At 33.7% G+C, this 96,541-nt stretch carries 79 protein-coding genes, 1 tRNA gene and 1 rRNA gene (1 of these 81 only partly in view); 59 read left to right on the top strand and 22 right to left on the bottom strand.

Annotation, left to right across the window (positions count from 1 at the left end; all coding sequences use genetic code 11):
• The first annotated feature begins 52 nt into the window (after positions 1-52).
• The 4 genes from rrf to PBV87_RS17850 all read left to right on the top strand — a co-directional run bounded on the left by rrf (position 53) and on the right by PBV87_RS17850 (position 3,857).
• Positions 53-170, top strand: a 5S ribosomal RNA gene (rrf, locus tag PBV87_RS17865).
• A gap of 6 nt (positions 171-176) precedes the next feature.
• Positions 177-249 (top strand) — tRNA-Val (locus PBV87_RS17860).
• Positions 250-434: 185 nt separating this feature from the next.
• Complete coding sequence (locus tag PBV87_RS17855) at positions 435-1,619, top strand: MFS transporter (protein ID WP_271013200.1); 1,185 nt, start codon at positions 435-437, stop codon at positions 1,617-1,619.
• 213 nt (positions 1,620-1,832) lie between these two features.
• Complete coding sequence (locus PBV87_RS17850) at positions 1,833-3,857, top strand: YgiQ family radical SAM protein (RefSeq protein ID WP_271013199.1); 2,025 nt, start codon at positions 1,833-1,835, stop codon at positions 3,855-3,857.
• A gap of 49 nt (positions 3,858-3,906) precedes the next feature.
• Here PBV87_RS17850 and PBV87_RS17845 read toward each other — a convergent pair whose 3' ends face one another.
• A complete protein-coding gene (locus tag PBV87_RS17845) occupies positions 3,907-5,121 on the bottom strand; it encodes a L,D-transpeptidase (RefSeq protein ID WP_053982841.1) in 1,215 nt (404 codons plus the stop codon).
• Positions 5,122-5,286: 165 nt separating this feature from the next.
• Between PBV87_RS17845 and PBV87_RS17840 the strand changes: the two genes are divergently transcribed.
• Positions 5,287-5,688 (top strand): DUF2871 domain-containing protein, encoded by a 402-nt coding sequence (locus PBV87_RS17840; RefSeq protein ID WP_053982842.1) that lies wholly within the window; start codon positions 5,287-5,289, stop codon positions 5,686-5,688.
• Between the two features lie 49 nt (positions 5,689-5,737).
• Here the strand turns inward: PBV87_RS17840 and PBV87_RS17835 are convergent, their stop codons facing one another.
• Entirely contained in the window at positions 5,738-6,403 is a 666-nt protein-coding gene (locus tag PBV87_RS17835; protein WP_271013198.1) for a hypothetical protein, read from the bottom strand.
• Between the two features lie 70 nt (positions 6,404-6,473).
• Positions 6,474-7,040 carry a TetR/AcrR family transcriptional regulator gene (locus PBV87_RS17830; RefSeq protein ID WP_053982844.1) on the bottom strand — a complete coding sequence of 189 codons (567 nt, stop codon included), beginning with the start codon at positions 7,038-7,040 and terminating at the stop codon, positions 6,474-6,476.
• A 389-nt stretch (positions 7,041-7,429) separates the two neighbouring features.
• Between PBV87_RS17830 and PBV87_RS17825 the strand changes: the two genes are divergently transcribed.
• The gene (locus PBV87_RS17825; protein ID WP_053982845.1) at positions 7,430-8,485 is read left to right on the top strand and encodes a peptidyl-prolyl cis-trans isomerase; all 1,056 of its coding nucleotides are present in this window, start codon (positions 7,430-7,432) and stop codon (positions 8,483-8,485) included.
• A 191-nt stretch (positions 8,486-8,676) separates the two neighbouring features.
• Positions 8,677-10,749, top strand: a complete 2,073-nt coding sequence (locus PBV87_RS17820; protein ID WP_271013197.1) for a serine hydrolase domain-containing protein — start codon at positions 8,677-8,679, stop codon at positions 10,747-10,749.
• 173 nt (positions 10,750-10,922) lie between these two features.
• On the opposite strand, the gene PBV87_RS17815 is transcribed toward PBV87_RS17820, so the two are convergent.
• Positions 10,923-12,584, bottom strand: a complete 1,662-nt coding sequence (locus PBV87_RS17815) for a glutamine--tRNA ligase/YqeY domain fusion protein (protein ID WP_053982847.1) — start codon at positions 12,582-12,584, stop codon at positions 10,923-10,925.
• Positions 12,585-12,703: 119 nt separating this feature from the next.
• Positions 12,704-12,850, bottom strand: a complete 147-nt coding sequence (locus PBV87_RS17810; RefSeq protein WP_198524845.1) for a hypothetical protein — start codon at positions 12,848-12,850, stop codon at positions 12,704-12,706.
• Between the two features lie 420 nt (positions 12,851-13,270).
• Here PBV87_RS17810 and PBV87_RS17805 point away from each other — a divergent pair, with 420 nt between their 5' ends.
• A complete protein-coding gene (locus PBV87_RS17805) occupies positions 13,271-14,380 on the top strand; it encodes a C39 family peptidase (protein WP_271013196.1) in 1,110 nt (369 codons plus the stop codon).
• A gap of 72 nt (positions 14,381-14,452) precedes the next feature.
• Here the strand turns inward: PBV87_RS17805 and PBV87_RS17800 are convergent, their stop codons facing one another.
• Positions 14,453-14,605 carry a hypothetical protein gene (locus tag PBV87_RS17800; RefSeq protein WP_198524846.1) on the bottom strand — a complete coding sequence of 51 codons (153 nt, stop codon included), beginning with the start codon at positions 14,603-14,605 and terminating at the stop codon, positions 14,453-14,455.
• A 179-nt stretch (positions 14,606-14,784) separates the two neighbouring features.
• On the opposite strand from PBV87_RS17800, the gene nadD reads away from it, so the two are divergent.
• From nadD to PBV87_RS17770, 6 genes are all read left to right on the top strand, one after another.
• Positions 14,785-15,417 carry a nicotinate (nicotinamide) nucleotide adenylyltransferase gene (nadD, locus tag PBV87_RS17795; protein ID WP_053982849.1) on the top strand — a complete coding sequence of 211 codons (633 nt, stop codon included), beginning with the start codon at positions 14,785-14,787 and terminating at the stop codon, positions 15,415-15,417.
• 106 nt (positions 15,418-15,523) lie between these two features.
• The gene (nadE, locus tag PBV87_RS17790) at positions 15,524-16,255 is read left to right on the top strand and encodes an NAD(+) synthase (protein WP_053982850.1); all 732 of its coding nucleotides are present in this window, start codon (positions 15,524-15,526) and stop codon (positions 16,253-16,255) included.
• Positions 16,256-16,326: 71 nt separating this feature from the next.
• Entirely contained in the window at positions 16,327-16,767 is a 441-nt protein-coding gene (locus PBV87_RS17785) for a GNAT family N-acetyltransferase (protein WP_053982851.1), read from the top strand.
• 73 nt (positions 16,768-16,840) lie between these two features.
• The gene (udk, locus tag PBV87_RS17780) at positions 16,841-17,458 is read left to right on the top strand and encodes a uridine kinase (RefSeq protein ID WP_271013195.1); all 618 of its coding nucleotides are present in this window, start codon (positions 16,841-16,843) and stop codon (positions 17,456-17,458) included.
• A gap of 100 nt (positions 17,459-17,558) precedes the next feature.
• On the top strand, positions 17,559-18,626 hold the full coding sequence (gene buk, locus PBV87_RS17775) for a butyrate kinase (RefSeq protein ID WP_053982853.1): 1,068 nt from the start codon (positions 17,559-17,561) through the stop codon (positions 18,624-18,626).
• 78 nt (positions 18,627-18,704) lie between these two features.
• Positions 18,705-19,622 (top strand): DUF4349 domain-containing protein, encoded by a 918-nt coding sequence (locus tag PBV87_RS17770; RefSeq protein WP_271013194.1) that lies wholly within the window; start codon positions 18,705-18,707, stop codon positions 19,620-19,622.
• A 44-nt stretch (positions 19,623-19,666) separates the two neighbouring features.
• Here PBV87_RS17770 and fba read toward each other — a convergent pair whose 3' ends face one another.
• The gene (gene fba, locus PBV87_RS17765; protein WP_053982855.1) at positions 19,667-20,530 is read right to left on the bottom strand and encodes a class II fructose-1,6-bisphosphate aldolase; all 864 of its coding nucleotides are present in this window, start codon (positions 20,528-20,530) and stop codon (positions 19,667-19,669) included.
• Positions 20,531-20,821: 291 nt separating this feature from the next.
• On the opposite strand from fba, the gene PBV87_RS17760 reads away from it, so the two are divergent.
• Complete coding sequence (locus PBV87_RS17760) at positions 20,822-21,742, top strand: DUF2812 domain-containing protein (protein WP_271013193.1); 921 nt, start codon at positions 20,822-20,824, stop codon at positions 21,740-21,742.
• Positions 21,743-21,820: 78 nt separating this feature from the next.
• Positions 21,821-21,994 (top strand): hypothetical protein, encoded by a 174-nt coding sequence (locus tag PBV87_RS17755; RefSeq protein WP_271013192.1) that lies wholly within the window; start codon positions 21,821-21,823, stop codon positions 21,992-21,994.
• A gap of 41 nt (positions 21,995-22,035) precedes the next feature.
• Here PBV87_RS17755 and PBV87_RS17750 read toward each other — a convergent pair whose 3' ends face one another.
• Positions 22,036-23,379 (bottom strand): YjiH family protein, encoded by a 1,344-nt coding sequence (locus PBV87_RS17750; RefSeq protein ID WP_271013191.1) that lies wholly within the window; start codon positions 23,377-23,379, stop codon positions 22,036-22,038.
• Between the two features lie 243 nt (positions 23,380-23,622).
• Here PBV87_RS17750 and PBV87_RS17745 point away from each other — a divergent pair, with 243 nt between their 5' ends.
• The 5 genes from PBV87_RS17745 (at position 23,623) to PBV87_RS17725 (ending at position 28,932) form a co-directional block, all read left to right on the top strand.
• Entirely contained in the window at positions 23,623-24,360 is a 738-nt protein-coding gene (locus PBV87_RS17745) for a tRNA threonylcarbamoyladenosine dehydratase (RefSeq protein ID WP_271013190.1), read from the top strand.
• A 200-nt stretch (positions 24,361-24,560) separates the two neighbouring features.
• Entirely contained in the window at positions 24,561-27,143 is a 2,583-nt protein-coding gene (locus PBV87_RS17740; protein WP_271013189.1) for a heavy metal translocating P-type ATPase, read from the top strand.
• Positions 27,144-27,162: 19 nt separating this feature from the next.
• A complete protein-coding gene (locus PBV87_RS17735) occupies positions 27,163-27,423 on the top strand; it encodes a metal-sensing transcriptional repressor (RefSeq protein ID WP_053982860.1) in 261 nt (86 codons plus the stop codon).
• Positions 27,424-27,583: 160 nt separating this feature from the next.
• Complete coding sequence (locus tag PBV87_RS17730) at positions 27,584-28,534, top strand: hypothetical protein (RefSeq protein ID WP_271013188.1); 951 nt, start codon at positions 27,584-27,586, stop codon at positions 28,532-28,534.
• Positions 28,535-28,626: 92 nt separating this feature from the next.
• Positions 28,627-28,932, top strand: coding sequence for a Dabb family protein (locus PBV87_RS17725; protein ID WP_271013187.1), 306 nt, complete (start codon positions 28,627-28,629; stop codon positions 28,930-28,932).
• Positions 28,933-29,011: 79 nt separating this feature from the next.
• On the opposite strand, the gene PBV87_RS17720 is transcribed toward PBV87_RS17725, so the two are convergent.
• The gene (locus PBV87_RS17720; RefSeq protein ID WP_271013186.1) at positions 29,012-29,935 is read right to left on the bottom strand and encodes an ROK family protein; all 924 of its coding nucleotides are present in this window, start codon (positions 29,933-29,935) and stop codon (positions 29,012-29,014) included.
• 151 nt (positions 29,936-30,086) lie between these two features.
• On the opposite strand from PBV87_RS17720, the gene PBV87_RS17715 reads away from it, so the two are divergent.
• The 4 genes from PBV87_RS17715 to PBV87_RS17700 all read left to right on the top strand — a co-directional run bounded on the left by PBV87_RS17715 (position 30,087) and on the right by PBV87_RS17700 (position 37,207).
• Positions 30,087-32,456 carry a glycoside hydrolase family 38 N-terminal domain-containing protein gene (locus tag PBV87_RS17715; protein ID WP_271013185.1) on the top strand — a complete coding sequence of 790 codons (2,370 nt, stop codon included), beginning with the start codon at positions 30,087-30,089 and terminating at the stop codon, positions 32,454-32,456.
• 40 nt (positions 32,457-32,496) lie between these two features.
• Entirely contained in the window at positions 32,497-34,227 is a 1,731-nt protein-coding gene (locus PBV87_RS17710; RefSeq protein ID WP_271013184.1) for a class I mannose-6-phosphate isomerase, read from the top strand.
• Between the two features lie 97 nt (positions 34,228-34,324).
• Positions 34,325-35,050, top strand: coding sequence for a GntR family transcriptional regulator (locus PBV87_RS17705; protein WP_053982866.1), 726 nt, complete (start codon positions 34,325-34,327; stop codon positions 35,048-35,050).
• A gap of 96 nt (positions 35,051-35,146) precedes the next feature.
• Complete coding sequence (locus PBV87_RS17700; RefSeq protein WP_271013183.1) at positions 35,147-37,207, top strand: DUF5054 domain-containing protein; 2,061 nt, start codon at positions 35,147-35,149, stop codon at positions 37,205-37,207.
• A 59-nt stretch (positions 37,208-37,266) separates the two neighbouring features.
• Here the strand turns inward: PBV87_RS17700 and PBV87_RS17695 are convergent, their stop codons facing one another.
• A complete protein-coding gene (locus PBV87_RS17695) occupies positions 37,267-37,611 on the bottom strand; it encodes a DUF1622 domain-containing protein (RefSeq protein ID WP_271013182.1) in 345 nt (114 codons plus the stop codon).
• A gap of 151 nt (positions 37,612-37,762) precedes the next feature.
• Between PBV87_RS17695 and PBV87_RS17690 the strand changes: the two genes are divergently transcribed.
• Positions 37,763-38,320, top strand: a complete 558-nt coding sequence (locus tag PBV87_RS17690; RefSeq protein WP_271013181.1) for a DUF421 domain-containing protein — start codon at positions 37,763-37,765, stop codon at positions 38,318-38,320.
• A gap of 85 nt (positions 38,321-38,405) precedes the next feature.
• A complete protein-coding gene (locus PBV87_RS17685; protein WP_271013180.1) occupies positions 38,406-40,580 on the top strand; it encodes a DNA topoisomerase III in 2,175 nt (724 codons plus the stop codon).
• A 67-nt stretch (positions 40,581-40,647) separates the two neighbouring features.
• On the opposite strand, the gene PBV87_RS17680 is transcribed toward PBV87_RS17685, so the two are convergent.
• Positions 40,648-41,691: a leucine-rich repeat domain-containing protein gene (locus tag PBV87_RS17680; protein WP_271013179.1), complete on the bottom strand. Its 1,044-nt coding sequence runs from the start codon at positions 41,689-41,691 to the stop codon at positions 40,648-40,650.
• Positions 41,692-41,912: 221 nt separating this feature from the next.
• Between PBV87_RS17680 and PBV87_RS17675 the strand changes: the two genes are divergently transcribed.
• Positions 41,913-44,501: an ATP-dependent DNA helicase gene (locus PBV87_RS17675; RefSeq protein ID WP_271013178.1), complete on the top strand. Its 2,589-nt coding sequence runs from the start codon at positions 41,913-41,915 to the stop codon at positions 44,499-44,501.
• A gap of 40 nt (positions 44,502-44,541) precedes the next feature.
• Here the strand turns inward: PBV87_RS17675 and PBV87_RS17670 are convergent, their stop codons facing one another.
• Positions 44,542-45,444, bottom strand: a complete 903-nt coding sequence (locus PBV87_RS17670; protein WP_271013177.1) for an esterase/lipase family protein — start codon at positions 45,442-45,444, stop codon at positions 44,542-44,544.
• A 142-nt stretch (positions 45,445-45,586) separates the two neighbouring features.
• On the opposite strand from PBV87_RS17670, the gene PBV87_RS17665 reads away from it, so the two are divergent.
• Positions 45,587-46,579: an asparaginase gene (locus tag PBV87_RS17665; RefSeq protein WP_271013176.1), complete on the top strand. Its 993-nt coding sequence runs from the start codon at positions 45,587-45,589 to the stop codon at positions 46,577-46,579.
• A gap of 557 nt (positions 46,580-47,136) precedes the next feature.
• Here PBV87_RS17665 and fsa read toward each other — a convergent pair.
• The gene (fsa, locus tag PBV87_RS17660) at positions 47,137-47,784 is read right to left on the bottom strand and encodes a fructose-6-phosphate aldolase (RefSeq protein WP_053982880.1); all 648 of its coding nucleotides are present in this window, start codon (positions 47,782-47,784) and stop codon (positions 47,137-47,139) included.
• Between the two features lie 130 nt (positions 47,785-47,914).
• On the opposite strand from fsa, the gene PBV87_RS17655 reads away from it, so the two are divergent.
• The 4 genes from PBV87_RS17655 (at position 47,915) to PBV87_RS17640 (ending at position 51,625) form a co-directional block, all read left to right on the top strand.
• The gene (locus PBV87_RS17655) at positions 47,915-48,352 is read left to right on the top strand and encodes a YaiI/YqxD family protein (protein ID WP_271013175.1); all 438 of its coding nucleotides are present in this window, start codon (positions 47,915-47,917) and stop codon (positions 48,350-48,352) included.
• Between the two features lie 29 nt (positions 48,353-48,381).
• Positions 48,382-50,415, top strand: coding sequence for a M13 family metallopeptidase (locus tag PBV87_RS17650; RefSeq protein WP_271013174.1), 2,034 nt, complete (start codon positions 48,382-48,384; stop codon positions 50,413-50,415).
• 259 nt (positions 50,416-50,674) lie between these two features.
• Positions 50,675-51,304 carry a hypothetical protein gene (locus PBV87_RS17645; RefSeq protein WP_271013173.1) on the top strand — a complete coding sequence of 210 codons (630 nt, stop codon included), beginning with the start codon at positions 50,675-50,677 and terminating at the stop codon, positions 51,302-51,304.
• 33 nt (positions 51,305-51,337) lie between these two features.
• Positions 51,338-51,625: a cupin domain-containing protein gene (locus tag PBV87_RS17640; protein ID WP_053982884.1), complete on the top strand. Its 288-nt coding sequence runs from the start codon at positions 51,338-51,340 to the stop codon at positions 51,623-51,625.
• A gap of 108 nt (positions 51,626-51,733) precedes the next feature.
• Here the strand turns inward: PBV87_RS17640 and PBV87_RS17635 are convergent, their stop codons facing one another.
• Positions 51,734-52,276: a superoxide dismutase family protein gene (locus PBV87_RS17635; protein WP_082238553.1), complete on the bottom strand. Its 543-nt coding sequence runs from the start codon at positions 52,274-52,276 to the stop codon at positions 51,734-51,736.
• A 165-nt stretch (positions 52,277-52,441) separates the two neighbouring features.
• Between PBV87_RS17635 and PBV87_RS17630 the strand changes: the two genes are divergently transcribed.
• From PBV87_RS17630 to PBV87_RS17615, 4 genes are all read left to right on the top strand, one after another.
• Positions 52,442-53,986, top strand: coding sequence for an oligosaccharide flippase family protein (locus tag PBV87_RS17630; protein ID WP_271013172.1), 1,545 nt, complete (start codon positions 52,442-52,444; stop codon positions 53,984-53,986).
• An 18-nt stretch (positions 53,987-54,004) separates the two neighbouring features.
• On the top strand, positions 54,005-54,130 hold the full coding sequence (locus tag PBV87_RS17625) for a hypothetical protein (protein ID WP_271013171.1): 126 nt from the start codon (positions 54,005-54,007) through the stop codon (positions 54,128-54,130).
• Entirely contained in the window at positions 54,127-54,270 is a 144-nt protein-coding gene (locus PBV87_RS17620; RefSeq protein WP_154668762.1) for a hypothetical protein, read from the top strand. The genes PBV87_RS17625 and PBV87_RS17620 overlap by 4 nt, the downstream gene beginning before the upstream one ends.
• A 750-nt stretch (positions 54,271-55,020) precedes the next feature.
• Entirely contained in the window at positions 55,021-56,370 is a 1,350-nt protein-coding gene (locus PBV87_RS17615; protein WP_271013170.1) for a CCA tRNA nucleotidyltransferase, read from the top strand.
• Positions 56,371-56,480: 110 nt separating this feature from the next.
• Here PBV87_RS17615 and PBV87_RS17610 read toward each other — a convergent pair whose 3' ends face one another.
• Positions 56,481-57,377, bottom strand: a complete 897-nt coding sequence (locus PBV87_RS17610; RefSeq protein WP_271013169.1) for a DUF4340 domain-containing protein — start codon at positions 57,375-57,377, stop codon at positions 56,481-56,483.
• 159 nt (positions 57,378-57,536) lie between these two features.
• On the opposite strand from PBV87_RS17610, the gene PBV87_RS17605 reads away from it, so the two are divergent.
• The 14 genes from PBV87_RS17605 to PBV87_RS17540 all read left to right on the top strand — a co-directional run bounded on the left by PBV87_RS17605 (position 57,537) and on the right by PBV87_RS17540 (position 73,595).
• A complete protein-coding gene (locus PBV87_RS17605) occupies positions 57,537-58,532 on the top strand; it encodes a protein kinase family protein (protein ID WP_053982888.1) in 996 nt (331 codons plus the stop codon).
• Positions 58,533-58,602: 70 nt separating this feature from the next.
• Entirely contained in the window at positions 58,603-59,922 is a 1,320-nt protein-coding gene (locus tag PBV87_RS22950) for a PEGA domain-containing protein (RefSeq protein ID WP_271013168.1), read from the top strand.
• Positions 59,923-60,128: 206 nt separating this feature from the next.
• Positions 60,129-60,542 carry a hypothetical protein gene (locus PBV87_RS17595; protein ID WP_271013167.1) on the top strand — a complete coding sequence of 138 codons (414 nt, stop codon included), beginning with the start codon at positions 60,129-60,131 and terminating at the stop codon, positions 60,540-60,542.
• A 150-nt stretch (positions 60,543-60,692) separates the two neighbouring features.
• Complete coding sequence (locus PBV87_RS17590) at positions 60,693-62,393, top strand: phospho-sugar mutase (RefSeq protein WP_271013166.1); 1,701 nt, start codon at positions 60,693-60,695, stop codon at positions 62,391-62,393.
• 159 nt (positions 62,394-62,552) lie between these two features.
• On the top strand, positions 62,553-63,005 hold the full coding sequence (locus PBV87_RS17585) for a hypothetical protein (RefSeq protein WP_271013165.1): 453 nt from the start codon (positions 62,553-62,555) through the stop codon (positions 63,003-63,005).
• Positions 63,006-63,082: 77 nt separating this feature from the next.
• Positions 63,083-63,925, top strand: a complete 843-nt coding sequence (gene yabG, locus PBV87_RS17580; RefSeq protein WP_053982893.1) for a sporulation peptidase YabG — start codon at positions 63,083-63,085, stop codon at positions 63,923-63,925.
• A gap of 201 nt (positions 63,926-64,126) precedes the next feature.
• Positions 64,127-65,698: a DUF3794 and LysM peptidoglycan-binding domain-containing protein gene (locus PBV87_RS17575; protein WP_271013164.1), complete on the top strand. Its 1,572-nt coding sequence runs from the start codon at positions 64,127-64,129 to the stop codon at positions 65,696-65,698.
• A 155-nt stretch (positions 65,699-65,853) separates the two neighbouring features.
• Entirely contained in the window at positions 65,854-66,771 is a 918-nt protein-coding gene (locus PBV87_RS17570) for a chemotaxis protein (protein ID WP_271013163.1), read from the top strand.
• 149 nt (positions 66,772-66,920) lie between these two features.
• A complete protein-coding gene (gene ispE, locus PBV87_RS17565) occupies positions 66,921-67,850 on the top strand; it encodes a 4-(cytidine 5'-diphospho)-2-C-methyl-D-erythritol kinase (protein WP_053982896.1) in 930 nt (309 codons plus the stop codon).
• Positions 67,810-68,496, top strand: coding sequence for a GntR family transcriptional regulator (locus tag PBV87_RS17560; protein ID WP_053982897.1), 687 nt, complete (start codon positions 67,810-67,812; stop codon positions 68,494-68,496). Before ispE ends, PBV87_RS17560 begins: the two co-directional genes overlap by 41 nt.
• 416 nt (positions 68,497-68,912) lie before the next feature.
• A complete protein-coding gene (locus tag PBV87_RS17555; RefSeq protein ID WP_082238554.1) occupies positions 68,913-69,860 on the top strand; it encodes an ABC transporter permease in 948 nt (315 codons plus the stop codon).
• Between the two features lie 15 nt (positions 69,861-69,875).
• Positions 69,876-70,811 (top strand): carbohydrate ABC transporter permease, encoded by a 936-nt coding sequence (locus tag PBV87_RS17550; protein ID WP_053982899.1) that lies wholly within the window; start codon positions 69,876-69,878, stop codon positions 70,809-70,811.
• A 94-nt stretch (positions 70,812-70,905) separates the two neighbouring features.
• A complete protein-coding gene (locus tag PBV87_RS17545) occupies positions 70,906-72,402 on the top strand; it encodes an ABC transporter substrate-binding protein (protein ID WP_053982900.1) in 1,497 nt (498 codons plus the stop codon).
• 155 nt (positions 72,403-72,557) lie between these two features.
• Complete coding sequence (locus tag PBV87_RS17540) at positions 72,558-73,595, top strand: LacI family DNA-binding transcriptional regulator (protein ID WP_271013162.1); 1,038 nt, start codon at positions 72,558-72,560, stop codon at positions 73,593-73,595.
• A gap of 180 nt (positions 73,596-73,775) precedes the next feature.
• On the opposite strand, the gene PBV87_RS17535 is transcribed toward PBV87_RS17540, so the two are convergent.
• From PBV87_RS17535 to PBV87_RS17525, 3 genes are all read right to left on the bottom strand, one after another.
• Positions 73,776-74,630, bottom strand: coding sequence for a helix-turn-helix transcriptional regulator (locus PBV87_RS17535; RefSeq protein WP_053982902.1), 855 nt, complete (start codon positions 74,628-74,630; stop codon positions 73,776-73,778).
• A 211-nt stretch (positions 74,631-74,841) separates the two neighbouring features.
• On the bottom strand, positions 74,842-77,124 hold the full coding sequence (locus PBV87_RS17530; RefSeq protein ID WP_271013161.1) for a glycoside hydrolase family 3 N-terminal domain-containing protein: 2,283 nt from the start codon (positions 77,122-77,124) through the stop codon (positions 74,842-74,844).
• Positions 77,124-80,234: an alpha-mannosidase gene (locus PBV87_RS17525; RefSeq protein ID WP_271013160.1), complete on the bottom strand. Its 3,111-nt coding sequence runs from the start codon at positions 80,232-80,234 to the stop codon at positions 77,124-77,126. The genes PBV87_RS17530 and PBV87_RS17525 overlap by 1 nt, the downstream gene beginning before the upstream one ends.
• A 507-nt stretch (positions 80,235-80,741) precedes the next feature.
• Between PBV87_RS17525 and PBV87_RS17520 the strand changes: the two genes are divergently transcribed.
• The 7 genes from PBV87_RS17520 (at position 80,742) to PBV87_RS17490 (ending at position 90,360) form a co-directional block, all read left to right on the top strand.
• On the top strand, positions 80,742-81,800 hold the full coding sequence (locus PBV87_RS17520) for a LacI family DNA-binding transcriptional regulator (RefSeq protein ID WP_271013159.1): 1,059 nt from the start codon (positions 80,742-80,744) through the stop codon (positions 81,798-81,800).
• A gap of 24 nt (positions 81,801-81,824) precedes the next feature.
• Positions 81,825-83,309, top strand: a complete 1,485-nt coding sequence (locus PBV87_RS17515) for a sulfatase family protein (protein ID WP_271013158.1) — start codon at positions 81,825-81,827, stop codon at positions 83,307-83,309.
• A gap of 14 nt (positions 83,310-83,323) precedes the next feature.
• Positions 83,324-84,757, top strand: coding sequence for an arylsulfatase (locus tag PBV87_RS17510; RefSeq protein ID WP_271013157.1), 1,434 nt, complete (start codon positions 83,324-83,326; stop codon positions 84,755-84,757).
• Positions 84,754-86,202, top strand: a complete 1,449-nt coding sequence (locus tag PBV87_RS17505) for a sulfatase-like hydrolase/transferase (protein ID WP_271013156.1) — start codon at positions 84,754-84,756, stop codon at positions 86,200-86,202. Before PBV87_RS17510 ends, PBV87_RS17505 begins: the two co-directional genes overlap by 4 nt.
• Positions 86,203-86,253: 51 nt before the next feature.
• Positions 86,254-87,789, top strand: a complete 1,536-nt coding sequence (locus tag PBV87_RS17500) for a sulfatase-like hydrolase/transferase (protein WP_271013155.1) — start codon at positions 86,254-86,256, stop codon at positions 87,787-87,789.
• A 1-nt stretch (position 87,790) separates the two neighbouring features.
• Positions 87,791-88,912, top strand: coding sequence for an anaerobic sulfatase maturase (locus PBV87_RS17495; protein WP_271013154.1), 1,122 nt, complete (start codon positions 87,791-87,793; stop codon positions 88,910-88,912).
• A gap of 158 nt (positions 88,913-89,070) precedes the next feature.
• The gene (locus PBV87_RS17490; protein WP_271013153.1) at positions 89,071-90,360 is read left to right on the top strand and encodes a glycoside hydrolase family 125 protein; all 1,290 of its coding nucleotides are present in this window, start codon (positions 89,071-89,073) and stop codon (positions 90,358-90,360) included.
• An 88-nt stretch (positions 90,361-90,448) separates the two neighbouring features.
• Here PBV87_RS17490 and PBV87_RS17485 read toward each other — a convergent pair whose 3' ends face one another.
• The 3 genes from PBV87_RS17485 to PBV87_RS17475 all read right to left on the bottom strand — a co-directional run bounded on the left by PBV87_RS17485 (position 90,449) and on the right by PBV87_RS17475 (position 93,949).
• The gene (locus tag PBV87_RS17485) at positions 90,449-91,543 is read right to left on the bottom strand and encodes a phosphotransferase enzyme family protein (RefSeq protein WP_271013152.1); all 1,095 of its coding nucleotides are present in this window, start codon (positions 91,541-91,543) and stop codon (positions 90,449-90,451) included.
• A gap of 3 nt (positions 91,544-91,546) precedes the next feature.
• Entirely contained in the window at positions 91,547-92,461 is a 915-nt protein-coding gene (locus tag PBV87_RS17480; RefSeq protein WP_271013151.1) for a sugar phosphate nucleotidyltransferase, read from the bottom strand.
• A 63-nt stretch (positions 92,462-92,524) separates the two neighbouring features.
• Entirely contained in the window at positions 92,525-93,949 is a 1,425-nt protein-coding gene (locus tag PBV87_RS17475) for a sulfatase-like hydrolase/transferase (protein ID WP_271013150.1), read from the bottom strand.
• Between the two features lie 393 nt (positions 93,950-94,342).
• Between PBV87_RS17475 and PBV87_RS17470 the strand changes: the two genes are divergently transcribed.
• The gene (locus PBV87_RS17470; protein ID WP_271013149.1) at positions 94,343-95,914 is read left to right on the top strand and encodes an extracellular solute-binding protein; all 1,572 of its coding nucleotides are present in this window, start codon (positions 94,343-94,345) and stop codon (positions 95,912-95,914) included.
• Positions 95,915-95,939: 25 nt separating this feature from the next.
• On the opposite strand, the gene PBV87_RS17465 is transcribed toward PBV87_RS17470, so the two are convergent.
• Positions 95,940-96,541, bottom strand: the 3' end of a protein-coding gene (locus PBV87_RS17465) for a helix-turn-helix transcriptional regulator (protein ID WP_271013148.1). 856 nt of this gene lie beyond the right edge of the window; 602 of the gene's 1,458 nt are visible here — the last part of the coding sequence; its start codon lies beyond the right edge, outside the window — the gene reads right to left on this strand; its stop codon occupies positions 95,940-95,942.

Genomic DNA, 96,541 nt, shown 5'->3' with positions numbered 1-96,541 from the left:
ATGATTGCAGTATTTGTTTTTGAGAGTATAAGAAAAAGAATACTCAAATATTTTTGGTGGCGATGCGACTAGGGGACACACCCGTTCCCATACCGAACACGTAGGTTAAGACCTAGTCGGCCGATGGTACTTGTCTGGAGACGGACCGGGAGAGTAGGTGGCTGCCAAATTCCCATGGTCGCTTAGCTCAGCTGGGAGAGCACCTGCCTTACAAGCAGGGGGTCATAGGTTCGAGCCCTATAGCGACCACTAAAAAAAATCCTCTAGGCTTATTGAATAATAGGTCTAGGGGATTTTTGTATGTCGTAAAATAATTAGAATGATTTAATATAGAATAAATTTAAAATAAGAGTATAATACACTTATATAACAGACTACATAGGCATAATAGTTATACGTAGTAATTCATAAAATGGGGTAACAGGAGATTAGAAATGGAGATTAAAAAAGTAGTTCAGCTATTTTCACTTACATATTTAATTAATGTTATTGGTGGGTCATTTGTTAATAATGTGTATATACTTTTCTTAAGTACCACCAAGCAATTTTCGGATCAACAGATTAGTTTAATTATGGGTATTATTCCATTAGTAGCAATTCCGGCAGTATTTATATGGGGAAAGATATTAGATAAAAGTAAAGCACTAACAAGATGGGGAACCTTTAATATAGTAATAAATGGAGTATCTTTGTTGCTATTATATTTTACAAATAATTTTATTCTCTTTTTTGTAATTGCTCTTATAAGAACCTTATTAACACAACCATTAGGAAGTATTTGTGAGGAGTATATGATTAATATTACTAAGAAAGCAAATATCCCTTATGGAAAAGTAAGAAGGATAGGTACTTTAGGTGGAGCTATTGCCGGAATGATAGCACCTATTATTCTCCTATTTGCAAACCAATCATTAGTAATGCTTACAGGAATTATTATTACATTAATGAGTGCTTTATTATTTTATCAGCTACCAATAGTAAGATTAGAAGATGAAGAGATTATAAATGAGAAAATAGGTGAAAAAGTAGGTGTCATACACTTATTTAAGAATAAGCAGTATTTAGTTATTTTCTTTATTATTGCATTTACATATGGCTCTATGAATTCAGCAGCAGGATACGGAAGTCAAACGCTTCTTATTAAGATGAATTGTCCAGAGACACTTATCGTAGCATTTCCTTTTATACTTGCTATTTTTGAGATTTTGATCTTAGGAATTTCACATAAGTTTAGAGTAGAACAAAAACCATATAGGGCCTTTTTTATAGGAGCAATAGTACTTTGTATAAGATGGATTATTTTAAGTTTAAGTAGTCATTATATAATGGTTATTATAAGTACATTACTACAAGGTTTTATAGTCGGCTTAACATTACCAGCTCAAAATTATATTATTGCACAAGTAGTACCTGAGAAGGAACGCTCAACAGCGTACTTGTTATCAGTTGTAATGCAAGTCTCTATTGTGCCAGGTATACTTAATTTATTCATTGGCAATACTTTAAATGCATTAGGATTAAGTGTATTCGGGGTATCTTACTTAGCTATTACATGTATTGCACTGTTATTGATTGTGCCAATGCTTATAAAGGAAACTAAGAAGCTAAAAAGAGTATAGAATAAAGTGGAAAGGAACTTAATCAAGTTCCTTTTTTAATGAAAAAATGTTATGATACAAGGTAGTCTATTATATAGTAATAGTAAACTATATATAGATTTAGTAATATTAGGAGTTTGGATGCTACTAAATTGAGTATGAGAGTAACAATTTAAAATATAAACAATGAATATGTTCAGCAGAACATAATGATAGAGAGGAAATATAAACTTTATGAGCGAAAAAAACTTTTTGCCAATATGTAAAGAAGATATGATAGAGCGTGGTTGGGATCAATGTGACTTTGTACTTGTAACAGCAGATGCTTATGTAGATCATCATAGTTTTGGAACAGCTATTATATCTCGTGTGTTAGAGTCAGCAGGTTATAAGGTTGGGATTATTGCTCAACCAGATTGGAAAACAACAGATGATTTTATGAAGCTTGGGAAGCCAAGACTTGCTTTCCTAGTTAATGGTGGAAATATGGATCCTATGGTTAATCATTACTCTGTTTCTAAGAGGATGAGAGATAAGGATCTTTATTCACCAGGTGGGAAAATGGGGCTTAGACCAGACCGTTCTACAATAGTATATTGTAATAAGATTAGAGAAGCTTATAGAGATGTAGATATTGTAATTGGTGGTATTGAGGCGAGCCTTAGACGTTTTGCACATTATGATTACTGGAGTAATAGCGTACGTAAATCTATTTTAGTAGATAGTGGAGCTGATTTACTTGTTTATGGTATGAGTGAAAACCAAATTGTTGAAGTAGCGAATGCTTTAAATGATGGCTTACGTGCAAAATATATTTCCTTTATTAATGGGACATGTTTCTTAGTAGATGATAAAGAATATGTGTATGATTATGTAGAGATTCCTTCTTTTAAAGAAGTTAGTGAAGATAAGATTAAGTATGCACAAGCCTTTAAAGTACAGTATCAAGAACAAGATCCTATTACAGGTAAAACAATCATTCAACAACATGGCAATAAGTATTTAGTACAAAATAAACCAGCAATGCCTTTAACAAGAGAAGAACTGGACAAAGTATATGCTTTACCTTATATGAAGACTTATCATCCAATTTATGAAAAAGATGGTGGTATTCCAGCTATAGAAGAAGTTAAGTTTAGTATTGTAAGTTCTAGAGGATGTTTTGGAAGTTGCCATTTCTGTGCCTTAACATTCCACCAAGGACGTATTGTACAAAGTAGAAGTGAAGAATCTATTTTACAAGAAGCTGAAGAAATGACAAACTTACCAGACTTCAAAGGATATATTCATGACGTAGGTGGTCCTACAGCTAACTTTAGGGGACCAGCTTGTTCAAAGCAACTTAAGGCTGGTGTATGTAAGCATAAAGAATGTTTAGCTCCAACTTTATGTAAGAACATGGATGTAGATCATAAAGAATATTTAGGCGTACTTAGAAAAATGCGTGAAATTCCTAAGGTTAAAAAAGTATTTGTACGTTCAGGATTACGCTATGACTACATTATGGCAGATAAGGATGACACATTCTTTAGAGAACTTATTGAGCATCATGTAAGTGGACAGCTTAAAGTTGCGCCAGAGCACATTTCAGCCAAAGTTCTAAAATACATGGGTAAACCAGCAGGTAAAACTTATGACCGTTTTAGAGAAAAGTTCTTCAAGATTAATGAACAACTTGGTAAGAAACAATATATTATTCCATACCTTATGTCTAGCCATCCAGGTAGTACATTAGATACAGCTATTGAACTGGCAGAATATCTAAGAGATATCCATTACCAACCAGAACAAGTACAAGATTTTTATCCTACACCAGGGACACTTTCAACCACTATGTTCTATACAGGATTAGATCCTATGACAATGGAAGAGGTATATATTCCACGTACTAAAGAAGAAAAAGCAATGCAACGTGCACTCCTTCAATTTAGCAATCCTAAGAAGTACGATATCGTATATGCGGCACTTGTTAAAGCAGGAAGATTAGATCTTATTGGATATGGGCCAAAATGTTTAATTAGACCACGCGAAGACCGCTTTGGTAGAGGTGGGCATAGCAAAGGACAAGGTCAAGGAAGAAATGATGATAGAGGTCAAGCTCAAGGCAATAATAGAGGCCAAAAATCATCAAGAAATAATAGTGGTTCAAGAAAACAAACAAGTGGTAAATCACAAGGTCATCAAAAAGGTAAAACAGTAAATACCAATACGAATAGAAGTAGTAGTAAAACTTCAAGTAGACCGTCTAAAAAACGTTAGATTTAATAGAAATTAATAAAAAGCTCACATTTAATGTGAGCTTTTTTTATTAATCTATAAATACCTTAGTACCGCTTAACATATTACTATAGAACCATTCACTATTTTCAACAGAGAGACGTATGCAACCAGCAGAGGCACGTGCTCCAAGTTCACCTTTACCTTGAAGAAGATAAGAACCTGTTTTATCAAACATTACAGAATGATAGAGATAAGTCGTACCTATAAAACCGAATGCATTCTTACAACGATATCCTTTTTCAACGCCAAAGTAAGGAACTTTTCTAGTGAGTTCATAAGATCCTTTTGGTGTTGGAGAAGAACTCTTGCCCGTTGAGCAGAGGAAGTATTTTTTTAACTTCCAATTTCCAGTACTACCTTCAAAAATAAATGTTCGTTGTAAATCTATATTGGTCCAAACGAGGTACTTAGTCTTACTAGACATATTCTTAGAATTTATGGTAGATTCAGCCCATATCAATGTATCAAAATCAATAGGATCACCCAAAGAAGATAAATCTAAATATTTTAGCTTAGTATAATAGTCAAAGAGTAAGTCATTTGTTTGGCCAAACATACTTCCATTATTATAATTGAGTTCTCGACCAGTAGCTTGCTTAATAATAGTAGTAATATACTTTTTATTATCATGTAATACATTCATTGTACGAGAACGTGTTTCTAGAGGAGAGAGGTCATAGTTACTAGGTTGCATAATAAAACCATTATCCCAATATAAATCAATGAGGGATACAGTGATAGGTGTGGGAAGATTGTTGGTAATAGTATTAGAGTTAGCAATAATATGTAGAGGTTCTTTTGGGGTCATGTGGTAAGTAGTATCAGTAATATCTATATGATAAAGCTGGCGTAGAGCACCTATAGGAATAAGAACATTATCTTCGGATACAATAGCATGGGTTTTAAAATCGCCAATCCATACGTCGGATTCATAAAGAGCAAAAGAGTTATTTTTAAAGGAAAGAGCTTGGGAAGTAGGTGAAGAAATTAGAGAAGGACTATTGATAACGACTTTACCAGAGGTGATATCATAATCAATGGGAAATCCTATAGAGCGTAATGAAGAAACAGGGACATAATCAGATTTAAATGCTGTATAGGTAGAAACTTTTTCACCATTAAAATCTAATTCAACATTGGATTGTGAGAGCTTACCCAATGGATTAGTAGACATTATATTAGCAGCAAATAAAGGAGTTGTTAAGAAAAAACAAAATAACAGAATGACACTAACTTTTTTCATAGGACACCTCTTTACAGAAATAGAATTGATATTATATATATTGAAGGAGGAGTTTAATTATACGCATTGTAATATTACGTTTATTTTACACTAGTATTTTGTATGAATAATGATATAATATATCTTGGTAAAAAATAATAATTATTATTAAATTAGAGGTGGAAAATGAAAAAGTATTATAATACAGCGTTTATTTATCTGGTTTTAGGATTAGGTTTAGGTGTATTCTATAGAGAATTTACTAAAATGCTAGGATTTGAAGGGCAAACTGTATTAAGAGGTTTACATACTCATGTAATCGTATTAGGATTTATCTTTTTTATGATTGTATTATTACTTGAAAAAAACTTCAATATAAATGGGCTAAAACAAAGTAAAGTATGGTTTATATTCTATAATATTTCATTCGTAGCAGTTATTGTAACTATGCTAGTAAGAGGTATTTTAGAAGTTAAAGGGCTAGATATGGCTGGACTAAGCCATATGGCTGGGCTTGCACATGCTCTTATGGGTGGTGCTTTAATTTGGTTTATGATTTTATTAGGAAAAGCAATTAAAGATAATTAATAATAGAAAAGAGGTATTGCATTCATGCAACACCTCTTTCTTTAGGTAGTTATTTACTACGTCTAAAGTCTTTATATCCAATTAATACAATCCATACATAAGCTAATGTTTTAGGAATCATAAGCATACCTACGATTCTAATAGTTGTGCCCCAAAGAACAACTGGAACATAGAAGAAGAATGAAAGAAATACTGCGATAGCCATGTAGATATAGTCTTTATCTTGATGTTTACGAGCTTCTTGATACATAATAACAATCATAATAATTCCCATGATAGCAAAAGGAATATTACGATAGATACCCCAAGAGATAGGAGCATTATAGTTAAGCCAATCATTAGCAGGGAAGAAACAAAGAATAATACGAATGAGTGCTAAAGTATAAATACTGGTAGTAAGAACTTTAGTTTCTTCTTTTGTCTTATTAAATCGTACTTGCCAGATCTTATAAAGTACAACGTAGAAGATAGTCATTGTGATAGAAGTAATAAACTTACCAATTCCAAGGGCAGTAGCATTAGCCTCAAGACCTATAGTAAGTAGGCCGTATGCTCTAGGAATGAGATGGAATGCATCACCAAATCCAAGTAAGACAGACATATAACCAAATAATTTTACATATGTATTTTTCCCTTTTAAAATCATTTGTAGTCCCCAAATAATAACTGTTGATAAATAAACCACATCAAATAATGTTTCCATAATAGCTTGCATAAAAAATCCTCCTTGTTTTGAACGATGTTCATTTAGATGGCTGAAAAAATCATATCTATAAAAGATATGATTAAGGCAGTAAAAGTTTTTTTAAAATAAGATCAAAGTATTGATAGTCACGTTGACGTTTTTTAAGCATTATTAAAAAATTCGAGAGAATAAAGTCTACAATTTGATGTTTGCCTAAGGATTCATAAATATTAGGTTCAAATTGTAGGCGATGTGTTTCTAAAAGTTCCTCAAAAACTTGTAAAAAATGCCTCATATAAGCAAGTTCTCGTTCCTTTCCATACTGTTTATTTAGATCAGTAAGATTAGCTAATTCTTTTAACCAAGAACTTCTAAATTGTTCTAGATAATTAAACATATAGAAATAAAGAACTTCAAGCTGTTTAAAAAAGTCTAGATTAGGATCATAAGCATGGTGAAACTCTTTAAAACAATTATTCCAAAAATCTTCAATAATAGCAACGATGAGATCCATCTTATTTGGAAAATAATTATAAATCGTACCTAATGCAATATCACATTCTTTGGCCACTCGACGCATATTAACAGCAGATAGCCCTTCTTCGTGTGCGATATTAGAAGAGGTAGACAAAATTAATTCCCTTGGGTTATTAATAGTACGTGACATATTTTCACCTCTCTAAATGAACTATGTTCATATAATAAAATATTAATACGCTATAGTCAATAGCTTTTGTATAGATTTAAGAAATATAAATTCAGCTCTAGTTTATTAAATTAGCTTAAGAGAATAAATGAATAGAATAAGGTTAATAAATGACATACTAAGAGAGCACATACAATAAGCACATAACAAAAACTGTTTCAACTAAACAAGGAGTAGGAGCCATGTTTTGATTGAAACAGTTTTTATTTATTGTTAAAATAGTATAGCATAATTAGAAAAAAACAAGTATCATAGATAGTATCATCATAAAGTATATATATTTTATTTAAATGTTGTTAAGATTTTTAAGTTATAATAAGAATAATTAAAAATACGTAGGGAGAATCAAGATGAAAAAATTTAAGAAACTCGTTGCAATCTTAGGATTAGCAGCAATCACTGTAGCAGCTGTAGGATGTAGCCAAGCAGAAGCAAAATCAAATGAAGATACAACCAATGCAGCAGCACAAGAAAAAACTCAAGAAGAAACAGATAAAGAAAAAGCGGAACAAGAAAAAATTGTTGTTGCCGATGTTAATGGTGAGACAATCTCTCTTGCTGATTTAAATTCTGAGCTTGTATACCTTGAGCAACTTCTTATGATGCAATTTGGAGAAAACTTCAAAGAAAATGAAGATGCTATGGCTTACTATAAAGAACAACAAAAACTTATTTTAGATTACTTAATTGAGTCTAAATTAGTTGTTCAACAAGCAGGTGAAAATGGCATTAATGTTACAGATGAAGAAATAAAAGAACAAATTGAGCAAGTTAAACAAGCTAATGGTATTACAACAGATGAAGCATATGAAACAGCATTAGCACAACAAGGTTTAACACCAGAAACTTACTCCCAATTCATTAAAGAAAGCTTAATTATTGCTCAAACAATGGAATTAGTTACAAAAGATGTAACTACTAATGAAGATGAAGTTAAAGCTTATTATGATGACAACATTGCAAAATATACAAAAGCAGCTGGAGCAAATATGGCTCACATCTTAGTTGCAACAGAAGATGAAGCTAAACAAGTTAAAAAAGAATATGAAGAAGGTAAAACATTCGAAGAACTTGCTTCAACATATGGAACTGATGGAACAAAAGACCAAGGTGGAAGCTTAGGCTACATTCCTTATGACTCACAACAATATGATGCAGACTTCTTAGCAGGAGCTAAAGGCCTTAAAGAAGGAGAAGTATCAGCACCAGTAAAAACACAATTTGGTTACCACCTTATTAAAGTTACAGATGTACAAAGTGAGCCAGTTGTAACACCATTTGAGGATGTAAAAGCAGCGGCAGAGCAAACTGTTTTACAAGACAAGCAATATGGTGTATTTGAAGAATATCTTAAAGGTATTAGAGAAAAAGCTACTATAGAAATTTTTGAAGATAAATTAAATTAGTAAAGTAAAAATGGGGTCGTTTAGAACGGCCTCATTTTTTATTTATTATAAGAATTAGAAAGCTGAAAACGACATTTCAAAGGGAAAAGTGTATAAGTCAGAAGCTAAATATGGTAAACAATAGATAAATGAATTATGATAAGGATAAGAGATATAATTAGAAGATAGTATAAGAAAATGAGGGGATTTATATGAAAAAGAAGTGGTTATTAAGTTTAGTAGTATTGCTTGCAGCACAAGTAATGCCAGTACAGACAATTCACGCTCAGGAGGTAGTAGCAATCAAACAAGAGAATACAAATACTCTAGAACAGATTGCACAAGCTAAGGCTAAAATACAAACTACTATGTTAGGGACTACCAGTTTACAGTATGCTTTGATAGATAATGGTGATATTGTCCTATCAGGCGTAGAAGGTGTATATAGTAAAACTGAAACAGGGACATTAGATCAAAATACTATGTATGGTATAGGCTCTACAAGTAAAATGTTCACTACAGCAGCTGTTATGAAATTAGTTGAAGAAGGTAAAGTAGACCTAGATAAATCAGTTACAACCTATATTCCGGAATTTAAAATGAAAGATGAACGTTATAAAGAGATTACAGTTAGAATGTTACTTAATCATTCATCAGGTTTAATGGGATCTACTTTTAATAATGCATTTTTACTTGATGATTTTGACACAGAGGCACATGATAATTTATTAAAACAATTATCTACACAACGTTTAAAGGCTAATCCAGGAGAGTATTCAACTTATTGTAATGATGGGTTTACCTTAGCAGAAATAATAGTAGAACGCGTAAGTAATATGGACTTTACAAGTTTTCTACATACATATATAACAACTCCAATGGAATTAGACAATACTAAAACACCTCAAGATGAAGTGAATGATGAACAATTTGCAAGAACATATACAGCAACGACAGGTGGACTAACACCTAGGGATTGTACCAATGTTATTGGGACTGGTGGCATTTATTCAACAGCAGAAGATCTCTGTAAGTTTTCTAATCTATTTATGAGAGATAGTGAAAAAAGCTTATTAGATGTATCTTTAGATGCAATGGAAGTAAATGAAGCTGAAAAAGGTATCTGGGCTGAGGCAGAAAATGCTGGATTAGCATTTGGGTTAGGATGGGATAATGTAAATACATACCCATTTAACGAATATGGCATTAAAGCGCTTGTAAAAGGTGGGGATACCTTATTGTATCATGCAAGCTTAATTGTGCTACCAGAGTATAATATGGCAGCAGCAGTTGTATCATCAGGTGGAGCAAGTACCTATAATCAGTTTTTAGCAACTGATATATTGTTAGAACAACTTAAGGCAAAAGGTATTATTGATGAAATTAAGCCAACACCTACAGTAGAGGTACCTGAGCAAATAGAAATGCCACAAGAGCTTATACAACAAAATAACATATATATCAATAGCATGGGTGTATATGGAGTAGAGATTACTTCCGAAGGTGTATTAAATCTTATTTGTTATAATATGCCTGTTCCAGTACAAAGCTTTGTTTATACAACCGATGGGGATTTTGTAAGTAAAGAAACAGGTGTAAGAGTTAGCGTTGTAACAGAAGAAAATGGAAAAGATTATTTATATGTAGAAGGTATACAAACTATTCCAGGGCTTGGTAGCATACCTGTGTCAGAGTATCAATTAGAAAAGGTTGAAGCTATAAGTGTTGATCAAAAAATAGAGGATGCATGGAAAAATAGAGTAGGTAAGCCTTATTACCTTCTTAATGAAAAATATTCAAGCCAAGTTTACTTAAATGCTCCAGTGGGAATGTTAACTATGACAAATGAATTACCGGGCTATGTAAGTAATAATAAAATCATTAGTGAAAATGAGGCACAAGCAGTGGTTCAACTTCCAAGTGGTGGTGGGCGTGATTTAGGTGATATTTCTATGTTTGAAAAAGAGGGTATAGAATATATGAACCTACAAGGTGGTATATATATGCCAATAGATGCAATTAAAGATTTAGCAAATGCTAAAGAAGCCATTTGTACAATTGGTGAAGAAGGATACACAAGATGGTTTAACATACCAAGTACATTAGCAGGAAAAACCATTGTAGTGGAAGTACCAGAAGAAAGTGCAATTATGGTTTATGATAAAGATGGATTGAATGTAGAAAATACTTACCTTACAAAAAGTAATGAAATCATTTTACCAGAAGGCGGAATGATTGGATTTGTAGGAGAAGCAGGTGCACAATTTAGTTACAAATTAAAATAAAGATTTAATTTATAAAAGAACACTACATAAACATGTAGTGTTCTTTTAATGTTTCCTACTAAGTTCTTAAGTGAAGTCCTTAGAAGTGCTTCACTTAACTCTAATTAAAAAGAGAATTAAATAAGGAGTGTAACACATAGTGCCACACTCCTCTATAAAATGGAAAGGAAACGTTAACCGAGTTTAAAAGAACTTTTAAGTGGTACGATACGGTTGAATACAAGGTGATCAGGTGTAGTATATTTATTATCTACATTGAAGAAACCGTGACGTACGAATTGGAATTTATCTAAAGGTTTAATGTCTTTACTACCAGTTGATTCAATGAATCCTTGAACAATTTCAAGAGAATTTGGATTGATTTGTTCTAAGAAGTGTTTACCTTCGTTTTCTGGTAGGTCATCTAAAATAAGTGGTTCAAATAATCTAAACTCACATGGTACTGCATCATTTGCATTAACCCAATGGATAGTAGCTTTAACTTTACGCCCTGTAAAGCCAGAACCACTCTTTGTTTCAGGGTCATAAGTACAGTGGATTTCTGTAACATTACCGTTTTCATCTTTGATAACATCTGTACATTTAACAAAGTAAGCACCTTTAAGGCGAACTTCATTACCAGGGTAGAGACGGAAGTATTTTTTTGCTGGTTCTTCCATGAAATCTTCTTGTTCAATGTAAATTTCACGAGAGAATGGCACAAGACGTGTACCCATAGTCTCATCTTTAGCATTGTTTTCGATTTCAAGCATTTCTACTTGTCCTTCAGGATAGTTAGTAATAACAAGTTTAAGTGGTTTCATAACTGCCATAAGAAGAGGTGCCTTTGGAAGAAGATCTTCACGAAGGAAGTAATCTAACATTTGGCTATCTACAGTAGAATCTGCTTTAGAAACACCAATTTCACGACAGAATGTACGAATAGCTTCAGGTGTGTAACCACGTCTTCTAAGACCAGCAATAGTAGGCATACGAGGGTCGTCCCAACCATCAACTACATGCTCATCTACAAGTTGTTTAAGTTTACGTTTACTCATAACTGTGTTTGTCATATTAAGACGTGCAAACTCGATTTGGCGAGGAGTGCTTTCCATCTCACATTCACGAACAAACCAATCATAGAGAGGTCTATGGTCTTCAAACTCTAATGTACAAATAGAGTGTGTAATGCCTTCAATAGCATCTTCTAATGGATGAGCAAAGTCATACATTGGATAGATACACCATTTATCACCTGTATTGTGGTGAGTAGAATGTGCAATACGGTAGATAATAGGGTCACGGAAGTTGATATTTGGAGAAGCCATATCAATTTTCGCACGAAGCACTTTAGAACCATCTGGGAATTCACCATTTTTCATACGTTCAAGAAGGTCTAAGTTTTCTTCTACAGTACGGTCTCTATATGGGCTTGGTTTACCAGGTTGGCTAAGTGTACCACGATATTCACGCATTTCTTCTGGTGTAAGGTCACATACATATGCTAGACCCTTTTTAATAAGAAGGATGGCTTTAGCATACATAATATCAAAGTAATCAGATGCAAAGTAAAGGTTGTCCCAATCAAAGCCAAGCCACTTTACGTCTTCTTTGATAGATTCAACGTACTCTGTATCCTCTTTTACAGGGTTTGTATCATCAAAACGAAGGTTTGTTTTTCCGTTAAATTCGTCACCTAAACCAAAGTTAAGGCAGATTGATTTGGCATGTCCAATATGAAGGTAGCCATTTGGTTCAGGTGGGAAACGTGTAATAATTTCTTTATGTTTTCCACTGTTAAGGTCATCAATAACAATGTTTTTAACAAAGTTAGATGAATTTATTTCATTTGACATAAGAAGTACCTCTCTAATCTTCAAAAAGAATTCATTTCTATATATTACCTCTATTTTAATCCAATCGACCAAAAAAATAAAGGGCTAAAGCCCTTTGAAATGAAAAATTTATGAAGAATTTAATCTTTTTTAGCTGCACATTGCTTACAAACTTTAGTTTTATTTTTTTCCCACATGAGTTTAACACGTGGTCTATTACAGAGTGGACAAGTACCTCGCCAATTTTTTTCTTTTTTAGCCCAAGGGCCACGTTTTGTTTTTGCCATTTTTTATCCCCCTAATATAAAACAAGATTATAGTTAAATATATTAAGCTTTGGACAAGATTATGCAGATTGATTGAAATAAAAGTGTTAATTTAATCCGATTAAGGAAGTAATAAGCTATAATAAATATAAAAAAACTACTAATAATAAGAATGTAACAAGGTATTCATTTAAGGAGGGATTGAATGATGGCTAATACACGTTCAGCAATGAAAGAAATGGTTAGAGATATTAAAAGAGTTATGAAAAAAACCATAAGAAAAATAAGCTAATTGTACTCTCCCTTTAAGGTGAAGCAGATGGTATAAACCAATTGCTTCACTTTTTTTATACCTATTATCATTTATTGCAAAAATGTTTAATTTAAGTATAATAGAGGTATTGGAATTTAGTTGGGAGAAAATGTAAAGGGGTTAGTATAATGAAAGCAAACAAAAGAATATATATAGCATACATTTTACTAGTTACTATTCTTATTAGTCCGAGATTATTTGCAAGTCAAAAAGTTATGATTCAGGGAGTACCCATTATTAATCAACATCCAGAACTACCAACAGGATGTGAGTTAACAGCATTGACTATGCTACTGCAATATAATGGAGTTAAGGTTTCTAAACAACAAGTGGCTAAAGAAGTTGTAAAGGTTCCAATACCCTATACAAGTAACGGAAAGTTATACGGAGGAGATCCGAATAAAGGATTTATAGGAGATCCATTTAGTAAAAATGGATTTGGTGTTTATAAAGATGCTATTCTTCCTATAATAGAAAAATACTTACCAGGTAGAGCAGAAGATTTAAGTGGTGGGGACTTTAGCCAAATATATAAGGCATTAGATGAGGGGAAACCAGTTATGCTCTGGACTACCATAGCTATGCTGAATGTAGATGAGAAAAAAAACTATTGGACTACATTAGAAGGTAAAACAATAGAATGGAAAACACCAGAACATGCAATGGTGGCTATAGGGTACGATGATGAATACATCTATCTTAACGATCCTTACGTTGGTAAGCAAAGGCAATATAAAAAGGAAATTGTTATTAATAGATGGTCTGATATGGGCAAACAAGCGATAGCTATTAAACCTAGTAAAGCACTTCCAAAGGTTGAGGTTCTTAAGAAGCAAAATGCTCTAATTGAAGATATTACATATATAAACTTTATTACAGTAGATGAACAAGGTACTTGGATACAGGCAAGAATGTTACCTAATGTTTTCCCTTCTACAGGTGTTTCATATGATGAAAAAACATATTCAGTAGTTATAGATGTAAAAGCAAAGAATATTGATCCACAACTTTTTAAATCTATTCAAGTAGATAAGAGTATCAATCAAGCAATACCAAAAATAGAACAGATAAATTATCATAGTCAATTAAAATTACAACCTACGGATAAAGACCTAGTGACTTATAATATGGAAGGTAAAAGAGTAGATATGGTCTATAAGATGATTGATGGTATTACTTATATAAATAAAGAATGGGTAGAAAATTTTTATAGTATGCCTATTAAAGTAATAGATTAATTAAATAAAAAGCCATCTACAATGAGGTTATTGTTTATACTCATTGTAGATGGCTTTTATTAATTAGAGAAACTAATTAATATGTTGGCTTTGGAAGCCTTCACGAGGAATAGAATGTTTTTTTGCATTACGATTATGGTTTTGATTTTCTGCTGTAAGAGGAGTTTGATAATTACATTTTTCCATACGTTTTTGTTTATTGTCTATTTGACTATCTTTAGGCATGTTGAAAATCTCCTTTAATAAACATATTTAAATTCTAACTACTATTAGGATGGATTACTAAAGCTCTTTATATACTGGAAATATTAGATAAGCGATTATTTAGAGAATGAAATAAGACACACTTACACATAGTAAAATAAGAATGAGAGAAAATATAAAATATAGTAAGAGGTTAAAGAATGAAACAAGTGATAGTTGCTTTTGGAGGTTCTTTTAATCCGCCTACTAATTCACACTTTTCCTTAGCAGAGCAAATTTACTGTAACTTTGAGGAAGTAGATTGCATTATGTTTGTACCAGTATCAGATTTATATCCTAAAAAGGACTTACTAAGTGCTCATTATAGAGTTGAGATGCTTAATTTAGTATGCAAACGTAATTCACATTTTAAAGTATCAACCATAGAAATAGATTCACCCGTATTACTCAATAGTATTGAAACTTTAAGAGGTCTTCAAGAAGCTTATGAAGATCATGAAATCTGGTTAACATTAGGAACAGACAATTTAAAGGTACTAACTTCTTGGCCAGGGTACCAAGAAATTTTAGAAAGGTTTAAGTGTTTAGTATTAGAGCGAGATCAAGATGATTTTAATACGATTGTTATGCAAGATGAAATATTAAAGAAACACAAAGATAGGTTGATTAAAGTAAAAGATAGTATTCATAGTGATTCTAGTGCCACGTTGCTTCGAAATAAATTAAGAGAGGGAAAAAGCATACGTTATATGTTACCCGATGAAATTTATTTTTATATCAAGGAAAAAGGACTCTATACAGTTGTAGAGACCTCACATAATAAAATTGGGTAAAATGATATACTATGATATAATGATTTTGAAAGAAATATGGATTTACACTAGCTTTTATTATGAAAAGAACATAATTTGCAATACTTGAAGAAAGGAATGACAGTAAATGGATGAAAAGAGATTAGAACACAGATTAAATTGGATTCGTGAGCATGTCAAAGCCTCTGGATGTAAAGGTGTTGTAGTTGGAGAAAGTGGTGGAAAAGATTCGGCTACAGTAACTGCACTTTGTGTACGTGCTTTGGGAAAAGAGAATGTAGTAGGAGTTACTATGCCTTGTAATTCTTTATCTACAGATATGGAACATGCTCGCCTTGTAGCAGATGCATTTGGTATTAAACTACTTGAAGTAAATATTGCAAGTACCTTTAATACATTAAAAGAAACAATACAACAAGAGCAAGAAATTAGTGACTTAGCAGCTGCTAATATTAAACCACGTATTCGTATGACAACTTTATATGCAGTAGCTCAATCATTAAACTATCTTGTTATTGGAACAGATAATTTAAGCGAAATGGTGATGGGGTATTTCACTAAGTGGGGCGATGGAGGCTATGACTTTAATCCTCTAGGTGATTTAACAATGCAAGAAGTGTTAGAACTAGGACGTGAACTAGGTGTTCCAGAACCAATCCTAACAAAAGCACCATCCGCAGGCCTTTGGGAAGGACAAACAGATGAAAAAGAGATGGGTGTCACCTATAAAGCAATAGAAGAATACATTAAAACAGGGACAACGGATAAAGAGTCACTTGCAATTATTGAAAGAACTCACCGAAATACCCAACATAAACGTGAAATGCCATATATTTATAGAGGGTATACTGAAGAATAGGTATAACTCAAGCATCCCTCTTGCTAACTACCCAAGAGGGATATAGTTATTAAAAGGAGAGAAGAATAAAGATGACATGGCAAATCAAAAGATTTGATAAGCTTACTCCAGAAGAAATATATGATGTAATTAAGTTAAGATTAGAGGTATTTATAGGAGAACAAGGGTGTTCTTATGAAGATTTAGATGATAGAGATAAGAAAGCTTCACATGTCTTTTTATATGATGCTGATAATGTTGTTGCGTATTGCCGTATACTAGATGCCGGAGTAGCTTATGATGAGCATTCTATAGGACGTGTATGTATACATAAAAACTATAGAAATCAAGGTCTCGCAAGAGAAATGATGAAAAGAGCAATGGAATTTGTTAAAGAAGAGAATAGGGATAATCAAATCAAGATTTCCGCACAAAGTTATATCCTTCCATTTTATGAAAGTTTAGGATTTGAAGTCATATCAGAGCCTTACTTAGAAGAAGGAATTGAGCATAGAAAGATGAAATGGAAATAACATAATGTAGAAACTGAACATGACATATGTTATGATAGATGAAAAAAGTTATAACTATTGAGTGGAGGAAACTATGGAACATATAATTGTAATTGGTATGGCTGGAGGCACAGGTTCAGGTAAAACTACTTTAGCAAATAAAATAAAAGAGGCTTTTGGTGATGATGTTGTAATGCTTTGCCATGATTATTACTATAAATCAAATTCAAATTTACCATTTGAAGAACGTGTCAAATTAAATTATGACCACCCAGATGCTTTTGATACTGATTTAATGATTGAACATATTCAAAGACTTAAAGATGGAGAAATTATTCATCATCCAGTGTACTCATTTGTGGAGCACACAAGACTTGAAGAATGTGTAGAAGTAAAACCTGCTAAAGTTATTATCGTAGAAGGAATTTTAATCTTTGAGAACAAAGAACTTTGTGACCTTTGTGATATTAAAGTATTTGTAGATACAGATGCAGATGTACGTATTTTACGTAGAGTAATTAGAGACGTAAAAGACAGAGGAAGAGACATTGATTCTGTAGTAAGCCAATACTTAAATACTGTTAAGCCAATGCATGAACAATTTGTAGACCCTAGTAAAAAAAGAGCAGATGTTATTATACCAGAAGGTGGATTTAATTCTGTAGCATTAGAAATGCTTTTAGAAAGAATTCGTACTTTTATTAACCGCTAAAGAAGTTAAATAATATAACAACAGTAAGCTACACCAAAACTTAATATAATTTTAAATACTATAAATAGACTAGAATGTGACTTTGAGGAGAGCCATTACTATGAATAACTATAATATTTTAACTATTAACCCAGGATCAACTTCAACAAAAGTATCCTTATTTAAAAATAATGAGTTAGTATTTGAACAAGTATTAAGACATCCAGCAGAAGAACTTAATGCCTATGCTACATTACTTGATCAATATGAGTATCGTAAAGAAAAAATTGAAAGTTTTCTTGAAGAAAAAGGAATCAAATTAACAGATTTAAATGCTATTTCTTGTAGAGGTGGTCTTATTGGACCTATTCCAAGTGGTACGTATGCAATTGATGAAGCTTTATTTACAAGATTATCTACAGATGTAGTACATGCTTCTAACTTAGCAGGTATTATTGGATATAATATGGCTAAAGAACTTAATATTCCATCATACATTACAGACCCAGTAACAGTAGATGAAATGGCACCTATTGCAAAAGTAACAGGTATTCCAGGTGTTAGAAGAAAGAGTAAATTCCATGCTCTTAACCAAAAAGCAGTAGCAAGACGTGCAGCAAAACAACTTAATAAACGTTACGATGAAAGCAACTTTATTGTAGTACACATTGGTGGCGGTATTAGTATTGGTGCTCATGAGCTTGGTAAAGTAGTAGATGTGAATAACGTTATTGATGGTGATGGACCTCTTGCACCAACACGTGCAGGTTCAATTCCAGTGGAATCAGTAATTGATTTATGTTTCTCAGGAGAGTATAAATCAGCACAAGAATTTAAAGAATTTGTTTCTCAACGTGCAGGACTTACTGCATACCTTGGAACAAGTGATGTTAGAGATGTTCAAGATATGATGGAACAAGGAAATGAAGAAGCAAAAATGCTTTATGAAGCAATGGCTTATCAAATTTCTAAGAATGTAGGTGCAATGGCTACAGTTCTTAGAGGAAAAGTAGATGCTATTGTTATTACAGGTGGTGTAGCTTATTCAAAACAATTTATACGTCTTCTTAAAGAACGTATTGATTTCATTGGAGAAGTTATTATTATTCCAGGTGAAGAAGAAATGTTAGCTTTAGCTGAAGGTGCATTACGTGTATTAAGAGGCGAAGAAGCAGCAAAAACATTATAAAATAAATAAAAATCCCTCCTTATCTTGAAATATTCAGACAAGTGTGTCATGATTGAGTATAGATAAGGAGGGATTTTTATGTTTCAAAAGAAAAGATATCTATTAGGAATAGTATTATTAGGAATAAGCTTGCTATTAAATGGTTGTTCATCAGCATCATACATATCTAATACAGACAAAGTCACTTCAGAAATTGCTACAGAAGAAATAAAGCAAGAGTCAACTATGGATACTTCAAATAGTACAACAGGAAATAGTAATATACAGTTTGATACAAGTAATAAGCTTAATAGAAAAGTCATAAAAACAGGAATGATTAATCTACAGACTAAGACATTTGATGTAACAGTACAACAAGTCATGGATAAGGTAAATAATATAGGTGGATTCATTCAAAATTGCTCGATAGGGGGGAATGACCTATATGATACATATAGTAGGAGGTCTGCTTATTTAAGTATCCGAATTCCTAATATTGAATTTGATAAATTTATGAATGAGAGTGAGCAATTTGGAAATGTAACATCAAAGAGTATCGAAGGTGAAGATGTTACAGATCAATACATGGATACAGAAATTAGATTACAAACACTAGAGATACAAGCAGCACGGCTTAAAGAATTACTTAAACAAGCAGGAGACTTAGATAAGTTATTCAAGATAGAAAAAGAGTTAGCTAATGTAACTTATGAAATAGAATCTCTTAAAGGTACACTTAAAAAGTATGATAGCTTGATTGACTATTCAACAATAGAAATTTATATTGATGAAGCAGATGTTTATGTGGAACCTATAAAAGAAGATACTTTTGGAGAACGCATTAAAAACACATTTATGAGGTCTGTACAAGGCTTGGTAGATCTTTTGCAAAATGTATGCGTAGTTATTGTAGGAAGCCTACCATTTCTTATCATACTTATACCAATTATAGTCATTGTAATAAAGATCATACGAAGCAAAAGAAACAAACAAAATCATACAGATAATGATAAATAAAAAAAGGTGCCACTATCATAGTGGCACCTTTTTTATAAAAAGAATTAAGCTTGGTTTACAGAACCGAATAATTCCATTTTTTCTTTAACTGTAGCTTTGATAGCTTCGAAACCTGGTCCTAAAAGTTTACGAGGGTCAAATCCTTTACCTTGTAAGTCTTTACCAGCTTCGATATATTTACGTGTAGCTTCAGCGAATGATAATTGACATTCTGTGTTAACGTTGATTTTAGCTACGCCTAAAGAGATAGCTTTTTTGATCATTTCTTCAGGAATACCTGTACCACCATGTAATACTAAAGGCATATCACCTGTAGCAGCAGCGATATCTGCTAATGCATCAAATGCTAAACCTTTCCAGTTCTCTGGGTATTGACCATGGATATTACCGATACCAGCAGCAAGCATTGTTACACCTAAGTCAGCAATAGCTTTACATTCGTTAGCATCAGCGATTTCACCAGCACCAACAACACCATCTTCTTCTCCACCGATTGAACCAACTTCAGCTTCTAAAGAAAGACCTTTTTCTGAAGTTAAACCAACTAATTCAGTAGTTTTAGCAATGTTTTCTTCGATAGCGTAGTGTGAACCATCGAACATGATTGAAGAGAAACCAGCAGCCATAGCAGCTTTAGCTCCTTCGTAGCTACCGTGATCTAAGTGAAGAGCAACTGGAACAGTAATGTTTAATTCTTCGATTAAACCGTTTACCATACCAACGATAGTTTTGTAACCACCCATGTATTTACCAGCACCTTCTGATACACCTAAGATAACTGGTGAGTTATTTTCTTGAGCTGTTAATAATACTGCTTTTGTCCATTCTAAGTTGTTGATGTTGAATTGACCTACAGCGTATTTACCAGCACGAGCTTTAGTAAGCATTTCTTTTGCAGAAACTAACATGATATAAAACCTCCGTATAATGGAATTCTATTTGGAGAAAAATGATAAATTCTATCGATTTTTCCTTGCCTTTTCTTATTATACCCCAAATGTCAAGTTGTGAAAATATAAACCAACAATTTTAATATACTAAAAATGGAAGTGAAAATAGAGATTTAATAGTTAAATTATATAAGAAATATCAATAAGATATAATTTATAATAATTAAATAGTTTGATAATTATACAGAAGTAGTATAATTAAGGTAAAAATAGAGATAGTAATCAATGTATAAAATGGGGGAAGAATCAATGGAGTATACCTATAAAATTGTACCGTATATGTATTGGCAAACCACAGAATTTGAAAAATGGCTATCGGATTTGGCATTAGAGGGGCTAGAAGTTGTAAAGTTAGGGGAAACTTGGATAAAGTTAAAGCGAATACAACCTAAGCGACTTATCTATAAAATTATGTTAGATGAAGAATCCATAGAAAAAGAATATAAGGAAACAGATGGATGGAACAAGGTTCATACACCTTATAAATTTTGTTTATATGTTTCAGAAGAAGAGTATGCAAAAGAACGATTAAAAATTGATGATAAAAAAGAAGAACAAAAAATAAAAAGTTTATTAGATGGATGTAGAGTGCAAGGGACTGTGATATTTATGCTAATGATAGTATGGATAATTACCTTAATTACTTCTTTTTTAAATGCAAATTTTATATATGAATTAATAACGGGTGATTTTATGTCCTATATGTTTATGGTTTTTACCATTTTTATATTATGTATGCAACAAATTAGTGAATATAGAGGATTAAAGCAACTAGGCTTAAGAATAGAGAAGGGAATGATAGATGAAAATAAATCAGAGGATAAAAAAATATATAATAAAAATAGAGCAAGGTTGATAGCTTCAGGAGTAGTAATTGGTGGATGCATGATCTATTTAATGAGTGTCATGCAAGAAGATACACAGTATTATGATGAGTTACCTACAGAAAATAATAATGTACCGATTGTAAGATTGAGTGCACTAGAGACAGATAAAGACTTTACAACACATTATTTGGATGATGAAGGGGAGCCTAATATAAATACATATGATGTTTACGATAAAGGATTTATGTCTTTGATGAATGTAAAATATGTAGTATATGAAACAGGAAAAACTATAAACCAAGAGATTGAAGTAGAACGTCCATATTTACAACAAGAGATATAAGAGCTTAAATTTAGTGGATTAACAAAATCATTCATTGACTGCTTGTTAGAACGAAAGGTTAAAAGTGGATATAGAGAAATGAATTATATAGAACAGAGTGTATTAGATCAACTTTATATCTATGAGATACGTAATGGAGTAAAGTTAATTGCTTCAAAGGAAAAATTAGTCATAGACCTATACTATACTGGGAATGCTACAATTGATAAGGTTGTTAAACAAGTCATTCAGACACTAGATGATTATCAATAAAATTTAATTTAAAAAGGGACCCTTTAAGGTCCCTTTTTAAATTAAAATAATAAGTGTGCTACAAGTGCAATTACTGGAAGCGTTACTAAAGTTCTTTGGATAAAGATAATGAAGAGTTCTTTTAAGTTCACTGGAATCTTTGATCCGAGTAAAAGTGCCCCAACTTCTGATAAGTAGATAAGCTGTGATACAGATGTACAAGCAACTACAAAACGTGTCATATCAGAAGCAATGTCACCAGCTAAAATGGAAGGTAGGAGCATATCTGCAAAACCAGCCATAAGTGTACTAGAAGCTGCCATAGCTTCAGGAATACCAAGTAATGCAAGTACTGGATAGAATGGTAATCCAATGATTTTGAAGAATGGTGTGTATTCTGCAATAATCAGTGCGATTGTCCCAACACCCATAACGATTGGAATAACTGCAAACCACATATCAATTACATTTTTAACACCATCTTTAAAGATACAAGTTGTGATACTTTGATGCTCAGCTTTATCAATAGCATTTTTAAATCCAAAAGTAAAAGCATTATGACCTTGTGGAAGTGTTTCTTGCATATTAGGTTTTGTACCATTTACAAGAACATCTTTTTTCTTAGCAAGAGGTCCAAACTTAGGTACTACGATTGCAGCTACGATACTTGCAAGTGTTACTGTTAAATAAAATGGAATGAACATATGGCTAAGCCCTACTGTTTCTGCAATAACAAGTGTAAATGTAATAGAAACAAGAGAGAATGTTGTTCCGATAACGCAAGCTTCTCTTTCTGTATAGAACCCTTCTTCGTATTGTTTACTTGTAAGAAGAACGCCGATAGTACCATCTCCAAGCCAAGACGCAATACAGTCAATTGCTGAACGTCCTGGTAATTTGAACACTGGGCGCATAACTTTAACAAGTAATGAACCTACAAATTCAAGTAATCCGAAGTTAAGTAAAAGTGGAAGAAATAATCCTGCAAAAAGGAAAATTGTAAACAGAATAGGAAGTAAATCGTTAAGAATAAGTCCTCCTGTTAATTCTCCATAGATCATTTCTGGTCCAACTTCAAATACTGCACAAGTTAAGAATACAACACTTAAAAGACGAATAACTACCCATACAGGTGTTACATTAAAGAGAGTATTTAAAAATTTATTTTCCATAATAAATTTAGGTTTTATACATTTTGTTACAATAGTTCCAATACCTGTTACAATAGTAATCCCTAATAGGATAGCAGGTAATAAACTAGCGAGTTGTCCTTGTAACCATTTAGACAGAATAGCTACAGGAATTGTAATTCCCCCATCGACTGAAAAAGGAATCATAAATAAGAATATCCCAATTAATGATGGGATAATGAACTTTATGATTGAACTAGTCTTATACGTTTTCATAATGATTTCCCCTCTATATTTAAATTTGTTATGTTAAGTATTATCTTGTATCATTATAAATTAATGCTAATAAAAATGCAATAATGAATTTACATAAACATGCATAAAAATAAGTAACTTATGTAACCTTCATAAAAGTAGAATTACTACCTAGTGCTAGAAGTAAGTTCTTGCTATAATAAGAAAGAATTAATAATAACAAAGATAACCTATTAAATAGGTTTGGATAAAGGAGATAAAAGTATGCTACATGCTTTCCAAAGAACAGAAATGCTACTTGGTACAGAGGCATTAGAAAAATTAAAAAATAGTAAAGTAGCTGTTTTTGGTGTAGGAGGAGTAGGCTCTTATACAGTTGAAGCACTTGCTAGAACAGGTGTAGGTAATTTAGTGCTTATTGATAGTGATACTGTTTGTGTATCTAATATTAATAGACAAATTCATGCTACGGTAGAAACAGTAGGTAAACCAAAAGTTGAAGTTATGAAAGAACGTGTGCTTCTTATTAATCCAGAAGCCAATGTGACAACTTATGAAGCACTCTATAATGCAGAAACAGCAGAAAGTCTATTAAATGAAGACTATGATTATGTTGTAGATGCTATTGATATGGTAACTTCTAAAATTGATCTTATTGTAAGATGTAAAGAAAAGAATATTCCAATCATTAGTGCTATGGGTGCAGCGAACAAATTAGATCCAACACAATTAGAAGTAACAGATATCTATAAAACAAGTGTGTGCCCATTAGCAAAAGTTATGCGTCATGAGCTTAAAAAACGTAGGGTAAAGAAACTTAAAGTTGTATATTCTAAAGAACCAGCACTCAAACCAACACAACCAGAACCAACAGGTGAAGTGCCAGAACCAGGTACATGGACAAGAAGACAAATCCCTGCATCTGTAGCTTTTGTACCATCTGTATCAGGGTTGATTATTGCAGGTGAAGTAATTAAAGAACTTATAGGTTATAAAAAATAATTAGATAAAAATTACGAGGACACTGATATTAAAATCAGTGTCCTTTTTTTGCTAAGTAGGTTTATAAGCAGAAGAATGAAAAGCCTTTTTGAGGACAGACTAATTTATAGAAGAGATGAAAAGAGTAGTTGACAAAAGAAAAAAAACAAATTACACTAACTTTAAAATAACCCCCCAGGAGGGGGAGGGTAGGTGAAAAGATGAAAGATCAAAAATTTAAAGTAAATGGTATGACCTGTTCGGCTTGTGTCGCTCATGTTGAGAAGAGTGTAGGCAAGCTAGAGGGTGTTAATAAAGTAAACGTTAATTTGTTTAATAACACGATGCAAGTTAGCTATGATGTAGATAAATTAAATCCTGAAGCTATTATTGCTGCCGTTGAAAGTGGTGGATATAGCGCAGAATTAGAACAAAGCAATAATCAAATAGCAAAGAGTAAAATAAATCAAGTAGATCCTGTGCAAGAAGAAATCAAAGATATGAAGAGACGTCTTATTATTTCTTTCATATTTGCAATACCTTTATTCTATATTTCGATGGGACACATGATGGGATGGCCATTTTTAGAAGCTTTCCATGGGAATGAGAATGCCTTAAGTTTTGCATTTACACAATTCTTACTGGCATTACCAGTTGTCATTGTAAATAGTAAGTACTATAAGGTAGGTTTTAGATCACTTATTAAAGGTGCTTCTAATATGGATACATTAATCGCAATAGGTTCAGCTGCAGCACTTATCTATGGTGTCTTTGCAATTTATAAAATGAGTTATGGATTAGGGCATGGAGATATGGAGCTAGTAATGCAATATTCCATGGACCTCTATTTTGAATCAGCAGCTGTCATTCTAGCACTTATAACATTAGGTAAGTTCTTAGAAACACGTGCAAAAGGGAAAACATCTGAAGCTATTAAAAAGCTTATGGACTTAGCACCTAAAACAGCAATGGTGATAAGGGATGGGCAAGAGATAGAAGTTGCTATTGAGCAGGTAGTAGTAGGTGATATTATACTTGTGAAACCAGGCCAAAGTATTCCTGTAGATGGTGTTATTGTAGAAGGGACTTCATCAGTAGATGAATCTATGCTTACAGGAGAAAGTATTCCTGTTGAGAAACAAGCAGGTGATAAAGTTATTGGTGCAAGCATGAATAAGACGGGAACATTTAAGTTTAAGGCTGTTCATGTTGGAAGTGATACGACCTTATCACAAATTATTAAGTTAGTAGAAGATGCAAGTGGTTCAAAAGCACCAATTGCAAAATTAGCAGATCAAATCAGTAGTGTATTCGTACCAGTAGTTATAGGTATAGCTATAGTGGCAACGATTGTATGGTTATTCCTTGGAGCACCATTTGAATTTGCACTGTCTATTGGTATTTCTGTATTAGTTATTTCTTGCCCATGTGCATTAGGGCTTGCAACACCAACAGCCATCATGGTTGCTACAGGTAAAGGTGCAGAAAATGGTATTCTGATTAAATCAGCAGAGGCACTTGAAACCTTACACAAAGTAGACCGTATTGTTTTAGATAAAACAGGAACGATTACAGAGGGGAAACCTCGTGTAACAGATATTATTGTAAGACAAGGACTTGATGAACAAGAATTCTTAATCTTTGCAGCATCAGCAGAAAAACAATCTGAACATCCTTTAGCAGAGGCTATTGTTTTAGAAGCAAATGAACGTAACTTAACATTAAAGCAAGCAACTAACTTTAAGGCTTTAGTAGGTCAAGGGCTAGAAGTTGTCGTAGAAAATAAAAAATTAAATATAGGAAATGCTAAGCTTATGAAAGAGCAAGGCATTACTATGGAAGCTTTTGAAGCAAAGGCAATTCAATTAGCTGAGGACGGAAAAACACCTCTTTACTTTGCAGATGAAAAAGGAATAATGGGTATTATTGCAGTAGCAGATACAATTAAGCCAACAAGTAAAGAAGCCATTGCACAGATGCAAGCAATGGGCATAGAAGTCATTATGCTTACAGGAGATAATAGAAGAACTGCAGAAGCCATTAGAAGTCAATTAGGTATAGCAAAAGTTATAGCAGAGGTATTACCACAAGATAAAGAACAAGAAGTACGTAAGCTTCAAGAAGCAGGCCATGTTGTAGCTATGGTTGGTGATGGTATTAATGATGCACCGGCATTAGCACGTGCAGACGTAGGGGTTGCCATTGGTGCAGGAACTGATGTAGCTATTGAATCAGCGGACATTGTTCTTATTAAGAGTGACTTACTTGATGCAGTATCAGCAGTATCTTTAAGTCGTGCTACAATCAAAAATATTAAACAAAACTTATTCTGGGCATTCTTCTATAATGTTGTAGGTATTCCACTTGCAGCAGGTGTATTCTATACACTTTTAGGATGGAAGTTAAATCCTATGTTTGCAGCTGCAGCGATGAGTTTAAGCTCAGTCACAGTTGTAAGTAATGCACTTAGATTAAAGTTTTTTAAACCTAAAACATCTAATAGAGTAGTAGAAAATAATAAAAATGTACAACAACAATTAACAAGTAAAGTTAATAGTGATATGATTAAAATAGAAGAGAAAGAGGAGAGTAAAAAGATGACAAAACATATGGTTATTGAAGGTATGAGCTGTGGACATTGTTCAGGAAGAGTAGAAAAAGCATTAAATGCACTTGAAGGTGTAACAGCAACAGTAAATCTTGAAACAAAAACAGCAACAGTAGAACTTACTCAAGAAGTAAGTGATACAGTGCTTAAAGAAACAGTAGAAAACGCAGGATATGATGTAATAAGTATTAATTAAGTAAGAATAGGGGATTCCTATGAAAGCAGATAAAGATAAAGTAGGCAGATACCTGAAAACTGCAAAAGGGCAGATTGAAGGGGTTCTTAAAATGATAGAAGAAGATCGCTATTGTATAGATGTTTCCAATCAATTGCTTGCAGTAGAGGCACTTCTAAAAAAAGCAAACCGCGAAGTACTCAAAGCACATATGGAACACTGTGTAGTTGAGGCTGTAGAGGATAATAAATCACAAAAGATAGAAGAAGTCCTCGCTATTATTGATAAATTAACGAAGTAATATAAAGATTGAATATAGGTATGAAGCCTATATTCAATCTTTTTTTATACTATAAAACTAATCTACCTATATAGAAAAATTTTCCACTAACATTTTTTAAACAAAATAGGTGACTTAAGTGTATTACATATATAAAACAAAAACTTTGGAGGAAAAGATTATGAATACAAAATTATTAAATACACTTAAAACATTATGCGTAGTAGGGGCTTTAGCAGCAACAAGTTTCTCTGTTATAGCAGCACCGGTTGAAGGCCAAACTAAAGTGATTAAACAGAAGGCAGCAGTTGTATGTAATGTAGGCTACATTGAGGATACTATTGTAAAAATTGATGAGAAAAATAAGCAAGTTATCGTAGGTGATGCAGAGGATAAAGGTGCAAAGATCGTTATCAACGTTACAAATGAAACAAATATTATTTCGATGAATAATAAGAATGTATACACATTTAGTGATCTAGAAGTAGGACAAAAAATAGGAATTGAATCAAATGGCATGATGACAAATGGTCAACTTACGGCTTTTGTCCTCACAGTGATGGAAAATGAAAATGAATTAGAAGAAAACTTAGCTATTTGTCCTGTAGCAGGCTATATCACAGATACAATTGTAGGTATTGATGCTGATGCACAAACTATCATCTTAGGTGATGCAACAGATAAAGAAGCACAAATTGTTGTAAAGGTAAATGAAGATACTCAAATTAGTCATGAATTAAATAAAAGAGCTTATACTTTTGCAGACTTTGAGGTAGGTCAACAAGTTATACTTGAATCAAACGGTATAATGACAAACGGCCAAGTAACGGCTTTCTTCCTTACAATATTAGATGAGCAAGAAGAAAATTTAGTAACATGTCCTGTAGCAGGCTATCTTACAGAACAAATTGCAAAAATTGATAAAGAAGCTAAAACCATCACTCTTGGTGATAAAAAAGATGAGGAATCACAAATTATAGTGAAAGTCACAGAAAATACTAAGATTACAGATGCTAAAAATAAAAAAGTAGTTAAATTTAGTGACTTAAAAGTATGCCAAACCATTTCAGTAGAATCAAATGGTATGATGATAAATGGACAAGTAGAAGCTTTTGAAATTACAATTCAATAAAACTTTCGGTATTAAAGTATATGTTAGATTATTTTAAATTAAGGTATAATAAAATTAGAAGTTAAAATTTCCGATAAGAGGAGTGAGGGGAAATGGTTAGACATATTGTAATGTGGAAGGTAGCAGAACATCCTGAACATGGTTCTAAAGAAGAAATTATGGCTAAAATTAAAGAAAGACTTGAAGCTCTAAAAGGGGAAATAGAAGGGCTTGTTGAGATTGAGGTGGGGATTAACTTTAATCCTTCAGAAGCTAGCTATGATTTAGCATTAGATTCAATATTTACAGATGCTGAAGCACTTAACTATTATCAGGGGCATCCAAAGCATTTAGAAGTGGCTAATAGCTTAGTAAGACAAGTGGCAATATCAAGAGCAGTAGTAGATTATGAAATGTAATTAAAGCATAAAAAAGATCAGCAAGCCATGAGGTGCTTGCTGATCTTTTTCTATCTAGTCATCACTTAAAAGTAATTTTCTACAATGTGTCTAGAAAGAGTTGTTTTACACCAAGAAGTGTACTTAAAGAAGAGTCTGTACTTAACTTTATATGAAAAGATGGGGGACTCGTCGCTAAAGAAGCTTTTAATCCAGACTCAAATAAAGTATAACTTTTGGCTATTTGGCCACCAATAACTAAAGTATGAGGATTGAAAGTCTCCAAAAAATCATTAATCGCTTCGCCAAAACGTTTTCCAAAGTATTCAAAAGTGGTAAGAGCATACAGATTACCTTGTAAAGCAGAATCAGCGATAGATTTAACATCTGGCATTTGGATGCCATGAAGTTTTTCATGAAGACTAAGAATACCTCTTGCTGAAATATGGTCATCAATGATACTACCTAAAAAAGGTGTATCATAAACCCAACCATTAGGTGGAACATCTTCTCTAGAGGTAATGAGTTTACCATCTTCTAAAAAGGCAGACCCAAGGCCTGTACCAATACAGAGACAAAGAACTTTGCCTGACATTAGGCTTTCATCTAAAACAGTCTCTCCTAATGCATAAAGACTTGCATCATTTTCGAAGCGAATTGTGTAGTGAGGAGTGGTCTGAGAGATAAACGCTTCATGATGACTAAGTTTAAGCATAAGGGTTTGTCTTAAGTCTATGCCATAAAGTGCATCATACTTATTAATATTTTGCATAAGTGAAATGCCTTTTTCATAGTCAAAAGGACCAGGGAATGCCATGCCAATGCCTTTAATAGTAATAGGAAAAGGTATCTTTTTAAACTCATCTATAATAATAGACGTAAAGTGATCTAAAATAGTTCCCAAATCTTCATTAGATTGTGAAGGATAATGAGAAATTTTAGAACTAATTAGATGGCCAGCTTCCGATATGACGCCAGCTTTGATAGAGGTACCACCTACATCAAGTGCAATAAATCCATTCATAAGAAAATCCTTTCTAATATTCAATATGTTATAACATACAATGGGTTAAATATAAATATATTATAACATATTGAAAAGGATAAGGATATATGTTATAACATATTTATATTGATTTATATTTTAAGAGAAGATAAGCGCTAGGAGGCCCTACATGTTAGATCGCAAATGGAAAGTATACGTTATTCACCACTCACACACAGATATAGGTTATACAGATTTACAAGAAAAAATCATGTACAACCATATGGATTACATTAAATCAGCAGTGACTATGACAGCCGAAAGACCAGCTTTTAAGTGGAATTGTGAAACATACTATTGTGTAGAAAAATTCTTAGAAGAAGCTACTGAAGAAGAGAGACTTGCATTTATTGAGCAAGTTAAAAAAGGTGGAATGGGACTTTCAGCAAGTTACCTTAACTTTACAGATTTAGTAGATAAACAAGTGCTACATAATCGTACAAAAGCGATGGTAGAGTACTTCAAGCAATATGATGTTCCTGTAAAAGTAGCTATGAATGCAGACGTAAATGGAATTTCATTAGGAAGCTTAGATGTATTCTTAGATAATGGAATTGAATTCTTATTTACAAATATTCACTGTCACCATGGTATGTACCCTCTTTATCAAAATCAAAAACCATACTTCTGGGAAAATGAAGCAGGTAAAAAACTTCTTGTATGGAATGGGGAACATTATAATTTAGGTAATGCACTAGGACTTGTTCCAAATAAACATGCAAACTTCATGACAGAAAATTACTTTGGTAAAGAAAAACCAAAAACTCCAGTAGAATCATTCAAAGATAATTTATATGACTACTTAAAAGAATGCGTAGATAATGGCTATAAATATGACTTCATGGTTACAAGTGTATCAGGCGTATTCAGTGATAATGCACCTCCAAACATGGATATCCTTGACTTAATAGAAGAATTCAATGCCAACTATGGTGCTGAAGTTAAAGTTGAAATGGTAACAATAGCACAACTTTATGATGGTATTAAAGATAAATTAGGAGATATTCCAACTTATAAAGGTGATTTAACAGACTGGTGGGCGCATGGGGTTGGTAGTACACCATATCCAGTTAAACACTATAAAGAAGCACAAAGAGCTTACCATCTTTGCGAACGTCTTGATCCAGAGCATAAAGTGATGAGAGAAGACTTCATAAAAGATGCAGAAGATAACTTACTTGTATATGCAGAACATACTTGGGGACATTCTTCAACGATTACAAATCCATACGATACAATGGTACAAAACTTAGATATTCGTAAAAATAGTTATGCTTCTAAAGCACATGAAGCAACAGCTAAGAACTTAAACCGTATTCTACACAGCAAAGGTGATAAGTTAAGATACTATGACCGTGATGGCAGAATCAAAGCAATTAATGCTTCTGATAAAGCAGGTAAGAAAGTAGTTGAATTCTATATTGAAGTATGGAAATACGATGGTGTAGAAGTGACTTCAGAACTTACTGGTGAAGTAATGAATACACAAATTTCTTCACATCCAAGAGGGGTACTTATTAGTTTTGTTGACCACTTTGAAGGAAACGAAGAAAAAACATATAAATTCGTTGAAAAAGCTGATACACCAGTTAAGAACAACACACGTATTGCTTACATGGGTTCAGAACGCGTTAAAGATATCGTTAACGAGTATGATCCTGTAACTTATACACTTCCTTATGGTGTTGAAAATGACTACTTCAAAATTAGCTATGAAGTAGGTAAAGGTGTAACATCTTTCTATAATAAAGTGGATGATGTAGAGATGCTTAAAGAAGGCGATGCACGTTTCTTCACACCAATTTATGAAAACACAGAGATTCGTACAGATATCTATGAAGAAAGACGTTTACTTGGAAGAAATATTAGAGGACTTCATGCTAAAAAATATATTGCAACACTTGATGACCTTAAGCTGATTAATAATGGTCCAGTGTTCACAACCATTGAACTTATTTACAAATTAGAGGGTACATTCTTCAGTTCAGTAGTGATTAAAATGTACAATACATTACCAAAAATCGAATTCAAATACAAAATCGCAAAAACACTTTCACAAGACGTAGAAAACATCTTATTACCACTTACTTTAAACTTACCACAAAGTACACTTTATGTAGATAAGAGTGATGCATGCTTTAGACCAGGGATTGATCAACTTCCAGGAACATGTATGGAATACTACCTTATCGACAATGGGCTTGTGTATGAAACTAAGGCTCACAATATCTTAATTCAAACAAAAGATGCACCTATGATTTACATGGGAGAACTTACACATCACCCAATTACACTTTGTGATAACAAAGAAGCAAATAACCACCGTGATGTATACTCATGGATCATGAATAATATTTGGGAAACAAACTTTAAAATGGACTTATCAGGTATTACAGAGTTTTGCTATAGCTTAACGATGACAGATAAAGAAGCAGCAAAAGATAGCTTCAAAACAATGAAAGATGAAGACTTTGGTGTTGTAACATTCATGACAAACTAAAGCATATTAAGGGGTAGGCGATTAGGAAAGGACTAGAAAAATGGCAAGATACGATAAATATCCAGAAGTAAGAGTAAAAGGTTATGATGATCACGCTGTAGCAGGATATCCTGCTATAGCTGGCATTGTTCAAAAAGACTTAAAAGTAGGTACAAAAAATGTAGTTGTAGTAGATTGTTATCCAGGTGTAGATGAACAAGAAATTATTAAAGGGCTAGAAAGCCTTAACTTTGATAAAGTTATTTGTTCAGATTACTGTGCACTCAGAGAGGAAGCACTTACACAAGCTATAGATGAGTACTTAACTGAAGACCGTGTGTTTGGGGTACTAACTACAAAGAATTTCAAAGATGTCTTTGTAACAGAAAAGATACAGGCAGCTCGCGCTGAAATTGAAGAAGCTAAAGGTAATGTACTTGTAATTGGTGTAGGTGCAGGCTTAATTACAACAGGTGACTTATATATCTATGCAGATTTAGCAAGATGGGAAATTCAACTTCGCTATCGCAAGGGTATGAGTAACTGGAATGTAAGTAATGCAGATGCTCCAATTTTAACAAAGTATAAAAGAGGTTTCTTTGTAGAGTGGCGTATGGCAGATAGACATAAGATGAGCCATTTCCAAGATTTTGACTATGTTCTAGATACAAATGTTGCCAATGAACCGAAGCTAATTACAGCAGAGAGTTTCTTTGCAGGCCTTAAACAAACAGCTAATCGTCCATTTAGAGTGGTACCATATTTTGACCCAGGTGTATGGGGTGGACAATGGATGAAAGAAGTATGTGACCTTGATAAAGAACAAGAAAACTTTGCTTGGAGCTTTGACGGTGTACCAGAAGAAAACAGTCTTTTCTTACGTTATGGAGATATTAGAGTAGAAGTACCATCTATTGATGTGGTATTTTATCAGCCAATAGAACTTCTAGGAACACGTGTACATGCTAGATTTGGAAAAGAATTCCCTATTCGCTTTGACTTCTTAGATACGATGGGAGGACAAAACTTATCTCTTCAAGTACATCCTTTAACAGAGTATATTCAACAGACCTTTGGAATGCACTATACACAAGATGAAAGTTACTATATCTTAGACTGTAAAGAAGGTGCAGATGTCTACTTAGGACTTAAAGAAGACATTAATAAAGAAGAAATGATTGATGATCTTTATATTGCTCAAACAGGTGAAAAAAGCTTTGATGCAGATAAATATGTCAATCGTTTTAAAGCACATAAGCATGATCACTTCCTTATTCCAGCAGGGACAATACACTGTTCAGGTAGTGATACAATGGTACTTGAAATTAGTGCAACACCATATATCTTTACTTTTAAACTTTGGGATTGGGATAGACTTGGCTTAGATGGGCTACCACGTCCAATTCACGTAGAACACGGAGAAAAGGTTATTGCTTGGGATCGTACAACAAAGTGGGTAGAAGAAAATTTAGTAAGCCCAGTACAAGTTGTAGGAGAAGGTGAGGGCTATGTAGAAGAAAGAACAGGTCTTCATGAGCGTGAATTTATTGAAACGAGACGCCATTGGTTCACCGAAGCTGTACATCACACTACACATAATAGTGTAAATGTGTTAAATTTAGTAGAAGGTGAAGAAGCAATCGTAGAAAGTCCAACAGGAGCATTTGAACCATTTGTGGTACACTATGCAGAGACTTTCATTATCCCTGAAGCTGTAAAAGAGTATACTATTAAACCTTATGGTGCTTCGGAAGGTAAGAAAATTGCTACGATTAAAGCTTTCGTGAGATAAATAACAGAAGACAAGGGCATTAAACTCTTGCTTTTGAACACGAATAACAAGGCTATGCTTAAGTAAAATTGAAAGAGATAGAAAGTAGGAGGTATATATGCTACAAAGAGGTAAAGGAGCCCCTACCCTTAAAGAACAGTTGATTAGGATTATTGAAGAGGAAATTCAACAAGGCATCTACAAACAAGGAGAACTGCTTCCAAGGGAGATTGATTACGAAGAAAAATATGGTGTAAGTCGTATTACAGTACGTGCAGCTATTGGCGACCTTGAGCAAAAAGGTTATGTAGAACGCATTAAGGGGAAAGGAACCATTGTTTTAAAACAAAAACAATCAGAGCCCTTACTTAAAATAGAAGGCTTTACAGATGAGATGAAAGCCCAAGGTATTATACCAACTACAAAGAGCGCAAAGATTAGCCTAGTTAAAGCTGATGAAGTATGTGCGCGTGCATTACAAATAGATAAAGGCATGCCTGTATATGAACTGATACGTATAAGATGTATCAATGATATTCCAGTGGTACGCTTTAAAACATACATTAAGTGTCATATTGATTTAGAATTAGATAAAGACCTTTATTATGGGTCACTTTATGATTATCTTAGAACAAGACATCAAGTGGAAATTTCTAAGATTACACAACGCATAACAGCAGGGCTTGCTGATGAGGTACTAGCAGAAGAACTAAATTGTAACAAAAAAGGTCCGATGCTTATTTTAAAGAGAATAGGCTATGACCAAAAAGGCGAAGTATTTGAATATACAGAAGGCCAATATGTTGCTTCAAGATATGAATACTATATGGAACTTAATAAATAAAAAGTGAGGGAGTTACCATAATCTTAATAAGGGTTAAAGGTAACTCCCCTTATTATTTACTTTAAACACAAAAGTTAATGGAAAGAGGCATTAAATATGGATAAACATACAATTAAAAAAGTACATGTGGTCTATAAAACACATTTAGATATTGGATTTACTAACTTTGGTTATCAAGTATTAGATGATTATTTAAATAAATTCATTCCCAAAGCTATAGACTTAGCTTTGAAGTTGAACACAAAAGAAGATAAAAAGTTTATATGGACTGTAGGATCTTACTTAATAGATTATTATTTAAAAAATGCTTCACAAGCAGAACAAGAAAAACTTGTGTGTGCGATTAAAGATGGTTCAATTAGATGGCATGGTATTGCTTGTACAACCCATACAGAAGCTATGAATGAGCCCTTATTAGAATATAGTTTAGACCTTTCTAAGAAATTAGATGAAAGATTTGGGACACAAACCATTGCCAGCAAAATGACAGACGTACCTGGACATACACGTGGAATGGTGAAGCACTTAGTAAAAAGAGGCATACGTTATTTACACATAGGAGTTAATCCATCTTCTATGGTACCTAATGTACCACCAATATTTAGATGGCAAGATGGGGAAGATGAAGTTATCGTACACTACTCAGCAGGGTATGGAAAAGAGTTACTTATCGATGGCTTTGATGAGGTATTAGAGTTTGCTCATACAGGAGACAACTTAGGTCCTCAATCAGAAGAAGATATTTTAAATGAAATCGATAGAATACAGAAGTTATATCCTCATGCTACCATTCAAGCTTCTTCATTAGATGAATTTGCAAAAAGTATTTTAACCATTAAAGATAGATTACCAGTAGTAAAAGAAGAGATAGGAGATACTTGGATTCATGGTATTTCTTCAGATCCTAAAAAAATTGCAGAGTATAAAGAACTTCTTAGACTAAGAGATGAATGGATGAAGGCAGGTTTACTTAAAGAAGAAGATCAAGCATATGACGGATTCATGATGAATTTACTTATGATTGCTGAACATACATGGGGGCTAGACTTTAAAAAATACTTAGCAGACTTTAAAAATTGGTCTAAAGAAGACTTTAAAGCAGCTAGAGAAGCAGATGCTACAACACTTGAATTCTTGACTTATAGAAATAGTCATATGTTAGAAGTTCTTCAATATGATATTGAAAAGTACAGAGCAGGACATTTTACAGGTTCTTATAAAATGTATGAGGCATCTCATACTGAACAAAGAGCTTATATTCAAAAGGCAATAGAAGCATTACCAGAAGACTTACAAAAACAAGCATTAGCTGCATTAGAACAACTTAAACCAAAGGCATTTAATAAACAAGGTGAAGAGGTCTTTGCAAATCGTTTACTAGAGGTAAATGGTTGGAAGGTTAAGCTTGGAGCTTGTGGTCAACTCATTTACTTAGAAAATAATGAAAAGGTGTGGTTAGAACAAGGAGAGGTTGGAAGATTACAGTATGATATCTATGATGTAGTTGATGTATCTACAAATTATTATCAATATAATAGAAACTTCTTAGAAACTTGTTCATGGTCTGAAGGGGATTTCTCTAAACCAGGTTTAGAGTTTGTGGAGGATCTTAAGGGTAGATGTTATGACTTTACAACAAGATATATTGTTAAAGAGGGCAATCAACTTAAAGTAAGCCTATTTGGAGACGAACAGGCAGCTAAGAAGTATGGTATGCCTAATAAAGCTCAAATTACTTATACATTTGAAGACAATAAAGTGTTCATGCGTGTTGAGTGGTTAGACAAAGAAGCTAATAAGATACCAGAAGCTATTTGGTTAAAAGTTCAATTTGACGTAGATAATCCATACAGATGGCAAATGAATAAAGTTGGTGCATGGATTAATCCTTTTGATGTAGTAAAAGGTGGAAATAGAAAACAACATGGAGTAGAAGCCTTAGCGTATGATGGAGCAGATGGAGCTATTCATATCCGTAATATCCATAGCCCAATAGTAAGTATTGGAGATAAGAATATTTATAAGATGGATAATAAAGTAGATTCGTTAGAAGAGGGATTCTACTTCAATCTTTTCAACAACAGATGGGGAACGAACTTCTGTCAATGGTGTGAGGATGATTGTGCTTTTGAATATGAAATAACTTTTAATAAATAAAGACGAAAAAGATAAAAGGGAATTACTTTCAACCTAAGGTGAGGTTAAAAGTAATTCCCTTATTTTTCAGGATCTGTACGTTCATGAGGTGAATCTTGCCTGATTTCCCAATGGATAATGAGTGTCATGAGGGCACGTAGGAGAATAATTGCACCTAGAATGATGATCTCATCAATAGTACGTACGAGAACAGTTTTTAGAATCTCAGCAGCAAGTTTAAATTCTAGGGAGATGGCCATAGAACTAGCAAAGTGACTTCTAGAAGTTGATGGATTATGATGAAATAGGCTAACTATATAGTGATAAAAACCATTGGCTGCTCCAATAGTGAGAACTATAATTCCCATGGCTTCTAGCACATGGATGAGTGCAGGGAGATAACGAGTAATGAGAAATTCTAACATAGGTGGACTCCTTCAGAATAAAATAGATTAAATTAAGCTAGTCTATAAATAGGATATGTAAGACAGGCAAAGAGTATAACTAGGAGATAGTAATAACATACATGGAATAAATAAAATGATCACATAATACAAAGGTGAGGAGTGATAAGAGATGGAAATTCCTTTTTTACTTAAACCTATTATTTTATTTGTGGTAGCAGTTTTTTTACTTAGGCTTACAGGACGTAGATCGATTGCTCAAATGACCATTGCACAGACAGTAATGATTATTTCAATAGGTGCAATCATTGTAGAACCTTTTGCAGATAAGGATATTAAAAAGACTATAGCTACAGCGACTATTTATATTCTTTTACTAATTATATTTGAAGTGGCTTCATTCTATATGAAGTGGTTTAAAAAGCTGGCAGTAGGCAATAAAATAATTATCATACAAGATGGGAAGTTTGATGAAGCAAAGCTTAAAAAGCTTCGATTAACAAAAGAGGAGGTACTTTCAAGGCTACGTCAAGAAGGTATACCCAAGTTAGAATATGTAGAAGAGGGTACGTTAGAATCTAATGGAGAATTTGGTTTTCGTTTAACACCAGGGGCTGAGCCATTACGTGTACAAGATATGGTTTATATTCTCAATGAGGTATTAAGTGAAGATATTAAAAATAGAGTAAACTTAACAGCAGAAGAAATTATTAAGGGAAGAGGAGAATAAAGGTTGCTTATCTAAGCAACCTTTTATTGTTTTTAGAAGGTATGTTATGATAGAACAAGATACAACGAAAAGGAGTACATTAAACATGGCAAAAAAACTTGTTTTAGCAGAAAAGCCTAGTGTTGCACGTGACATAGCACGAGTTTTAAAGTGTAGCAAAAAGGGTAATGGATATATAGAAGGTAATGATTATATTGTGACATGGGCACTTGGGCATCTTGTAGGTCTTGCTGACCCAGAGGCTTATGATGATAGATATAAAACTTGGAGTATGGAAAGCCTCCCGATGCTTCCAAAACAAATGAAGTTAGTTGTACTTAAAGGTGCAGGTAAGCAGTTTAATAGCGTAAAAGAGCAAATGCAACGTAAAGATGTCGATGAGATTATTATTGCAACAGATGCTGGGCGTGAAGGAGAACTTGTAGCAAGATGGATTATTGAAAAAGCAAAAGTGAATAAGCCAATGAAGCGTCTTTGGATTTCATCTGTTACAGATAAAGCTATTTTAGAAGGATTTAAAAACTTAAAACCAGCCAAAGATTATCATAATCTTTATGAGGCTGCAGTGTGTCGTGCAGAAGGTGACTGGTTAGTGGGACTTAATGTGACCCGTGCGTTGACTTGTAAATATAATGCCCAACTTTCAGCAGGACGTGTACAGTCAGCAGCACTTGCTATGATTGTAACAAGAGAAGAAGAGATCAAAAACTTTAAAGCTGAAGATTACTTTAACATCAAAGTGAAAACACCAAGCTTTAGCTTAATGTGGCAAGGCACTAAAGGGCCTAATATTTGGAATGAAGAAGAAGCAAAGAAGCTTAAAAATCAACTTGAAGGTAAGTCACTTCAGATTGTGAAGGTAGATGAAAAAGATAAAAAAGCCTATGCACCTGGCTTATACGATTTAACAGAATTACAACGAGATGCAAATAGATTGTATGGTATGAGTCCAAAAGAAACCCTTAATATTATGCAAAGACTTTATGAAAATTACAAAGTATTAACTTACCCTCGTACAGATTCAAAGTATATTTCCCAGGACATAGTACCTACACTTAAAGACAGATTACAGGCTGTCAATGTAGGGAACTTCCGCCCAGCTGTACAGGCTGTACTTAAAAATGGGATTAAGACAGGCAAACACTTTGTAGATAATAACAAAGTATCTGACCACCATGCGATTATCCCAACAGAAGAAAGCATTATGCTCTCAAAGCTTTCAAATGATGAACGCAAAATTTATGAACTTGTTGTTAAACGTTTCTTAAGTGTGATGCTTCCTCCTTGTGAGTACAAACAAACCACTATTGAGGCTAAATCAGGAGAAGAAACCTTTGTAACAAAAGGCCAAGTAATGATCAATCAAGGGTTTAAAATTGTTTATGAAAAAGGTGAAGAAGAAACTAAAGAAGGTGAAAGTGATAACACACGTCTACCAGAAGTAAAAGTAGGCGATAGCTTAAAAATAGTGAACGTTGAATGCAATAAACTTCAAACTAAGCCACCAGCACGTTTTAGTGAAGCGACACTTTTATCTGCAATGGAAAGCCCACATAAGTATGTAAAGGTAAGCAAAGAAGCAGCCAAAACACTTGGAGAAACAGGTGGTATTGGTACTGTTGCGACACGTGCAGACATTATAGAAAAACTCTATAATATGTTCTACATTGAGAAAAGCGGTAATAGCATCGTACCAACTTCAAAAGGTAAGCAACTTATAGACCTTGTACCAGAAGAACTCAAAACACCTCTTCTTACAGCTAAATGGGAAAGAGAACTAGAGCTTATTAGTAAAGGCAAACAAAATCCAAAAGACTTTATTACACGTATGCGCAAGTATAGCGGTGAATTAGTTGACACAGTAAAAGAGAGTACAGATAAGTTTAAACATGATAATATAGTAGGCAAACGTTGTCCTGACTGTGGTAAGAGTCTACTTGAAGTTAAAGGTAAGCATGGTAAACTCTATGTATGCCAAGATAGAGCATGTGGCTATAGAGAAAATGTAAGTAAGTTTACAAATGCACATTGCCCAGAGTGTCACAAAAAACTTGAGTTACGCGGTCAAGGAGATGGGCAAATCTATGTATGTACAACTTGTACCTTTAGAGAAAAGGCAAGTACCTTTAATAATCGCTTTAAAGATAAACAAGGTAAAGGTGACAAGAAATCTGTACAAAAATACCTTAAGCAACAACAAAAAGAAGATGAAGGTAACTTCGCTTTTGCGGATTTATTTGCAAATCTAAATAAGAAATAGAACACATTAAAAAGAGAGCGATGCATACTTATCGCTCTCTTTTTAATATGCTATTTGATAGATTGTTTTAAAGGTTATTATCGTTTCGAATAAGGCAGTTACCAGATTCGACTAGATTATTCCAAGCTTCTTCACCCAATATATCTTTTAATGAGATTGTATTCTTTTTAGGCTTTAATTTCTCAACAAACTTTATAAAAGCTGGAGAATACTGAGTATGATCTAGATCAGGGAGTACAAGTACTTTTAAATGCTTTAAATTCATAAGTGATTCAGGTACTTTATTGGTTTGTAAGCCATCTAAATACAGCTCTTGCAATAGAGGAAGTTTAGTAATTTCGTTAGGAAAGTGTTCAAGAGGCATGGCACCTAAGTCTAATACTTTTAGATTTTTTAGTTTACCGATGTTAAAACCTAAATTTTTAACTTTATTTCTTGTTAATCTTAAAAGTTCTAAGTGTATTAGTTTTTCTAAGGACACATTCAAAGATACCAATTGATTACTAAAAATTTCTAAGCTTTTTAAGTAGGTTAATTGCCCTATGTTATCAGGTATAGACTGTATCGTGGGGTTTACCATACTTAGTTTTGTTCTGTCTTGATAAGCGTATTCCTTGAGAAGATCTTCAAAGCTAGGCTGTTCTTTAACATTATAGAGATCATGTGGAATACGTAAATGATAAAAGATGTTGTATTGATCTTTGGTTAAAAATAAGCATCCTATTTTTTCATGAGAACAAATAGAACAAAGTAATTCACCCTGTTTATAAAAAGCAGGGTCTTCTACGATTTCGGTACCTACCTCATCAATGTGGAGCTGCTCATAAATATCCTTTAGCGTATCAAATTTATGCTTAATTTGATAATCATTTTTTATGTGAAAAATAGTAGTAAGAGGACCTTGTGTGCAGTGGGTTTGATTTGTTTCTTCATACCTAAGTAATTGAATGTTATTTAATACCTTTGGTGAGCGGTCACCAACCTTTAGTTGACAAAGTACAATTTCGTCACTTTCTTTAAAGCAAAAGTCGATAAGGCTTTTAACTTTCTCTGTAGTTAGTTTTTCATCAGCTAATCTTATGAAAATCTTTTCTTCATCCTCTAAAAACATCTACGTTTCCACCAGTGTCTTTGAAATTATTATTTCTAAGTCTATACTATAAGATTAGATGTTTCAATAAATAAGTTATACTAAAAACCTAGTTTTTGAGTATTGAATAAAGTTATTAGGGCTAAGGCTATTTTGAAATTAATAAAAGCAGTATAATAGAATACAGACAAGAACAGAAAAACAAAATAAGATAGATCAAGATAAAAGAAAAGGAACACACTATGCGTATTACAGATGGGTTAGTTAACATATCGGTTAGAGAACTTGTAGAATTTGTAATGCGTTCAGGGAGCATCTTTGCATCTTTTGTGAGTCGTGCCAGAGCAGTAGAGGGGACTAAGGCTCATAAGAAAATTCAAAATGCTATGGACGCAAATTATGAGAAAGAAGTTAAGCTTGTTCATGAATATGTAGCACAGGATATTACCTTTGTCGTAGAAGGAAGAGCAGATGGTATTATTCGTGATTTGATTGCTGTAACCATTGATGAAATTAAATCTACAAGGACAAGCTTAGAGGTTATAGATGAAGATTATAATCCACTTCACTGGGCACAAGCGAAATGCTATGCCTACTTTTATGCTGCACAAAACCATCTAAAAGATATGAATGTAAGACTAACCTATTATAATTTGGATACAAAGGAAACTAAGCATTTACTTAAAGTATATCAATTCGATGAGTTAGAGTGTTTCTTTAAAGAAATAATAGAAAAGTATGCAATATGGATACGTTTTTATATGGACTGGAGCAAGGAGAGGACAAGCTATTTGAAGGCATTGACCTTTCCTTTTGAAGGCTATCGCATAGGACAAAGAGAGCTGGCCGTTAATGTGTATAAGAGTATTACCAATGAGTCTAACCTCTACGTGAATGCACCTACAGGGATAGGAAAAACCATATCTACGCTTTTTCCTGCCCTTAAAGCAATGGGTGAAGGGCATGTGGGTAAAATCTTTTATCTTACAGCTAAGACCATTACGAGAACTGTTGCAGAAAAAAGCATTCAGATGATTTATGATAAGGGAACTAGGGTTAAAGCCATTACTTTAACAGCGAAGGATAAGATATGCTTTTTGGATGAAAGAAGCTGCCATCCAGACTTTTGTCACTATGCAGAAGGACACTTTGATCGTGTAGATGAAGCAGTCTATGATGCGATTACACATACAGACCTATTTACAAGAGATGTAATAGAGGACTATGCCAAAAAGTATAATGTGTGTCCTTTTGAGCTATCCCTTGACCTTGCCATCTATGCCGATGTGGTTATTTGTGATTATAACTATATCTTTGACCCAACAGTTGCTTTAAAACGTTTTCTAGACCAAAGGGATTTTGTAATATTGGTAGATGAAGCCCATAACTTAGTTGATCGTGCAAGAGAAATGTACTCAGAAAGTTTGTCTAAAAGGCAATTTTTGAGTGTTAAAAAATCTGTCAGTAAGCAATACCCTACTATTTCAAAGGAGCTAGGCAAGCTAAATGAGTATTTACTAAGCATAAGAAAAGACTACATTGACTTAACGGGAAGTATGATTAGCAAAGAAGCACCCACAAGGTTTAATCGTATGGTGAGACAGTTTATTAATGAGTGTGATAAGAAACTTCAAAAAGGTGCTATGCATAAGTTACCACAAGACTTATTAGAGCTTTATTTTAGAGCCTATAACTTTAATAAAATCTATGAATTTTTTGATGAGAGATATATTACTTATGCAGATCAAGTGGATGGAGATATTATTTTTAAGTTATTCTGTATGGATCCATCTTATTTAATTGGAAATATGGTAAGTGCTTGTAAAAGTGTTATATTCTTTTCTGCCACATTGATGCCTATTGATTACTATAAGTACATGTTAAGTGGCGAAGGGGAGAGAGCTATTACGCTTCCTTCACCATTTGATCAGACCAAGTCCCTGAAACTTATGGCAACAGATGTCTCTACTAGATATCAGCATAGAGAGGGTAGCTATAAGAAGATTTGTGAGTACATTATAAAAGTAAGCCAAGCTAAAGTAGGGAATTATATGGTGTTCTTCCCATCTTATAAGTACATGAAAGATGTATATGCATACTATATGGAATACTATGGAGAGACAAATTTAGACGTAGGACAAGAGGTCTCATGTAAAAGCAGTATGGAACAAGGAGAACAAGAGGTTCTATCTGAAAGCAGTATGCAACAAGTAGGACAAGAAAATTCCAGTACAACAAGTATACAGCTAGTAGAAGAAGAGATCCCGTATATGATAAGCAGACGAGAGGTTAAGCAAGAAGGAATAGAGAGAGTACAAGGACAGCAATGGCATAAAGAGGATAGTCCAAAAATTGAGCTGATTATGCAAGATACCAATATGGATGAAGAGGCACGTGAAGCCTTTCTAGCTCAGTTTGAAAAGAATCCAACTAAGACAAAAATAGGATTTTGCGTATTAGGAGGTATCTTTTCTGAGGGGATAGATTTGACAGAAGACCGTCTTATTGGCGTAGTTATAGTAAGTGTAGGTTTGCCTCAGATTGGATTAGAGAAGGACCTTATTAAATATCATTTTGAAGATCAAGAAAAAGAAGGCTATCACTATGCCTATACTTATCCAGGTATGAATAAGGTACTTCAGGCAATAGGACGATTAATCCGTACAGAAAAAGATAAAGGGGTCATCCTTTTAATAGATGACCGCTTCAATACACCGTTATATAGTAGCTTAATGCCGGCAGAGTATTCAGATAGAAAGTGTACCCAACTAAGATATGTTACAGAACAAGTAGAGGGCTTTTGGGACGAACAGGAAAACACATTAAGGTAAAAGTAGATCAGTAGTTTAAGGTAGACAAGAAGATAAAAGGCTAGATTAAAGCAGGTAGTAAATTAGCTGCTTGGAGTAGAAGTTCACCATAATCTACATTAAATAGATACTCTTCCCCAGGACAGGCAAGTACACTTTTTAGAGGTGTACAGCTATCGCCTTCAAGTGTCGAGGTACAATCTATAACTTTTCCATCACTCCACTTATCAAGAGAACAAGCGGGGAAAACTTGAAGCGTATCCACAGTGTTACAACTACGGCCTCCAACAAGTATAACTTTAGAGACACGTTCTTGAAGTAAATTGCTAGATGTATTTAGATCATCGAGAAAAGTATTTTGAAGTTGCATAGATTGATAAGGTATAGAGAAGAAGTCTTGTCCACGAGAATATATTAAATAATCTCCATAACTTTTAGACGGAAGAAATTCAGATAAAGCAGGAAATTCACTCGTACTAATAATCTTAAGAAAAAGCGTTAGATTGAGAGAAATAAAATCAGGTTCACCAGCAAAAGGATAAGGAAAGTTACCACCACTTAAGTAATTAAAAGGCGCTACAAAACCAGCATTGGGTGTACCAACTAAAATCAAATGTTTAATACTGGGAGTAAAAAGGTCAGATTGAATGTAATAACGGCCAATCAACCCACCCGTACCATGACAAAGTAAATTAACTTTTGTACAACCATTTAGTTTAAGTACTTTATAAATAAGAGGAGCGAGAGCTAGTTCAGCAACGTCTTTAGTGCTTTGGCGCCAGTTATAAAACATAATAAAGAAATTTTTATTAAGAATATAACCTTGCTTCTCCATTTCTTTTATAAAGCGAACACCTGTATAGCGTGAAGGTCCAAAATGCCATTTGCCAGTATGGGGTATAACTTCTGATCCTAAAGAACCAAATAAACCAGGAATAAAAATTAAAGGTAATTTAAGTGACATACATTCACCTCCTTAGTGAATAGCATAACAAAAGCCTTAGCTTATATAGTTTATGCTAGAAACATAACAAGGTGATAAAATCCTTGAAATTAAGGACAAATATAGATATGATGGAGGAAGTAAAACAACAAGGGGTGACTATATGCATAAGCCAAAAGTATGTATTATCTTTACAGGCGGGACTATTTCAATGACAGTAGATGACACGATAGGAGCGGCTATTCCAACGTTGTCAGGAGAACAAATTTTATCTATGGTATCAAATATAGATAAATTAGCAGATATAGAAGTAGTAAATTTTTGTGAGATTCCAGGTCCACATATGACCTTTAATAAGTTACTAGAACTTAAAAATCTTATTAAACAAACATTAGATAGACAAGATATTACAGGTGTTATTGTAACACATGGAACAGATACATTAGAAGAAACAGCGTATTTCTTAGACCTTACAATAAGACATCATAAACCTGTTGTTGTAGTTGGAGCAATGCGTAATAGTTCAGAACTCGGCTATGATGGTTCAAGTAATTTAGCAGCCGCAGTATGTACAGCAATTTCACCTAAAGCTATTGATAAAGGTGTACTCGTTGTGTTAAATAATGAAGTTAATATTGCTTCAGAAGTAACAAAAACCAATACATTATCTCTTAACACATTCCAATCTCCATATGGTCCACTTGGAATTATTGATACCAATGATTTGATTGTTTATAGAGATATTGCATTTAGACAACATATAGATACAAATACTGTTGAACGTAGAGTAGACTTAATTAAAACAGTATTAGATATGGATGATAGATTTATTAGACTCTCAGTAGATGCAGGTGCAAAAGGCATTATTGTAGAAGCAATGGGAAGAGGAAACTTACCTCTTAAAATGCTAGAAGGTGTGAAGTATGCTCTTTCAAAAGGTGTAGTAGTTGTTATTGTATCAAGATGTAGTTCAGGTCGTGTCTTTGAATCCTATGGCTATGCAGGAGGCGGTAAAGAACTCTCAGACTTAGGTGCCATCATGGGTGGTGAAATGAGAGGACCGAAAGCACGTATCAAATTGATGCTTGGTTTAGGAAAAACACAAGATATAGAAGAGATCAAAAAACTCTTCTCAGAAGAGAGTTACGTACTATAAAAAGAGGACTGTAAATATACAGTCCTCTTTTATAATTTTAGGTAATAAATATTTGGTTAAGTGAGGAGGGGCTTATATTTAGTGTACTTACGTGAGTTGGCTAGTTGGATTCTCCTTCACCTGCTTCACTTCGCTTTCAGAGAAATGTAACTCATTCAAAAATAATAACGGTGTGAACTCACTTCGTTCAGACAGCACACCTAAAACCATTATTTTTTCATTTCGAACATTTCTTATCTGAAAGCTACGTAGGCAGGTTCCGGAGAACACACCTATCCAGCTCACTGAATCAAGTCTACGAATATGCCTCCCTCACTTTGTGGACTGCGACGGCGGAGAGATTACTACACTGCATGTCCCAATGTCTTTTGCTACTTAATGAAGTAAGATACGCTTTTTAAAATTAATAGTACTTTTGATCTAAACTCGGAAATGATTAGACACTTTCACATGAAGGATGTTTAGAAAATAGATCATGTAGCTTAGCCTCTCTTAAAAGTTGAGGACCAGAAGTTGGAATACAATAAGCTTGCCTACATGCCCTCACACTTAACCAATTATTTATTTTGTAGTGTAGCCCAGTCAGCTAAGAAGCGTTCAATCCCACTTGCAGTTAAAGGATGTTTAATCATCTGTAGAATAACAGAGTAAGGTACTGTTGCAATATGAGCACCGGCTTTAGCTGCTTCAAGAACGTGGATAGGATGGCGTACACTAGCAGCAATAATCTCTGTTTGAATACCATGGATTTCAAAGATTTCAACAATGTCTTGGATAAGTCCCATGCCATCAAAGCCAATATCATCTAGGCGTCCAATAAATGGACTGACATAAGTAGCACCTGCACGGGCTGCTAAAAGTGCTTGTGTTGCAGAGAAAATAAGGGTTACATTTGTTTTAATGCCTCTAGAAGTAAGAATTTTAGTAGCTTTAAGACCTTCTTCGGTCATAGGAAGTTTGATAACAATATTCTTATGAATGGCTGCTAACTTTTCAGCTTCTTCTACCATTTTAGGTGCTTCTAGGCTAATGACTTCAGCACTAATAGGCCCATCCACAATGGTTGTAATCTCTTGAATAACTTCTTCAAAAACTAACCCTTCTTTAGCAATCAATGAAGGATTAGTAGTAACGCCACAAATGACACCTAATTCATATGCTTTGCGAATATCTTCAGTATGTGCTGTATCAATAAAAAATTTCATTTGTTAATCTCCTTTAAGTAATCTTTTGATTAGGATATGTGAAATTAAAAAAGGATATACAAAGGTTTGAAAAACATACTGTGAACTGATAGACTCAAAGTAGACAAATCACATCAAGGGGGAATTTAGAATGAAACTATTAATCGATGCAGATGGATGTCCAGTAGTAGATCTAACAATCAAAATAGGGAATATGTATAAAAAGGAAGTTATAATTTTTTGCGATACTGCACATGTAATAGAGAGAGAGAATATAAAAACTATATTGGTTCAAAAGGGAATGGATGCTGTTGACTTTGTAATCGCTAATCATGTAGAAAAGGGAGACGTTGTTATTACTCAAGATTATGGATTAGCAACTATGATTTTGGCTAAGAAGGGTTTGCCAATTAATCAAAATGGACTTATCTATACAGAAGACAATATTGATGAACTTCTGTTTAGAAGACATGTAGCTAAAACAGTAAGAAAATCAGGTAATAAAACAAAAGGACCTAGAAAACGTACATCAGAAGATGATGAAAAGTTCCAAAAAGGGTTAAAGTATCTTATAGAATCACATAGTTAAATGCTTTTATAAGAAAAGAGGAAATAGCAATGACAAGAAAAATACTATCGATTATACTTGCGTCGATTTACATGTTTACACCTCTTATGCCAGTCAAAGCAGAAGAAGTAAGGAATCAACATGTAGCTGTCAAAAAAGAAGTGGATACTGTAAGATTACAAGATGATTTTTATCAAGCCGTAAATAAAGAATGGTTAGCCAGTGCACATATTAAGCCAGGTTATACCGAGTCTTCTGCCATGACGGATTTGACAGATAAGTCTGATGCAAATGTCAGAGCTATTTTTGATGAAATTTTAGCAAAAGAATCAACCTATAAAAATAATGATACCGAGAAGAAGATGATTAATCTCTACAAAAATGAACTTAATTGGGAAGCAAGAAATAAACAAGGTTGTGAGCCTATTAAAAAGTACTTAGAGCAAATTGATAAGGTTCAAACAATAGAAGAGTTTTCTAAGTTACTTCAAGATGAAGAGATTAGTTTGTTTGATGGACTTATTAATATGGGTATTGATCAAGACATTCAAGATAGTACTCAAAATGTACTTTATATAGGTTCAAGTTCTTTGCAATTAGAAGATGCCGACCACTATACTATGCCATCTGAAATGGCAACAAAGATGAAGCAAGCTTTAGATGAATATAATCAAAAGATACTAGAACTTGTAGGATATAGCAAAGATGAAGCAAAACAAACAATCGAAAATGTCTATAAGCTAGAAAGTGTAATGGCACCCTTTATTATGGGAACTAAAGAAATTAATGCACATTTAGATTATTATAGAGCAACTTATAATGAATATACCATCAAAGAGTTAGAAGCCTTGGCACCTAATTTAGGGCTAAAGAAATTATTAAAAGCTAATGGTGTAGATAAAGCAAAGAAGATTATTGTAGAAGAGCCTAAATGGTTAAGGGCACTCAATTCGCTCTACACTCAAGAGCACTTAGAACTCCTAAAGGATTACTTGAAGCTTAATCTAATCCAAGATACAAGTGGATGCTTGACTAAAGAATTTGAAGAAGCACATCATCTATTAAAAGCGAAACTATTAGGTGTAAATGGAAAGTTAACAGAAGAAGAAGTTGCTTTTCAAACCGTGAATACAGTATTTAGTAATGCACTTGGCAAAGAGTATGTAGAAAGATATTTTTCACCAGAAGCTAAAGCAGATGTTGAGCAGATGATAGATGAGATTATTGCTAAATATGGAGAACGTATTAGCAAACTAGAATGGATGGGAGACTCCACTAAGAAAAATGCAATCCAGAAATTAGAAGCTATTAAAGTAAAGGTAGGGTATCCAAAGAAATGGGAAGACTACAAAAAACTAGAAGTTAAAACATTTGAAGAAGGTAGTAGTCTCTTTGAAAATAATCTAAGCGTTCTTAAATATTTAAGAGATAAACAAGTCAATAAGCTTAACAAACCAGTAGATAGAGATAAGTTTAGCATGCCACCTCAAATGGTAAATGCCTATTATAATCCATCTAATAATGAAATTGTATTTCCAGCAGGTATTTTGCAAGCGCCTTATTATGATATCAATCAATCTAAAGAAGCTAACTTAGGAGGGATAGGTGCTGTTATAGGGCATGAAATTAGCCATGCCTTTGATAATTCAGGTGCAAGATTTGATAAAGATGGAAATTTAAATAATTGGTGGACTTACGATGACTATAAAGTCTTTGAAAAAAAGGAAAAGGCTGTTAGAGAGTACTATAATCATGTTGAAGTAAGTCCAGGAAAATATGTAGATGGTAACTTAACAGTGGGTGAAAATATAGCAGACATTGGTGGTTTAGCTTGTGTAATTGATATATTAAATGATAATGAGAAAGCTGACTTTAAAGCATTCTTCAATAATTGGGCAACTATATGGAGAGGTATTCAAAGTCCAGAGTATGCAGCCTACTTATTGACCGTTGATGCACATTCACCTTATAAAGTCAGAGTAAATGAAGCAATCAAGCAATTTGAAGAGTTTTATAAAACCTACGGTATAACTGAAAAAGATGGAATGTATTTAGCACCAGAGAAAAGATTAGGAATTTGGTAGGGAATAATCCCAAAGAAATAATCGTTTAACCTATATAAAAGGCATATAAGCTAGTGGCATATGAAATGCTTCTTATCTACATGATAAAGGAGTAAATCAATTCCCTAACTTATATGCTTTTTTTGTTTATAAATTAGTATAAAAAATATGTGGAAGGGTTTTTTTGCATACAAGATTATGGGAGAATACATGACATTACAAAAAAATGCTCATACTAACTTTTAATACTGCAACTAGAAGTGACTAAAAGGAGACTAACATGAGTGTAGAATTACAACCTATACATTATTGGGTCCTATATAAAATACAGTTACAAGAAACACTTATAGAAGAGCTATTAAGATGGAGTAATGAAAAAGGAGGACATAGTACAGAATTACAAGCAGAAAGCTATAGGTTATATGGGAAACCAATAGATGAAAATTTTCACCGATCTTTAGAAAATACTAACGTAGATCGATGCCTTCAAGAGAAATTAAGAAGTGCACAATATAGATTAGCTTATATATTTACTAAGCTTTTAGAAGAAAAATATATTACATTAGATGAAACAAAGGATATTTTTAGAGAGAATGGAATAATAACAGCTAGAAAAATAGGACTTTATGAAAAGGGGATCATAGATGCTCGTGAAGTTTATAAGAGGCTTTATGATTGTCTACCCGAAGGAAGGCCTAGTGATGAAATTAATGAGGTTATTATCTCAACACCAGAAGAAGTTGTTTGGAGGACAAAGGAGTGTATACAAGAAACCTATTGGAACCAGGTTGGTGGAGATAGCATTTACTTTTATGTGCTAAGACAAGTGTGGATAGAAGGTTTTTTACAAGAAGGTTCTATGTATTGTGAAGAACTTAAAAAATCTGTTTACACTATTAGAAAAAAATAAATTAACAAATGAGAAGAGAAGGATGGATATTTTATGGAAGTAGTAAACATTAATGATTTAACAGCACAATCAACTTTAGCATCACACAATGGATGCCAAACAACTTGTTTGGTATTTGAAGAAGAATCTGCTATTCCTCAACGTACCTATAGAGGAATGGGAACACTTCAAGTTGTATGTGGAGAAGTTGAGATGCATTTTGTAAATGGGGAAAGTTATACACTTAGACAAGGTGATTATATGCCTTTTGATGCAAGAGTAGATCACTATGTGATAGCAAAAGAAAATACAAAAGCATTGTTAACTATTCAAGAATGTTGATAATTATCCCGAAAAAGTTGTGGAAACTGTGGATGATAAGTAAAACAGAAAAAAATAAAATATACCCATTGTGGATAAAAATAAAGGAAGAATAATCTTCCTTTATTTTTATTTATTGTATTCATCTAAAATGGGAACTGCATAAGCATAAATATTACCACAAGCTAACCTTGCACCAGAATTACCACTAGGTTGAGTTTTAAAATCATCAGCATCTTCATGTAAAACAATGGATCTACCAATAATATCTCTAATATTAAATTGGCTTGCATAGACACTCATAAAAGCTGTTCCATTAGTAGACATAATGGGAGGGAGATCACCTGCATGTAAAGGATGAGGTTGATTGGTAGGATTATAATGACCACCAGCTGCTGCAAAAGCTGCTGTACTATCACTCATTCCGGTACAACTCATTTCATGAATATGGAATCCATGAAAAGCAGTCGGATTACCACTATTATTAACAAGAGGAATACCTGTTATATAAGTACGAATAAGCACACCATCAGTTAATTGATAAAAGAATACAAGGCCGACTAAATTAGGTGCAAGAGGGCCAGCTTTTAATTCTGCATAGGCATCTGGTTGAAGATGATCAAAGTTTTGGAAGACTTCAGTAATACTACATTTTCCTTTGGATCTATCCATCTAAAAGCTCCTATTCTAATTAAAGGGATCTATAGTAGTTTATGGTTAAAAGAGGAGTTGAGTGCTTGTTGATAGCAACTTGTAATGGAAGAAATAATAAGTTGTAGCATAGGAAGAACCATTGTCCACATATACTATATAGAATAGGACAAGGTAGGTGACGAAATGAAAAAACAAGGATTAGCCTTAAGTGCCTTTATTTCAACTCTAGGATCCGTTATCACAAAGGCTTTGGGGATAGTTTCGACTATTTATATATCTAATGCAATAGGACCAGAAGGAGTAGGCCTTTACCACTTAACAACAACCGTATATATGATGGCGTATATGATTGCTTCAGCAGGTATGAGTACTTCTGTTTCTAAGATGGTAGCAGAAGAAATTGGGCACAATAATGGAAAAGGCATCAAGAAGATTATGAACGTATTCTTTGCTATAAGTATTATAGCGAGTATATTGATTACGTCAGGTATATTCACTTTTGCAGATGTAATAGGAGCTAAAGTAGTAAATGATAGTCGTACAGTACTAGGACTTAGAGTGCTCTCATTAAGTATTCCATTTATGACAGTATCTTGCTGTATTAAAGGATACTTTTATGCTGTTAAGAAAATGATTAAGCCAGTAAGCTCAGATGTTATGGAGCAAATTGTAAAGGTGATTCTAGTTATTGTTTTTTTACGTACATGGGGCGGAGGAGATTTAATCTATGCATGTGCAGCGATAGGACTAGGAATAACTTTAGGTGAAGTATTTTCATTTTCTTATATGTTGATTCTATATTTAACAGATCCTGATAGAAGAGCAAGAAGAGAACATAAGGATATAGGTACAACGAATGTTTTGACGAATATCATAAAATTGCTTTTACCTATTACTTTAACTGCTTATATTAGTTCAATGATTACTTTATTACAAAACATATTAATCCCAGTAGGATTTAGAAAATCAGGATTAACAGCAATGGAATCTATGAGTATGTATGGTATGATACAAGGCATGGTATTTCCTATTTTGTTCTTCCCAGTCGCTCTTTTAACCGCGTGTTCAACTGTTTTGACACCTGAAATTGCAAGGGCACAAGCAAGAAATATTAGAGGAAGAGTAGAAAGCTTATCTGGTAGGACCATACACTTGATTATGGTATTAGCTATGATTGTAGTAAGCATCTTTTTAAACTTTGGTAGAGAATTTGGAGTATTAATTTATCATAATAGTCAAGTAGGACAATTGCTTCAATTATTAGTTATCGTAACACCTTTTATGTACATAGAAATTGTAATAGACGGTATCCTAAAGGGACTAGGAGAACAAAATAGTTGCTTAATCTATAGAATTATAGAGTCAGTTTTAAGTATTGGTCTCATTTACTTCTTAATTCCTATTAAAGGGGTAGAAGGATTTATTGTATTAAACATAGGTATTAGTATTCTAACAGCTACCTTAAAAGTAAGACGCTTAATAGCAGTAACAGATATAAAGATACAGCTCATTAAATGGTTTGTACATCCAGCACTAGCAGCAACAGCAGCAGGTATGACAGCCAAAGTAATTGTTTTATATTTATTGCCACAAACAGCAGCACTCGGGTTACAAATAACATTAGGAATAGGGATAACACTTTGTATCTACTATATTGCATTAACTTTACTTGAGAATGTTACTAAAGAGGATTTAGCTGTATTAGATATTAGAGGGAAGAATTGTTAAAAGCATTAATAATTTTTTATGCCAAATTTAAACTTTATCTCTGACGATAGGTATTATAACGGTTTATCTGAACTTGAATTTTATGTAAGGTATAAATTTGATGAGCTTGGGCAAAATCGTAGTAAAAAGGAGATGATGACATGAGTAAACACAAAACAGAAGAAGCAAAACTCCAAAGTAAAATAGATAATACAAGAGATGCGATGAATTCGTCTCATGGATTTAAAGCCGGTATCAGTTCAGGTACACATGGAGCTGGAGACAGCTTTAGAAATAAACGATAAAAATTATTTATAAGCACAAGAAGCTACCCTAAGACAGTCTTTTCCTCCCTGTGATGCACAAAGACTAGACTTAAGGTAGCTTCTTGTATGTGTGGCAAAATCTTCAACTTAGAAGAGACTTCTTAAGAGGATGCTGTAGCTTTAGAGATAAGCAAGGAGTGACTGGAGGCGAAGTAATCTTGGAGTTACCGCACTATACGCTTGCTGCGTTGGTGTGCCTGCTATGAAAGGGATCCCATTGGATGTATCATGTTAGGTGTCCAAGCTAACTTTGTATATGCCGGATTTACCTCATACGTTGCCGTAAGCTACACATTATTTATCTATAGGCATGAGCATTTAAAAGTAGAAGTCACTATTTAGTTAAAGAATACCCAGACACTGAGGTTGCCACCACCTACAGCACTGGGGCTAAGAAAAAATAAAGTTTAAGATTAGGGAGGGGAACCTTATCATTTATTTTTCTTAGCATAGTATCTCAAGTTCAAGGGGCCTAGGACTTGTCCCATTGATACCGATAAGGTTATTGATGAATACCTTATATATATACATACTTTTTAACGTTCTTAAATTCGTCTAAAAATAAATAAAAAAGTTTTATTTGTTACACTTATACAAATGAATAAAGTAGCTATTGGGCAAAATAACAATGAAAAATGGACTACTCCTATTAAATGAGGAAAATGGAAGTCTACTATGATATAATTAGGGGAATACTAATTTTACAAAGAGAAGAAAGAGGACCAAATGGTGAAGGATTATAGAGAGATTCCACAGGATGCCCTATATATTATAGATACTTTAGAACAACATGGATTTGAGGCTTATGTAGTAGGTGGATGTGTGCGTGATATGATTATGGGGCGTACACCTAATGATTGGGATATTACTACTTCTGCAAAGCCAGAAGATGTAAAAAGTGTATTTAAGAGAACTTATGATACGGGTATTCAACATGGAACAGTAACAGTTATTGTAGATACAGAACATTATGAAGTTACCACTTATCGTATTGAAGGTGAATATAAAGATTCAAGAAGACCGGAAAGTGTAAGTTTTGTAGAAGATATTACCCTAGACTTATCTCGTCGCGACTTTACAATGAATGCCATTGCATATCATCCTGTAAGGGGATTCATTGACCCTTATAATGGTCAAAAACATATAAAAGAAGAATGTATTAAATCTGTAAGAGATGCTAAAGAACGTTTTACAGAAGATGCCCTTCGTATCTTAAGAGCAGTACGTTTTGCAGCACAGCTAGGCTTTAAAATCTCAGATAATACTATAGAAGGAATTAAGGCTTGTAAGCACCTTCTTGCTAATATTAGTAAAGAGCGTATTCGTGATGAATTTATTAAAATCTGCATGTCAGATTCACCAGAAGCTATTAATATGCTCTATGAATTAGGGCTTCTAGAATACATTTTACCAGAGTTTATTAAAGCCTATGAAACACCTCAAAATCACCCTCATCATATTTACAACGTAGCACAGCACACATTAGCAGCCATGAAGCATACACCAAAGGATGAGGTATTAAGATTAGCTGTACTTTTACATGATATTGGGAAACCTCTTACAAGAACAACAGATGCAAAAGGAATAGATCATTTCTACAATCATCCAGAAAAAGGTGCTGACATTGCTAAGCGTGTCCTAAAGGATTTGAGATTAGATAACCAGACTATAAAGGAAGTAACGCTTTTAGTCAGCCTACATGATTATCATCTTAGAAAGAAAATTAATAAGTTTTATATTAAACAAATTCTGAAGGTAACAGGTGAAGAACTATTTGATAAGCTTCTTATTATTAATGAGGTAGATGCCAAGGCTCAAAATCCAGATAAGTATCTTGAGAAAGAAAAAATGATTCAAATAATACGTGAAATGAAAGAAGAAATTGTAGCCAATGAAGAGTGTTATAACTTAAAGATGCTTAAAGTTAATGGAGGAGATCTGATTAAGATGGGTATCACTCCAGGTAAAGCAGTAGGAGAGAAGTTAGAAGAACTATTAACTTATGTGATGAAGCATCCAGAAGCAAATGATAAAGCTACATTAGAAAAGCATATACAAGAGTCTGCACAAGCTATATAGAATGTTGGACTAATCTATAATAATATATGAAAAGCCCTTATCAACTAATAGGATTGAGTTGATAAGGGCTTTGTTGCTAACATTTATAAATACTAATTCCTAAACATCCCCTAGTTTAAAAGAAAGAGTACTTTATAAATACTGTTTTTAGAATGATCTAAAGCATAATAAGATGAACTATCTTGAATTTTTACAAAAGAAAAGACAGTAGCATTTCCCGAGAAATCATAAATTTTCACCTTAAGATTAGGTTGGTTAAAGCCATATGAAGAAATAATATGTTCTGAAGCATCATCAATAATAAATTGATCTACTTTTGATAGTGATAAAAAGTTAATCAACTCATCAACCTCTTTTTGAGATAAATTTTCTCCATAAAAAGCTTTATTACCTTCAATAGATACTGGTTCTATAGCATAGTGTGTATCTGGTGTTGTTACATTAATTTTTGCAACTTGTTCTGGATTAAAAGTAATATATTCTTTTGTTCTCCAAGAAGCAAGGTCTGAGGAAACAAAATCAAAAATATCTTTTTTAATCGTATAAATGCATCTAGTCAAAGGACTATATGCGTAATAAGTGGTGTCACTTGCAGCACTACCAGCAATTAATGTATACTCAGCTCCATTTTCATCAACAAGCGTCATTGTAGGAGAATAGTCATAAATACCATAAGAAGAAGGATCAGTAACTTCTGTTTCTATAGTATGAATAAGACCTGGACTAACAAACTGAGAAATAACATTATAAACATATGTAGAGTCTGCAATGGACTGAATAGGGTTTGTAATAAACCATTCGTTATCTATTCTTTCTGCTACAAAGGAAGAAGAATGAGCAGAAAAATGAACTTGTTGTATCTCCGAAATATCTTTGTCCCATGGTAGTTGAGCCAAGTTAGAAGTATGTGCTAAATATGGCTCGTTAGTACTTTGTTCATACATGATTAAGAACCATGTACATACAAAAAATACTGCAATTGGTATAAACCATCCCTTACGTTTCATGTGATCACCTCAAAAGTTGTATGCTTGACAGGGTCTATTGTATCACATAATTGTGAACGAATAATAGAAAAGAATTTTAAAATAGATATTTTTTTTTAGGACTTATCATATACATAAGAAAGGTGAGGAAATAAAACACTGGAGGGGGGGAGAAATGGAATGAAACAAGTAGGGAATGAGCTGTTTAATCAGTATGACATTAGTATAAAAAAATTCCAATATAGTCGTAGCAATTATTACTTGGATACGAAGCAAGGGCAACTCTTACTTAGAAAGACGTTAATTCCAAAAGAGCAAATTGTTTTTGAGCATGAAGTAACCCAACAGTTGTTGGATAAAGGATTTAATGAGATTAATAAAATCTATTTAAATAAAAAACAATTGCCGTATGGTACTTATCTAGATAAGTGCTTTGTCCTACAATCTTATGATAAAATTACAGAGATAGACTTTGCAAATCGTGAAGAACTTAAAGCAAGTATGCAAGTATTAGCAAGATTTCATAAAGCTGCATGTCATATTGAGTCTAAAGTACGTGACATAGAAAATATTGGTTCAAAAAATATATACGAATATTTTCAAAAACGTATGTTAGATGCAAAAAGAATGAAAAAGAAGATTTCTGGTTTCTCACAAAAGACCAAATTTGAAATTATGTTTTTAGAAAGCTATAGAGACTATGAAGAATTGCAGTATAGTGCACTAGACTTGGTAAATACTGAAATAGCAAATCAATTAATTACAAAAGCTAAAGTAAATAAAACAATTATGCATAATGATTTTACTTACCATGCAGTAGGAAGATTAGAAGACAATACCTATAAGATTATGAATCTAGATAATTGCACTTATAATATTCAGCTGTTAGACTTAAGTAATGTATTAACAAAGATTATGCAAAAAAATAATTGGGATATTGGGCTCTTAGATGAGCTTATTAATAGTTATGCATGCATTAATACATTAGAAGAAGATGAAGTAAGAGCACTTAAAGCAATGCTTATTTTCCCAGAAAAATATTCTAATATCTGTTTTAAGTATGCCACATCTAAACATCGTAATAACTACAGCATGTTTGAACATAAGTGGGAGAATATGTTAGTCTATAAAGATGAGCAACTAACTGCTGCAAAAGAACTTATTAAACATTTATAAGAGCTATAGATGGTTAGATACTGAGAAATTTAAATTAGGAATAAAATAGAAAAATACAAAGGAGTATAAAGTGAAAAAGAATAAGACTTTTGTTACAACTGTAATTATCTCATCAATAGTGGGATTTATAGTGCTTCTTGCTGCTATGTTTGTGGGGATTAAGTATTTTGTAACGGAAACAGTTCCAAAAGAACCCCAGAAGGCAATCGTAAATGAAGTAGAAGACAATAACTTCTATATAAGTATTACAGGAGTTATAAGAAATTTAGAAGAGCAAAGCATTGATATCTTAGATATAGAAAAAAGAGAAATAAAGACTTATCAAGTTCAAACAACAACTAGGGTACAAGATAGTACTGAAAAGACAATGCCATATTCAGCATTAAAAGTAGGAGATATTGTAGAACTTATTTACCAATCACAAAAAGATAATTTAGTATGTGTTAGAATCTCACCGAACGCTTTTACAAAGACAGACATGAAGAATTTAGACATTGATCGATCTAATCGTACCCTTAAAATAGGGAGTGTACTCTATCATTATACCGGTCATACCAATATTGTTGATGAAGAAGATAACATAATTAATATGCATGAGGTTAATGACTACGATATCTTAGAATTAAAAGGAATAGATGATCAAGTATTCTCTGTTAAGGTACTAGCTAGAGAAGGCTATATACATATAGGTAAGTTACCTATATATGATGGTTATCTAGAAATTAATAGAAATAGGCAAGTTCCACTTTCAGAGGATATGAATCCATTACCATTAGTTGCAGGAGAACATAATGTAGTACTTCAACTTAAAGGGTATGAACCAATTACAAGGACTATTACTATTGAATCAGGTAAGACATTAGAGCTTGATCATGAAGAGTTTAAAAGACTTCAAACTACCCTCAACATTCAGGTGCTTAATACAGATCAAGATTATAAGGTAAAGATAAAGGATAAGGTTTATAAAAAAGGTGAAGTGATAACACTACCTACAGATACTTATACAGTAGAAATCACAGCATCAGGGTTTAAACCTTATGTACAAACCTTAAACTTACAAGAAGGCAATGTAGTGATGAAGGCTAATTTAGTATCAGAAGTAAGTGAAGAGGAAGAAAGTTCAAGTGAGTCTGAGAGTAAGAAAGAAGAGCAAGATAATAATCAAGCGAATCAAGTAGATTACAAAGTAAGCATTTCAAGTGATCCAAAGGATGCTGAAGTCTATATTAATGGAGCGTATAAAGGTATAACACCTTTTAAAGGAACTTTAGAAGTGGGTGAATATAGTATTATCCTTAAAAAAGAGGGGTATAAAAACTATGAAACCAATATCTTAATCGATCAAAGTGATGATCAAAATAGTTACCTTTATACACTTATTCCTAATTAAAAGAATGGAGTTGTTACTTTAAAGTAGCAACTCCTTTTTGTATATGCTAAATTAACTTGAGGTTAGCTCTTAAGGTATATAAAAAGGATGTGAAAATGAGGAGAGATATAACGTTTTTATAAATAGTTTGCTATACTAATCATAAACATATATAACAATTAGATATTTAATAGGATGAAATCATTATATAATGGAGGAGAAAATTGATGCTTGGTAAGCCACGTGGTGGATGGACAGAGATTAAAATGGGGGATTTCATAGGTTATGGAAGCTATTTAACAGACATTCCGGTTGACTGTCTTAACGCTTGTATTTTTGCTTTCTCTAACAATAGCCCATTATCATTTTTTATTGACGAAGAAGGTAGCGAATTTATTGTTACATCTTACTATAACGGTACCTATATTATAAAAAGATATGAAGATAGCGATGAAGAGGAAGAACTTTTTTCATCTACTCTTAATTTTAAAGATTTAGCAACTGAAATTTTATATGACATAGAAAAGTATTATGAGGATTGGATTAAATGGTTACCTTATAATGAAGAATATGGAAGTTTAAGCAGGAAGGAAGTTATTCTTAGTAAAGTCAATCAACTCAAAGATTTATTAAACAAATAGTCAGCTCTTAAAAAAGATAACACATTTAGGTGTTATCTTTTTTATTTTCTCTTCTCTATTATCTATTTATTTGTTTATAATTAACTTTAAAAGTTGGAAAAGTTATAATATAATGTAAAAGTGTAAAAATATGGTTTAAGGGGGCTCAACATGAGTTATAAAGAAAAATATCAAGAGTGGCTAGAAAGTCCTATTTTTGATGAAGCAACAAAAGATGAGTTACGTGCTCTTAGTGGGAATGAAAAAGAGATTGAAGACAGATTTTATACAGAGTTAGAATTTGGAACAGCAGGTTTAAGGGGTGTTATTGGAGCGGGGACTAATAGAATGAATCCTTATATTGTTAGAAAGGCAACACAAGGTCTTGCTAACTTTTTAAATAGACAGGCTTTAACTAATCCTAAAGTAGCTATTGCTTATGATTCAAGACATTTCTCAGATGTATTTGCTAAAGAAGCAGCACTTGTACTTGCTGCTAATAACATTACAGCTTACTTATATGATTACTTAAGACCAGTACCGATGCTTTCATTTGCTGTAAGGTACTTAAAGTGTGATGCAGGTATTGTAGTAACCGCTAGCCACAATCCACCTGAGTATAATGGGTATAAAGTATATGGTAATGATGGTGCTCAAGTTATAGCACCTTATGACCAAATGATTATTGAAGAGGTAAATGCTATTACTGACTTTAATGCCATTAAGACAATGAGTGAAGAAGAAGCTTTAAGTTCAGGCAAGCTTGTGATGATAGGCAAAGAAGTAAGCCAAGCTTATATTGAAGAAGTTAAAAAACAAGTTTTAAATCCTGAGATTATTAAAGAAGTTGCAGATGACTTTAAGATTGTTTATACACCTATTCATGGAACAGGAAATAAACCAGTAAGAAGGATATTAGATGAAGTAGGTTTTAAGAATGTATATGTTGTAAAAGAACAAGAAGAGCCAGATGGCGCATTCCCAACTGTACAAAGTCCTAACCCAGAGAATAAGGAAGCCTTTAACTTAGCAATAGACTTAGCTAAAGAAGTAGGTGCAGATATTGTAATGGGAACAGACCCAGATGCAGACCGTGTAGGCATACTCGTACGTGACCATGAAGGTGAATATGCTGTTTTAACAGGGAATATGCTTGGTGCCATGCTTACAGAATATATTCTTTCTCAGAAAAGCAAGCAAGGTACGTTAGAAAAGAATAGTGTAGTGATCAAAACCATTGTAACAACAGAGATGGTAAGACCTATCTGCGATGCTTATGGTGTAGATGTTATGGAAGTTTTAACAGGTTTTAAATACATAGGAGAACAAATTAGACTATTTGAAGAACATCATAATAGAAGTTATGCTTTTGGATTTGAAGAAAGCTATGGTTGTTTAGCAGGTACTTATGCAAGAGATAAAGATGCAGTTGTAGCATGTATGCTTGCAGCAGAGATGGCAGCATACTATAAGACAAAAGGTATGACACTCTATGATGGGCTTATAGAACTCTATGAGAAATATGGATATTATAAAGAAGCTGTACAATCTATCACCTTAAAAGGAATAGAAGGATTAGAAAAGATTAAAAATGTAATGGAAAATCTCAGAAAAGAATCACCTGAGAGCTTTGGAGAGTACAAGGTGCTTTGTACAAGAGACTACAAACAAGGTGTAGGAGACCTTCCTAAATCTAATGTTTTATACTATGCATTAAATGATGGTGCGTGGGTATGTGTAAGACCATCTGGTACTGAACCAAAGATTAAATTCTATATAGGAATAAAAGGAACAAGTGAAGAAGATGCTTGTAGGAAGGTTGAAGTTATTAAAGAGGCAGTTAATGTACTAATTGCACCTTGGATAAAGTAATAAAAAAATCAAAAAAGTTTTTGAGATGTTTCAAGGCATGAATAGGCTTGAAGCATCTTATTTTTTACTTCAGGATTCCCAAGAAATGGAAATGGTGCTAGGATAGTCTCATGAAACGCCAACACCTATCACACAGATGAAAAATTAGGGGGAATACAGATGATCAAACTACATATTTTAGAAAAAGTAATGGAAGTTGTAAACAGTGTAAGTAAATGGGCTGCTACTATGAAGGACAAGCATGAAGAGAAAAAATTAGAAAGAAAACTTGCAAAAGTGGAAGCTAGAACAGCTAAAAAACATTTACTTAATTTATTTAAATTAAAAAGACGTAAACATCAAGAGGAGCATATTGAGGAAAGCTACTCTACCTTACAAGCAAATGTAAAACTTATGAGTAAGGCTAAAGAGATGAAACAGATGATGCATTCTATTAAAAAAGATAATGTCATCTATTTATTACGATATCCGCTTAGGAATCAACGTCAGGATCTCTACTATAGAGATAACGTCGTTTACATAGATTTTGAAAAATTAAAAGATCATTATAACAAAGAACACTATCGTGTAAAACTCCATTCTAGAGAGCCAACACATTCATCATATGGTTAATACTCTTGATACATAGGCATAGGACTTCCTATTCATGTAATAAAATATAGAGATATCGTGACTAGGAGTCTTAATGTATGGTTATTGCAGTCGGAGATTATGTTGTACGTATTTCATATAATAGAGATGTTTTATTTAAAGTATTAGAAATAAGGCCTGACGGTATAGTGAAATTGAAAGGAATTTCATACAGAATTATAGCAGATGCACCTATAGAAGATCTAGAACTTGCGGGAGGGATGCGATTTACAAATAAAGAAAACGATTTAATGGAAAAAATTCAACAGACAGTGAAAAATTTAGTGCTCGAAAAGCAACTCACAAAAGACAAAAACAAACCTATACTCCAAAAAACAGGGAAAGTACTACACATAGATGGAGATACCTTTTATCTCAGCTTATGTATGAAGTACTATGATATATTGGGAGTCAATGCGGTTGGTGAAAATGTCTTAGAGTTTGAGCAACCCAAAAAAATTAGTAGTCTTTTGCAAAAGCACAATCCAGATATACTTGTTCTGACCGGACATGATTCATTGAACAAAAAGTATAAAAATTTATTTGATATTAATGAGTATAAGAACTCAAAATACTTTGTAGAAGCCATAAAAGAAGCTAGAAAGGTACCCCAAGGAAATAAGCAACTTATTATTTTTGCTGGGGCGTGTCAATCTTTCTTTGAGGCTCTCCTAGAAGCAGGAGCGGATTATGCAGCCTCACCAGAAAGAGTACTTATCCATGCCCTTGATCCAGTATTCATAGTAGAGCGTATTGCGTACTGTCCATTTAATGAAGTGTTATCCATAGAAGAAGCCATTAAGAATACAGTCACCAAATTTAAAGGTGTAGGAGGGTATGAGATTCTAGGGGTAGCACGTAAAGGTGGGCCAGTAGTAGGAGCATTCGACGATAAATCCTAACGGCGCAGGAGTAGATCGTTAAAAGAAGGTAGTCAACCGCCAGACTGCCTTTTTTTGTGTTCAAAAAAGGTATATTACAGGTTGTACATGAATATACATGAAATAGAAGTTAGTCCAAAATGTAAAAATCATGGCATAACTAGATAACTCTTACTCATATACATAGGTAGAGTGTAAAGGTTAGAAGAGGAGGATCGTAAAATGTCAGTAGAGCTTATAAGAAAACAAATGGGCTTGAATGAAATGACTAGAAGAGAAAACGTACAAGTTGTTAAGGAAAGAGACATTATTGTTCCAGATGGAAAGCCAGACATGCAAAGAGTACTATATTTAGATGGAGACATTAATATTGATCAAATTGATGTGCAGGAGGATAGAGTTGTTTATAAAGGGCAACTTGATACAACTATTCTTTATGTTCCTCAAAACAATTCAAAAGAAATCTATACTATGAAAGGTAGCATTCCTCTTGAGGATTTTGTTATTTTAGATGGTGTAGACAATGACCAACGTATAGCCTTCAACTATAATATTGAACATATGCATTGGAATATTTTGAATGAACGTAAACTTAATGTTAAAGCGATTATTGGTGTTAGTGTTGAAGCAACAAAACCAAAAGAAATAGAGCTTGTAACAGATGTTAGAAGTGATAGCCCTATTCAAACAAGTTTTGATACTGTAAGTATTGTTAGACCATCACAAAATGGTGTGGAAAAACTTATAGTGAAAGACGAACTGACAATTCCACAAGGTAAAGCAAGTATCGCTGAAATTCTTAAAATGAACACAGAAATTAAAGAAGAACAAATCAAACGTACAGACAGTGAGATTTTATACAATGGTATTGTTGAAGTAAGTACTATGTATACAACTCAAGATGAAGATAAACCTGTTGAAGTTGTTAAACACCGTATTCCTTTTGCAGGAAGTAGTGATGTAACCAAACCAGGTGAAGAAGTTTATTGGAATTGTGATTTAACTGTAAAACCAACCTATATGCAAGTTTCACCAGACTATGATGGAGAAGATCGTATTGTAGAGGTTGAATGCATTGTAGAAGCTAAATACAATACATATGATAAGAATGATGAAACAATTATAGACGATGTGTATTTCCCAGGTAAAAAAGTAACAATTGCAAATAATACTTCTGATTATATGACTTTAGCTTCAAAAGGAGCTGCTAAAGCATCTAAAAAAGAAATGGTAACTGTAGATAGTGGTGCACCAGACACAGAGCAAATCTTTAGTGTAACTTTAAAACCTATGGTTGAAGAGAAGCAAATTAATGGTGACAAGCTGACAGTTAGTGGGATGGTAGAAGCTAAAATTGTATATATTGATCCAGAAAACATGAATATGGTTCAAACTGCAGTAGAAATGTTACCATTTAACCAAGAACTTGTAATTGAAGGACTTTCTAAGGATGCTTACATTGATGTTAAAGTACAACCTAAAGATATAGAAGTAAGTGCTTATAACAAAAATGATCTTATGATTGACTATGCGCTTGACTATATCGCAAATGTTTATAAAAAAGACATAGTTCAAACCATTAATCAAATCAACGTAGAAGATATGGATAAGGAAGAACTTAATAATTATCCAAGTATTACAGTGTATGCAGCTAAAAAAGGAGATTCTCTTTGGAATCTTGCAAAACGTTTTAATACAACGGTTCAAGATATCGTTGAAATTAATGATTTAGATGAAAATGCAGCACTTAATTTAGGTCAAAAACTTATTATTTTAAAGAAAACAAAGTTCTAGTTAAATAGCTCTAGGAATAATTTTGACTATTATAAAAATTATTCTTAGAGCTATATTTTTATGATTTATATTAATAGACCTATATTGAAATGTTTGCTATAATTTTTATAAGAAGTATACTATAAAAAACAGAAAATATTATAAAGGGGGATACAATGAGCAATATTTTACTTGAAACAGGGAATGGCGAGTTTGAAATTGTAGAGTTTTTAATAAACGGAGCTCGCTACGGTATTAATGTACTGAAGATTAAAGAGATAATTAGAATAAATGAGGTATCTCCAATACCAGGGAGTCCGAATGATATAGTAGGACGTGCTGTAGTACGTAATAACATGGTATCAACAATTGATTTAAAGAAAGTACTTAATAAAAAAAGTACGGATATAACAGATGGTGCTTTAGGGTTACTTTGTGAACTTAATCAAACTACAGTTGTATTCCTTATTGAAGAAGTAGCAGGAATTAGACGTGTAAAATGGTCAGAACTAGATAATACTCATGCACTAGATAATGATTCATTAGTAGTAGGAAGTGTACTATTAGACGAAAAAATTATTATGCTTCTTGATTTTGAAAGTATTTTACTTTCATTAAATCCAAAGAATAACTTCTATAATGAAAAATATAGAGACATGTGTGATAATAGTGAAGAAAAAAAACATATTAGAAGTAAAATGGATCTTATCTTAGCAGATGACTCAAGAGTAGTTAGAGAACTACTTAAAAATGCATTAGAAGGCGCTGGATATACAAATCTTAGATTCTTTAATGATGGTGCACAAGTATATCAATACTTGGTAGATGTTAAAGAAAATTATGGAGATAATTTTAAACAACAAGTTAATCTTCTTATTTCAGATATTGAAATGCCAATATTGGATGGTTATTCTTTAACAAAAAAAATAAAAGATGATAAGATTTTAAATACTTTACCAGTTATTTTATTCTCCTCTCTTATAACAGAAGATTTACAAAGAAAAGGTGAGAGTGTTGGAGCAGATGCTCAGATTAGCAAACCAGACATTAAACAATTAATTTCTATTGTAGATAACTTGATTGGAATTAGATAAATAGTGAAGTTTTAATGAAGCTACAGACACAAAGGATATCCTATTAAAGGGTATCCTTTGTTCTTTGTATACAAGAAATACATTTCCATTGACTAAGTCTTTTTTTAAGGGGTATAATATAAAAAATAATAAAAATAAAGGAGCTACTGATGGATACAATAATACTTAAAGCTAGAGGTAAGATTAATCTTACACTAGATGTAGTAGGTAAACGTGATAATGGCTATCATGATTTAAGAATGATCATGCAAACTATTAATCTGCATGATACAATTACGATTACAAAAACTAAAACAGAAGGTATTCGAATCAATAATAATTTAGCATGGCTCCCGAAAGATGATAAAAACATTACCTATAAAGCAGCTGCAAAGTTTTTAGAAGAAAGCAATATAAAAGCAGGTATTTATATAGATATATTTAAACGTATTCCTGTTGCAGCAGGACTAGCAGGTGGTAGTAGTGATGCTGCAGCTGTGCTAGTAGGGCTTAATAAATTATTTGGTACGCATTATAGTAAGAGACAACTTATGAAAATGGGTGTAGAAATTGGGGCAGATGTACCTTTTTGTATTTTAAGAGGGACAGCATTAGCAGAAGGAATTGGTGAAGTATTAACACCACTACCATCATTGCCTCCAATGCATATCTTATTGGCAAAGCCTAACATTAGTGTTTCTACAGCTAGTGTATATAAAGCTTTAAATATAGCAGAAATAGAAAAGCATCCTGAGACAGATGATTATGTTGAAGCAATTAAGAGGCAAGATATTGACTACATGACGACACATATGGGAAATGTTTTAGAGGACGTTACAATTAAGATGCATCCTCAGATAGAAGAGATTAAGCAAGATATGATACGTATGGGGGCACTAGGAAGTATGATGAGTGGAAGTGGCCCAACTGTATTTGGTATTTTCCCAAGCAAATATGAAGCAACATTGGCGGCAGAATATTTCAAGAATAAATGTGGATTAAGAGAAGTACATGTAACGAGTACATTTTGCAAGGCCAAAAGAGAGGGGAAAAGAAGACATGAAAGAAAAAGATACAAACACAAACATGAAGATAAATGAGTACTTACCATTAAGAGATATTGTATTCCAAACACTTAGAAAAGCGATATTAAATGGGGAATTAGAGCCAGGTGAAAGGCTTATGGAAACGCAATTAGGTGAAAAGCTAGGTGTAAGTCGTACACCTATACGTGAAGCAATACGTAAGTTAGAGCTAGAAGGACTTGTTGTAATGGTACCACGTAAAGGTGCACAAGTAGCACAATTTACAGAAAAAGATATTGAAGATGTACTTCAAGTAAGGGCAGCATTAGAAGCGTTATCAGCAAAACTTGCATGTAGACATATGGATGAACGTTCTTTCTTAAAACTTCAGCTTATTATTACAGAATATGAGTATGCGGCTAAAGAAGATGATATAGAAGTAATGATTCAAAAGGATATAGAATTCCATGACACAATTGCATTAGCTTGTAAAAATGAAAAGCTTATTCAACTTTACAATAATATGAGAGAGCAAGTACAGCGCTATCGTATTGCTTATCTTAAAAATACTGAAGAAAGCAATGCAGTAATTGCAGAACATAATGAAATTCTGAATGCATTAAAAGAAAGACAAGAAGAAGTAGCAGCAGGGTTAGCAACAAAACATATAGAAACTCAATGTAGCTCAATTATGAAATTTATTCACAGTAAAAATAGATAATAGTGCGTAAAAAGACTAACAATGGCATGTAAACAAGCCATTGTTAGTCTTTTTTTGTAACTAAATGTAAAATGGATGCACATTTATTTGTATGCAAAAATGATTAAACGCACAATTTATAGACTGAATATGTGACAAAAGAATAAAAGTGTGCAAAAAAAATTAATACATATTAACTAGGCGTAAAACTAGTAATTATAACGTTTTCGCACAATTAACTAGAATAATAGGTGCAAAAAACATAAAAAAAATTAAATATATATATTGATTTTATACAAAATTAATGATACGATAATTATAAATTAAGTAAACATTGGTGTAAAATTCAAGTTTTACATGTAAAAATAAAAATTTACATCAATAGAATGAAAAAAATAGAAATGACTTGAAATTATATCAGACAAGGGGGCGTTTTTTTGAAGAAGGAAATTAAAAAAAGCAAATTCAAAGTAAATAGAGATGATGTGGAACTATCACTCTTAGCATTGCCTACTTTCATATGGTACGTTGTTTTTAGTTTTATTCCAATGATCGGGATTCTAATTGCATTTAAAGATTTTAGAATTTTACCTGGTCAAGGTTTTGTTGAAAGTCTTATACAAAGCGAGTGGGTTGGCTTTACAAACTTTGAATTCTTGTTTAAGACACCAGATGCACCAATTATTATTCGAAATACAGTAGTTTATAATACGATATTTATTATCTTAGGAACAGTGGTACCAGTTGCATTAGCAATCGGGATTACACAACTTTATAGTAAAAAACTTGCAAAAGTATGCCAAACAGCAATGTTCTTACCACACTTCCTTTCATGGGTAGTTGTTAGCTACTTTGTATTCGCATTCTTAAGCTATGATAAAGGGATTGTAAATCAATTCTTAGGAAGCATAGGTCAAGATTCAATCCAATGGTATATGCAAGATAAGTATTGGCCATATATCTTGGTATTCATGCAAGTTTGGAAAACAGTTGGTTATGGTATGATTGTTTACTTAGCAGCTATAGCAGGTATTGATAATACTTACTATGAAGCCGCAGTTATTGATGGAGCTACAAAATGGCAACAAATCAAATATGTAACATTACCACTTATCAAACCAATCATCATTATTATGTTCATCATGGCAGTTGGTAATATCTTTAGATCAGACTTCGGTTTATTCTACCAAGTACCAAAAAATGCAGGAACATTATTTAACACAACAGCAACTATGGATACTTACGTATATAAAGCGATTGAAGGAACAGGTAGTATGGCAATGAGTTCAGCTGCAGCATTCTTCCAATCAGTTATTGGTTTCATTACTATTGTTACTGCAAATACCATCGTTAAGAAAATTGATGGTGAAAATGGATTATTCTAAGAAGGAGGACAGAAAATGAAATTTAAAAAAGAAAAACAACAACTCGAAGGGATCGAAAAATTTAATAGAATCTCTAAAGGAAGCAACTTTGCAATATCAGCTTTATTCATTGTCCTCGGTCTTATTTGTATCTTACCAGTAATCTTAGTATTTATGATTTCTATTAGTTCAGAACAAAGTATTATTCAAGATGGATATAGATTCTGGCCTAAAGAATTTTCACTATCAGCTTATAAATATTTATGGGATACAAAAGACTCATTACTTAATGCTTTAAAAATTTCTGTAATTGTTACAGTAGGTGGAACAATTATGGGGTTAGTATTAAATACAAGTATTGCTTACTCATTATCTAGAAGAAACTTTAGATTTAAAAAGTTCTTTACATGGGTTATCTTCATTCCAATGCTTTTCAGCGGCGGTATGATTTCATTCTATATAGTAGTAGCAAATATGTTAGGACTTAAAGATAACATTTTAGCTTTAATGCTTCCAATGGCAGTATCATCTTTCTATATCATCATCTTAAGAACATTCTTCCAAACAACAGTGCCAGATGCACTTGTGGAATCAGCTAAGATTGATGGTGCAAGTCAATTACGTATCTTTACAACAATTGTATTACCAATCTCATTACCAGCAATTGCTACAGTAGGGTTATTCCTTACATTCAGTTATTGGAATGACTGGTATAATGCGTTACTCTTCATTGATAACTCAAGCCTTGTTCCACTTCAAGCGATGCTTAATCGTATTGAATCAGATATCACATTCCTAAACCAAAATGCAGGTTTACTTGGAACAGCGGCAGCAGATGTTGTTAAAGGTCTACCAACAGAAAGTGTTAAGATGGCAATTGTAATGGTGATCGTACTTCCAATTGCATGTTCTTATCCATTCTTCCAAAAATACTTCATCTCTGGTTTAACAGTAGGTGCGGTAAAAGAATAATTGAAGTTAAATCCATAAGGGATTTGATGATAAATAAACTAAAGTAACATAAATAAAAACAAAATGTAAGCAAATGAAAGGGGTAGTTTTAATTATGAATAAAAAAATGAAATCACTAGCACTTTTATTAGTAGGGATTATGTCTTTAGGTACTTTAACAGCATGTAGCGGTGGAAATAGCTCAACACCAACACCAGCTGGAGACAATCAAACAACAGCATCTTCAACAGATAATAAAAAGACAGATGCACCAGTAAATCTTGTTTGGTGGACAATTGGTAACGAACCAAAAGATTTAAAAATGGTAAATGATAAAATTAATGAGTACACAAAAGAAAAATTAAATGTTACTCTTGAAATTAAATACGCAAGCTGGGGAGAATACGGCGATAAAGTATCAAAAGTTGTTCAAAGTGGTGAAAACTATGATATCGCATTCGGTGCAAGTATCAATAACTACACTGATTTAGCTGCAAAAGGTTACTTTGCTGACCTTACAGATCTTGTTCCAACAGCAGCACCAGCTCTTTGGGACTTCATCCCATCAGATCTTTGGAAAGGTGTAACAATGAACGATAAGATCTTTGGTGTACCTACATACAAAGATTCTTCTCAATCACAATACTGGGTATGGGATAAAGAATTAGTAGAAAAATTAGGTATTGATTACCAAAACATTAAAACATTAGAAGAATTAGAACCAGCACTTCAAGCGATTAAAGCAGATAATCCAAGTGAATACCCACTTGTTCTTCAAGGTATAGAAGGTATCAATGGATTCATGGCAACAATCAATGAAATCGATGAATTCTTAACAAAACCATATGTAGGTATCAACTATAACGATACAACAGGAACAGTAGTTTCTCCATGGGAACAAGACTATGTAATGGATAACTTAAGAACAGTACACAAATGGTTCAAAGAAGGACTTATCAATCCAGATGCTGCAACACTTACAGAAAGTCCAAAATACAGACCTGTAACATCTGACCAAGGTTACCCACATGCAGATGCTGACTGGACAAATTCAAGAAATTATCCTGTAGTATCTAACATGTTCTTCGGACCAAAATACTCAACAAAAACTATCCAAGGTTCATTCTTAGTAGTATCAGCAGGTTCAAAACATCAAGAAGAAGCACTTAAAGTTATTGAACTCTTCAATACAGACGAATATGCACGTAACCTTCTTGCATTCGGTATCGAAGATACACACTACAAAAAAACTGGGGATAACACAATTGAAATCTTAAGTGATGGTTACCAAGCTCCAGCTTACTCACAAGCTACATTCTTCAATATGTACGTAGTAGATCCAGCTCCAGCAACAAAATGGACAGATCTTCAAGCTCATAATGAAACAGCAACATCTTCACCAGCATTAGGATTCACATTCAATACTGATCCAGTTAAAAACCAAGTTGCTGCTTGTGCAAACATTCAAGCTAAATACGAACCATCTCTTATTACAGGTTCTGTAAATCCAGATGAAGTAGTACCAAAAATGTTAGATGAATTAAATAAAGCAGGTTACCAAGAAATCATTACAGAAGCACAAAATCAACTTAATGCCTTTTTAGGTAAATAATAGTTACTAACAGAGCGAATACTTTTATGGAATGAGTAGGGGGAAACCTCTACTCATTTTGTTTTTATTGAATCAGAGGAAATATATAACAAAATATGATTAGATTTGATAAAATAAGATTTAGAGATTATTTAAGTGAGGGAGAAGGTGATACGATGAAAAACGTGGGGATTAATGAGATAGCTGAAAGATTAAATATATCTCGTAACACTGTATCAAAAGTTATGAACAATAGGGGAAGTGTTGCAGATAAGACAAGAAAGAAAATTATAGAGACAGCTATAGAGATGGGGTATAGTAAATTACCTGAGCATCTATCAGAAGGATATAGTAACAAAAATACTATGAAAAATATACTTGTGATAGCGACTTCACCAGACTTTTCATCTTTCTGGGGAAAGATTATTAATGGAATTACTAAGGAATTAGCAGATAGAGAATATCAATGTTTTTATCACTTTTTGACGTTTGATCAAGCTGCTCATTTTACTTTACCTAAGTTAGTAGAGAGTAAAGAGCTTGCTGGTATCATTGTTATGAACGTTTATAATATTGATGCTATAAAGAGCATAGCTACATTAGGGTTACCAACAGTATATTATGACTTACCATTAGGTATAGATATAAGAGAGGCTAAGGCAGACGTAGTTGTAGCAGAAGGAAGAAAGAGCGTCTTTTATCTCACGGAACAGTTGATTAAACAGGGTGATAGAAAGATTGGGTTTATTGGAGATGCAAGCTACTGTAGGAGTATAGAGGATCGTTGGAGAGGCTTTATGAGAGCTCATGAGATCTATAATATACCAATTAACAAAGAGTATTGTTTCACCAATAAGCAAGGGCACTTTTACTTTGGAGAAGAAGTAGAACGTACCCTTGAAGAGGTCTTTAGTGATAGAATAAACTTACCAGAGGCATTTGTATGTGCCAATGATGCTATTGCATATAAGGTAATTAATCAATTAAAAGCATATGGATACCGTATACCAGAAGATATACGCATAACAGGATTTGATGATATTGATGTCCTAGGAGAAAAAGAATTAACATCTGTAGGTATTGATATATCAGATATAGGCATAAGACTAGCAGAACAACTTGCGTGGAGAATAGACCATCCAACAAGGAATAATGAAATGATTAAGATTTATGGAGATATTCATTTTAGAAAATCAACTGAAAGACCAGTATGAAAGATTAAAAAGAGGATTATATACTAACGAACTGATAAGTTAGTGTATACTCCTCTTTTTAATAGGGTTAATAAGATGTAATGGCTATTTATAATATTGTATTGGAAACTGATATTGAAAGATAAAAAGGTGAAAATTGAATAGAATAACAGTATCCTAATTACCGAATAAGTAAAAGATTTATTTACGTAGGTCTGAAGGGGTGATGCCCGTTAGACGTTTAAAGACTGTAGAGAAATATTGGCTCGATGAAAAAGATAGCATATATGCAATCTCAGTGATACTTAATTCAGTTTGGGTTAATAGCATTTTTGCATAGTTAACTTTTTCTCTAAGGATATACTCATTGGGTGGTAGACGTAATTCGTTGCGAAATTTCACTTTAAATTGTGAAACAGATAAATGTGCATTGTTTGCTAATACTTCTATATTAATAGGTTCACAAATGTGAGAGGTAATATAATCAACACTCTCATTTAAAAAATTATCATTTGGTTGTACTGGTAAGTTTGCGTATTTGATAAGCTCTGTTAGGACTGTAAGGAGACGATTACGAAACATGGTATTTTTCAATGGAGAAGCTTCGTTAGCAGTAGTTAGTAAATTTTCAATACAGTGTTTAACATTATTTTTTACTTTAAAAGGAGCATTACTATTTCTAAGTAATTCATCGATGATATAAGAACATTCTTTATTACCAAAAGCAAAATTAACATCTATAAATTTTGAAGGGTCAAATTGGATGTAATAGAGTTTTAAAGGTTCTATAGAACAATGGCCAGTGTTATAGGAAGTGTGAGGAGAGAGTATCACGACATCATTACTGAAAACCTTAAAATGGGCAGAGTTAATGTTAAATGATTGCGAGCTCTTGTAAAAATAGTAGATGGTAAGTAAAGAAGTTTGTTTATTAATAGGAGGAAGTGCATGAGAGGTAGTAAGCTTCCCTAAGGTGATAGGAAAATCAACATCATTTCCGAATTCAATATGTATATTGGAATTATTATTAGAGGTGCAATTTTGAATAGAGTGCATAGCTTATAACCTTCCTAAGTAAATAATATGAAGATATTTTAGATTAATTATATCAAATAATTGATAACAAGTAAAAATGGATGAATACCCTATATCTATACCTGTAGCATGGTGGCATGAAATTGTTACTCCTAACCGTCTAGGAAGAACTTGATAAAAGATAAAAAGAGGTAGCCACTGTATGTGGCTACCTCTATAAAGAACTGATAGATTAAGGTGTTACTTCAATTTGTGTAGTCCAGATGATATTGCCTTTATCTTCTAAAGTAAGTGTAAAGGTACCTGGTTCTAGTGTGAATTGCATATTAGCATCCCAAACAGACAGGTCTTCTGAATCTAAGGCTAAATTGTATCTTCTTGTTTCGTTAGGTTGAACGAATGCCTTGTTGAATGATTTGAGTTCTCTATCACGTCTAATAGTTGATGCTTGATTATCTTTGATGAAGAGTAAAGGTACAGGAGCACCAACTCTATCACCTGTATTTGTAATGTCTACTGCAAAGGTGAAGCAAGTACCTTTTAACAACTCTGCTTTTGAAAGTGTAAGTGTATTTGCTGCTACTTCGCTATAGTTATAAGTTGTATAGTCTAAACCTACCCCAAAGCTAAAGAGCGGTTTTGATTTCTCATTGTGATATACCATGGCTGGATAAGATGTTTTGTGGTTGTAGTATACAGGAAGTTGTGCAGCACTATAAGGAATAGATACTGGTAATCTACCTGATGGAGAAATCTTGCCGAGTAAGATTTCAGCTAAAGCTTGTCCACCTACTGGGCCTGGGTAGAAGCTGTATAGTAGTGCATCTGTAGCTTCTGCTATACGAGGAATGGCATAAGGTCTGCCCGCAATGATGATGGATACAGTAGGCTTATTAAGTGCAAAGATACGTTCTGCTAACTCATTTTGAAGGCCACTAAGTTCAAGATGTGCACAGTCAACACCTTCACCACAATCCATTTGTAAGCTACCTTCTTCTAAGATTGCAGCACCATTGGTATCAAACTTAGCACCTTTAAAACGGCTACTAGAACCACCTAAGGCTAAGATGACAAGGTCACATGTGCTAGCAAGCTTAACAGATTCTTCAAGCTCTTCTTGTGTACCATCCATAATGTTACTACCTTTATGGAAGTGTAATGCCACATCTTCACCTACAAGTGTTTTAAGGCCAGTGAGTAAAGAGATTCCTTGACTTTCTTTAATAGGTGGTGTGTAGTCCCCAAGTTGGTGATATACTTCATCTGCATTTGGTCCAATAACAGCAATAGACTTAACGCCATCTAATTGGAGAGGGAGTATATTATTTTCATTTTTAAGAAGTACAACAGACTCGCGTGCTAAGTTAAGAGATTGTGGATACTTTTCGTAAGTAAATGTAGGTGTAGCAGTTTCCTCATCAAGGAAAGGATGTTCAAAGAGACCTTGAGCGAATTTCAGTGTAAGAATTGCTAAAGCAGCTTCGTCAATTTCTTCTTCTGTGATGTAGCCTTTTTCTACAGCTTCTTCAAGCTTTGAAAAACCTACATCCCATAAGCTCATTGTAACACCACTACGAAGTGCAAGGGCACCAGAACGAGCAAAGTCACCTGTAAGTTCGTTGAGACGGTCAACAGCTACACCATCGGCCATAACAACACCTTTGAAGCCAAATTCATCTCTTAAAATATCTTTTAGGAGATGGCTGTTAGCATGACATGGTACGCCATCGATTTCGTTGTAGGCAGCCATAACACCACTTGCACCTGCAGCAACAGCAGCTTTAGTAGAAGGAAGGTGAATTTCACGAAGTTCACGTTCACCAATGCGAGCAGCGCTTGCATTAACGCCGCCAGTGCCTTCACCTTGTGCACAGAAGTGTTTGATCACAGATAATACACCTTGGCTTTCGCAACCGATAACAGCACTTTCTGCCATTCTAGCTGAAAGGTAAGGGTCCTCGCTATAGCATTCTTCACTACGGCCCCAACGAGGGTCACGAAGAACGTCTAAAGCGGAAATAAGACCAAGGTCTACACCCATCGATTTCATTTGAGCACCACATACTTGGTAAGCCGCTTCGATGAGTGGAGGGTTAAATGTAGCTCCCATTGATAAGTTAACAGGGAGTAGATAGCCATCTAAGGCTTGATGACCATGAGGACATTCTGTACTCATAAGCGCAGGAATACCAAAGCGAGAATGACTCATAACGAAGGCTTGTACTTTGTTATAAGCTTTTGGAGCAAGCTCTGTGACAATGCCAGTCTCAAAGTCTTTGTTTGCCCAAGGGTCAGCACGGTAAAGGCCATAAAGTGTACCAAGTCCACCGTAGTATTCTACTTCATCAGTTAAGTGCTTCGTAAGGATGATCTCATCATCCTTACGTTCATAAGCTTGAAAACCATAAAGTTTTTGATTAATTTGACCTACTTTTTCACGTAAAGTAAGACGAGGTAAAAGGTCTTGTGCACGCTCAGAAGGTGTAAGTGAGGCGTCTCTAAATTTTTCTGTCATTATCTAAATACCACCTTATAAGTTTTGATTTCGTATGGTTTGATAGTGAATGTGAAAGCATTTTCTTCAGTTGTTAATGCTTCTAATTCATTTTCTAATAAATCACATTCATGAACTGAAACGATAGCATTAGCGAAGTTTAATGTAGCTTTTGTACGTTTGTTTTGGTATTCATAAAGACGTACAATGACACCACTACCATCTTCAGCAAGCTTAATGGTTTCAAGTAATACGTTATCTTTGTTAATGTTAGCAAATGAGAAATCTGTATCGATATTCCCTTTATTTGCTACAAGTACAGGCTGGTTAAGTTTGATCGCTTCTTCTTGAGTATGAGCGTCTTTCCATGTACCTGTATGTGGGTAAAGTGCATAAGTGAAGAAGTGCTCTTCTTGGTCAGTTGTTGGGTTTGGATCTACACCTGATTTAATGAGTGTAAGGCCAAGGTCTGTATCTTTGATAGAGTGACCATATTTACAATTATTAAGTAAACTTACCCCATAGCCACCTTCAGATAAGTCAACCCATTTATGTGCACATGACTCGAATCTTGCTTGATCCCAACTTGTATTTTCATGTGTTTTACGTGTTAGGTTACCAAACTGAATGTCAAATGTAGCTTCATCTGTGTGAATATCTAATGGGAAGTGAACTTTAAGTAGGTGTTGGCTTTGCTTCCAATCTACATAAGTTTCGAAGTCGATACGTCTAGAATCTGCATAGAAGTGGATACTTTGACGGATGATAGAGTCTACAAATGGTCTTTCGATTTCAAGAGTAGCACGTACAGGACCTACTTCTGTCCAGTTCATGCTTGTAAGCTCTGTAACTTCCCAGAATTTTTGTTTATAGTAAATGTCGATATCCCAGTTGTCGTAGCACATTGGCATATCTTCATATACCTTCATAACATTACCTTTTTGGCCTTCAAGAATAAGCTCGCGATCATTTTCTTTGTCATAAATAGATGTAAAGAGACCATTAGCATCTAATTGAACACTATAGAATGGTGTCTCAATAGAATGATTTGTTGTAGCAAAAACATCTGTAGTAGCTACTGCATCTTGTGAAAGTGCAAAGCCTTTAAGACCTTTTGATGGTAATGCTTTAACATAAGCTACAGCACCATCTTTTGTTTGTTGAACAGGGTATAGAGTACCTTCTTGATCAACAAGAGCAGTAGTAGCGTCTAAGTTTGTAATAGTAGTAGGAAGTGCTACAACAGTATCTTTGACAAATCCTGATGTGTTAGCAAGTGTAATGCCATCACCTTCTCCTACTAATGTATTTAGACGGTCATTGATAAGTGTTTCAGTTTGAGTCTTAATATCAGCGTATTCTTTTGCTGTTACTTCGTATACTTCTTTGATAGAAGTACCTGGTAAAATATCGTGGAATTGGTTAAGGAGCATTGTTTTCCACATAGAATCAAGTTCAGTAGTTGGGTAGCTTGCACCTTTATCAAGAGCCATAGTACTTAAAAGTTCTAGGTTCATAAGGTTATTTTCATTTTCTCTATTTGAACGTTTATTACGTGCCATAGAAGTATAAGTACCACGATGGTATTCAAAGTAAAGTTCACCTGACCAAGTAGAGAGCATATTGCTGTCTTCTACAGTATCTTTTAATGTATCAAAGTATTCTCGTGCGAAGGCTTGACGTACTTTTGGTGTACCTTTGATACCTTTTTCCATACGAGTAGAGGTTTCAAGCATTGTTCTTGTTGGGCCACCTCCACCATCACCGTAGCCGTAAGCAATAAGAATATCGTTGTTCATATCTTTGTTTTGATAACGCTCCCATGCACCCATAAGTGCATCTGGGTGAAGCATACCATTGTATGTTGTAAAGAAGTTATCAAGAGACTGTCCAACACCAAGGGTTGTAATGAAGTGTGTTAAGATTTCTGTACCATCAATACCGCGCCATTTGAAGGTGTCGAATGGAAGTTTATCGAATTGATTCCATGCAAGTTTTGTAGTCATGAAGTAGTCGATACCGCATTTATCCATGATTTGAGGAAGTGCAGCTGAATAACCGAATACATCAGGTAACCAAAGGATACGGTTATCTACGCCAAACTCTTCTTTGAAGAAGCGTTTACCATGAATAAATTGACGTACAAGTGATTCACCAGAAGTTAAGTTACAGTCTGCTTCAACCCACATACCACCTTCTGGCTCCCAGCGGCCTTCTTTAACCTTTTCTTTAAGACGTGCATAAAGCTCTGGATAACGTTCTTTAAGGAAGTAGTAAAGTTGAGGTTGGCTAGACATGAATTTATAGTTAGGGAACTCATCCATAAGCTTAAGTACAGTAGCAAAACTACGCGCTACCTTTTGTCTTGTTTGAGCAACAGTCCAAAGCCATGCTACGTCAATATGTGTATGACCAATACATGTAGCAATCACTTCATCAAAGCCAGCAAGATCTTCATAGATTGCTTTTTGAATGAAGTTACGCGCAACTTCTATAGAAGCGTAGAATTCATTACTATATGGTTTTCTAAGATCAATGAGGTTAATGGTATCATTTAAAGCTGTTTCAATATCTAAACGGACTTTATCACCTTTTGGCATACGATTAAGTGCCCATAAAGGTACTTGAAGATCGTAGTAAAGCGCATTGATTTCAGGATTAAATTCAGCCATTTCACCGATTAATCTAAATTCACTGTGGATAGTACCAGTGTAAGATTGTAAATCAATATGGTAAGTTTCTCCTGCTTTTGCGCATTCTGTAATAAGGACTTCACGGTGATTCATATCTAAACCTTGAACAATTTCATTGTTTACAAAAAGAAGGAATTGAGGGTTTTTACCGTCGTCCCATTCATCGATTTGAGTATGAATAATCATCCAAAGTGATTTGCCATCAAAGCTTTCAGGTACTGTAAGTGTGGTTCTGAACCAGTAATGTTTATCTGGACCATACCAGTGCATGGTACGGCTGTCGAAGTCTTCCCAGTCTGTGTGTGCTGCCTCTGCTTCAGTAGGTGTATTGAAACAACCTGGCTTAACTTGCCAAGTTTCTAAAGGGTTACACTGAACTTTTGAAAGCTTCTTTAATTTTTGAGTAATAATGGTGACTCTTTCTTTTGTGTAGAACATGGTATCCTCCTAGAGTGCAAAGTAATATGTTTTGTTTACGTTAAGTTTACGTTTTTGTTTAAAATTATTATATAATCTTTATTATAATAACTAAATTAGAAATTGTATAGATAAAAAAAGTGATAAAATATAAGCTTATATACTTAAAAAAATCTTTAAATCTCTAAAAATATAGATAAAATGCCTTATTAACAAGTAAAAAGGTGTAAACAGTGTGTAAAGTAGATGTAAAATTTATTTATACAAAGGCTATAAAAAGAATGAAAAAAGCATAGAAATCCTATATAATTAATAGGAAATAGACTGAAAATATATATAAAACTAAGAGCGTAAATAGATATATAAGCAATAAATGTAAAGTAAAAAGATAAAAATGTAAACATAATAAAAAAACTTTCAGTTTTTATAGAGCTTTTGAGTGTTTTTATTGAGGCTAAGTAAAGAATTCATGTACACTAAAATAAAGACAACAGCATGAAATTTTGACATTATAAGGAGAGAAGATATATGAAAGGAATGGGAATGAGTGACATTGCTGAAAAAGTAGGTGTGTCGCGTAATACTGTCTCAAAGGTAATGAATGGACGTGGAAAAGTATCTCAGGGGGTAAGATACCAAGTCATTGAAGCAGCAATAGAACTGCGCTATCATAAGTTGCCACAAGAACTTTATGAAGAATATATGCTAACTATCAAAAAGGATGAAAAAGTATCTAAAAATATCCTTGTGATTGCAACATCCCCAGACTTTTCAAGCTTTTGGGGACATATGATCAGTGGCATAACAAAAGAATTAGCCGATAGAGAATATAGCTGCTTTTATAATTTTTTGACCTTTCAACAAGAAAAGGACTTTGAGTTACCACCTATTTTACAAGAGGCAGATATTACAGGTATTATCGCTGTGAACTTATATGATAAGAATGCTGTAAATAAGTTATCACAAGCTAATTTACCTACAGTGTATTTTGATATTCCATTAGGCATTGACCCGATGTCTGTAAGCGCAGATGTAATTGTGGTAGAGGGTAGAAGAAGCGTACTTAAAATTACAGAAAAACTTATTGAACAAGGTGACAAGATCCTTGGTTTTATAGGTGATACCCAATATTGTAAAAGTATTGAAGAAAGATGGAGGGGCTTCGTTAGAGCGCATAATGTAGCAGGAATTCCTATCCATAATGAATATTGCTTCATTAGTAAAGAGCATGGACATTTCTATTTTGAACAGCAAGTAGAAGGTACGATTACATCACTTATTGAAGATAAACAACCTTTGCCACAAGGATTTGTATGTGGAAATGATGCCATTGCGCATAAGGTAATTAAAGTATTAAGACAGCATGGATATAAAGTGCCAGAAGATATTAGAATTTCAGGGTTCGATGATATTCCTTTAGAAGGTGAGGAATCAACATTAACTTCTGTACGTACTAATATTCATAACATAGGTAGACGCCTAGCAGAACAGATTGTATGGCGTATAGATAATCCAGATAGGGATTATGAAAATATTAAGATTTATGGGCAAGTAGAATTTAGACAATCAACCAATAAGAGAAGTTAACAACATAGAACTGGGGGTAAATATATGAAAAATATATTATTTATAATGGGTGACCAACATAGATGGGATTGTATAGGTGCTTATGGTAATAAGATATTGCAAACACCATATTTAGATGCATTGGCACAAGATGGTGTGAAACATACAGAGCACTATACAACCTATCCAGTTTGCACACCTGCTAGGTATTCTATTCTAAGTGGTCTATATACACATCAGCATATGGGATGGAGTAATCATTGTACATTGGCAGATGGTATAGAAACTTTTCCAAAGATACTTAGGAAAAATGGCTATAAGACAGCTGCAATAGGGAAAATGCATGCCACACCGACATATTTAGATATGGGATTTGATAAAATGATTCTATGTGAACAAGATGGTGATGGGCGTTATGATGATGATTATCATAAATATCTAAAAGAGCAAGGTTTATTAGATGAAAATGATTTAATCGATCAGAGACAAGAATTTAGAGCTAAAGCAGATGAAAAATATTGGAATACTTGTGGGGCTATGAAATCTAATTTAGATGAAAAGCACCATTCTACAACATGGATTACAAATCGCGCACTAGAGGAAATCAATTCATGGGGAGAAGGCGGAAATATGATGCTTGTGAGCTATGTGAAACCGCACCATCCTTTTGATCCACCAGCTCCATACGATACAATGTACAATCCAGAGGAAATAGAGATACTGCCAGGGTATACAGAAGAAGTATCAGATGTAGATTATGAACATGGTTCAGGGTATTTTGATCATAAAAATCTTACAGAAGATAAGTTGAGACAGGTAACAGCTCATTATTATGGAAGTATTACACATATGGATCATCATATTGGGCGTTTAATAGAAGCATTAAAAGCTAAAGGACTTTATGAAGATACTTTAATCGTTTATACAAGTGATCATGGGGAGTATTTAGGGTTCCACCATATGCTACTAAAAGCTAATTATATGTATGACCCATTAGCTAAGGTACCACTTATTATTAAATATCCTAATAATGAATATAAGGGGAAAATCAATGAGCAAATAAGTTGCAATATTGATCTTGCTCCAACTTTCCTTAAACAAGCTAATTGCCAAATACCATGGACTATGAAAGGTCTTAACTTAGCAAACCAAGAAGTAGGAAGAGAAATGACAATATGTGAAGGCCTTAGAGTAGATATGTGTAATGGTGTTCTTGAAAGATACTATGAATACATGGTAAGAAGCAAAGATTATAAACTTATTATCAGTAAAAACTTCACTCATTATAGATTTTTCGATCTTAAAAAAGATCCATATGAATTAAATGATGTAGCAGCAGACTTACAATACAAAGAAGAAATTGAACGACATAAAGCATTTTTAGCACAAACAATGACCTTTGATGCACTCACACCAATCTATTTAAATGAAGAAGAAAAAGTGTTTATAGAAGATAAGAAACCTGATTTAGATAAGCGAAGAGAAGTAGAGGAATATTTCAAATTAAAAGTGCCTTACGAGAAAGAGTAGGCTAGGGGGAACAAATGAAACAGCCAAATATATTACTTATATTATGTGACCAATTTCGTTGGGATTGTTTAAGTGTAATGGGACACCCTACCGTTGAAACACCAAACTTAGATACATTAGCTAATGAAGGTGCACTTTTTACCAATGCTTATACGCCAGCACCGAGTTGTGTGCCAGCAAGAGCCAGCCTCTTTACAGGGATGAGCCCAAGTCAAACAGGATTTATAGGTTATCAAGATGGGACAGAGTGGAACTTCCCCAATATGTTGCCAGAAGTCTTAAGGAATTCTGGTTATCAAACACATTGTGTAGGAAAGACACATTTCTTCCCACAACGTAAGCATTGTGGATTTGAAGGGCTAGAGTCTTATGAGGCATGGCAAGTATTTGGTCATCACTATGTTAATGACTACCATGAATGGCTTGCAGACAAGACCGGTAAGATGATGGATGAATTACATCATGGGTTAGATGATAATAGCTGGAATGCTAGACCAAGTACATTACCAGAAGAGTTACATAACAATACATGGGTTGTGACAAAAGGGTTAGAATTCTTGAAGAGGCGAGATAGAACAAGACCATACTTCTTAAATTTATCTTTCCATAGACCACATCCCCCGATAGATCCACCACAATTCTATTGGGATGAGTATATGAAAAAAGAATGTGAACAGGTACCTGTAGGAGATTGGGCAGCTAAACATGATAAACCCGTTAGAGGGCTTGATACTTGGGAAGGTCACTTGGATGAGGGAAAACTAAGAAGAACACGCCTTGCTTACTATGCTCAAATTGCTCACATTGATACACAAATAGGAAGATTAATCCGTAGCCTTAAATATCAAGGTGAAATGCCAGATATGATTATCTTTACTTCAGACCATGGAGAGATGCTCGGTGACCATCATCTGTTTAGAAAAACCTATGCTTATGAAGGCAGTGCAGCAGTGCCATGTATTATATGGACTAAAGATAAAGCGTATAGAAGTAAAGAAGAAACACCAATAGTCTTACAAGACTTATACAGTACTATATTAGGGTATGCTAATATACCACAGCCAGATTATGTAGATGGATGCAACTTAATGCCATTATTAAATCATGAGAGCCAAGCTGATGTAGGTAAAAATATATTTGATAGAAAGTGGATTCATGGAGAGCATGCAAGGTGCTACAGTCCAGATGAAGCAATGCAATTTATGACTGATGGTAAGACCAAGTACATTTGGTTTACTCATACAGGAGAAGAGCAATTATTTGACCTTGAAAAAGATCCTTATGAATGTCATGAATGTTCAAAGGATGGAGTCTATAAAGAAGTACTTTTAGAATGGCGTAAGCGAATGATAGATTATTTAGCTACAAGAGAAGAAGACCATTTATCAGATGGAAAAGAACTAATAACAGGCCTATTACCTGTTAAGAGAAAGGGGATGCATCAATGAAAAAGTATAACATTATTTTGATTACAACGGATCAACAACGTTATGACACAGTAGGTGAGCTTGCACCAGATTATATGCGTATGCCACATACTCAGTATCTTATTAACCAAGGGATTAGCTATACCAATGCTAATGCCCAATGTCCACTGTGTGTACCAGCACGTATTTCTATTATGAATGGGAAGTTTCCTCAGACAACAGGTTCTACAACAAACTGTGAGACAACAGATGTGATGGGAACACGTAATACCTTACCAGATCTTATGAGACAAGCAGGTTATCAAACTATTGCAATAGGAAAGATGCACTTTGGACCACAACGTGCAAAACACGGGTTTGATGAAATGATTATTCCAGATGACTACTACAGACAAATGCAACGTAGTGGCAGTCTGATTCAACCCATGCATCACGGAATGGGGCAAAACGAGATTTATCCAGCTCTTTCTACTGTACCTGAGCCAATGACATTAACCTCTTGGATATCAGAACAATGTGTGGAATACATAAGAGATAGACGTGACCCATCTCAACCATTCTTTATGTGGTGTTCTTACTCTAAGCCTCATCCACCTTTTGATCCACCAGAACCATACTATTCAATGTATCGAGGTGAAGAGATAGCAGATCCTGTATTTGGAGATTGGTCAGATGATGAACATGCACCTCTTGCTTTTAAACGACTTAGACAAATGTGGGGATACGATAAAATTAGTCCAAAGATCATAAAAGAAGCAAAGGCTGCTTATTATGGGTTGCTCACTCAAATTGATTACAACATGGGACGTATTTTCTCTGCGCTTCAAGACTTTGATATGCTTAAAGATACCATTATTCTTTTCACTTCAGACCATGGAGAATACTTAGGAGACCATCACACAGCAGCCAAGTTCTTCTTACATCAAGCATCTACTCATGTACCATTTATTTTAAGACTCCCACCATCAATGGGGCATAAGCTAGGTGGAACAAAACAAGATATCCCTGTAACTCATGCAGATATCTTACCAACCCTTGTAAATCTAGCAGGTGGGACAGTACCTGAGGATGTAGATGGACAAGACCTTATGGCAGTACTTGAAGGGAAAGAAAAGCCAAGACAATACGTAGAGATGGTATCACAAATGGGCATGTTAGAGTCCATAGGTATTACAGACGGAGAATTTAAATACATGTGGTACTTAGAAGACCAATGCGAGCAACTCTTTGATCTTATCAATGATCCACAAGAACTTAAAAATCTTGCAGGATTAGAAGCATATAAAGGAGTTCAAGAAGAACTTAAACAAGCTTTAATTGAAAGTGAACAAACTAAGAAACTAAACTATGTTAAAGATGGTAAGCTCACAACCATAGAACCACTTAATGATGATGAAAGACATAGAAGAGCGAATCCATGGCCAGGGTATCATACAGAATACTGCGATATTGATGTAAAACATTAATTAAGTTTTCACTTCATCCAAGTCTAATTAACATGAAAAGAGGGGATTTACATGTCTAAGAAAAAGAATATATTACTTATATTTACGGATCAACACCGCGTGGATAGTTTGTCTTGTTACAATCCAAATACACTTTGCAAGACACCTAACATTGATGCTTTAACAAGTGAGAGTGTTGTATTTAATAATGCTTATACAACTTGTCCTGTGTGCTCTCCAGCGAGAAGTTCTTTAATGTCGGGTGCTTATCCATCTAAAACAGGTATGGAAAGTAATTTATATCAATCAGGTTGTAGAACGCATGAACTTCAAGATACACCACATCTTTTAAGTCGTAGACTACAAACAGTGGGCTATAACTTAGGGTATACAGGTAAGTGGCACTTAGGTGTGGGCAGTGATAAACAGGCAAGTGAAGAAGGCAGAAGTATTGTAGCTCAGCAAGAGAAAGGCTTTATGGATAGTGCAGCTTATGAGTATTATGGCACATTGCCAACAGATGTAGGGTTTGTAGGAGATGATTTCCCAGGACATGGTGGTGGTGGATGGACTTATCCAGAGTTCCATCAGTACTTAAAAGATAACAATCTAGAAGTTAAGATGATTAATAAAGGGAATGGCAATCGTGCAGGTGACCATTCAACTTGGGCAGAGGTTGTATCACCAATAGAATCTACTATAGAATACTACTTAACAGAAAGAGCGATTACACTCATTGATGATTTAACAGGAGAAGACAAACCTTTCTTCTTTGCACTTAACTTCTGGGGACCACATGAACCGTTCTATGCACCAACTAAGTATTTAGATCTATATAGAGATATGGCTATTCCAGAGTCACCTTCCTTTAGAGAAGATGCTAAAAGTATGCCAAAGATTTATGAACTTCTTAGAAGACCAGAACATGACTGGAGCTTCTTCCAAAATACATTAAGACATTACTATGCATGTATTTCTCATATTGATGCACAAATAGGACGTTTAATAGAGCACCTTAAGGCTAAAGGACTTTATGAAGATACAGTTATTATCTTTGCAGCTGATCATGGAGATAATCAAGGATGTCATGGTGGACTTGAGAATAAGTCTTACAGTATGTACAATGATACAACGAATATTCCTTTATTTATTAAACCAGCAGGAGAAAGTATTGCACCATATACTCAAACAGCATTTGCCTCAACAGTAGATATCTATGCAACTATATTAGACTTAGCAGGTTATGTACCTACAGATAACTATGGTTATGGTGATGGTAGAACACTTACAAGATTCCTACAAAGTGAAAGCAAAGAAGGATGGGCAAATGATATTGTGACAGAAGGCATGGGCGCCTTTGACGTTGTAGCGACTCAACGTATGTATAGACAAGATCAATATAAGTATATCTTTAATGGAGCAGGTGAAGATCAACTCTTTAATTTAGAAGAAGACCCATATGAAATGAATAACCTGATTAAAGATGAAAAGATACAAGATAAACTTATGGAACTTAAAAATGACTTTGCAGATTGGATGAGTGCACATAATGATCCAGTGCGCCATGCATTTTGTAAGATTAATCGTATAAAGGAGTGGGAATTATAGTATGCCACCGATTCATTTACTGATAAAACCAGCATCTAGTGGATGTAATCTAGCTTGTAAATATTGTTTCTACTATGATGTAAGTGATAACAGACAAGTAAAGTCTTATGGAAGAATGACAAAAGAGAATTTAGAGGTGCTTGTTGAAAAGGCAATGACACATGCTGAAGGAAGTTGCACCTTTGCTTTCCAAGGAGGTGAACCTACTTTGGTAGGTTTAGACTTCTATGAAGCGCTTATAGCTTATGAAAAGAAATATGCAAGACCAGGATTACAAGTATCTAATGCCATTCAAACAAATGGTACATTAATTGATGAAGAATGGGCCAAGTTCTTTGCAAAGAATAAATTCTTAGTAGGCCTATCATTAGACGGTATAAAGGATGTTCATAATGAACTTAGATTAGATAGAAATAGAGAAGGAACCTTTGAACGTGTACTTGAAACAACAAAGCTTTTTGATAAGTATAAAGTAGAATATAATATTTTAACTGTTGTTACCAGACAAGTAGCTGAAAATATTAAAGAAATTTATGATTTCTACATTGCCAATAATTTTAGATATATGCAGTTTATCCCTTGTTTAGATGAAATTCATGAAGAAAAGGGACAAAAAGATTATTCTCTTACACCAAGATTGTATGAGAAATTCCTCATGGACCTTTTCGATAAATGGTATGAAACCATTAAAAAAGGGGAGTTTATATATATCCGCTACTTCGAAAACTTACTTCAAGTTATGTTAGGTTACTATCCAGAAGCATGTGGCATGATGGGGACCTGTACATACCAATATGTAATCGAAGCAGATGGAGGCGTATACCCTTGTGACTTCTATGTAATGGATGAGTATAAAATAGGAAATATGCTTCATGATGACTTTAAATCTATAGAAGCAAAAAGAACGCAAATAAGATTTATTGAGCAGTCACAATGTAAAGACTCAGGATGTCTCAAATGTAAGTGGTACAACATGTGCCATGGTGGATGTAGAAGAGATAGAGATAAGTTTGAAGATGGAAAAATGGGACGTAATTACTTCTGTACATCCTATAAAACCTTCTTTAAATATAGCTATCCAAGGCTACAAGAAATAGGGCAAATGATTCTTAAAAGAAGATAAAAAAGGTACATTTTGGTTGACTTAACTAAAGTTAACAAAGTGAATAATAAAAAAGTAACAAAAAGATACAAAAAGCTATTCTAAAGCAAAAAAATCTTGTATAATAAACCTATAACAATAAACCATACTTTAATGAATAAACAGAGAGGATTTGACTCATGGAAAAACAATTACCACAATCAATGCAAAATCTCCTTGAAGAAGTAAGAACAAAATTAGCAGGTGATGAAAAACTTATTAAAATGTTTGAAAACTGCTATACAAATACTTTAGATACTACTGTTAAAAAAATGGAAGACGGTACTACATACGTAATCACAGGAGACATCCCAGCGATGTGGCTTAGAGACTCTGTATGTCAGCTTAGACCATACTATGTATTAGCAGAAAAAGATCCAGAAATCGCAGATATGATCGAAGGTCTTGTAAGAAGACAAATGAAATATATCTTAATTGATGCTTATGCAAATGCTTTCAACGAAGAAGCAAACGGAAACTGTTGGGAAAAAGATGAAACAGATCAATGTGATTGGATTTGGGAAAGAAAATACGAAATCGACTCACTTTGCTTCCCAGTTCAAATGAGCTACTTATTATGGAAAAACACAGGTAGAACAGCTCAATTCGATGAAGAATACGTAAAAGCTATCTACCGCATCATTGAAGTATTTAGAACAGAACAAGATCATGAAAACAAATCACCATACAACTTCATCAGACATGGTTGCTACTACACAGATACATTATCAAGAGATGGTAAAGGTGCTTTAGTTAAATCTAACATCGGTCTTACATGGTCAGGATTTAGACCAAGTGATGATGCTTGTATGTATGGATACCTTATCCCATCAAATATGTTTGCAGAAGTAATCATGGGATATGTAGTAGAAATCGCTACAGAAGTTCTTAAAAATGAAGAACTTGCTAAACTTGCTGCAGAACTTAAAGCAGAACTTAGAGAAGCAATTGAAGCTTATGGTACATTATCAAACTACCAATACGGTAAAGTATACGCTTACGAAGTAGATGGTTTCGGCCAATACAACATCATGGACGATGCTAACCTTCCAAGTCTTCTTTCAATCCCATACATTGGATATGTAAATGAAGATGATGAAGTATACCAAAACACAAGAAAAATGATCCTTAGCGAAATGAACCCATACTTCTACAAAGGTACAGCAGCTCAAGGTATTGGTAGCCCACATACACCAGTAAACTACATCTGGCACATCTCACTTGCTATGCAAGGTTTAACATCAAACGATATGGAATACAAAAAATCTATTCTTGAAATGATGAAAAACACAGATGGTGGCAAAGAATTAATGCACGAAGGATTCAATGTAGATGATCCAGCACAATACACAAGAGAATGGTTCTCATGGGCAAATGCAATGTTCTGTGAACTTGTACTTGACTACTGTGGATACAAAGTAAAAAGATAATTAGATAAATATTTAGTTCCTATAAAAATAAAGCGTGAAATCAAGTCATTGATTTCACGCTTTATTTTTATCCTAAAATGTTTTATAACTACTTCATAAATTTTTGAATAATTGTTTCTAGTTCCTGCCAATGATGCTCCATATCTTGAACAAGTTTAAATTGAGTACGTGCACGGTCTAAATTATGATTAGGTCTATGTATCTTGAAATACGTATCACCTTCTAAATAATCTGTTAAAAAGCGTATACCACATTCAAAAGTAATAATTTTAGCACCTATAAGTAAGGAAGCAATTTCATCATTGGTTAAGTGAGCACCTACGGAGGATAAGAATCCTTCAGTAAAAGCTTCAAAACGATCTAACATAAAGTGAACCTTTGAAAGATCAACTTCATCTTCTGCACCAGAAGTTGCCCCTGTACGAATACAATCACCAAAGTCATAAGCTACAAGACCAGGCATAACAGTATCAAGATCAATAACACAAATACCTTTTTGAGTATAAGCATCTATCATAATGTTATTGATTTTAGTATCATTATGAGTTACGCGTAGAGGCAGTTTGCCAGACTCATAAAGTTCAATAAGACTAGAGGCATCTTGTTCATGACTTAGAACAAAATCAATTTCAGCAGGGATAGTTTTAGCGCGTCTAACACAATCGTTTTCAAGTGCATGAAGAAAGTTATTGAAACGATTTTTGGTATGATGGAAATAAGGAATGGTTTCATAAAGCTTAGAAGCATCAAAATCTAAAAGAAATCTTTGAAACTCACCAAATTTATACGCTGCATTATAAAACACTGTGTTATTTGGGACGATATCATAAGAGATAGCATCAGTAATAAACACGTAAGCACGCCAATAGTATCCTTCGTTATCAAGAAAGTAGCTAGTGTGAGCATGTGTAGGTATAAGAGTTAACACCTCACGCTCTATATCACCACCTTCAGCAAGTACTTTTTGTTGAAGATGGGCACATACAGCTTCGATATTTTCCATAAGAGTTTCTGGAGACTTGAAAATATGATGATTAATACGTTGGAGAATATAGTTTTTAGGTGCATTAGTAGTTACAAGAAAAGTATCGTTAATATGCCCATTTCCAGTAGGAGTGATAGATACAAGCTCGCCTTCAAATTGAAAGTGAGAAAAAACTTTATCAGCATTAAAGGTATTCATAGCTTAATCCTCCCATAATTTATTTGGATAGACACCTTGGCTTTGTAAATGCTTAATAGCATTTACCACAACAGGCTTATCTTCTTTATAGGTAACACCATACCATTTATCTGCGGAGTGGAGTACTTTCACAGTAGCAGATTGATTTTGAATTAATGTATTAACAACTGAAGGTAAGAAGTATTCAGACTTTAAAGGATTAGTTACAAGTGCTTCTTCTAAAAATGGTTTAAAGGCTTTTTCGAGTTCAGTGAAAATACTAGGGGTAAAGCCCCATAGATTCATGGAAACAATAGAATCTTTACATACAGGTGTCCAGATATCATCTTCTAAGAATTGAACAGTTTTTTCATGATAAGCAATATGTGTACGTTCACAAATAGAAGTTAAGTAGGTATTATTGACTTCACAAACACCACGAGCTACGTGTCCATGTTCAGTTAAAGTATTTTCTAATGAGTAACCAACCATACAATAATTATAGGTGTGATTATCTTGAGCAGTTTGAAGGAAGTCATACATAGCCTTAAAGGCATGTTCGCCATAGAAGTCATCTGCATTAATTACTGCAAAAGGTTCATGGACAATATCTTTACAAGCTAGAATAGCATGACCTGTACCCCAAGGTTTAGTACGATCAGCTGGAGCTGTGAAGCCTTCAGGAAGGTTATTGATATCTTGGTAAGCGTATGTAGTTTCTATAAATTGGCCGATGCGATTACCGATAGCTTCTTGGAATTCTTCTTCATCTTGTTTTTTGATAATAAATACAACTTTTTTAAAACCAGCCTTAATAGCGTCGTAAATAGAAAAATCAATAATTAATTCTTTATGTGAGCCTACAGGATCGATTTGTTTTAAACCACCATAGCGGCTTCCCATACCTGCGGCCATAATAACTAAAATAGGTTCTGACATGATAATTCACCTTTCGAGTTCATTTAATAGTTTATAAGTATAAAAATAAGTTTAGGTATAGAGTTAATCTAACCATTTTATGAAGTAATCATTTTGTGAGATAAGCCAAGTTTTAAGCTGAGCTTCTAATAGAGGAACAATGGTTTGATATTCAGCAGTATTTTCAGCAATTGGATTAAGTTGATAAGGATCCGCTTTGAGATTGTACAAGTAACGAGTAGGTGTAGTACACTCAGGGAGATAACCAACATGAATAACAAAGCTATAGTCTCTGGTACGAATACCTCGCCATCCCCAATCTTTAGGATCTAAGTGTGCGGCATCAAATTGCTCTTGAAAAACAGTACGTCCTGGAAAGGCACATATGTAGCCGACTTTATCTGAAGGACCGTGTAAGTCATTGGAGGTAAGATAGGTAGCTACACTTTGTCCTTGGAGTGTATTTGGTTTAGGAATACTTAATAGATCTAGTAATGTAGGCATAATATCTGTTGTATCTAGAACAATGTCTGACGTACCAGCAGTTAAAGTACCATTTTTCCAGTGTAAGATAAATGGAATACCTATGGATTCTTCATACCAAACATGCTTTGCCATAAGACCATGAGATCCCATCATATCGCCATGATCAGCAGTGATTATGATAAGCGTATCCTCGTAAACGTTATTAGCTTTAAGACAATCTACAAGTAATCCAATATGTTCATCTAAACCAGTAATTGCAGCAAAGTATTGCTTGGTCATGATTTCTAGCTCAGCCTGGTTATAGGTTTGAGGTTCGTGTGTATGATAGCCGATAGTATCATAAATGACATTTTTTCTAGGTGAAAGTGGTTTATCCTTATAGAGGTTTAGATATTTTTCGGGCACAAGATCATAGGGACTATGTGGTGGATTATATGACAAGAATAAAGCAAAGGGACTATGATGATGTGTATTGATATAGTCAATAGCTACAGAGGTCTCATGTGTGATAGACCATTCATTAACTTTAATTTGCTCTGGACTGTCAGCCCAATAGTGTGGTGTAAGATGATGATCATCTGCTCCGTAGGAATACCAAAAGTCAAAGTTGTGGCGCTTAGGGCCAGGTGGTGTATAGGCATCCCAGTCATGTGCTCCAGATAAAGGATGAGGAGTATGATTTTGTTCAGGAACATCTAGGTGCCATTTTCCGATGTAACCTGTTTGATAACCATAAGTTTTTAGAAGATCACTTAAACAGATTTCTTCATCTTTAAGAGTGATATCAAGACCTGTTTTACAGTTAGTATAAACACCATTAGAGAGAGGGTATTTCCCTGTGAATAAAGAACCACGATAAGGGGAACAGAGTGGGCAAGAACTGATTGCTTGTGTAAGAGCTGTTCCGCTTTGGGCTAAGCGGTCTATATTAGGTGTAAAGATAGAATCTTGATTAGAAAAACCAGTTGATTGCCTTCGCCATTGGTCAGCGAAAATAAAAAGAAGATTAGGTTGTTTCTTCAAAAGATTAGCCTCCTTTATAGGTAAGATGATTATAGTATATAAAGAAAGAAAAACATTGTAAGTCATAGCTTTTTAAGCTCATCTACAAAAACAAATAAAAAAGAATATCTAATAGAAAAGATAGATTAAATAAATAAGTAAGTAGATAGAAATGGATATATATACCGTTACACTTGTTGTAAGGAGATAAATATAAAAAGTAAACAAAAAAATATATGTAAAATAAAATTTAATATATAAAATCACTACGAAAAAGGGTGATAACTGTAAAAGTGTATATGGACTTTGTTAATTAAGATAGTTTTTTGATGTAAATGATTCTAGAATGAATTTAAGCTTTTTAGCTAAATTGAAGAACAGAACCATAAATTAGAAAGATTAAAGGAGAAGAAGATGATGAAACTAAATTTAAGATGTATTTCAGCTTTAACTTTAGCCGGCATGATGGGACTTACAGGATGTTCAACAACTACAAGTAAAGATGCTTCAAATGTATCAGGAGAGAAGAGTGTAGCGAGTACAGCTGTCGAATCCAAAGAGTCTGTAGCTTTAGATCTTTTTTACTATGATGCAATTAGAACATTTAGAAGTGATTCACCTTTATGGAAGTACATTCAAGAACAAAATAATATTATCTTAAATGGTGTAGCACCAACTACACCAGGCGCAGATCCTAATGAACAATTTAATCTTATGTTAGCTTCAGGAGACTTAGCAGATATTATCCATGCATCAAAAGATAATATGAATAAAAATGCGAGTAAATTACTTATGCCATTAGATGATCTTATTGAAGAATATGCACCAAATCTTAAGGCTGCTTTAGATTCAGATCCAATTATGCGCTCTGCTTCAACTAGCCCAGATGGTAAAATTTATTATATTCCATATTTACCAGATGGAGAGGTATCTGAAGTTCTATTCATTCGTAAAGATTGGTTAGATAAGTTTAACCTTGAAGTGCCAACTACAGTAGCAGCATACGAAGAAGCTATAAGAACTTTTAGAGAAAACGATGCAAATGGAAATGGAAAAAAAGATGAAATAGGCTATTTTGATAGAGATAATAAGATTGGAATTTGGGGCATCATTAACTTCTATGGTGCAGCACAAGAGCCTTATGTTGTAGATGGTGTAGTTAAAAATGATAAATATACACCAGAATTTAAAGAAGTTATTAAAAACGTAGCACGTATATATAAAGAAGGTCTTATTGACCCTGAAATCTATACAAGAGGTAAAAATGCTAGAGAGTACATGTTCATACAAAACATTGGTGCTTCAACTGTAGATTGGATAGCATCTACTGCTAAATTCCAAAAAATGTATCAAGAACAAATACCAGGTTTAGAATGGGCACCTATTTTACCACCTGCATCTCCTAGTGGAGAAGTTAGAACACAATATTCAAGAGAAAAAGTATCAGAGTGGGTATGGGGAATTTCAACAGCTTGTAAAGATCCTGTAGCAGCTATCAAATTATTTGACTACATGTTCACAGAAGAAGGAAGAAGGACAATGAACTTTGGTCTTGAAGGTGTTACATATGATATGGTTGATGGTAAACCACAATTTAAAGAAGAAGTACTTAATGCTGATGATACAGTAACTAACCAACTTCTTGATTTAGGTTATGCATCTGTTGGGTACAAACAAGACTTTGAATATGAAAGACAATGGACTGATGAACTTGCACTTAAAGGGATAGAAGTCTATACAGAAGCTAAACCATTCTTAGATATTATTAGTAACTTAGGATTAAGTTACACAGAAGAAGAATCAAAAATTATTAGTGAGAAAAATCCAGCATTAAAATCTTATACAGAAGAAATGGTACAAAAATGGATTTTAGGTAGTGAAGATATTGATGCAAGTTTTGATAAATATCTTGAAAAGGCTAATAAGCTAGGCGCACAAGAACTTTTAGATATTCAACAAGCTGCTTATGACAGAATTTATAAATAGAATAATCAACTAAAAAAGATACGGCCTATTCGGCCGTATCTTTTTCTAATATGTACTTTTGATATTGTCCAGGAGACATCCCTACATACTTTTTGAAGAGGCGTATAAAAGTATTAATATTTACGAAGCCAACTTCACAGGATAAATCCTTAATTTTGATAGAAGAAGAGGTATTCAACAATTGTTTAGCACATTCAATACGGTAAGCATTGAGATAGTCTTTGAAGTTATGACCAGTTTTTTCTTTAAAGAGTACGCCAACATAGTTAATAGCTAAGTTAAATTCATTAGCCATATCTGTAAGAGAAATATCATGCTGATAATGTGTATGGATATACTCGAAGAATTTATGTTCCATATCATTTTTGGGTTCTTCTTGAACAAGCAGAGTATAATACTCTTCAAATAAATCATAGAGAATAGTTTTCACTTCATTTTTATCAGTTGTTTGTAATAGATCTTGGAGGATTAAATCTGTATCTTTATAGGAACTAGAAAGTCGATTAAGTTGATTACACATAAGCGTTAGAAATTGATTATAGAATTCATGTGAAAGCTTACGTTTAAGTATATTTTCGGTAAGAATCATATCAACTAAATTTAAAAATTCTACTTGATTTTGTGACT

The organism is Holtiella tumoricola, assembly GCF_027857615.1.
Taxonomy (GTDB): Bacteria; Bacillota; Clostridia; order Lachnospirales; family Cellulosilyticaceae; genus Holtiella; species Holtiella tumoricola.
Note: the sequence above shows the minus strand (reverse complement) of the source record. Positions and strands in the feature narration are given on the sequence as shown.

Bases quoted from the DNA above. Each gene is read 5' to 3' on its own strand.
- PBV87_RS17855 (WP_271013200.1), top strand. From the start codon at position 435: ATGGAGATTAAAAAAGTAGTTCAGCTATTTTCACTTACATATTTAATT.
- PBV87_RS17850 (WP_271013199.1), top strand. From the start codon at position 1,833: ATGAGCGAAAAAAACTTTTTGCCAATATGTAAAGAAGATATGATAGAG.
- PBV87_RS17845 (WP_053982841.1), bottom strand. From the start codon at position 5,121: ATGAAAAAAGTTAGTGTCATTCTGTTATTTTGTTTTTTCTTAACAACT.
- PBV87_RS17840 (WP_053982842.1), top strand. From the start codon at position 5,287: ATGAAAAAGTATTATAATACAGCGTTTATTTATCTGGTTTTAGGATTA.
- PBV87_RS17835 (WP_271013198.1), bottom strand. From the start codon at position 6,403: ATGCAAGCTATTATGGAAACATTATTTGATGTGGTTTATTTATCAACA.
- PBV87_RS17830 (WP_053982844.1), bottom strand. From the start codon at position 7,040: ATGTCACGTACTATTAATAACCCAAGGGAATTAATTTTGTCTACCTCT.
- PBV87_RS17825 (WP_053982845.1), top strand. From the start codon at position 7,430: ATGAAAAAATTTAAGAAACTCGTTGCAATCTTAGGATTAGCAGCAATC.
- PBV87_RS17820 (WP_271013197.1), top strand. From the start codon at position 8,677: ATGAAAAAGAAGTGGTTATTAAGTTTAGTAGTATTGCTTGCAGCACAA.
- PBV87_RS17815 (WP_053982847.1), bottom strand. From the start codon at position 12,584: ATGTCAAATGAAATAAATTCATCTAACTTTGTTAAAAACATTGTTATT.
- PBV87_RS17810 (WP_198524845.1), bottom strand. From the start codon at position 12,850: ATGGCAAAAACAAAACGTGGCCCTTGGGCTAAAAAAGAAAAAAATTGG.
- PBV87_RS17805 (WP_271013196.1), top strand. From the start codon at position 13,271: ATGAAAGCAAACAAAAGAATATATATAGCATACATTTTACTAGTTACT.
- PBV87_RS17800 (WP_198524846.1), bottom strand. From the start codon at position 14,605: ATGCCTAAAGATAGTCAAATAGACAATAAACAAAAACGTATGGAAAAA.
- nadD (WP_053982849.1), top strand. From the start codon at position 14,785: ATGAAACAAGTGATAGTTGCTTTTGGAGGTTCTTTTAATCCGCCTACT.
- nadE (WP_053982850.1), top strand. From the start codon at position 15,524: ATGGATGAAAAGAGATTAGAACACAGATTAAATTGGATTCGTGAGCAT.
- PBV87_RS17785 (WP_053982851.1), top strand. From the start codon at position 16,327: ATGACATGGCAAATCAAAAGATTTGATAAGCTTACTCCAGAAGAAATA.
- udk (WP_271013195.1), top strand. From the start codon at position 16,841: ATGGAACATATAATTGTAATTGGTATGGCTGGAGGCACAGGTTCAGGT.
- buk (WP_053982853.1), top strand. From the start codon at position 17,559: ATGAATAACTATAATATTTTAACTATTAACCCAGGATCAACTTCAACA.
- PBV87_RS17770 (WP_271013194.1), top strand. From the start codon at position 18,705: ATGTTTCAAAAGAAAAGATATCTATTAGGAATAGTATTATTAGGAATA.
- fba (WP_053982855.1), bottom strand. From the start codon at position 20,530: ATGTTAGTTTCTGCAAAAGAAATGCTTACTAAAGCTCGTGCTGGTAAA.
- PBV87_RS17760 (WP_271013193.1), top strand. From the start codon at position 20,822: ATGGAGTATACCTATAAAATTGTACCGTATATGTATTGGCAAACCACA.
- PBV87_RS17755 (WP_271013192.1), top strand. From the start codon at position 21,821: ATGAATTATATAGAACAGAGTGTATTAGATCAACTTTATATCTATGAG.
- PBV87_RS17750 (WP_271013191.1), bottom strand. From the start codon at position 23,379: ATGAAAACGTATAAGACTAGTTCAATCATAAAGTTCATTATCCCATCA.
- PBV87_RS17745 (WP_271013190.1), top strand. From the start codon at position 23,623: ATGCTACATGCTTTCCAAAGAACAGAAATGCTACTTGGTACAGAGGCA.
- PBV87_RS17740 (WP_271013189.1), top strand. From the start codon at position 24,561: ATGAAAGATCAAAAATTTAAAGTAAATGGTATGACCTGTTCGGCTTGT.
- PBV87_RS17735 (WP_053982860.1), top strand. From the start codon at position 27,163: ATGAAAGCAGATAAAGATAAAGTAGGCAGATACCTGAAAACTGCAAAA.
- PBV87_RS17730 (WP_271013188.1), top strand. From the start codon at position 27,584: ATGAATACAAAATTATTAAATACACTTAAAACATTATGCGTAGTAGGG.
- PBV87_RS17725 (WP_271013187.1), top strand. From the start codon at position 28,627: ATGGTTAGACATATTGTAATGTGGAAGGTAGCAGAACATCCTGAACAT.
- PBV87_RS17720 (WP_271013186.1), bottom strand. From the start codon at position 29,935: ATGAATGGATTTATTGCACTTGATGTAGGTGGTACCTCTATCAAAGCT.
- PBV87_RS17715 (WP_271013185.1), top strand. From the start codon at position 30,087: ATGTTAGATCGCAAATGGAAAGTATACGTTATTCACCACTCACACACA.
- PBV87_RS17710 (WP_271013184.1), top strand. From the start codon at position 32,497: ATGGCAAGATACGATAAATATCCAGAAGTAAGAGTAAAAGGTTATGAT.
- PBV87_RS17705 (WP_053982866.1), top strand. From the start codon at position 34,325: ATGCTACAAAGAGGTAAAGGAGCCCCTACCCTTAAAGAACAGTTGATT.
- PBV87_RS17700 (WP_271013183.1), top strand. From the start codon at position 35,147: ATGGATAAACATACAATTAAAAAAGTACATGTGGTCTATAAAACACAT.
- PBV87_RS17695 (WP_271013182.1), bottom strand. From the start codon at position 37,611: ATGTTAGAATTTCTCATTACTCGTTATCTCCCTGCACTCATCCATGTG.
- PBV87_RS17690 (WP_271013181.1), top strand. From the start codon at position 37,763: ATGGAAATTCCTTTTTTACTTAAACCTATTATTTTATTTGTGGTAGCA.
- PBV87_RS17685 (WP_271013180.1), top strand. From the start codon at position 38,406: ATGGCAAAAAAACTTGTTTTAGCAGAAAAGCCTAGTGTTGCACGTGAC.
- PBV87_RS17680 (WP_271013179.1), bottom strand. From the start codon at position 41,691: ATGTTTTTAGAGGATGAAGAAAAGATTTTCATAAGATTAGCTGATGAA.
- PBV87_RS17675 (WP_271013178.1), top strand. From the start codon at position 41,913: ATGCGTATTACAGATGGGTTAGTTAACATATCGGTTAGAGAACTTGTA.
- PBV87_RS17670 (WP_271013177.1), bottom strand. From the start codon at position 45,444: ATGTCACTTAAATTACCTTTAATTTTTATTCCTGGTTTATTTGGTTCT.
- PBV87_RS17665 (WP_271013176.1), top strand. From the start codon at position 45,587: ATGCATAAGCCAAAAGTATGTATTATCTTTACAGGCGGGACTATTTCA.
- fsa (WP_053982880.1), bottom strand. From the start codon at position 47,784: ATGAAATTTTTTATTGATACAGCACATACTGAAGATATTCGCAAAGCA.
- PBV87_RS17655 (WP_271013175.1), top strand. From the start codon at position 47,915: ATGAAACTATTAATCGATGCAGATGGATGTCCAGTAGTAGATCTAACA.
- PBV87_RS17650 (WP_271013174.1), top strand. From the start codon at position 48,382: ATGACAAGAAAAATACTATCGATTATACTTGCGTCGATTTACATGTTT.
- PBV87_RS17645 (WP_271013173.1), top strand. From the start codon at position 50,675: ATGAGTGTAGAATTACAACCTATACATTATTGGGTCCTATATAAAATA.
- PBV87_RS17640 (WP_053982884.1), top strand. From the start codon at position 51,338: ATGGAAGTAGTAAACATTAATGATTTAACAGCACAATCAACTTTAGCA.
- PBV87_RS17635 (WP_082238553.1), bottom strand. From the start codon at position 52,276: ATGGATAGATCCAAAGGAAAATGTAGTATTACTGAAGTCTTCCAAAAC.
- PBV87_RS17630 (WP_271013172.1), top strand. From the start codon at position 52,442: ATGAAAAAACAAGGATTAGCCTTAAGTGCCTTTATTTCAACTCTAGGA.
- PBV87_RS17625 (WP_271013171.1), top strand. From the start codon at position 54,005: ATGCCAAATTTAAACTTTATCTCTGACGATAGGTATTATAACGGTTTA.
- PBV87_RS17620 (WP_154668762.1), top strand. From the start codon at position 54,127: ATGAGTAAACACAAAACAGAAGAAGCAAAACTCCAAAGTAAAATAGAT.
- PBV87_RS17610 (WP_271013169.1), bottom strand. From the start codon at position 57,377: ATGAAACGTAAGGGATGGTTTATACCAATTGCAGTATTTTTTGTATGT.
- PBV87_RS17605 (WP_053982888.1), top strand. From the start codon at position 57,537: ATGAAACAAGTAGGGAATGAGCTGTTTAATCAGTATGACATTAGTATA.
- PBV87_RS17595 (WP_271013167.1), top strand. From the start codon at position 60,129: ATGCTTGGTAAGCCACGTGGTGGATGGACAGAGATTAAAATGGGGGAT.
- PBV87_RS17590 (WP_271013166.1), top strand. From the start codon at position 60,693: ATGAGTTATAAAGAAAAATATCAAGAGTGGCTAGAAAGTCCTATTTTT.
- PBV87_RS17585 (WP_271013165.1), top strand. From the start codon at position 62,553: ATGATCAAACTACATATTTTAGAAAAAGTAATGGAAGTTGTAAACAGT.
- yabG (WP_053982893.1), top strand. From the start codon at position 63,083: ATGGTTATTGCAGTCGGAGATTATGTTGTACGTATTTCATATAATAGA.
- PBV87_RS17575 (WP_271013164.1), top strand. From the start codon at position 64,127: ATGTCAGTAGAGCTTATAAGAAAACAAATGGGCTTGAATGAAATGACT.
- PBV87_RS17570 (WP_271013163.1), top strand. From the start codon at position 65,854: ATGAGCAATATTTTACTTGAAACAGGGAATGGCGAGTTTGAAATTGTA.
- ispE (WP_053982896.1), top strand. From the start codon at position 66,921: ATGGATACAATAATACTTAAAGCTAGAGGTAAGATTAATCTTACACTA.
- PBV87_RS17560 (WP_053982897.1), top strand. From the start codon at position 67,810: ATGAAAGAAAAAGATACAAACACAAACATGAAGATAAATGAGTACTTA.
- PBV87_RS17550 (WP_053982899.1), top strand. From the start codon at position 69,876: ATGAAATTTAAAAAAGAAAAACAACAACTCGAAGGGATCGAAAAATTT.
- PBV87_RS17545 (WP_053982900.1), top strand. From the start codon at position 70,906: ATGAATAAAAAAATGAAATCACTAGCACTTTTATTAGTAGGGATTATG.
- PBV87_RS17540 (WP_271013162.1), top strand. From the start codon at position 72,558: ATGAAAAACGTGGGGATTAATGAGATAGCTGAAAGATTAAATATATCT.
- PBV87_RS17535 (WP_053982902.1), bottom strand. From the start codon at position 74,630: ATGCACTCTATTCAAAATTGCACCTCTAATAATAATTCCAATATACAT.
- PBV87_RS17530 (WP_271013161.1), bottom strand. From the start codon at position 77,124: ATGACAGAAAAATTTAGAGACGCCTCACTTACACCTTCTGAGCGTGCA.
- PBV87_RS17525 (WP_271013160.1), bottom strand. From the start codon at position 80,234: ATGTTCTACACAAAAGAAAGAGTCACCATTATTACTCAAAAATTAAAG.
- PBV87_RS17520 (WP_271013159.1), top strand. From the start codon at position 80,742: ATGAAAGGAATGGGAATGAGTGACATTGCTGAAAAAGTAGGTGTGTCG.
- PBV87_RS17515 (WP_271013158.1), top strand. From the start codon at position 81,825: ATGAAAAATATATTATTTATAATGGGTGACCAACATAGATGGGATTGT.
- PBV87_RS17510 (WP_271013157.1), top strand. From the start codon at position 83,324: ATGAAACAGCCAAATATATTACTTATATTATGTGACCAATTTCGTTGG.
- PBV87_RS17505 (WP_271013156.1), top strand. From the start codon at position 84,754: ATGAAAAAGTATAACATTATTTTGATTACAACGGATCAACAACGTTAT.
- PBV87_RS17500 (WP_271013155.1), top strand. From the start codon at position 86,254: ATGTCTAAGAAAAAGAATATATTACTTATATTTACGGATCAACACCGC.
- PBV87_RS17495 (WP_271013154.1), top strand. From the start codon at position 87,791: ATGCCACCGATTCATTTACTGATAAAACCAGCATCTAGTGGATGTAAT.
- PBV87_RS17490 (WP_271013153.1), top strand. From the start codon at position 89,071: ATGGAAAAACAATTACCACAATCAATGCAAAATCTCCTTGAAGAAGTA.
- PBV87_RS17485 (WP_271013152.1), bottom strand. From the start codon at position 91,543: ATGAATACCTTTAATGCTGATAAAGTTTTTTCTCACTTTCAATTTGAA.
- PBV87_RS17480 (WP_271013151.1), bottom strand. From the start codon at position 92,461: ATGTCAGAACCTATTTTAGTTATTATGGCCGCAGGTATGGGAAGCCGC.
- PBV87_RS17470 (WP_271013149.1), top strand. From the start codon at position 94,343: ATGATGAAACTAAATTTAAGATGTATTTCAGCTTTAACTTTAGCCGGC.